This is a genomic window from Frondihabitans sp. OV104 (assembly GCF_057787745.1).
The window spans coordinates 3056745-3169019 of record NZ_CM173541.1 but is presented as its reverse complement, the minus strand read 5'-3'; the positions used below and the strand labels follow the sequence as shown (position 1 = coordinate 3169019).

106 protein-coding genes and 3 tRNA genes (2 of these 109 running past the window's edge) are annotated in these 112275 nt (G+C 68.0%); 50 read left to right on the top strand and 59 right to left on the bottom strand.

Features of this window, described 5'->3' with window-relative positions; all coding sequences use genetic code 11:
- Positions 1 to 88 carry the 3' portion of a sensor histidine kinase gene (locus tag AC3CBB_RS14885; protein ID WP_488625195.1) on the top strand. It extends 1148 nt beyond the left edge of the window, so the window shows 88 of its 1236 coding nt (coding positions 1149-1236); the start codon falls outside the window, past its left edge; the stop codon is at positions 86 to 88.
- A 95-nt stretch (positions 89 to 183) separates the two neighbouring features.
- Here the strand turns inward: AC3CBB_RS14885 and AC3CBB_RS14880 are convergent.
- Positions 184 to 270 (bottom strand) — tRNA-Leu (locus AC3CBB_RS14880).
- A gap of 124 nt (positions 271 to 394) precedes the next feature.
- Between AC3CBB_RS14880 and AC3CBB_RS14875 the strand changes: the two genes are divergently transcribed.
- The 7 genes from AC3CBB_RS14875 to pknB all read left to right on the top strand — a co-directional run bounded on the left by AC3CBB_RS14875 (position 395) and on the right by pknB (position 9448).
- Positions 395 to 1132, top strand: coding sequence for an FHA domain-containing protein (locus tag AC3CBB_RS14875; RefSeq protein ID WP_123506672.1), 738 nt, complete (start codon positions 395 to 397; stop codon positions 1130 to 1132).
- Entirely contained in the window at positions 1129 to 1662 is a 534-nt protein-coding gene (locus AC3CBB_RS14870) for an FHA domain-containing protein FhaB/FipA (RefSeq protein ID WP_123506671.1), read from the top strand. Before AC3CBB_RS14875 ends, AC3CBB_RS14870 begins: the two co-directional genes overlap by 4 nt.
- A gap of 3 nt (positions 1663 to 1665) precedes the next feature.
- Positions 1666 to 2907 carry a PP2C family protein-serine/threonine phosphatase gene (locus AC3CBB_RS14865; protein ID WP_488625194.1) on the top strand — a complete coding sequence of 414 codons (1242 nt, stop codon included), beginning with the start codon at positions 1666 to 1668 and terminating at the stop codon, positions 2905 to 2907.
- A complete protein-coding gene (locus AC3CBB_RS14860; RefSeq protein WP_488625193.1) occupies positions 2894 to 4354 on the top strand; it encodes an FtsW/RodA/SpoVE family cell cycle protein in 1461 nt (486 codons plus the stop codon). Before AC3CBB_RS14865 ends, AC3CBB_RS14860 begins: the two co-directional genes overlap by 14 nt.
- Complete coding sequence (locus tag AC3CBB_RS14855; protein ID WP_488625192.1) at positions 4354 to 5808, top strand: peptidoglycan D,D-transpeptidase FtsI family protein; 1455 nt, start codon at positions 4354 to 4356, stop codon at positions 5806 to 5808. The genes AC3CBB_RS14860 and AC3CBB_RS14855 overlap by 1 nt, the downstream gene beginning before the upstream one ends.
- The gene (locus AC3CBB_RS14850; protein ID WP_488625191.1) at positions 5805 to 7631 is read left to right on the top strand and encodes a protein kinase domain-containing protein; all 1827 of its coding nucleotides are present in this window, start codon (positions 5805 to 5807) and stop codon (positions 7629 to 7631) included. The genes AC3CBB_RS14855 and AC3CBB_RS14850 overlap by 4 nt, the downstream gene beginning before the upstream one ends.
- A 95-nt stretch (positions 7632 to 7726) precedes the next feature.
- A complete protein-coding gene (pknB, locus tag AC3CBB_RS14845) occupies positions 7727 to 9448 on the top strand; it encodes a Stk1 family PASTA domain-containing Ser/Thr kinase (RefSeq protein WP_123506666.1) in 1722 nt (573 codons plus the stop codon).
- Between the two features lie 124 nt (positions 9449 to 9572).
- Here pknB and AC3CBB_RS14840 read toward each other — a convergent pair whose 3' ends face one another.
- The gene (locus AC3CBB_RS14840) at positions 9573 to 10211 is read right to left on the bottom strand and encodes an anthranilate synthase component II (RefSeq protein WP_488625190.1); all 639 of its coding nucleotides are present in this window, start codon (positions 10209 to 10211) and stop codon (positions 9573 to 9575) included.
- A 164-nt stretch (positions 10212 to 10375) separates the two neighbouring features.
- Positions 10376 to 11146, bottom strand: a complete 771-nt coding sequence (locus tag AC3CBB_RS14835) for a class E sortase (protein WP_123506664.1) — start codon at positions 11144 to 11146, stop codon at positions 10376 to 10378.
- A gap of 94 nt (positions 11147 to 11240) precedes the next feature.
- Here AC3CBB_RS14835 and AC3CBB_RS14830 point away from each other — a divergent pair, with 94 nt between their 5' ends.
- On the top strand, positions 11241 to 11486 hold the full coding sequence (locus AC3CBB_RS14830) for a cell division protein CrgA (protein ID WP_123506663.1): 246 nt from the start codon (positions 11241 to 11243) through the stop codon (positions 11484 to 11486).
- 141 nt (positions 11487 to 11627) lie between these two features.
- On the opposite strand, the gene AC3CBB_RS14825 is transcribed toward AC3CBB_RS14830, so the two are convergent.
- Positions 11628 to 12473, bottom strand: coding sequence for a rhomboid family intramembrane serine protease (locus AC3CBB_RS14825; protein WP_488625189.1), 846 nt, complete (start codon positions 12471 to 12473; stop codon positions 11628 to 11630).
- A 6-nt stretch (positions 12474 to 12479) separates the two neighbouring features.
- Positions 12480 to 13019 carry a peptidylprolyl isomerase gene (locus tag AC3CBB_RS14820; protein ID WP_123506661.1) on the bottom strand — a complete coding sequence of 180 codons (540 nt, stop codon included), beginning with the start codon at positions 13017 to 13019 and terminating at the stop codon, positions 12480 to 12482.
- 124 nt (positions 13020 to 13143) lie between these two features.
- On the opposite strand from AC3CBB_RS14820, the gene AC3CBB_RS14815 reads away from it, so the two are divergent.
- The gene (locus AC3CBB_RS14815; RefSeq protein WP_488625188.1) at positions 13144 to 13785 is read left to right on the top strand and encodes a hypothetical protein; all 642 of its coding nucleotides are present in this window, start codon (positions 13144 to 13146) and stop codon (positions 13783 to 13785) included.
- A gap of 218 nt (positions 13786 to 14003) precedes the next feature.
- Here AC3CBB_RS14815 and AC3CBB_RS14810 read toward each other — a convergent pair.
- From AC3CBB_RS14810 to dnaA, 10 genes are all read right to left on the bottom strand, one after another.
- A tRNA-Ala gene (locus tag AC3CBB_RS14810) sits at positions 14004 to 14076 on the bottom strand.
- A 51-nt stretch (positions 14077 to 14127) separates the two neighbouring features.
- Positions 14128 to 14201 (bottom strand) — tRNA-Ile (locus AC3CBB_RS14805).
- A 119-nt stretch (positions 14202 to 14320) separates the two neighbouring features.
- Entirely contained in the window at positions 14321 to 14728 is a 408-nt protein-coding gene (locus AC3CBB_RS14800; RefSeq protein ID WP_123506659.1) for a DUF3566 domain-containing protein, read from the bottom strand.
- The gene (gene gyrA / locus AC3CBB_RS14795) at positions 14725 to 17397 is read right to left on the bottom strand and encodes a DNA gyrase subunit A (protein WP_123506658.1); all 2673 of its coding nucleotides are present in this window, start codon (positions 17395 to 17397) and stop codon (positions 14725 to 14727) included. Before gyrA ends, AC3CBB_RS14800 begins: the two co-directional genes overlap by 4 nt.
- Before the next feature lie 89 nt (positions 17398 to 17486).
- The gene (gyrB, locus tag AC3CBB_RS14790) at positions 17487 to 19469 is read right to left on the bottom strand and encodes a DNA topoisomerase (ATP-hydrolyzing) subunit B (RefSeq protein ID WP_123506657.1); all 1983 of its coding nucleotides are present in this window, start codon (positions 19467 to 19469) and stop codon (positions 17487 to 17489) included.
- A gap of 180 nt (positions 19470 to 19649) precedes the next feature.
- A complete protein-coding gene (locus AC3CBB_RS14785) occupies positions 19650 to 20159 on the bottom strand; it encodes a DciA family protein (RefSeq protein WP_123506656.1) in 510 nt (169 codons plus the stop codon).
- Positions 20156 to 21379, bottom strand: a complete 1224-nt coding sequence (gene recF, locus AC3CBB_RS14780) for a DNA replication/repair protein RecF (protein WP_488625187.1) — start codon at positions 21377 to 21379, stop codon at positions 20156 to 20158. The genes AC3CBB_RS14785 and recF overlap by 4 nt, the downstream gene beginning before the upstream one ends.
- 28 nt (positions 21380 to 21407) lie before the next feature.
- Positions 21408 to 22298 carry a phosphogluconate dehydrogenase (NAD(+)-dependent, decarboxylating) gene (gene gnd, locus AC3CBB_RS14775; protein WP_123506654.1) on the bottom strand — a complete coding sequence of 297 codons (891 nt, stop codon included), beginning with the start codon at positions 22296 to 22298 and terminating at the stop codon, positions 21408 to 21410.
- Between the two features lie 64 nt (positions 22299 to 22362).
- Complete coding sequence (dnaN, locus tag AC3CBB_RS14770) at positions 22363 to 23511, bottom strand: DNA polymerase III subunit beta (protein ID WP_488625186.1); 1149 nt, start codon at positions 23509 to 23511, stop codon at positions 22363 to 22365.
- A 537-nt stretch (positions 23512 to 24048) separates the two neighbouring features.
- Complete coding sequence (dnaA, locus tag AC3CBB_RS14765; RefSeq protein WP_488625185.1) at positions 24049 to 25476, bottom strand: chromosomal replication initiator protein DnaA; 1428 nt, start codon at positions 25474 to 25476, stop codon at positions 24049 to 24051.
- A gap of 383 nt (positions 25477 to 25859) precedes the next feature.
- Here dnaA and rpmH point away from each other — a divergent pair, with 383 nt between their 5' ends.
- The 8 genes from rpmH (at position 25860) to AC3CBB_RS14725 (ending at position 31106) form a co-directional block, all read left to right on the top strand.
- Positions 25860 to 25997, top strand: a complete 138-nt coding sequence (rpmH, locus tag AC3CBB_RS14760) for a 50S ribosomal protein L34 (protein WP_043595303.1) — start codon at positions 25860 to 25862, stop codon at positions 25995 to 25997.
- 42 nt (positions 25998 to 26039) lie between these two features.
- Positions 26040 to 26390 carry a ribonuclease P protein component gene (gene rnpA / locus AC3CBB_RS14755; protein ID WP_488625184.1) on the top strand — a complete coding sequence of 117 codons (351 nt, stop codon included), beginning with the start codon at positions 26040 to 26042 and terminating at the stop codon, positions 26388 to 26390.
- Entirely contained in the window at positions 26387 to 26767 is a 381-nt protein-coding gene (gene yidD, locus AC3CBB_RS14750) for a membrane protein insertion efficiency factor YidD (protein WP_488625183.1), read from the top strand. The genes rnpA and yidD overlap by 4 nt, the downstream gene beginning before the upstream one ends.
- Positions 26768 to 26775: 8 nt before the next feature.
- Positions 26776 to 27759, top strand: coding sequence for a membrane protein insertase YidC (yidC, locus tag AC3CBB_RS14745; RefSeq protein WP_123506649.1), 984 nt, complete (start codon positions 26776 to 26778; stop codon positions 27757 to 27759).
- A complete protein-coding gene (locus AC3CBB_RS14740; RefSeq protein WP_488625182.1) occupies positions 27756 to 28388 on the top strand; it encodes a Jag family protein in 633 nt (210 codons plus the stop codon). Before yidC ends, AC3CBB_RS14740 begins: the two co-directional genes overlap by 4 nt.
- A gap of 46 nt (positions 28389 to 28434) precedes the next feature.
- The gene (gene rsmG / locus AC3CBB_RS14735; protein WP_488625181.1) at positions 28435 to 29076 is read left to right on the top strand and encodes a 16S rRNA (guanine(527)-N(7))-methyltransferase RsmG; all 642 of its coding nucleotides are present in this window, start codon (positions 28435 to 28437) and stop codon (positions 29074 to 29076) included.
- Between the two features lie 150 nt (positions 29077 to 29226).
- Entirely contained in the window at positions 29227 to 30159 is a 933-nt protein-coding gene (locus AC3CBB_RS14730; protein ID WP_123507096.1) for a ParA family protein, read from the top strand.
- Positions 30159 to 31106, top strand: a complete 948-nt coding sequence (locus AC3CBB_RS14725) for a ParB/RepB/Spo0J family partition protein (protein WP_488625180.1) — start codon at positions 30159 to 30161, stop codon at positions 31104 to 31106. The genes AC3CBB_RS14730 and AC3CBB_RS14725 overlap by 1 nt, the downstream gene beginning before the upstream one ends.
- A 1235-nt stretch (positions 31107 to 32341) precedes the next feature.
- Here the strand turns inward: AC3CBB_RS14725 and AC3CBB_RS14720 are convergent.
- The 6 genes from AC3CBB_RS14720 to AC3CBB_RS14695 form a co-directional block, all read right to left on the bottom strand.
- Positions 32342 to 33316: a D-alanine--D-alanine ligase family protein gene (locus AC3CBB_RS14720; RefSeq protein WP_488625179.1), complete on the bottom strand. Its 975-nt coding sequence runs from the start codon at positions 33314 to 33316 to the stop codon at positions 32342 to 32344.
- Between the two features lie 66 nt (positions 33317 to 33382).
- Positions 33383 to 34687, bottom strand: coding sequence for an aminotransferase-like domain-containing protein (locus AC3CBB_RS14715; protein ID WP_488625178.1), 1305 nt, complete (start codon positions 34685 to 34687; stop codon positions 33383 to 33385).
- A 135-nt stretch (positions 34688 to 34822) separates the two neighbouring features.
- Positions 34823 to 35149, bottom strand: coding sequence for a thioredoxin (gene trxA, locus AC3CBB_RS14710; protein ID WP_123506643.1), 327 nt, complete (start codon positions 35147 to 35149; stop codon positions 34823 to 34825).
- 45 nt (positions 35150 to 35194) lie between these two features.
- The gene (gene trxB / locus AC3CBB_RS14705; RefSeq protein WP_488625177.1) at positions 35195 to 36178 is read right to left on the bottom strand and encodes a thioredoxin-disulfide reductase; all 984 of its coding nucleotides are present in this window, start codon (positions 36176 to 36178) and stop codon (positions 35195 to 35197) included.
- A gap of 134 nt (positions 36179 to 36312) precedes the next feature.
- Positions 36313 to 38031, bottom strand: a complete 1719-nt coding sequence (murJ, locus tag AC3CBB_RS14700; protein ID WP_488625176.1) for a murein biosynthesis integral membrane protein MurJ — start codon at positions 38029 to 38031, stop codon at positions 36313 to 36315.
- Positions 38028 to 40193 carry a DUF6049 family protein gene (locus tag AC3CBB_RS14695; RefSeq protein ID WP_488625175.1) on the bottom strand — a complete coding sequence of 722 codons (2166 nt, stop codon included), beginning with the start codon at positions 40191 to 40193 and terminating at the stop codon, positions 38028 to 38030. The genes murJ and AC3CBB_RS14695 overlap by 4 nt, the downstream gene beginning before the upstream one ends.
- 103 nt (positions 40194 to 40296) lie before the next feature.
- On the opposite strand from AC3CBB_RS14695, the gene AC3CBB_RS14690 reads away from it, so the two are divergent.
- From AC3CBB_RS14690 to dnaB, 6 genes are all read left to right on the top strand, one after another.
- Complete coding sequence (locus AC3CBB_RS14690; RefSeq protein WP_488625174.1) at positions 40297 to 41721, top strand: CCA tRNA nucleotidyltransferase; 1425 nt, start codon at positions 40297 to 40299, stop codon at positions 41719 to 41721.
- 126 nt (positions 41722 to 41847) lie between these two features.
- Positions 41848 to 42249 carry a 30S ribosomal protein S6 gene (gene rpsF / locus AC3CBB_RS14685; RefSeq protein WP_123506639.1) on the top strand — a complete coding sequence of 134 codons (402 nt, stop codon included), beginning with the start codon at positions 41848 to 41850 and terminating at the stop codon, positions 42247 to 42249.
- Positions 42250 to 42252: 3 nt separating this feature from the next.
- Positions 42253 to 42831 (top strand): single-stranded DNA-binding protein, encoded by a 579-nt coding sequence (locus tag AC3CBB_RS14680; protein WP_123506638.1) that lies wholly within the window; start codon positions 42253 to 42255, stop codon positions 42829 to 42831.
- 64 nt (positions 42832 to 42895) lie between these two features.
- Positions 42896 to 43156, top strand: coding sequence for a 30S ribosomal protein S18 (gene rpsR, locus AC3CBB_RS14675; RefSeq protein WP_055964231.1), 261 nt, complete (start codon positions 42896 to 42898; stop codon positions 43154 to 43156).
- 18 nt (positions 43157 to 43174) lie between these two features.
- Complete coding sequence (gene rplI, locus AC3CBB_RS14670; protein ID WP_123506637.1) at positions 43175 to 43627, top strand: 50S ribosomal protein L9; 453 nt, start codon at positions 43175 to 43177, stop codon at positions 43625 to 43627.
- Positions 43628 to 44175: 548 nt separating this feature from the next.
- Positions 44176 to 45618 (top strand): replicative DNA helicase, encoded by a 1443-nt coding sequence (gene dnaB / locus AC3CBB_RS14665; RefSeq protein WP_255410963.1) that lies wholly within the window; start codon positions 44176 to 44178, stop codon positions 45616 to 45618.
- A gap of 415 nt (positions 45619 to 46033) precedes the next feature.
- Here the strand turns inward: dnaB and AC3CBB_RS14660 are convergent, their stop codons facing one another.
- Together AC3CBB_RS14660 and AC3CBB_RS14655 are read right to left on the bottom strand one after the other, a co-directional pair.
- The gene (locus AC3CBB_RS14660) at positions 46034 to 46795 is read right to left on the bottom strand and encodes an SDR family oxidoreductase (RefSeq protein ID WP_488625173.1); all 762 of its coding nucleotides are present in this window, start codon (positions 46793 to 46795) and stop codon (positions 46034 to 46036) included.
- Between the two features lie 29 nt (positions 46796 to 46824).
- Positions 46825 to 47706 (bottom strand): helix-turn-helix transcriptional regulator, encoded by an 882-nt coding sequence (locus tag AC3CBB_RS14655; protein ID WP_488625172.1) that lies wholly within the window; start codon positions 47704 to 47706, stop codon positions 46825 to 46827.
- Positions 47707 to 47934: 228 nt separating this feature from the next.
- Here AC3CBB_RS14655 and AC3CBB_RS14650 point away from each other — a divergent pair, with 228 nt between their 5' ends.
- The 5 genes from AC3CBB_RS14650 (at position 47935) to AC3CBB_RS14630 (ending at position 54377) form a co-directional block, all read left to right on the top strand.
- Positions 47935 to 48909 (top strand): LacI family DNA-binding transcriptional regulator, encoded by a 975-nt coding sequence (locus tag AC3CBB_RS14650; RefSeq protein ID WP_488625171.1) that lies wholly within the window; start codon positions 47935 to 47937, stop codon positions 48907 to 48909.
- 163 nt (positions 48910 to 49072) lie between these two features.
- Positions 49073 to 51190, top strand: coding sequence for a glycoside hydrolase family 36 protein (locus AC3CBB_RS14645; protein WP_488625170.1), 2118 nt, complete (start codon positions 49073 to 49075; stop codon positions 51188 to 51190).
- Positions 51191 to 51245: 55 nt separating this feature from the next.
- Positions 51246 to 52514, top strand: coding sequence for an ABC transporter substrate-binding protein (locus AC3CBB_RS14640; protein WP_488625169.1), 1269 nt, complete (start codon positions 51246 to 51248; stop codon positions 52512 to 52514).
- Positions 52515 to 52572: 58 nt separating this feature from the next.
- The gene (locus tag AC3CBB_RS14635) at positions 52573 to 53523 is read left to right on the top strand and encodes a carbohydrate ABC transporter permease (protein ID WP_488625168.1); all 951 of its coding nucleotides are present in this window, start codon (positions 52573 to 52575) and stop codon (positions 53521 to 53523) included.
- 65 nt (positions 53524 to 53588) lie between these two features.
- The gene (locus AC3CBB_RS14630) at positions 53589 to 54377 is read left to right on the top strand and encodes a carbohydrate ABC transporter permease (protein WP_488625167.1); all 789 of its coding nucleotides are present in this window, start codon (positions 53589 to 53591) and stop codon (positions 54375 to 54377) included.
- A gap of 123 nt (positions 54378 to 54500) precedes the next feature.
- Here the strand turns inward: AC3CBB_RS14630 and AC3CBB_RS14625 are convergent, their stop codons facing one another.
- A complete protein-coding gene (locus AC3CBB_RS14625) occupies positions 54501 to 55259 on the bottom strand; it encodes an SDR family NAD(P)-dependent oxidoreductase (RefSeq protein ID WP_488626751.1) in 759 nt (252 codons plus the stop codon).
- 73 nt (positions 55260 to 55332) lie between these two features.
- Between AC3CBB_RS14625 and AC3CBB_RS14620 the strand changes: the two genes are divergently transcribed.
- Positions 55333 to 55914 carry a TetR/AcrR family transcriptional regulator gene (locus tag AC3CBB_RS14620; protein WP_488625166.1) on the top strand — a complete coding sequence of 194 codons (582 nt, stop codon included), beginning with the start codon at positions 55333 to 55335 and terminating at the stop codon, positions 55912 to 55914.
- Between the two features lie 27 nt (positions 55915 to 55941).
- Here the strand turns inward: AC3CBB_RS14620 and AC3CBB_RS14615 are convergent, their stop codons facing one another.
- Positions 55942 to 56511: a TetR/AcrR family transcriptional regulator gene (locus AC3CBB_RS14615; protein WP_488625165.1), complete on the bottom strand. Its 570-nt coding sequence runs from the start codon at positions 56509 to 56511 to the stop codon at positions 55942 to 55944.
- Between the two features lie 116 nt (positions 56512 to 56627).
- Between AC3CBB_RS14615 and AC3CBB_RS14610 the strand changes: the two genes are divergently transcribed.
- On the top strand, positions 56628 to 57293 hold the full coding sequence (locus AC3CBB_RS14610; protein ID WP_488625164.1) for an SDR family NAD(P)-dependent oxidoreductase: 666 nt from the start codon (positions 56628 to 56630) through the stop codon (positions 57291 to 57293).
- A gap of 74 nt (positions 57294 to 57367) precedes the next feature.
- On the opposite strand, the gene AC3CBB_RS14605 is transcribed toward AC3CBB_RS14610, so the two are convergent.
- Positions 57368 to 57985 (bottom strand): TetR/AcrR family transcriptional regulator, encoded by a 618-nt coding sequence (locus AC3CBB_RS14605; protein WP_488625163.1) that lies wholly within the window; start codon positions 57983 to 57985, stop codon positions 57368 to 57370.
- A gap of 69 nt (positions 57986 to 58054) precedes the next feature.
- On the opposite strand from AC3CBB_RS14605, the gene AC3CBB_RS14600 reads away from it, so the two are divergent.
- The 4 genes from AC3CBB_RS14600 (at position 58055) to AC3CBB_RS14585 (ending at position 62060) form a co-directional block, all read left to right on the top strand.
- A complete protein-coding gene (locus AC3CBB_RS14600; protein ID WP_488625162.1) occupies positions 58055 to 59239 on the top strand; it encodes a hypothetical protein in 1185 nt (394 codons plus the stop codon).
- Between the two features lie 40 nt (positions 59240 to 59279).
- Positions 59280 to 60347: an amidohydrolase family protein gene (locus AC3CBB_RS14595; protein ID WP_488625161.1), complete on the top strand. Its 1068-nt coding sequence runs from the start codon at positions 59280 to 59282 to the stop codon at positions 60345 to 60347.
- Positions 60348 to 61101: 754 nt separating this feature from the next.
- Complete coding sequence (locus AC3CBB_RS14590; RefSeq protein ID WP_488625160.1) at positions 61102 to 61623, top strand: T6SS immunity protein Tdi1 domain-containing protein; 522 nt, start codon at positions 61102 to 61104, stop codon at positions 61621 to 61623.
- Complete coding sequence (locus AC3CBB_RS14585) at positions 61620 to 62060, top strand: hypothetical protein (RefSeq protein ID WP_488625159.1); 441 nt, start codon at positions 61620 to 61622, stop codon at positions 62058 to 62060. The genes AC3CBB_RS14590 and AC3CBB_RS14585 overlap by 4 nt, the downstream gene beginning before the upstream one ends.
- 114 nt (positions 62061 to 62174) lie before the next feature.
- Here AC3CBB_RS14585 and AC3CBB_RS14580 read toward each other — a convergent pair whose 3' ends face one another.
- From AC3CBB_RS14580 to AC3CBB_RS14550, 7 genes are all read right to left on the bottom strand, one after another.
- Positions 62175 to 63416: a twin-arginine translocation signal domain-containing protein gene (locus AC3CBB_RS14580; protein WP_488625158.1), complete on the bottom strand. Its 1242-nt coding sequence runs from the start codon at positions 63414 to 63416 to the stop codon at positions 62175 to 62177.
- Positions 63413 to 64771 carry a hypothetical protein gene (locus tag AC3CBB_RS14575; RefSeq protein ID WP_488625157.1) on the bottom strand — a complete coding sequence of 453 codons (1359 nt, stop codon included), beginning with the start codon at positions 64769 to 64771 and terminating at the stop codon, positions 63413 to 63415. Before AC3CBB_RS14575 ends, AC3CBB_RS14580 begins: the two co-directional genes overlap by 4 nt.
- Before the next feature lie 184 nt (positions 64772 to 64955).
- Positions 64956 to 66788, bottom strand: coding sequence for a chaplin family protein (locus tag AC3CBB_RS14570; protein WP_488625156.1), 1833 nt, complete (start codon positions 66786 to 66788; stop codon positions 64956 to 64958).
- 131 nt (positions 66789 to 66919) lie between these two features.
- On the bottom strand, positions 66920 to 67978 hold the full coding sequence (locus tag AC3CBB_RS14565) for a hypothetical protein (protein ID WP_488625155.1): 1059 nt from the start codon (positions 67976 to 67978) through the stop codon (positions 66920 to 66922).
- A gap of 249 nt (positions 67979 to 68227) precedes the next feature.
- Positions 68228 to 68878, bottom strand: coding sequence for a TetR/AcrR family transcriptional regulator (locus AC3CBB_RS14560; RefSeq protein WP_488625154.1), 651 nt, complete (start codon positions 68876 to 68878; stop codon positions 68228 to 68230).
- Between the two features lie 69 nt (positions 68879 to 68947).
- Positions 68948 to 71728, bottom strand: a complete 2781-nt coding sequence (locus AC3CBB_RS14555; RefSeq protein WP_488625153.1) for a glycoside hydrolase family 3 protein — start codon at positions 71726 to 71728, stop codon at positions 68948 to 68950.
- A 240-nt stretch (positions 71729 to 71968) separates the two neighbouring features.
- On the bottom strand, positions 71969 to 72985 hold the full coding sequence (locus AC3CBB_RS14550; RefSeq protein ID WP_488625152.1) for an LLM class flavin-dependent oxidoreductase: 1017 nt from the start codon (positions 72983 to 72985) through the stop codon (positions 71969 to 71971).
- Between the two features lie 109 nt (positions 72986 to 73094).
- Here AC3CBB_RS14550 and AC3CBB_RS14545 point away from each other — a divergent pair, with 109 nt between their 5' ends.
- From AC3CBB_RS14545 to AC3CBB_RS14525, 5 genes are all read left to right on the top strand, one after another.
- Positions 73095 to 74996: an ABC transporter ATP-binding protein gene (locus tag AC3CBB_RS14545; RefSeq protein WP_488625151.1), complete on the top strand. Its 1902-nt coding sequence runs from the start codon at positions 73095 to 73097 to the stop codon at positions 74994 to 74996.
- 69 nt (positions 74997 to 75065) lie between these two features.
- On the top strand, positions 75066 to 76280 hold the full coding sequence (locus tag AC3CBB_RS14540) for an FAD-binding domain-containing protein (RefSeq protein WP_488625150.1): 1215 nt from the start codon (positions 75066 to 75068) through the stop codon (positions 76278 to 76280).
- Positions 76281 to 76390: 110 nt separating this feature from the next.
- A complete protein-coding gene (locus tag AC3CBB_RS14535; RefSeq protein WP_488625149.1) occupies positions 76391 to 76945 on the top strand; it encodes a PadR family transcriptional regulator in 555 nt (184 codons plus the stop codon).
- 3 nt (positions 76946 to 76948) lie between these two features.
- The gene (locus tag AC3CBB_RS14530; RefSeq protein ID WP_488625148.1) at positions 76949 to 78664 is read left to right on the top strand and encodes an ABC1 kinase family protein; all 1716 of its coding nucleotides are present in this window, start codon (positions 76949 to 76951) and stop codon (positions 78662 to 78664) included.
- Between the two features lie 78 nt (positions 78665 to 78742).
- Positions 78743 to 80158, top strand: coding sequence for an MFS transporter (locus AC3CBB_RS14525; protein ID WP_488625147.1), 1416 nt, complete (start codon positions 78743 to 78745; stop codon positions 80156 to 80158).
- A 45-nt stretch (positions 80159 to 80203) separates the two neighbouring features.
- Here AC3CBB_RS14525 and AC3CBB_RS14520 read toward each other — a convergent pair whose 3' ends face one another.
- The 6 genes from AC3CBB_RS14520 to AC3CBB_RS14495 all read right to left on the bottom strand — a co-directional run bounded on the left by AC3CBB_RS14520 (position 80204) and on the right by AC3CBB_RS14495 (position 87090).
- On the bottom strand, positions 80204 to 81223 hold the full coding sequence (locus AC3CBB_RS14520; protein ID WP_488625146.1) for a hypothetical protein: 1020 nt from the start codon (positions 81221 to 81223) through the stop codon (positions 80204 to 80206).
- Complete coding sequence (locus AC3CBB_RS14515; protein ID WP_488625145.1) at positions 81220 to 82488, bottom strand: ATP-binding protein; 1269 nt, start codon at positions 82486 to 82488, stop codon at positions 81220 to 81222. Before AC3CBB_RS14515 ends, AC3CBB_RS14520 begins: the two co-directional genes overlap by 4 nt.
- A gap of 140 nt (positions 82489 to 82628) precedes the next feature.
- Complete coding sequence (locus AC3CBB_RS14510; protein ID WP_488625144.1) at positions 82629 to 84368, bottom strand: hypothetical protein; 1740 nt, start codon at positions 84366 to 84368, stop codon at positions 82629 to 82631.
- Positions 84369 to 84540: 172 nt separating this feature from the next.
- Positions 84541 to 84957, bottom strand: coding sequence for an arsenate reductase ArsC (locus AC3CBB_RS14505; RefSeq protein ID WP_488625143.1), 417 nt, complete (start codon positions 84955 to 84957; stop codon positions 84541 to 84543).
- Positions 84958 to 85043: 86 nt separating this feature from the next.
- On the bottom strand, positions 85044 to 86132 hold the full coding sequence (locus tag AC3CBB_RS14500) for an SDR family oxidoreductase (RefSeq protein ID WP_488625142.1): 1089 nt from the start codon (positions 86130 to 86132) through the stop codon (positions 85044 to 85046).
- Positions 86133 to 86187: 55 nt separating this feature from the next.
- The gene (locus tag AC3CBB_RS14495) at positions 86188 to 87090 is read right to left on the bottom strand and encodes an SDR family oxidoreductase (protein WP_123506602.1); all 903 of its coding nucleotides are present in this window, start codon (positions 87088 to 87090) and stop codon (positions 86188 to 86190) included.
- A gap of 110 nt (positions 87091 to 87200) precedes the next feature.
- Here AC3CBB_RS14495 and AC3CBB_RS14490 point away from each other — a divergent pair, with 110 nt between their 5' ends.
- Positions 87201 to 89744, top strand: coding sequence for an excinuclease ABC subunit UvrA (locus AC3CBB_RS14490; protein WP_488625141.1), 2544 nt, complete (start codon positions 87201 to 87203; stop codon positions 89742 to 89744).
- 67 nt (positions 89745 to 89811) lie between these two features.
- On the top strand, positions 89812 to 90450 hold the full coding sequence (locus AC3CBB_RS14485) for a hypothetical protein (protein ID WP_488625140.1): 639 nt from the start codon (positions 89812 to 89814) through the stop codon (positions 90448 to 90450).
- 21 nt (positions 90451 to 90471) lie between these two features.
- Here the strand turns inward: AC3CBB_RS14485 and AC3CBB_RS14480 are convergent, their stop codons facing one another.
- A complete protein-coding gene (locus AC3CBB_RS14480; protein ID WP_123507090.1) occupies positions 90472 to 90828 on the bottom strand; it encodes a VOC family protein in 357 nt (118 codons plus the stop codon).
- 76 nt (positions 90829 to 90904) lie between these two features.
- Complete coding sequence (locus AC3CBB_RS14475; RefSeq protein ID WP_148061198.1) at positions 90905 to 91114, bottom strand: CsbD family protein; 210 nt, start codon at positions 91112 to 91114, stop codon at positions 90905 to 90907.
- Between the two features lie 263 nt (positions 91115 to 91377).
- On the opposite strand from AC3CBB_RS14475, the gene AC3CBB_RS14470 reads away from it, so the two are divergent.
- The gene (locus AC3CBB_RS14470; protein ID WP_488625139.1) at positions 91378 to 93036 is read left to right on the top strand and encodes a RecQ family ATP-dependent DNA helicase; all 1659 of its coding nucleotides are present in this window, start codon (positions 91378 to 91380) and stop codon (positions 93034 to 93036) included.
- A gap of 58 nt (positions 93037 to 93094) precedes the next feature.
- Here the strand turns inward: AC3CBB_RS14470 and AC3CBB_RS14465 are convergent, their stop codons facing one another.
- From AC3CBB_RS14465 to AC3CBB_RS14445, 5 genes are all read right to left on the bottom strand, one after another.
- The gene (locus AC3CBB_RS14465; protein ID WP_488625138.1) at positions 93095 to 93478 is read right to left on the bottom strand and encodes a hypothetical protein; all 384 of its coding nucleotides are present in this window, start codon (positions 93476 to 93478) and stop codon (positions 93095 to 93097) included.
- Positions 93479 to 93563: 85 nt separating this feature from the next.
- The gene (locus tag AC3CBB_RS14460) at positions 93564 to 93890 is read right to left on the bottom strand and encodes a hypothetical protein (protein WP_488625137.1); all 327 of its coding nucleotides are present in this window, start codon (positions 93888 to 93890) and stop codon (positions 93564 to 93566) included.
- Positions 93891 to 93947: 57 nt separating this feature from the next.
- Positions 93948 to 94697: a carboxymuconolactone decarboxylase family protein gene (locus AC3CBB_RS14455; RefSeq protein WP_488625136.1), complete on the bottom strand. Its 750-nt coding sequence runs from the start codon at positions 94695 to 94697 to the stop codon at positions 93948 to 93950.
- Positions 94694 to 95101 (bottom strand): (R)-mandelonitrile lyase, encoded by a 408-nt coding sequence (locus tag AC3CBB_RS14450; RefSeq protein ID WP_488625135.1) that lies wholly within the window; start codon positions 95099 to 95101, stop codon positions 94694 to 94696. Before AC3CBB_RS14450 ends, AC3CBB_RS14455 begins: the two co-directional genes overlap by 4 nt.
- A complete protein-coding gene (locus AC3CBB_RS14445) occupies positions 95101 to 96018 on the bottom strand; it encodes a helix-turn-helix transcriptional regulator (RefSeq protein WP_488625134.1) in 918 nt (305 codons plus the stop codon). The genes AC3CBB_RS14450 and AC3CBB_RS14445 overlap by 1 nt, the downstream gene beginning before the upstream one ends.
- 100 nt (positions 96019 to 96118) lie before the next feature.
- On the opposite strand from AC3CBB_RS14445, the gene AC3CBB_RS14440 reads away from it, so the two are divergent.
- Positions 96119 to 97474 (top strand): MFS transporter, encoded by a 1356-nt coding sequence (locus AC3CBB_RS14440; RefSeq protein ID WP_488625133.1) that lies wholly within the window; start codon positions 96119 to 96121, stop codon positions 97472 to 97474.
- Here the strand turns inward: AC3CBB_RS14440 and AC3CBB_RS14435 are convergent.
- The gene (locus tag AC3CBB_RS14435) at positions 97437 to 98258 is read right to left on the bottom strand and encodes a glycosyltransferase family 2 protein (RefSeq protein ID WP_488625132.1); all 822 of its coding nucleotides are present in this window, start codon (positions 98256 to 98258) and stop codon (positions 97437 to 97439) included. The genes AC3CBB_RS14440 and AC3CBB_RS14435 overlap by 38 nt on opposite strands.
- 298 nt (positions 98259 to 98556) lie before the next feature.
- Between AC3CBB_RS14435 and AC3CBB_RS14430 the strand changes: the two genes are divergently transcribed.
- A complete protein-coding gene (locus AC3CBB_RS14430; RefSeq protein WP_488625131.1) occupies positions 98557 to 98826 on the top strand; it encodes a hypothetical protein in 270 nt (89 codons plus the stop codon).
- 6 nt (positions 98827 to 98832) lie between these two features.
- On the opposite strand, the gene AC3CBB_RS14425 is transcribed toward AC3CBB_RS14430, so the two are convergent.
- From AC3CBB_RS14425 to AC3CBB_RS14385, 9 genes are all read right to left on the bottom strand, one after another.
- On the bottom strand, positions 98833 to 99021 hold the full coding sequence (locus tag AC3CBB_RS14425; RefSeq protein WP_123506592.1) for a hypothetical protein: 189 nt from the start codon (positions 99019 to 99021) through the stop codon (positions 98833 to 98835).
- 69 nt (positions 99022 to 99090) lie between these two features.
- Positions 99091 to 99660, bottom strand: coding sequence for a GrpB family protein (locus tag AC3CBB_RS14420; protein ID WP_488625130.1), 570 nt, complete (start codon positions 99658 to 99660; stop codon positions 99091 to 99093).
- A gap of 40 nt (positions 99661 to 99700) precedes the next feature.
- On the bottom strand, positions 99701 to 100045 hold the full coding sequence (locus AC3CBB_RS14415) for a YnfA family protein (protein WP_488625129.1): 345 nt from the start codon (positions 100043 to 100045) through the stop codon (positions 99701 to 99703).
- 53 nt (positions 100046 to 100098) lie between these two features.
- Positions 100099 to 100488 (bottom strand): VOC family protein, encoded by a 390-nt coding sequence (locus AC3CBB_RS14410; protein ID WP_488625128.1) that lies wholly within the window; start codon positions 100486 to 100488, stop codon positions 100099 to 100101.
- Between the two features lie 30 nt (positions 100489 to 100518).
- Positions 100519 to 101685, bottom strand: coding sequence for a N(5)-(carboxyethyl)ornithine synthase (locus AC3CBB_RS14405; protein ID WP_488625127.1), 1167 nt, complete (start codon positions 101683 to 101685; stop codon positions 100519 to 100521).
- 31 nt (positions 101686 to 101716) lie between these two features.
- A complete protein-coding gene (locus AC3CBB_RS14400) occupies positions 101717 to 102514 on the bottom strand; it encodes a hypothetical protein (RefSeq protein WP_488625126.1) in 798 nt (265 codons plus the stop codon).
- Positions 102511 to 103089 (bottom strand): RNA polymerase sigma factor, encoded by a 579-nt coding sequence (locus AC3CBB_RS14395; RefSeq protein ID WP_488625125.1) that lies wholly within the window; start codon positions 103087 to 103089, stop codon positions 102511 to 102513. The genes AC3CBB_RS14400 and AC3CBB_RS14395 overlap by 4 nt, the downstream gene beginning before the upstream one ends.
- A gap of 58 nt (positions 103090 to 103147) precedes the next feature.
- A complete protein-coding gene (locus AC3CBB_RS14390; protein WP_488625124.1) occupies positions 103148 to 104005 on the bottom strand; it encodes a 3-hydroxyacyl-CoA dehydrogenase in 858 nt (285 codons plus the stop codon).
- A gap of 11 nt (positions 104006 to 104016) precedes the next feature.
- Positions 104017 to 104646, bottom strand: coding sequence for a TetR/AcrR family transcriptional regulator (locus AC3CBB_RS14385; protein ID WP_488625123.1), 630 nt, complete (start codon positions 104644 to 104646; stop codon positions 104017 to 104019).
- A 69-nt stretch (positions 104647 to 104715) separates the two neighbouring features.
- On the opposite strand from AC3CBB_RS14385, the gene AC3CBB_RS14380 reads away from it, so the two are divergent.
- Positions 104716 to 107058: an alpha/beta fold hydrolase gene (locus AC3CBB_RS14380; protein ID WP_488625122.1), complete on the top strand. Its 2343-nt coding sequence runs from the start codon at positions 104716 to 104718 to the stop codon at positions 107056 to 107058.
- Here the strand turns inward: AC3CBB_RS14380 and AC3CBB_RS14375 are convergent.
- On the bottom strand, positions 107055 to 107573 hold the full coding sequence (locus AC3CBB_RS14375; protein WP_233580021.1) for a nucleoside deaminase: 519 nt from the start codon (positions 107571 to 107573) through the stop codon (positions 107055 to 107057). The genes AC3CBB_RS14380 and AC3CBB_RS14375 overlap by 4 nt on opposite strands.
- A 208-nt stretch (positions 107574 to 107781) precedes the next feature.
- On the opposite strand from AC3CBB_RS14375, the gene AC3CBB_RS14370 reads away from it, so the two are divergent.
- Together AC3CBB_RS14370 and AC3CBB_RS14365 are read left to right on the top strand one after the other, a co-directional pair.
- Positions 107782 to 108195: an ester cyclase gene (locus AC3CBB_RS14370; RefSeq protein ID WP_123506581.1), complete on the top strand. Its 414-nt coding sequence runs from the start codon at positions 107782 to 107784 to the stop codon at positions 108193 to 108195.
- The gene (locus AC3CBB_RS14365) at positions 108195 to 108428 is read left to right on the top strand and encodes a hypothetical protein (RefSeq protein WP_123506580.1); all 234 of its coding nucleotides are present in this window, start codon (positions 108195 to 108197) and stop codon (positions 108426 to 108428) included. Before AC3CBB_RS14370 ends, AC3CBB_RS14365 begins: the two co-directional genes overlap by 1 nt.
- Before the next feature lie 151 nt (positions 108429 to 108579).
- Here the strand turns inward: AC3CBB_RS14365 and AC3CBB_RS14360 are convergent, their stop codons facing one another.
- A complete protein-coding gene (locus AC3CBB_RS14360) occupies positions 108580 to 109476 on the bottom strand; it encodes an NADP-dependent oxidoreductase (protein ID WP_488625121.1) in 897 nt (298 codons plus the stop codon).
- A 71-nt stretch (positions 109477 to 109547) separates the two neighbouring features.
- Here AC3CBB_RS14360 and AC3CBB_RS14355 point away from each other — a divergent pair, with 71 nt between their 5' ends.
- A complete protein-coding gene (locus AC3CBB_RS14355) occupies positions 109548 to 110087 on the top strand; it encodes a MarR family winged helix-turn-helix transcriptional regulator (RefSeq protein ID WP_488625120.1) in 540 nt (179 codons plus the stop codon).
- 12 nt (positions 110088 to 110099) lie between these two features.
- Here AC3CBB_RS14355 and AC3CBB_RS14350 read toward each other — a convergent pair whose 3' ends face one another.
- The gene (locus tag AC3CBB_RS14350) at positions 110100 to 111401 is read right to left on the bottom strand and encodes an ABC transporter substrate-binding protein (RefSeq protein ID WP_488625119.1); all 1302 of its coding nucleotides are present in this window, start codon (positions 111399 to 111401) and stop codon (positions 110100 to 110102) included.
- Positions 111402 to 111568: 167 nt separating this feature from the next.
- On the opposite strand from AC3CBB_RS14350, the gene AC3CBB_RS14345 reads away from it, so the two are divergent.
- Positions 111569 to 112275: the 5' portion of a LacI family DNA-binding transcriptional regulator gene (locus tag AC3CBB_RS14345; protein ID WP_488625118.1), read on the top strand. It continues 334 nt past the right edge of the window; only the first 707 of its 1041 coding nucleotides appear in the window; its start codon is at positions 111569 to 111571; its stop codon lies off the right edge, out of view.

Sequence of the window (112275 nt, the reverse complement as noted above, 5' to 3'; positions counted from 1 at the left end):
GCGCGTCGCCAACGTCGGCGGGCGTGCGTCGATCGACTCGACGCCGGGCGAGGGCACCTCCGTCACCCTGACCTGGCCTGCGGCCTGAGGCTGCGGGACGCCGAGCGACGCCGTCGCGGGGTCTCCTCAGACAGAGAGAGCCCCGCTCATCGAAGACGAACGGGGCACTCGGAGACTGCTTGCTGGTGCGCGAGGGGGGAGTTGAACCCCCACGCCCTTTCGGGCACACGGACCTGAACCGTGCGCGTCTGCCTATTCCGCCACTCGCGCCAGCGTCGGCCTCTCAGCCAACCTGAAAACGATAGCATGCAGCGGGCACTACTCTTGCACCCGCTAGCTTGGGCAGACTCATCGGCCAGGCGGCAACCGGCCGAACGACCGACCAGGAGATCCAGTGGGACTGCTCGACAACTTCGAACGACGTCTGGAGCGTGCTGTCAACGGCACGTTCTCGAAGACGTTCCGTTCGGGCGTCCAGCCGCTCGAGATCACGGCGGCCCTGAAGCGCGAGATGGACGTGAAGGCGGCCGTGGTCTCGCGCGAGCGGATCCTGACGCCGAACGAGTTCACCGTGGCGCTCGCCTCGAAGGACTTCGCGCGGATGGACGAGATGGGTCGTGCCCTCGTCGACGAGCTCGCGGCCGAGGTCGAGGGGCACGCGCGCAAGCAGTCCTATTCTTTCGCGGGTCGCGTCCGGATCGAGCTGCGGCTCGACGAGCGCCTCACGACCGGCATCCTGCGGATCGACTCGGCGAACGTCCGCGAGGAAGACGTCGTGTGGACCCCCGTCGTCGAGGTCGAGGGCACGCAGCACTCCCTCCCGAAGGGCCGCACTGTGATCGGCCGCGGCAGCGAGGCCGACATCACCGTGCAAGACACCGGCACGAGCCGAAAGCACGTCGAGATCCTGTGGGACGGCCAGCACGCTCAGGCCACCGATCTGGGTTCGACCAACGGCTCCAAGCTCGATGGCGTCCCGCTGACCAAGGCCGTCGTTCAGCCCGATTCTGTGATCCAAATAGGTCGTACGCGTATCGTGTTCCGAGTGCTTCCCGTCTCGACGTCCCGCAGCGGCTCCGCCGACGGCTCCCGCACCGGCCATAATCCGCCGGAAGGGGGCGCCCTCCGATGACCAGTGAGCTGACCCTCCTCGTCCTCCGCCTCGCCTTCATCGTCGTGCTGTGGCTCTTCATCTTCTTCATCGTCTACGCGCTCCGCAGCGACCTGTTCGGGCAGCGGGCCAAGAAGCTGCCCGCCGACCAGCAGCCCGCCGGCGGCCAGGCCCAGGCGGCAGCAGCGGCGGCCCCGAGTCAGGCTCCGCGGGCTCCCGCAGTTCCTGCGCCCGCTGCCCCGGCGCCGACCTCCGACGTGACCGCGACCCGCCTCGTCATCACCAAGGGCGCCAAGAACGGCCTCGAGATGCCGCTCGGCGACGGGCCGCTCACGATCGGCCGTTCGAACGAGAGCAACCTGATCATCCGCGACGACTACACCTCGACCCACCACGCCCGGCTCATGCTGTGGAACGGCCGCTGGGTGATCCAGGACCTCGACTCGACCAACGGCACGTTCGTGAACGGGGAGCGCATCTCCGTCCCGACGCCGCTCGCCTCGAACACCACGGTCACCATCGGCACCACGAGCTTCGAGTTGCGGCGGTAGCGGGTGGCGTCGATCAGGAGCGCTGCGCTTTCCAACGTCGGAAAGATCCGGGCCAACAACCAAGACTCCGGCTACGCGGGCAATCAGCTCTTCGTCGTGGCCGACGGCATGGGCGGCCACGCCGGCGGCGACGTGGCCTCGGCGATCGCGATCCGCAGGATCCGCGAGACCGACAAGCCCTACTCGTCTCCGGGCGACGCCGAGTTCGCCCTCCAGTCGTCGCTGATCGCGGCTAACCAGCTGCTGGCCGAGACCGTCTTCGAGCACCCCGAGCTGACCGGCATGGGCACGACCGTCAGCGCGATGATGCGCGTCGGCGACAGCATCGCGATCGCCCATATCGGCGACTCGCGCATCTACCTGTACCGCGAGGGGGAGCTCAGCCAGATCACGGCCGACCACACCTTCGTGCAGCGCCTCGTCGACTCGGGCCGCATCACGCCCGAGGAGGCCGCCGTGCACCCGCGCCGCTCGGTGCTGATGCGCGTGCTCGGCGACGTCGACGCGGCCCCCGAGATCGACACGGCGATCCTGGGCACGCAACCGGGCGACCGCTGGCTGATCTGCTCGGACGGCCTCTCGAGCTACCTGGCCGAAGACCGGATCCGCAAGGCGCTGGCCTCCGGGCTCGACGCCGATGCCGTGTCGCGCCGTCTCGTCAAGGAGACGCTCGACCACGGCGCCCCCGACAACGTGACCGTCGTCGTCGTCGACGTCGACGAGAGCGATATCTCGTCGGCCGAGCAGCCCACCACCGTCGGCTCGGCCGCCACGCCCCTGACGTTCGAGGGCGAGCAGGGCCGACGCCCGCTGCGCCTCCCCACGATCCTCCTGCACCCGCTCAAGGTGGCCACGACCCCAGAGGACAGCCACTTCGAGCCCGAGTCCGACGAGTACCTCGCCGAGCTCATCGCCGAGGACCGCCGGCGCGCCCGCACCCGCCGCATCACCTGGCTGGTGGCTCTCGCCGTCGCGATCATCATCGTCGCGACCGGCGTGATCCTCACCTACCGCTGGACCCAAGACCACTACTACGTCGGCGAGCAGGACGGCACCGTCGTGATCTACAAAGGCGTGCAGCAGACGCTCGGGCCGATCCACCTGTCGAGCGTCTACGAGACGACGCAGGTCAAGGTCGACGACCTGTCGAGCTACACGCAGACGACCGTGAAAGACACGATCAACGCGGGAAGCCTGACCGACGCCCGGACCATCGTCGAGAGGCTCGCGAATGCCAGCGGCTGACGACGCCACCGAGGCGATCGGCCGCCCCTCGACCCCGGCCGCCACGAGCGCCTCGACCCCTGCGGGCACGAACCTCACCGGCTCCACCCTCACGCAGACGATCACGATCCGCCTGCGCCAGCCGGCGCGCCTGCGCAACATCGAGCTTCCGCTGCTGATTGTCGCCTGCGGAATCTCGGCCGGGGCGATGCTCCTGGTGCAGCTCGGCGCACTCGGCGAGATCCGCTCCGACGTGCTGTGGTCGGGCGGCCTGGTCCTGCTCCTCGCCCTCGTCCTGCACGTCGTGCTCCGCGTCGTCGCGCGCGACGCCGATCCGTTCGTGCTGCCGATCGCCCTTACCCTCAACGGCCTGGGCATCGCCGAGATCTACCGCATCGACATCCCCTCCTGGTCGGGCTCGAACCCGACCCACGCGGGCGAGCGCCAGATCCTGTGGACGACAGCGGCTCTCGTCGTGGCCATCATCGCGATCATCGCGATCAAGAACTACCGGGTCCTCGCCCGCTACCGCTACATCGCGATGTTCGTCTCGATCGTCTTCCTCCTGCTGCCGCTCGTGCCCGGCCTCGGCCGCCGCGGGCTCGCCGCACGCGTCTGGATCGACGTCGGCCCGCTCTCGTTCCAGCCCGGTGAGATCGCCAAGATCACGCTCGCCATCTTCTTCGCCGGCTACCTCGTGCAGGCCCGCGACAGCCTGTCGCTGATGGGGCCGAAGATCCTCGGCATGCGCTTCCCGCGGCCCCGCGACCTCGGGCCGATCCTGATCATCTGGGGCATGGCCATGGTCGTGCTGGTGTTCGAGAAAGACCTCGGCACCTCGCTGCTGTACTTCGGCCTGTTCCTGGTGATGATCTACGTCGCCACCGGCAAGGCCAGCTGGGTCGTGCTGGGCATGGTCCTGTTCGTCGGAGGCGCCATCGCGGCCGCCCTCACGCAGGAGTACGTCCACGACCGGTTCGAAGCGTGGCTGAACCCGCTCAGCAACTCCGTCTACGGCGCGCCCGGCGGCAGCTACCAGCTCGTCACGGGCCTGTTCGGCCTCGCCAACGGCGGCCTCATCGGCACCGGCTTCGGCCAGGGCAGCCCCGGCACGACGCCGCTCGCGCAGTCGGACTACATCATCGCGTCGCTCGGCGAGGAGCTGGGGCTCGCCGGACTCATCGCGATCCTGGGCCTCTACATCCTCCTGGTCTCGCGGGGCTTCCGCATCGGCTTCGTCGGCACCGACGACTTCGGCCGCCTGCTCGGCGTCGGCCTCTCGTTCATCATCGCCCTCCAGGTGTTCGTCGTCATGGGCGGCGTGACGCGCGTCATCCCGCTGACCGGGCTGACCATGCCGTTCCTCGCGGCCGGAGGCTCCTCCCTGCTCTCGAACTGGATCATCGTGGCGCTCATCCTGCGGCTCTCGGACGGAATCCGCACCGGCCCCCGGGCGGTGGTCGGCTGATGAACAAGGAACTCAAGCGCGTCAGCATCGTGGTGCTCGCCATGTTCGTGGCGCTCATGGTGTCGAGCACGTACATCACCGGCTTCCAGGCGGAGTCGCTCAAGGCCGACCCGCGCAACAGTCGGGCGATCCTGCAGAGCTACTCCGCGCAGCGGGGCGCCATCGTCGTCGACGGCCAGGCGGTCGCCGACTCGAAGCCGGTCGACGACCAGTACAAGTTCTTGCGCACGTACTCGGACGGCGAGCTCTATGCGCCGGTGACCGGCTACTACACGCTGGGTCAGGGCTCGACCGGCATCGAGAGCGCCCTGAACAAAGAGCTGTCGGGCACCTCGAACGAGCAGTTCTTCGACAAGCTGAACTCGCTTCTCACCGGCAAGGACCCGGAGGGCGCGACGGTCAACACGACGATCGACGCGGCCGTGCAGAAGGTCGCCTACGACGCCCTCGGCAGCAACACCGGCGCCGTCGTCGCGATCGAGCCGTCGACGGGCAAGATCCTCGCGATGGTGTCGAAGGGCTCGTACGACCCCAACCAGCTGGCCAGCCATGATCGCGGCAGCGTGCTGAAGGCGTACAAGACGCTCATCGCCGACTCGTCGCAGCCGCTGATCAACCGGGCGATCCAGGGCGATCTGTACTTCCCGGGCTCGACCTTCAAGCTCGTCGTCGCGGCCGCCGCGTTCGAGAGCGGCAAGTACACGAAGGCCTCGAAGCTCGACAACCCGGCGACGCTGACCCTGCCCGGCTCGACCCGCAAGATCAACAACGCCGAGGGCGGCTCGTGTGGCGCCGGCAAGACGGTCACGATCGAGACCGCGCTCATCGACTCGTGCAACATCCCGTTCGCCGAGCTCGGCGCCGAGCTCGGCTACGACCGGATCAATGCGATGGCCAAGGCGTTCGGCTTCGACAGCGCCCTCGAGATCCCGCAGCGGACCGCCGAGAGCGTGTTCCCCTACACCGACGACACCGCGACCCTGATGCTGCAGTCCTTCGGGCAGGGCAGCGTCCGCGAGTCGCCGCTGCAGGTCGCCATGACCACAGCGACGATCGCGAACGGAGGCACCGAAATGACACCCACGCTCATCGAGAGCATCGTGAACCCCGACCTGTCGACGCTGAAGTCGTTCCAGGCGCACGAACTGGGCACCCCGATCAGCTCCGACACCGCGGCGACTCTGACCGAGCTCATGACCGAGGTCGTCAACAAGGGCACCGGAACCAATGCAAGAATTAGCGGCGTCGACGTCGCGGGCAAGACCGGCACCGCGGAGAACGGCGACGGCGACCCCTACACGCTCTGGTTCACGGGATTCGCTCCGGCGAAAGACCCGAAGGTGGCAGTGGCGGTCGTCGTGGGGAACGGTGGCGGTCAGGGACAGTCGGCGGTCGGCAATACGGTTGCGGCACCGATCGCAAAGCAAGTGATGGAGGCGGTGCTCAACAAATGAGGCCATTCAGCGGGCTCACTCTGGGCGGACGGTACGAGCTGTCGTCCCGCGTCGCGATCGGCGGCATGGGCGAGGTGTGGCAGGCGACCGACCTGGTCATCGGCCGGACCGTCGCCGTCAAGATCTTGAAAGACGAGTACCTCGGCGACCCGGGGTTCCTCGAGCGCTTCCGCGCCGAGGCCCGTCACGCCGCTCTCGTCAACCACGAGGGCATCGCCAACGTCTTCGACTACGGCGAGGAGGAGGGCAGCGCCTACCTCGTCATGGAGCTCGTGCCCGGCGAGGCCCTCTCGACCGTGCTCGAGCGCGACCGCGTGCTCCCGACCGACAAGGTGCTCGACATAGTCGCGCAGACGGCGTCGGCACTTCAGGCGGCTCACGCGGCCGGCCTCGTGCATCGCGACATCAAGCCCGGCAACCTCCTCGTGACGCCGGACGGCCGAGTCAAGATCACCGACTTCGGCATCGCCCGCATCGCCGACCAGGTGCCGCTCACCGCGACCGGCCAGGTCATGGGCACCGTCCAGTACCTCTCGCCCGAGCAGGCGTCCGGTCACCCGGCCTCGCCCTCGACCGACATCTACTCTCTCGGAATCGTCGCCTACGAGGCCCTCGCCGGCCGCCGCCCCTTCACGGGCGAGTCGCAGGTCGCCATCGCGATGGCGCAGATCAACGAGACGCCGCCCGATCTGCCGACGACCATCCCCGAGCCCGTGCGCAAGCTCGTCTACTCGTCCATCGCCAAGAAGCCGGCGGAGCGACCCGCTTCGGCGTCGGCGCTGGCCCAGGCGGCCCGGGCCCTTCGCCGCGGCGACGTGGCGGCGGCGACCGCCGCAGTTCCGATGCTCGGAATCGGGGGTGCCGGCGACGCCGCGACCCAGGTGTTCGCCGCTGCAGATGCGACCACCCGCCTCATGTCGGCCGCCGACGCGCAGGCGCCGACGACCGCAGTCAACCCCGGCCTCGGCACCGGTCTCGTCGAGACGCCCGGCGAGGGCGACGAGGAGCCTCAGAAGAAGAAGCGCGGCCCGTGGTTCTGGCCGATCATCGTGCTCGCCATCATCATCGTCGTCGGCGGCGGCATCGGCCTCGCGTTCGCTCTGACCAACGGCGGCACGCCGTCGGCGCAGGAGACGACCAAGGCCCCGCCGAAGTCGTCGAGCACCCCCAGGGAGTCGCCGACGCCGACCACGACGCCGACTGACGACAGCGCGCTGATCGTGCAGACCGACTACACCGGCAAGACCGAGGCGCAGGTGCGCCTGCTGCTCGGCGACATGGGCTTCGAGGTGAACACGTCGCAGGATTCGCAGACCGCACCGACCACGGCCGACCAGGGCAAGGTCTACAAGGTCAACCCGACCGGCGTGGTCAAGAAGACGACCCCGATCGTGATCTACGTCTACACGGCGGCCCCCTCGGCCGACCAGCCGGGCGCGCCCACGGCGGCACCCACCGCGATCGACACGACGCAAATGGCGACGATCACGATCCCGACCTACACCGGCTGCCCCGTCGGCTACTCGCTCACCGGGTTCAGCTACACGATCTCGGGCGGCACCGACTCGGGCGGAAAGACGTCGAACTCGGTCGGCGCCAACACGACGACCGTGACGGTGAAGTCGACCGAGGTCGGCACGCTGACGTTCAGCTACAAGGCCAAGTGCGGGTCCGTCACCTCGGCCGCGTCGGCCGGCGTGTCGGTCACCGTGACGGCGGCGCCGTCGGCCGATCCGACCGACGACGGCACCGATCCAGCTGCCGGCGATGGCACGAAGGGCAACGGAAACGGCAACAACGGCAACGGAAAAGGCAACCAGTAGGTCTGCTGTAGGTACTTGCGCCCTCACAGCGCGCCCAGACCTCCACGGTCCCGCCCAGGTACACTGGTCGGGACCGTGGCATTTTGGGAGTATTCGTGGCTGAAGGCGTGACCGAGGGGATCAGCCTCCTCGCCAACCGTTACCAGATCGGTCACCTGATCGGTCACGGTGGCATGGCCAACGTCTACATGGGCACCGACTCCCGCCTCGGCCGCCAGGTCGCGATCAAGCTCATGAAGTCGCAGCTCGCCAGCGACCCGGCCTTCCGCACCCGCTTCCGCCAGGAGGCTCAGGCCGCCGCCCGCATGGCTCACCCCACGATCGTGCGTGTCTTCGACGCCGGCGAAGAGAGCGTGCGCGACGCCATGGGCAACCAGGTGCTCGTGCCCTACATCGTCATGGAGTACGTCGAGGGGCGCCTGCTCAAAGACATCGTCGCCGAGGGGCCGCTCGATCCCAAGGAGGCCGTGAGGATCACCGAGGGTGTGCTGACCGCCCTCGAGTACTCGCACCGCGCTGGCGTCGTGCACCGCGACATCAAGCCCGGCAACGTGATGCTGACGCACACCGGCCAGGTCAAGGTGATGGACTTCGGCATCGCCCGGGCCGTCTCCGACTCCGCCGCCACCGTCGCGCAGACCACGGCGATCCTCGGCACCGCCCAGTACTTCAGCCCCGAGCAGGCCCGCGGCGAGACCGTCGACGCTCGCTCCGACCTCTACTCGACCGGCGTGCTCCTCTTCGAGCTGCTCACCGGCCGGCCGCCCTTCCGCGGCGAGTCGCCCGTCGCCGTCGCGTACCAGCACGTCAGCGAGCCGCCCGTGCCGCCGAGCGTGCTCAACCCGGCGATCTCACCGGCCCTCGACGCCGTCACGCTCCACGCCCTCGCCAAGAGCCGGTTCGACCGGTTCCAGAGCGCGGCGGAGTTCCGCAGCGACGTCGTCGACGCCGGATCCGGCAATCTCCCGGCCCGTCGCCAGCAGCACGTCACCGTGGCGGCCGCCGACACGACGACGACCATGTTCGGGGTCAACCCCAACGCGGCCATGGGCTCCGAGGCGGCGCTCAAAGAGCTGAACAGCAGCGAGGCGAACCGCCCCGCCCGCACCCAGACGCGGCCGCCCGTCGCCTGGATCTGGGCCGGGATCGTGCTCATCGCCATCATCGTCATCGCCGTGGTCATCTGGGTCGCCCGCCTGTCACCCGTCGTCCTGCCCTCCACGGCCGGCATCGACGTGCCGACGGTCGCCTCCGAGCCGTACAAGACCGGCGCTGCGAAGCTGACGAAGCTCGGTCTGGTACCCGAGCGCTCCGATATCACGAGCGAGTCGGTCGACGAGGGCGACATCGTCAAGACCAGCCCGCCCGCCGGCACGCCCGTCGCCAAAGACGAGATCATCACCGTCTACGTCTCGACCGGCCCCGACACCGTCGCGATGCCCGACGTCAGCGGATCACCCACCGCCGACGCCTGGGACCAGCTCACGACCCTCGGTCTGCAGCAGGGCTCCGTCAGCGAGCAGGACAGCCCGACGGTCGCGGCAGGCACGGTCATCTCATCCACACCCGAACCAGGCACCAGCGTCGAGCCAGGCAGCACCGTCGACCTCGTCGTCTCGAGCGGGACCGTCAACGTACCCGACGTGACAGAGAAGTCGGTCGCCGACGCGATGTCGGCGCTCTCATCGCTCGGCCTCGACGTGCGCACGACCGCCGACGACTCGTGCACCGGCAACATCGTCAGCACCCAGTCGCTGCCCGTCGGCGAGCAGCCTCAGGGGTCGACGATCACTCTGACCGTCTGCAGCGGTCAGTAGCAGCGTCGGCGCGCACCCTCGGCATGCCTCCTCGCGGTTGCCCGACCAGCACGATTGGCCAGGTTCTCGCGACCTGCGGCGCAGGAACTGGCCGTCGAGCCACCCCCCTGCGGGTCGCCCCGCCTCAGCCGAGGTTGACGAGCGGGCTCAGACCCTTGGCGGCATCGACCGCCGTCGGCAGACCCGCGACGGCGAGCCAGTTGCCGATCATGCTGTAGCCGCCTTCCGTGAGCACCGACTCGGGGTGGAACTGCACACCGTAGACGTTGGCATCGCGATGCTTGAGCCCCATGATGACGCCACCGGAGGTGCGTGAGGTGACCTCCAGCTCGGCGGGCACGGTGTCGTCGACGACGGCGAGGGAGTGGTAGCGCGTAGCGAGGAACGGCTGCGGAACGTTCGAGTAGAAGTCGCTGCTGTCGTGCGTGACTCGGGAGGTCTTGCCGTGCATGAGCTCTTCGGCGTGCGTGACGGTTGCGCCGAGAGCCTCCGCGATCGCCTGGTGACCCAGGCAGACGCCGAGAAGGGGCGTGCCGCCGTCGAGAGCCGCGTGCACGACGTCGATCGAGACGCCGGCGGCTGCCGGGGTACCAGGGCCCGGCGAGAGGAGCACGCCGTCGTAGTCGGCGATGCGGGCGGCCGAGTCGGAACCGGAGAACGAGTCGTTGCGCACGACCTCTGTCTCGGCGCCGAGCTGCTGGAGGTAGCCGTTGAGCGTGTAGACGAAGCTGTCGTAGTTGTCGACGACGAGGATGCGAGTCATGGGGATTCAACCGTAACGTCAGGGGAGGGGATGAGGGAATCGGCGAAAGGGAACACCCAGGTCACCAGCGCGTAGAGCACGGCTGCAAGGAGAACGATCAGGATCAGCACCCGCACCCACCAGGGGCCGGGCAGCACTCTCCAGAGGGCGGCGTACACGAGCGCCTACGACTTCGTCGTCGCGAGCGACGCGATCTCGGCGGGTGGGCCGGCGGACAGGGGTCGCCACGAGTCGAAGACGCCGTAGGCGATGATCCGCTCGGCGGCGCTGTACTTCGGATTGCAGCTCGTCAGGGTGATGAGCCGGTCTTTCGAGGCGGCGTCGATCGTCGGGGCGTCGGGAACGACTTGAAGCACCTGGACCTGCGTCGGCTTGACGTACTGGAGGTTGCGGAACGTGTAGGTGTAGTAGCCCTTGCTCGTCTGCACGTAGATGTGGTCGCCGATCTTCAGCTGAGCGATGTTCGCGAACGGAGCCCCGTGCGTGGTGCGGTGGCCGGCGATGGCGAAGTTGCCGACCTGCCCGGGCATCTGCGTCGAGTCGTAGTGGCCGGCCGCGCCGGTGTCGAGCGTCTGGGCCGTGCCTGTGCCGCCGTCGACCGGCACCTGGTAGTCGGCGCCGAACCGGGGCACGAAGAGCACGCCGAACGCCTCGCCGTCTTTCGCGGCCGGGGTGATGGCCGGCGTCCCGTAGTCACCGTCGACGGGTGCGGTGGTCGGCCCGGCGCCGGCCTCATCGTGCAGCTTCTGGCTGAGCGACGACGCTTCGCTGCGCGTCGTGCCGGAGACCAGGATGTCGTTGAACCACTGCTGCCAGACGATGAAGAGTAGGACGACCACGCCGAGGGTGATGAGGACCTCCCCAGCGACGCCGACGACGGACGTGCGACGGCGCGACGAGCGTCGGGAGCTCCGGCGAGTCGGCGAATCGGTCATCACACGATTCTACGGGCGTGTGCGTGAGCGTGAAGAGGTTGTCCACAGGGGCAGCCAGAGTGTGCACAGCCGGTATGCCGGTACACTTCTGCCCATGGCCAGAGATAAGAAGACCACCGCACCGGCGGCACGCACCGGCGAGGGATCGTCCGCCAACCGACCGAACCCCGTCTGGTTCAAGCCGGTGATGTTCGGCTTCATGCTTCTCGGGCTCGTCTGGATCATCGTCTACTACGTGTCGCAGAGCACCCTGCCTGTTCCGTCCCTCGGGTCGTGGAACATCCTGATCGGCTTCGGCATCATGTTCATCGGCTTCCTGATGACCACGCGCTGGCGCTGATCCGGGCCTTCGAGCGATTCGATAACGTTCGGTCTTACACGGGTGTAACTATCCCCACTGTGGATGGACCTGTGGATAACTTGTTCCACGACGAAGGCCCCGCATCTCAGGCGAGATGCGGGGCCTTCGTCGTCGATAGCGTCAGCCGATGGCGCTGGTCAGCGTCGCAGACCGGACCAGGATGATCACGATGAGCGCGACCCCGAGGCCGATCGTCAGGCCTCGTTGAGCGTTCAGCTGCGACCGGTGCTGGGTGCGCGTGAAGATCAGCGCCGACAGAGCGCCGATCGCAGCGGCGCCGATGTACATCTGCCAGGGCGAGCCCAGGACGAGCCCGATCACGATGTTCAGCGCGATCAGAACGAGGATCTGGTTCGCCTGCTGGCCTCTCGACCGCAGGATCACATAGAAGGCCCCGAACAGGCCGAACATCGCTGATCCGACGATCGGCACGATGTAGCCCGGGATGAAGATCGAGCTGGCCAGCTCGCCGCCCAGGGCGCCGAGCACGTACAGGGCTATGAAACGGGCCCGGCCGAGCTCCCGCTCGATCATCGATCCGAACGCCCACAGCATGTAGACGTTGAAGGCCAGCTGGATGATCGCGAAGATGCCGCTGTAGACGAAGATCCCGGTGACGATCCGCCACGGCTGCGACAGAGCCAGGGCTCCGTTGAAGCCGAGCAGGTTGAACCCGCCGGGCACGAGCCCGAGCAGGAAGCCGACTCCGGCCAACGCCATCAGCCCGTAGGTGACGACGGGCCCGCCCGACGACGCCAGGCCGTTCATGCGCGTCACAACGCGCGGCTTCACCCGCGGCATGCTGCCGCGCTGCTCGCGCACGCACTCCGGGCAGTGGACGCCGACGGCTGCCGGCGTCTGGCACTGCGTGCAGATAGTGCGCCCGCACCGCTGGCAGAGAATGAAGCTCTGCCGGTCGGGGTGGCGGTAGCAGAAGTTGTCGGCGTTGCGGGGAACGTTCGTCACTAAGGCCTAGACCTCGTCGATGGTGACGCTCTGGATCACCACGTCGTCGATCGGCTTGTCGCGCGCGTCGGTCGGGGTCGCCTGGATGGCGTCGACGACCTTCTTCGACTCGGCGTCGGTGACCTCGCCGAAGATGGTGTGCTTGCCCTGCAGCCAGGGGGTCGCCACCGTGGTGATGAAGAACTGCGAGCCGTTGGTGCCCTTGCCACCGCGCGTGCCGGCGTTGGCCATGGCGAGGATGTAGGGCTCCTTGAAGGTGAGCTCGGGGTGGATCTCGTCGTCGAAGTTGTAGCCCGGGCCGCCGACGCCCTGACCGAGGGGGTCGCCGCCCTGGATCATGAAGTCCGGGATGATGCGGTGGAAGACCACGCCGTCGTACAGCTTGTCGGTCGACTTCACGCCCGTGGCGGGGTGGGTCCACTCGATGGTGCCGGTGGCGAGGCCGACGAAGTTGGCGACGGTCTTCGGGGCGTGGTTGCCGAAGAGGTCGACCTTGATCGTGCCGAGGTTCGTGGTGATCGTGGCTACAGCGGTGTGCGATGACATGGTGACGATTCTTCCACAGGGACATCGAGATTCAGTCGTCCCTCAGAGATCATCCTGTGACCTGTCAGGGGAGCGCGTGCCAGGATGGGTTGATCGTCGCAATGATCCACACGAGGGAGAGCTAATGGCCACGTCACGCAAGCGCACACGCGAACTGAAGAAGCTCCAGGGGGATGCCGTCGGCATCTGGGGAGAGCAGCGCGAAGTCCTCGGCCACTCTGCCGACTTCTGGAAGGCCGCGGGCGCCGAAGCCGCCGAAGTCGTGAAGAACGACGTCGCTCCGCGCGTCAAGGCCGCGTTCGACGCGCAGGTCAAGCCCGCCGTCTCGTCCGGTGTCGCCTCGGCTACGGCCGCAGCCGGTCAGGCCAAGGAGAAGCTGGTCAAGGATGTCGCTCCCGCCGTCTCGGCCGCCGTCGCGTCGAGCCCGCTGAGCGATGCTCTTCCCGACCTCGACATCGACGGTCTGAAGAAGAAGGGCAAGAAGCTCAGCCGCCGTGCCAAGCGCAAGGCGCTGAAGAAGGCCGCTAAGGCCGCTCGCAAGCACCCCAAGGCCACGAAGAAGGTGGCGAAGGCCGCCCTTCAGGCCAAGAAGGTCCAGAAGCAGGTCGCCAAGAAGACGTCCAAGAAGAAGGGCCTCAGCGGCGGCAAGGTCTTCCTGATCATCCTCGGCATCGGCGCACTGGCCGCTGTCGTCTACGCCGCGGCGCAGACGCTCCGTGCCGACGACGAGCTGTGGGTTGCCGACGACGAAGAGACCAAGGCCTGAGCGCACGACCCAGTGCCCCACGAAGCCCGTCCCCGCAAGGGGGCGGGCTTCTCCCGTCCCACCCGCCGACAGGTACCGGGCCGCCGAGACGAGGATCCGCTTACGCCGATACGGCGTGCCGCCGATGCGGCATGCCGCCGGCAGCGGCCCAACAAGCACGACGAGAGTTTTCCGCGAGGTGAGCCGAAGGCGAACCGAACACGAAGAGGCGAATCGAGTGGAGCCTGGGAGAATCGAACTCCCGACATCCTGCTTGCAAAGCAGGCGCTCTACCAACTGAGCTAAGGCCCCGGGTAGTGCTACCCCGGGAAGGGGATCTTCATGCCGGTTATCAGCATGGAGTGGGGCTAATAGGACTTGAACCTATGACCTCTTCGTTATCAGCGAAGCGCTCTAACCGCCTGAGCTATAGCCCCCTGGACCGAATAAGACAGTACCGTATTCGCGGCCAATCGCTAAATCGGGGCCGGTTCGGCGTCGTTCGGCTCTGTCGTCGTTCGGCTCTGTCGTGGATCGGCTCTGTCGTGGATCGGCTTCAGTTGTTGGTGAATCCGACGAGCAGCCCGCCGGTGATCCGCACGCTCAGGTTGTAGAGGAGAGCGGCGATAGCACCGAGCACGGTGCCGATCACGATGTTCAAGATGGCCACGACGACGGCGAACAGCATCACCTGCCCGATCGACAGCGTGTTCTGGAGTGTGAAGCTGTTGTCGCCCAGCACTTCCTGCAGGAGGGTGTCGACGGTGTCGAAGATCCCCAGGCGGGTGAGGATCACGTAGATCAAGAACGTCGCGACGACGGTGATGATGCCGAGTGCGACCGCGATGAGGAAGGACAGCTTCACCGTCGACCAGAAGTCGATGTAGACGAGCTTCAGTCGCACCTGCTTGGTGCCGACTGGCTTCTTGGCCTTGTTCTGAAGCTTTTCAGCGACGCTAGTCATTCGTTCGTCGTGTCCTCTCCGGCGGTGTCACCCGTGGTGTCGTCGGCACCGTCTGGAGCCTCGGTGGCGCTTTCGTCAACCGTGGCAGACTCTGCACCGGTTGCGCCTCCGTCTTCAGGCGCATCTTCATCGGCACTCTCGTCGGACGCACCTTCGAGGTTGCGCTCCGAGTTGCGTGCGACGGCGATGATCTTGTCGTCGGCGGCGAACCGCGCGAAGACGACGCCCATGGTGTCGCGGCCCTTGGCTGGTACCTCGGACACGGCAGACCTTACCACCTTGCCTCCGGACAGAACGACGAGCACCTCGTCGTCCTCGGAGACGATCATGGCGCCGGCGAGGTCGCCCCGGGCTTCGGCCAGCTTGGCGACCTTGATGCCGAGACCGCCGCGGTTCTGGATGCGGTACTGGTCGGCGGCGGTGCGTTTCGCGTAGCCGCCCTCGGTCACGACGAAGACGAATCCGGCCTCGTCGACGACCGATGCCGAGAGGAGGCTGTCGGCGTCGCGGAACGTCATGCCCTTCACGCCCGACGTCGAGCGGCCCATCGGGCGCAACGAGTCGTTGGAGGCGGTGAAGCGCAGTGACATGCCGTGACGCGAGACCAGGAGGAGGTCATCGTGCTCGTCGACCAGCAGAGCGGAGACGAGCTCGTCCCCCTCACGCAGATTGATGGCGATGATGCCGCCGGTCCGGTTCGTGTCGTACTCGGTCAGCGCCGTCTTCTTGATGAGTCCGTCGCGGGTGGCGAGCACCAGGTAGCTGGCGACCTCGTAGTCGGGGATGTCGAGGACCTGCGAGATCTCCTCGTCGGGCTGCATCGCGAGCAGGTTGGCGACGTGCTGGCCCTTGGCGTCGCGGCCGGCCTCCTGCAGCTCGTACGCCTTGGCACGGTAGACGCGGCCCTTGTTTGTGAGGAACAGCAGCCAGTGATGCGTCGTGGTCACGAAGAAGTGGTCGACGACGTCGTCGGCGCGGAGCTGGGCACCCTTGACGCCCTTGCCGCCGCGGTGCTGGGAGCGGTAGTTGTCGCTGCGCGTGCGCTTGATGTAGCCGCCGCGGGTCAGCGTGACGACCATCTCCTCCTCGGGAATGAGGTCTTCGACGCTCATGTCGCCGTCGAACCCGAACATGATCTCGGTGCGGCGGTCGTCGCCGAACTTGTCGGTGATCTCTTTCAGCTCGTCGCTGACGATGCTGCGCTGGCGACCCGGCTTCGCGAGGATGTCCTGGAAGTCGAGGATCTTGCGCTCGAGCTCGTCGTGGTCGTCCTGGATCTTCTGGCGCTCGAGGGCGGCCAGGCGGCGGAGCTGCATCGCGAGCACCGCATTGGCCTGGAGCTCGTCGATGTCGAGCAGCTCGATGAGGCCCGATCGGGCCTCGTCGACGGTGGGCGACCGGCGAATGAGCGCGATGACCTCGTCGAGGGCGTCGAGGGCCTTGATGTAGCCGCGCAGGATGTGCGCGTCGGCCTCGGCCTTGCGCAGACGGAACTGCGTGCGGCGGACGATGACCTCGATCTGGTGCGCGACCCACGCCGAGATGAAGCCGTCGAGCGGCAGGGTGCGCGGCACTCCGTCGACGATGGCGAGCATGTTCGCGCCGAAGTTCTCCTGGAGCGACGTGTGCTTGTAGAGGTTGTTGAGCACGACCTTCGCGACTGCGTCGCGCTTGAGCACGATGACCAGGCGCTGGCCGGTGCGGCCGGAGGTCTCGTCGCGGATGTCGGCGATGCCGGCGACGCGCCCCTCGCGGACGAGGTCGGCGATCTTGATCGCGAGATTGTCGGGGTTCACCTGGTACGGCAGCTCGGTGACGACGAGGCACGTGCGGTTCTGGATCTCCTCGACGTTGACCACGGCGCGCATCGTGATCGAGCCGCGGCCGGTGCGGTAGGCGTCGTGGATCCCGCGCACGCCGAGGATCTGCGCGCCGGTGGGAAAGTCGGGGCCCTTGATGCGCTGCATGAGCGCCTCGAGGAGCTCCTCGCGGTTGGCCTCGGGGTTCTCGAGGTACCACTGCGCGCCGGCGGCGACCTCGCGAAGGTTGTGCGGCGGGATGTTCGTCGCCATGCCGACGGCGATGCCGACCGAGCCGTTGACGAGGAGGTTCGGGAAGCGGGCCGGCAGGATCGCCGGCTCCTGAGTGCGGCCGTCGTAGTTGTCCTGGAAGTCGACGGTGTCCTCGTCGATGTCGCGGACCATCTCGAGGGCGAGTGGAGCCATCTTGGTCTCGGTGTACCGGGGGGCGGCCGCGCCGTCGTTCCCCGGCGAGCCGAAGTTGCCCTGGCCGAGCGCCAGCGGGTAGCGGAGGCTCCACGGCTGCACGAGGCGGACGAGCGCGTCGTAGATGGCGGAGTCGCCGTGGGGGTGGAAGTTTCCCATCACCTCGCCGACGACGCGGGCGCACTTCGAGAACGCGCGGTCGGGGCGGTAGCCGCCGTCGTACATCGCGTAGATGACGCGGCGGTGCACCGGCTTCAGGCCGTCGCGCACCTCGGGGAGCGCACGCCCGACGATGACGCTCATCGCGTAGTCGAGGTAGGAGCGCTGCATCTCGAGCTGGAGGTCGACGGCTTCGATGCTGTCGCGCTTCAGCTGAGCGGCGAACTCTCGTGGGGCCACGCCCTCGGGGATGCCGCCGGTGGTGTCGTCGGTCTCGTCTGCCATCGTTCGTGTTCTTTCGGTTGTCGGCCCCGTGCATCCTGCACGTGACGATCACTCGGGACCCTGCACGAGTGCAGGAACTCGGGTGGGGATCAGATGTCGAGGAAGCGAACGTCTTTCGCGTTCTGCTGGATGAAGTTGCGTCGCAGCTCGACGTCTTCGCCCATGAGGGTGTTGAAGATCGTGTCGGCGGCTACTGCGTCGTCCAGGGTGACCTGGCGGAGCGTGCGGGTCTCGGGGTCCATCGTGGTCTCCCAGAGCTCCTTGTAGTCCATCTCGCCGAGACCCTTGTAGCGCTGGATGCCGTTGTCTTTCGGCATGCGCTTGCCTTCGGCCTTGCCGGCCGCGGTCAGGGCGTCGCGCTCGAGGTCGCTGTACACGTACTCGTGCGGGGCGTTCGACCACTTGAGCTTGAACAGCGGGGGCATGGCCAGGTAGACGTAGCCGAGGTCGATCAGGGGGCGCATGTACCGGAAGAGCAGCGTCAGCAGCAGCGTCGTGATGTGCTGGCCGTCGACGTCGGCGTCGGCCATGAGCACGATCTTGTGGTACCGGGCCTTCTCGGGGTCGAAGTCGTCTCCGATGTCGGCGCCGAACGCCTTGATCATCGACTGCACCTCGTTGTTGCCGAGAGCGCGGTCGAGGCGGGCCTTCTCGACGTTGAGGATCTTGCCGCGGAGGGGGAGGATCGCCTGCGTCTCGGGGTTGCGGCCCTGGACGGCCGAGCCGCCGGCCGAGTCGCCCTCGACCAGGAAGATCTCGCTGAGCGCCGGGTCTTTGCTCTGGCAGTCCTTGAGCTTGCCGGGCATGCCGTTCGACTCGAGAACGCCCTTGCGACGCGTGGAGTCGCGGGCCTTGCGAGCTGCCAGCCGAGCCGCCTGCGCGGCCTGACCCTTCTTGATGATCTCCTTGGCCTGGATCGGGTTCTTGTCGAACCAGTCGTTGATCTGGTCGTAGGCGACCTTCTGCGTGAACGACTTGGCCTCGGTGTTGCCGAGCTTCGTCTTCGTCTGCCCCTCGAACTGCGGCTCGCCGAGCTTGATCGAGATGACCGCGGTGAGGCCCTCGCGGACATCCTCGCCCGACAGGTTCTCGTCTTTCTCCTTGATCAGGCTCTTCTCTTTGCCGTACTTGTTGACGACCGTCGTCAGCGCGGCGCGGAAGCCCTCTTCGTGAGTGCCGCCCTCGTGGGTGTTGATCGTGTTGGCGTAGGTGTGGACGCTCTCGCTGTACGAGGTGTTCCACTGCATGGCGACCTCGAGGGCCATGCGCCGATCGGTGTCCTCGGCCTCGAAGCTGATGATGTCGTCGTGGACGACCTCGACCTTCTTGGTCGCGTTCAGGTACTCGACGTAGTCCTCGAGCCCCTTCTCGTACATGAAGTCGTCGCTCTTGACCGTGGCGCCGTCGGGGGCGTCCTCCGGGAGCGGGCGCTCGTCTGTCAGCGTGATGCGGAGGCCCTTGTTCAGGAAGGCCATCTGCTGGAAGCGGGCACGAAGCGTCTCGTAGTCGAACTCGACGGTCTCGAAGATCTCGGCGTTCGGCCAGAAGGTGATCGTCGTCCCCGTGTCGGGGGCGTCCTCGCCCTGCGCGAGGGGCGCGACCGGCACGCCGTCGGTGAAGCTCTGGCGCCAGACGGAACCCTGGCGGTGCACCTCGACGTCGAGCTCGGTCGACAGGGCGTTCACGACAGATGAGCCGACGCCGTGCAGACCACCCGAGACCGCGTAGCCGCCGCCGCCGAACTTGCCGCCGGCGTGCAGCACCGTGAGGACGACCTCGACGGTCGACTTCTTCTCGACCGGGTGGATGTCGACGGGAATGCCGCGTCCGTTGTCGATGACGCGGATGCCGCCGTCTTCGCGCATGGTGACGTGGATCGTGTCGCAGTACCCCGCCAGAGCCTCGTCGACGGCGTTGTCGACGATCTCGTAGACGAGGTGATGCAGACCGCGGGGACCGGTGGAGCCGATGTACATGCCAGGACGCTTGCGAACCGCTTCGAGCCCTTCGAGTACCTGGATGTCGCTGGCTTCGTAGGAGTGATCGGTGCCGTCGCTGGACTTCGGTGACATCAGTTGTGGGGCTCCTGCCGTTGTTCTCGATACGTCGCAGACGGGGCTGTGGACACACCGTCGTATCTGGTTACGGAGGCCTCGCGCGCGACGGAGCAAGTCTATCGCAGGAGGTCGGCCCAGCGGGCGAAATACGCCCTCAGAGCGATTTTCCGGGGCTGGTTGACCGAATCACCCCTGTCAACCGTAAGTATCGCGAGGACCACGCCCTGGGACCGATCTGGGACCCCGTTTCCAGGTCGGGGCGTTGGGGGCGAGAAAACGCATCGACTCGATCCCCGCCTGCGGGTAGGTCGTGACGATCGACGTCGTGATCTGCGACCGCATCAATCGGAGCTGCGTCGCCCACGCCGTCGAGTCGCACTGCACGGTGAGGGTGCCGTCTTCGATTCCGACCGGAACGGAGTGGCCGGCGAGCTCCGCACCGACGAGATCGGGCCACGCGTTCATCAGGTCGGACTGCGCCAGGGCCGAGTTCCAGCCCAGTTCCGTCGTGACGCCGAGGATCACGTCGGCGATCCCCTTCGGATCGCGGCCGCTCGAGAACGGCTGGCTCGGGGCTCCCGATCGTGCGATCCGACGCTTCGCGTCGCGACCCCGGCTCGATGCATCGCCGAACACCCGCCGAAAGCGGAGGTAGACGCGCTGCGCCTCGTTGTCGTCGACCGGCCCCGGCCTGCGCGGGCTCATGCGCCGCCGTCGATCGACGCCCCGGGCGATGGAGCAGAAGCGACGGGCGCTGGAACTCGGGGTGGTTCCGATTCGACGATTCTCCCCTTCGAGATCCGCACGACGTGCGCCGCGAGTCTCTCCGGGACGTCCTCCTCCACCGCCGCCGTGATGAGCACCTGCTCGTAGTCGGCGACCGCGTCGGCGAGGCGCTCGCGTCGAGTCCGGTCGAGCTCGGCGAAGACGTCGTCGAGCACGATGACCGGGTCGCCGGTGGCCGACTCGCGGCGGAGCACGGCGGCCGAGGCGAGCTTGAGGGCGAGGGCGAACGACCACGACTCGCCGTGGCTCGCGTAGCCGCGCGCCGGAAGCCCGTTCAGCTGCAGGAACAGATCGTCGCGGTGCGGCCCTACGAGCGTGACGCCGCGCTCCAGCTCGTTGCGGCGCACCCGCGCGACCGCCTCCCGGAAGGTCGGCTCGATCTCGGCCGCGGGCAGGGCCGGCTGCGCCGACTCGATCGGGTCGTCATCTTCCTGCAGCCTGCCGCGGATGCTGACGACCGTCGACAGGTCGGCGGCGTGATCGTCGCCGGCGATTGACTGGTACGCGGCGCCGACCTCGGGCCGCAGCGCCTCGACGAGCATCTCGCGCGACGCGATGATCTCGCTGCCGAGCACGACGAGGCGGTCATCCCAGATGTCGAGCGTGGAGAGCTTGTCGCCCTTGACGCCGGTATTACGGGCCGACTTCAGCAGCGTGTTGCGCTGGCGGAGAACCCTGTCGTAGTCCGACAGGACTCCGGCCAGGCGAGGGTTCCGCGCCACGAGCAGCTCGTCGAGGAACCGCCTGCGCCCACCCGGCTCTCCCCGCACGAGCGAGAGGTCTTCGGGGGCGAACAGGATGCTCGAGAAGTAGCGGGGAAGCTCGCGGGGCTTGATCGCGCCGCGGTTGATCTGCGCGCGGTTCGGCGCGGACCGGTTGATCTGGACCTCGACGAGCAGGTCGCGCTCGGAGCTCTCGATCTTGGCCCGCACGATCGCCGAATCGAAGCCGGCCCGGATCATCGCCGAGTCGTTCGACACACGGTGCGATCCGAGGGTGGCCAGGTAGCCGAGGGACTCGACGAGGTTCGTCTTGCCCTGGCCGTTGCGGCCGACGAAGAGATTGGGCCCGCGCGCGAGTTCGACTTCAGCAGACGCGTAGTTGCGGAAATCGGTCAGGCTGAGGTGGAGTACACGCACGCGGGCCCCTCTGGGTGGAACGGGGAGGCTAGTCGGCCTTCTTGACCGCGTGGCCGCCGAACTGGTTGCGCAGCGCCGCGACGGCCTTCATCGTCGGCGACCCGTCGCCCTGGCGGGAGACGAAGCGGGCGAAGATGGAGGCGCTGATCGTGGGCATGGGCACAGCGAGCTCGATGGCATCGGCGAGAGTCCAGCGACCCTCACCCGAGTCCTCGACGTAGCCCGAGATCTCGTCGAACTTCGGGTCGGCCTCGAGGCCGATGACGAGGAGCTCGAGGAGCCAGGAGCGCACGACCGTGCCGCGCTGCCAGGCCTTGAAGGTTCCGGGGACGTCTTTGACGAGGTCCTTCTTCGCCTCGAGGAGCTCGAAGCCCTCGCCGTACGCCTGCATGATGGCGTACTCGATGCCGTTGTGGACCATCTTCGTGTAGTGGCCGGCGCCGACGGGGCCGGCGTGGACGAAGCCCTCGGCCTTGGGGCCCTCGGGACGGAGGGCGTCGAAGATCGGCATGGCGAGGGCGACATTCTCGTCGGATCCGCCGACCATCAGGCCGTAGCCGTTCTTGAGGCCCCAGACGCCGCCGGAGACACCGGCGTCGATGTACTTGATGCCCTTCTCGGCGAGGAGCTTCTCGTTGTCGAAGTCGCTGGTCCACTTCGAGTTGCCGCCGTCGATGACCATGTCACCCTCGGAGAGCACCTCCGAGAGCTCCTTGACGACGCCGGCGGTGATGGCGCCCGACGGGACCATGGCCCAGACGATGCGGGGGGCGGGCAGTGCGGCGGCGAGCTCCTTGAGGTCGGCGACGTCGGAGACATCGGGGTTGTGGTCGTACCCGGTCACCTCGATGTCGTGCTCGCGCAGGCGGGTGCGCATGTTGTTGCCCATTTTGCCGAGACCGATGAGGCCGATGTGCATGAGGTTCCTTTTGTTCAGGTGTCCGCGCGTCGGTTTCGGGCGCACGTCCGGTGGAAGCGCGCGGTCAGCGCAGCAGGAGATTGGGCTGGAGCAGGTACTTGTAGCTGTCCGCACCCGGCTGATCTTTCGAGGACTGGCTCGTGATCAGAACGGGCCCCGGTTTGTTCGGGTTCTCGGTCTTGGTGAACGAGATGCGGACGAATTCGGAGTGGACTGCTCCCAGTCCGTCCAGGAGGAACTGCGGCTTCAGTGAAACCACGGTGTCTTCTCCGGTCAGGAGCGCGTCGATCGACTCTGACGCCTGCGCTTGCTCGCTACCGATGGCCTCGAGGGTGAGGCCGTCGATGGTGAACGTGAATCTCAAAGCTGCTTCGCGCTCGAGGACGAGCGACACGCGACGCGTCGCCTCCACGAGGTCCGCGGTGTTCATCACCGCGTAGTTCTCGACCGTCTCGGGGAACAGTCGCTTGACGGGCGGGAAGTTGCCCTTGATGAGCAACGACGTGACGATCTTGTTGTCGGCCTGGAACGCGATGAGCTCGCGGTCCTCCGAACCCGTGATCGCGACCGACAGCGTCGCGGCGTTGCCGAACGTCTTGCCGACCTCTTGCAGGGTGCGCGCAGGAACGAGCGCGGTCAGCGTCTGGGTCGAAGCTGCGGTGCCCGGGTCCCAGTCGATCCCCCGCACCGCGACGCGGTACCGGTCGGTGGCTACCAGCGAGAGGGCGTTCTCGGTGACCTCGAGCTGCACGCCGGTGATGACCGGGGTCACGTCGTCGCGGCTCGCCGCGACGGCGACCTGCGACACGGCGAGGGAGAACGCGTCGCCGGGGACGACGCCCGACTGCTCGCCGACGGCCGGCAGCGTGGGGTACTCCTCGACGGGCATGCTCAGCAAAGAGAAGTTGGCGGAGCCGCAGGCGACGCTGATGCGGGTGTCTTCGGTGGTGAACACGACGGGGGCGCTGGGCAGGCGGTTGGCGATGTCGGCCAGGAGCCGGCCCGAGACCAGGATTGTTCCCGGCTCGTCGACCTCGGCTGCGATGCTCGTCTGCGATGAGACTTCGTAGTCGAACGACGACAGCGTGAGCCCGCCCTCGTGAGCCTCGATCAGGACTCCGCTGAGGATCGGAAGAGTGGTCCGCTGCGGAAGGAGCTTCACTGCGAACGACACGGCGTCGCTGAAGACATCGCGGTTGACCTGGAACTTCACGCTGTGACCCCTATTCGGACTGTCGGGCACCAACGGAGAGCAGGTCGATGCCGGTTAATACTGGCACAGCAATTCTCGAGCCGGGTCCTGGGGCCTCTGCCGCCTCCGCCGTCCACAAGGTTGTCTCTCTCCCAATCCTTTTCTAAGAAGGAGTAACAGTCTTAACCGTTGTGCACAGTGTGGATAACTTGTTAATAACCGCTCAGGCACAGGGAACTACATCTGTGTGAGTTGTTGATGGATTGTGAGCGCCTCGGGGTGGACCTGTTGGTTTCGGCAGGGTCGGAATTCGTGTCATTCACAGGGCACCTCGAAGAGTGAACAATTCATCCACGACTTATCCACGACTTTCCACAAGTTATCCACAACTGGGGAAACCCGACGATCCAGGTGCCCACGGAGACGTCTCCCCTGGGCCCGCCAGGGCTCTCGGAGGGGAGCGACGGAGGGGGGTTAACAGGCGACAGCCGAGCCGGCAGGGAAGTTCCTGCGCCTTCGACTCGGCTGTCTGCGCCCGGCGTGCGCGAGTGGGAACGCCTACTTGTAGCGGTGGTCCTGCTTGATGCGGCTGGTGAGCTCGGTGACCTGGTTGTAGATCGACCGGCGCTCCTTCATCAGCTCGGAGATCTTCTTGTTCGCGTACATGACAGTGGTGTGGTCGCGGTTGCCGAACAGCTGCCCGATCTTGGGGAGGGAGAGGTTGGTGAGCTCGCGGCAGAGGTACATCGCGATCTGGCGGGCAGTTGCGATCGCCTGCGAGCGGGACGAGCCGTACAGGTCGTCGACCGAGAGCTTGAAGTAGTCGGCGGTGTGATTGATGATGTCGACCGGAGCGATCACGTTGTCTTCGTCGAGCGTGATCAGGTCTTTCAGGACCGTCTGGACGAGCGGCATGTCGACCGCCGTGCGGTTCAGGCTGGCGAACGCGGTGACCCGGATCAGCGTGCCTTCGAGCTCGCGGATGTTGCTCGACACCTTCGTCGCGATGAACTCGAGGATCTCGTCGCGGATCTGGAGCTTCTCGCTCTGGGCCTTCTTGCGGAGGATCGCGATGCGCGTCTCGAGGTCGGGAACCTGGACGTCGGTGATCAGACCCCACTCGAAGCGCGAGCGCATCCGGTCTTCGAAGCCGGTGAGGTGCTTGGGCGGGAGGTCGGAGGTGATGACCAGCTGCTTGTCGTGGTCGTGCAGGGTGTTGAAGGTGTGGAAGAAGGCCTCCTGCGTGGAGTCCTTGCCCTGCAGGAACTGGATGTCGTCGATCAGCAGGATGTCGATCTCGCGGTAGCGCTGCTGGAACTGGCTCGACCGGTTGTTCGCGATCGAGTTGATGAAGTCGTTGGTGAACTCCTCGCTCGAGACGTACCGGACGCGGATGCCCGGGTACATGCTCTCGGCGTAGTGCCCGATCGCGTGGAGGAGGTGGGTCTTGCCCAGCCCGGACTCGCCGTAGATGAAGAGCGGGTTGTAGGCCTTGGCCGGCGCCTCGCTGACCGCAACCGCGGCAGCGTGGGCGAAGCGGTTGGAGGCGCCGATGACGAAATTGTCGAACGAGTACTTCGGGTTCAGCCGCGAGTCGGTGCGCTTCGTGGGAGCCGCGGTCAGCGACACGGGCTGCACCGGAGCAGGCACGAAGGGGGGCTCGACGTAGCGCTCCGACTCGGCCGGCTGCTGCGGCTGACTCAGGAGATCGGGCGTGATGTCGGGGTTGACCGTGATCGCGAAGCTGGCGACCGGCGAGTCGTCGAGAAGCGAGATCGCCTCGAGCAGGGGCTCGCGCACGCGCTGCTCGAGCATCCCGCGGGTGAGCTCGTTCGGCACCTCGAGGTAGAGGGTGTCGCCGAGGACGCCCTTCGGCTCGACGAGGTTGACGAAGCCGTGCAGCTGCGGGGTGATGCGGTCGTCGCTCGTGAGGCGCGCGAGCACGGTCCGCCAGAGGCCCTGGACCGGGTCGATCGTGCTGGTCACGTTGCTGCTCTCTGCTTGTTCGTCGCGTGCTTGTTCGTGCGGTGCTTGTTCGTCGCGGTGCTGTCCGGGCTCGGTAGTTCTACACAGGGTTATCCACCGGTGCAAAGCTGCCGCGGAGAAGCCGGACGGGCGGTTGATCCCCGAGATCCCGGGTGATCTCGCGCGGGACTCCCCCACCTTAGTTCGACACGGCGTGGTCAACACAACCCAGGTTTTCCCCACTGTGGATAATGGGCGTTTTGCGTGCCGTTTGACCCCGAGGCCCGGCTCGCGTAGTTTTAACCAGTTGATTTCAGCCACCTTCAGGCTGACAAGACTTCTCGGACTGCGGCACGTGTCTCCGGCGCGTTCAGCTCGGTCCCTTTCCTTCTGGAGACAAAACCATGAGCAAGCGCACCTTCCAGCCGAACAACCGTCGTCGCGCCAAGAAGCACGGCTTCCGCGCTCGCATGCGCACCCGTGCCGGTCGTGCGATCCTCGCCGCTCGTCGCGGCAAGGGCCGCACCGAGCTCTCGGCGTAGGCCGGATCTCGCACGAGCCTCGGCTCCGCGGAAGAGGCTTCGGTGCTGGCTAAGCCCAACCGGATCGTCCGCGCAGACGATTACCGCAACACCGTGCGTCGTGGTCGCAAGTCGGCCACGGCGCACTGTGTCGTTTACGTGCGCCCGGAGTCAGCCCCGACCGATGCTCCACGCTTCGGGTTCATCGTCGCCAAGACGGTGGGGAACGCGGTCGTCCGCAACACCGTCCGACGTCGCTTGAAGGCGGTGTCGCACGAGCTGCTGGCCTCGGGTTTCCCCCTGGAGCGAACGGACGTCGTGATCCGCGCACTACCAGGCTCGGACGCAGTTCGGTGGTCTACCCTGCTCCAAGAGATCACCGAGGTCATCGGTGCGAAGGGTGTGAAGCGGTGAGGCGCACGGTCCAGTTCCTGGCACTCCTCCCACGCAACGTGTGCGTGGCGATCCTGCGCGCCTACCGAGCCGTCATCTCGCCTCTCTACGGTGACGTCTGCCGGTACTACCCGTCCTGCTCCACGTACACGCTCCGGGCGATCCAGACGCACGGGGCCGTGAGGGGCATCGGCCTCGGGGCCTGGCGCATCGTCCGCTGCAATCCCTGGGCGTCCGGCGGCATCGACGATGTGCCGCACTCCCGCCATGAGCATTCGAGATCGATCCTGGCCAGCGGCTTCGTTGTGCAGGCCGACTCCACCCCCGCTTCGCCGGCCTTCGGCGCACCTGTTTCGCCTACCGGGCTCGTGCCCGTCCACAGTCACCAGAAGGGCTGACCCTAGACATGCTCGATTTCATCGGCACGATCCTCTACCCCATCCGATGGGTGGTCGAGGCGATCCTCGTGGGATGGCACTACGTCCTGACAGCCATCGGACTCGACCCTGACGCCGGTGTCACGTGGGTCCTGTCGATCGTGCTGCTGACCATCGTCGTGCGCGTCTGCCTCATCCCGATCTTCGTCCGCCAGATCAAGAACCAGCGGCGGATGATGGAGGTCGCCCCGCAGCTGAAGAAGATCCAGGACAAGTACAAGGGCAAGAAAGACCAGTTCTCCCGCGAGGCGATGTCGCGCGAGACCATGGCCCTCTACAAGGAGACGGGTACCAACCCGCTCTCGTCGTGCCTTCCGCTTCTGATCCAGATGCCGGTGTTCTTCTCGCTTTACACCGTTCTCCACAACGCGCAGCTCGACAAGGTCGGCATCGGCCTGCTGAACCGCAACCTGTCTGACGCATTCGCGAACTCCACGCTCTTCGGCGCACCCCTCAAGGAGACCTTCACAAACTCCGACGTCATCTCGGTGAAGCTCATCGCCGGCGCCATGATCGTGCTCATGACGGCGTCGCAGTTCTACACGCAGCTCCAGCTGACCAGCAAGAACATGTCGCCTGAGACCAAGGCGAGCCCCATGTACCGCCAGCAGAAGATGCTCCTGTACGTGCTCCCGCTCGTCTTCCTCTTCTCGGGCCTCTCCTTCCCGCTCGGCGTCATGTTCTACTGGCTGACCTCCAACTTCTGGACCATGGGCCAGCAGTACATCGTCATCCGCAACAGCCCGACCCCCGGCAGCGACGCGGCGATCGCCCGCGAAGCCCGGCTCGAGAAGCGCCGCAAAGACCGCGAGGCGCGCGGCAAGAGCGGCGGGCTGAAGACGCTGACCGAGATCACCGTCACCGAGATCGAGACGCCCAAGCGCACCACCACCCAGCGCACGCAGCCGGTCGGCAAGAACCGCGCCAAGAAGCAGAACGGAGGGGCCCGATGAGCTCCCTTTCCCCTTCCTCCGAGCCCGCAGCCGCCTCCGACACAGCCGTCGACGAAGCCGCGCTCGAGGTCGAGACGGCCACCGCCGACGCTGAGGTCCCCTCGGGCGACGACGCTCCCGAAGCGGTCGTCGGGGCGTCTGACGTGGCTTCCGAGACCGGGTCGCCCGCCGGCGACTCCGACCTCGACGAGGGCGACATCGCCGCCGATTACATCGAAGAGCTGCTCGACATCCTCGACCTCGACGGAGACATCGACATCGAGACCCGGGGCGGTCGCTCCTACATCTCGGTCGACTCGTCCGGTGAGAACGACCTCCGCGTCCTGTCGAAGCCCGACACCGTCACTGCGCTCCAAGAGCTCACGCGCATCGCCGTGCAGACCCGCACGGGCGAGTTCTCGCGGCTGATCCTCGATGTCGGGGGTTCGCGTGCCACTCGCGAGCAGGAACTGACCACCCTCGTCGACCGAGCCGTGGCTCGCTTGGAAGAGGGCGCCACCTCCGCTTCGCTCCCCCCCATGTCGTCTTACGAGCGCAAGCTCGTCCACGACATCGTCGCGGCTCGCGGTTTCGGCTCCGAGTCCGAGGGTGAAGGGCGCGATCGTCACACCGTCGTGACCCGTTCCTGAGCAATTCTCAAATGCTGAATCGCTCAACCCTGTTTCACGTGAAACGATGACCGCGCCTCTAGCTGAGCTCGAGGTCGAGCCCTCCGTTGCGGCCACACTCTTTGGTGAGCGCCTCGAGGTTGTCCGCCAGTACACGGCCGACCTTGCCCAGTACGGCGAGGAGCTAGGACTCATCGGTCCTCTAGAGCTGCCACGCCTGTGGACGCGGCATGTCATCAATAGCGGGCTTCTCGCCCCCTTGCTCGTACGGGATGGGCGGGTCGGTGACATCGGTTCCGGCGCTGGCCTGCCGGGTATCGTCCTCGCCGCAGCTCGGCCGGATGTGACGATGATCCTGATCGAGCCGATGGAGCGACGCACCGACTGGCTCCGTGCCGAGGCTGACCGCCTGGGTCTTACGAACGTCGAGGTCGTGCGGGCACGGGCAGAAGATGCCCAGATCAATCCCTGGCTCGACCAGGTGACAGCTCGAGCCGTGAGTGCCCTTTCGAAGCTGATCCCCCTGACGGTTCCGCTCGTGAAGACGGGCGGAGAGCTGCTGTTCCTCAAGGGGGCTCGCGTCGAGGCGGAGGTCGAAGCCGCGCGAAAGGTGATCGCGAAAAATCACCTTATTGACGTCCAGGTGACCGAGCTCGGAGGCGGCCTTGTGGAAGAAACCACACGCGTCTTTCGGGCTACAGTTGACTGACTAGCGGCACCCGGGTTCTCACGGTTCCAGCTGCGTGACGCAAGGGTTCATTCGCTCGCGTCTCGAAGCTTTTCCCTCCTGGGCGGCCGGTTTCACGTGAAACCCTGCGATTCGGAGATCTATCCGGTGAGTAAAGCTTCAGACGCCTCGATATCCGACGCAGCTCGGGCCGGCCGTGCCGGTTCCGGCGGTGTCAGCTTCGATGCGACCACTCCCCTTGCTCGCGAGATCGCCGACCTCACACGTCGGCGTGAGGCCATCAAAGACGATCCACTCCCGGTCCCATCCAAGACGCGTGTCATCACGGTGTCGAACCAGAAGGGCGGCGTGGGCAAGACCACCACGACGGTCAACCTCGCGGCCGGTCTTGCTCGTGGCGGAGCGCGCGTCCTGGTGATCGATCTCGATCCGCAGGGCAACGCCTCCACCGCCCTCGGCGTCGAGCACCGAGCGGAGACGGCCAGCGTGTACGACGTCGTCGTCGGAGAATCCGCAATCGTCGATGTGATCCAGAAGAGCCCCGAGTTCGCCGAACTGTACTGCGTCCCGTCCACGATTCACCTTGCCGGCGCCGAGATCGAGTTGGTCTCCCTGGTGGCTCGCGAGCAGCGACTCCGCACAGCTCTCGAGAACTTCCTTACAGAGACAGAGCGAGAGAACCGCCGCTTCGACTACGTCTTCGTGGACTGCCCGCCGTCGCTGGGGCTCCTGACGATCAACGCCTTCGTCGCTGCGCAGGAGGTCCTGATTCCGATTCAGTGCGAGTACTACGCACTGGAGGGTCTGAGCCAGCTCCTGCGCAACATCCAGCTGATCGAGAAGCATCTGAATCCGGTGCTCACCGTGTCGAGCATTCTGCTCACCATGTACGACGGACGCACTAACCTGTCTCAGCAGGTCGCTGCTGACGTTCGGGAGCACTTCCCCAAAGAGGTCTTCACGACCATGATCCCCCGGTCGGTGCGGATCAGCGAGGCGCCCGGCTACGGGCAGTCCGTGATCAGCTACGACCCCAGTTCCCCAGGCTCGCTCTCGTACCTCGAGGCCGCGTCCGAGCTCGCACACCGAGGAGTACCCCGCTGATGGCAACGAAGAGAACCGGACTCGGCCGCGGAATCGGCGCGCTCATCCCCGTCGCCGACGAGACGCAGGGCCGCCCCGTCGACGTCTTCTTCCCCATGCGCGAGCAGACCGCCGACGACCTCATCGCTGTTCCCGGCGCCCGCCTCGCGAGTCTGAACCCGCTCGACATCGTCCCGAACGCGCAGCAGCCTCGTACCGAGTTCCGCGAAGAAGAGTTGCAGGAACTCGTCGCCTCCATCCGCGAAGTCGGCGTCCTCCAGCCCATCGTCGTCCGCCCGCTCAAGCACCCTCAGGCGGGTGGTCCGCAGTACGAGCTGATCATGGGCGAGCGCCGTCTGCGTGCGACGAAGCAGCTCGGCCTCGCTACCGTCCCAGCCATCGTCAAGGACACCGCCGACGAGTCGATGCTCCGGGATGCCCTCTTGGAGAACCTCCACCGCGCTCAGCTGAACCCCCTGGAAGAGGCTTCGGCATACCAGCAGCTCCTCTCCGACTTCGGCATCACCCAGGAGGCACTCGCTGATCGCATCGGTCGGAGCCGCCCGCAGATCACCAACACGATCCGCCTGCTCCGCCTCCCCTCCCCCGTCCAGCGACGGGTGGCCTCGGGTGTCCTCTCGGCCGGTCACGCCCGGGCGATTCTGTCGGTCGGCGACGCCGCCGGTATGGAACGTCTTGCTGACAAGATCGTCAACGAAGACCTGAGCGTCCGCGCGGCCGAGGCCGCTGCTGCCGGGCTCACCGTGAAGCCGAAGCGCCCGCAGCCGCAGACCGGTGCGACGCAGGGACACCTGATCGAGGTGGCTGACAAGCTCGGCGATCGGCTCGACACCCGTGTCAAGGTGGTGCTGGGCGCGCGCAAGGGCTCGATCACGATTGACTTCGCTTCAGTTGGCGACCTGAACCGCATCTTGGGCGAGCTCGGGCAGGATCCGTTCGGGGTCTAGGTCGGCAGCACGTCCTTTTCGGAGCGCATCGTTTCACGTGAAACGGTGCGTTTCGTGGTTCTGGGGGGTTGGCGGGTGGAGCCTGCCGGGCGGGTTCTGCGATCACCGAGGCCCGAGTGGACGGCGGTGCGTCTATTTCCGTGTTTCACGTGAAACTGCTGACCCGCGGCCCGAATTCACGGCAGCGAGTTGGTTGTTTCACGTGAAACAGAGTCATTGGGCGTGGGGCGTCTAGTCAATGGGTCTGGGCTCGGCGAGTACGGCACGGTGCCTGCGGAGAGTGGGCTGTCGACAGCGGGTATACGGAGCGACTGGGGTGAACTCGACGGGCCGAGGTGGGCGGGCCGAGGTGAGGGGCGGCGGGAGCGCCACGGTGGCCCGATGCAGGTGCGAACTGAAGGGATTGGAGTCGACGTGAAGCGGGTTAGGGCTCTTTGTCGAACGATGGCTCGCGCGTGGTGCGGATTCGCGGTTCAACCCCAGGCTGCCGGGAGCGTGTGGGGTGGTCGTGCCCCGACGGTATGCGTGGTCGGCGGGCGGGGCGAGCGCCGTGAATGGACATAAGCGGTCTCAACGCCAGACACCCCGCATAGCGGTACTCGGAGCTTACGATTGCGCATGCCGAACCTCGTACCGATCCTCAGGTAAGGACGCCGCGCACGCTCAGGAGGAGATAACGCTCTGGGCGCACGGCCCACAAGGAACGGTGGCGGACAGTGCGCCGCCTACAAGGGCGCCGACCTCGCGTGTCCTTGTGAGGCCCCAGTCGCAACGCGGGCCAGCGCGATCCTTAGCTGAGGACGGAGTGCACGTCCACGAGGAGACGAGGCTCTGGGCGCACGGCCCACAAGGAACGGTGGCGGACAGTGCGCCGCCTACAAGGGCGCCGACCTCGCGTGTCCTTGTGAGGCCCCAGTCGCAACGCGGGCCAGCGCGATCCTTAGCTGAGGACGGAGTGCACGTCCACGAGGAGACGAGGCTCTGGGCGCACGGCCCCCAAGGAAGTGCGGTGGAGAGTGCGCCGCCTACAAGGACGCCGACCTCGCGTGTCCTTGTGAGGCCCCCGTCGCAGCGCGGGCCAGCCCAATCCTTAGGTAAGGACGGAGTGCATGCTCACGAGGAAGAGCGCTCTCGAGTGCGCGTGCCACAAGGATCGCCGCCGTGAATGGCACACGCCACAAGGACGTCTACCCCGCACATCCTTGCCAATCTCAGAGCCATCGCGCCCCCGCACCTCACGCCCTGTGGTCAGCGATCGCCTTCTGCGCCAGCTCCGCGTATACCCAGCCCAGGTCGTACCCGGCGGCCTCGAGCGCCAGCGGCACGAGCGACGTCTCGGTCAGCCCGGGCAGCACGTTGACCTCGAGGAACCACGGGGTTCCGGCCGCGTCGACAATGAGGTCGACGCGTGACAGGTGACGCAGGCCGAGCGCCTCATGCGCCGCCACAGCAGCGGCGGCGGCCGCCGCGGCGACCTCCTCCGAGAGACGAGCAGGTGTGAAGAACCGGGTCTCCCCCGCGTTGTAGCGCGCTTCGAATCCGTAGAATCCCGAACGAGGAACAATTTCGACGGCAGGCAGGGCCACTGGGCCATCGCCAGTGTCGAGAACCCCGACGGCGATCTCGGTTCCGACGATCTTCTGCTCGATGATGACGTCTTCGCAGTAGGTGTAGGCGTCCACCATGGCGCGGGGCAGGCCGGCCACGTCGTCGACAACCGTGACACCCTGCGCGGAACCACCGCGGGCGGGCTTCACGACGACAGGGACTGGGTGCTCCTCGCCGATCGCTTCGAGCACGCTCGCCGCGCCGAGCTCACGGAACGAGTCGTGCGACAGGGTGATGCTCCGCGGCGTTCGGACCCCGGCCCGAGCGACGAGCGCCTTGGCTGTCGGCTTGTCCCATGCGAGTCGCGCGGCTGTTGCGCGTGACCCGACGAAGGGAATGTCGACCGCCTCGAGGAGTCCGCGCAGGGCGCCGTCTTCACCGCTCGCTCCGTGCAGCGCCGGCCACACGACGTCGGGCCGAGTCGTCTGAAGGTGTCCGAGAAGCGACGCGTCGGGGTCGCGCAGCTCGACCTTCACGCCGTGGGCGATGAGGCTGTCGGCGACGCGTCGACCCGATCGGAGCGAGACGTCGCGTTCGTGGCTGATTCCGCCCGCGAGGACGGTCACTGTGCGAATCGAGGCGGGAATGAGGGGCGTGGTCATGCGAAGAGTGCCTTCATTTCGGTTCTGAGCCTTTGTTCGGTGAAGAAGTCCAGATCAGAGGGTGGTTCAGAGAGTGTTCGGAGGCGGGTTTCCGACGCCGGATCGAGTCGGGATCGACTGCGTCATGCTCGCACTGCCGAAAGTGCGCAGAAGGTCGATCTCGCCGTTGATGACGGTCGCGAGTCGGCTCACTCCGAGCCGGATCGACTCCGGTGTCGGGTAGCAGAACGACAGCCGGATGTTCGACCGACCCTGGCCGTCCGAGAAGAACGCTGTGCCGGGCGTGTAGGCGACGAGCTCCTTCACCGCGCGAGGCAGCATCGCCTTCGAGTCCAGCTCGTCGGGCAGCGTGACCCAGACGAAGAAGCCGCCATCGGGTCTCGTCCACGTCAGCGAGGGCAGGTACTCCCCCAGCGCGGACAGCATCGCATCGCGTCGCTCCGAGTAGATTCCCCGGAAGGTATCGATCTGCCCCTTCCAGTCGGTCTGGTCGAGGTATTCGGTGATGACGTACTGGCCGAACGAGTTCGGCGCGAGAGTCGCGCTCTCGTTGGCGAGGATGAGCTTCTCTCGGATGGCGTGGGGTGCCAAGGCCCATCCGACTCGGAAGCCCGGGGCGAGTGTCTTCGAGAACGAGCCCAGGTAGATAACGCCCTCGTCGTCGACGGAGCGCATCGCCTGCGGTGCCGGCTGATCGAAGTAGAGGAGGCCGTACGGGTTGTCCTCGAGCACGAGGATTCCGTGCGATCGGCAGATGTCGAGGATCTCGAGGCGACGCGCCCAGGTCAGCGTGACCCCGGCCGGGTTGTGGAAGTTCGGAATCGTGTACAGGAACTTGATCGGGCGACCGGCGGCCTCGAGAGCGACGATGGTCTCTCGCAGCGACTCCGGCACGAGGCCCTCGTCGTCCATCGCGACGTGCACCACGTCGGCCTGATACGCACGGAACACCCCGAGCGCGCCGACGTAGCTGGGCGACTCGGCGAGCACGACGTCGCCAGGGTTGATGAACAGGCGCGTCACGAGGTCGAGGGCCTGCTGCGAGCCGGTCGTCACGACGACGTTGTCGGCGCTCCCCCGGATGCCCTCGAGCGCCATGATCTGCATGATGTGCTCGCGGATCGCCGGTGTGCCCTGCCCCGAGCCGTACTGCAGCGCCATCGGGCCGTTGTCGTGCATGACCTTCTCGATGGAGCCGAGCACCATCTCCTTCGGCAGCGCCGACACGTACGGCATCCCACCGGCCAGAGACACGACCTCGGGGCGCGAGGCGACGGCGAACAGGGCTCGCACCTCGGAGGCGCTGAGGCCTGCCGTGCGGTCTGCGTAGCTGTCGTACCACGGATCGAGGTTGGTGCCCTGGTTGGTCATGGAGTGCCCTGTCTGTGTGGGGGTTTCGGTTAAGAATACGGGTCGGGGTGAGAGCGCCGAGTCGTTCGGAAGTCGCCTGTTAACAGAAGAAAGCCCGCCCAGCGTGGTTGCTGGGCGGGCTCTCATCGCGGTTGGCTACGCGAGGAAGTCCGCCAGGTCGGCCTCGAGGGCCGGCTTGGGCTTGGCGCCGATGATGGTCTTGGCGACCTCACCCGACTTGAAGACCTTCATCGCCGGGATCGACGTGATCTGGTACTTCATGGCCATCTGGGGGTTGTCGTCGACGTTGAGCTTGACGATCTTAATCTTGCCGGCGTGCTCTTCGGCGATCTGGTCGAGGATGGGCGAGACGGCGCGGCATGGGCCACACCACTCGGCCCAGAAGTCGACGAGGATCGTCTCGTCGGAGTTGAGGACGTCCTGCTCGAAGCTGGCGTCGGTCACTGCGGTTGCGTTGCTCATGGGGTTCCCCTTTCGTGGAGAAGTCGAATTCTGGAGGTGCAGGAACTAGGCGGAGGCGGTGACGGGCTCGGCAGGCGCCGCGCCCTGGGCCTGGTCGAGAACGGCCTTGTCGAGGCCGGCGAGGTAGTGCTCGGCGTCGAGGGCTGCGACGGTGCCCGAACCGGCAGCCGTGATGGCCTGACGGTAGGTGATGTCGATGACGTCGCCAGCGGCGAACACGCCCTTGAGGTTGGTCTTCGACGAGCGGCCCTCGACGGCGATGGTGCCGTCGGAGGTCAGGTCGAGCTGGTTGTGGACGAGGTGCACGCGCGGGTCGTTGCCGATCGCGATGAACAGGCCCTCGAGGTCCAGGTGCGACTCGGTGCCGTCGACGGTGTCGGTCAGCGTGACGCCGGCCGCCTTCTCGTCGCCGGTGACGGCGGTGACCGTCTTGTTCCAGAGGAACTCGATCTTCTCGTTGTCGAAAGCGCGGTCCTGCATGATCTTCGACGCGCGGAGGGTGTCGCCGCGGTGGATGACATAGACCTTGGTGGCGAAGCGCGTGAGGAAGGTGGCCTCCTCCATGGCGGAGTCGCCACCGCCCACGACCGCGATCTCCTTCTGCTTGAAGAAGAAGCCGTCGCACGTGGCGCACCACGAGACACCGCGGCCCGAGAGGCGCTCTTCGCCTTCGACGCCGAGCTTGCGGTAGGCGGAGCCCGTCGCGAAGATCACCGTGAGTGCCTCTTCGACCGCGCCCGAACCGAGCGTGACCTTCTTGATGTCGCCGCTGAGGTCGAGCTCGACGACGTCGTCGAGGAGAACCTCGGCGCCGAACTTCTCGGCCTGCTCCTGCATCTTGAACATGAGCTCGGGGCCCTGAAGACCTTCGGGGAAGCCCGGGAAGTTCTCGATCTCGGTGGTCTTCATGAGCTCGCCGCCGGCTTCGACGGAGCTGGCGACCACGAGGGGCGCGAGACCGGCACGACCGGCGTAGATCGCAGCGGTGTAACCGGCGGGGCCGGAACCGATGATGATGACCTGACGCATTGCGACCTTTCGATTGGGGTGGCGACCGTGTGTCCGGTTGCCTGTGCGGTGAAACACAGCCTAGCTTCCGCGTATTCCGTGTGCCCCGGGGCTCTCAGGTGCCGGTAAGGGACGCAGGAACTCGGGGTACGCGCCTACGAGCGCCGCAGGCGACGGAGCACCGGCTTCGTCATCGCCGAGAGCTCGGGTATCCGTGCCACCGTCAGCAGCCCGAGATACACCGCCGCCATGACCAGTCCGGCGATGATCACCGTGAGAATGGCCGGAATGCGGCCGGAGAGGCCGAAGCCGCCTGGGTGGTAACCCCCCAGCCCAGTCACGACGAGAACGCCCACGACCCCGGCGATCACCGAGAAGACGAGGTACTGGATGTGGCGCCGAGCGACCCAGCGTCCGTCGAGCCCGCCGATTCGACGGTGCACGAGAACGAGAGCGACGACCGCCTGGGTGCTGCCCGCCACAGAGGTCGTGATCGCCACAGCCACGGCGATGTGATCGGCCGGCACGACCGCCGAGCAGAGGAGGGCGCCCGCGACGAAGACACCCGACTGGACCAGCTGCATGAAGAAGACGGTGCGCTGCTCGTGGAAGGCGAAGAACACCCGCTGCAGCACGAACAGCATGCTGAAGAGGATCAGCCCCGGCAGGTAGGCCAGGATCACGTGGGCCATCGCCGCGACGTAGTCGTAGCGCGACTCGTAGAAGCGCGCGAACGGGTAGGCCACGACCGACAGCGCGACTGCGGCGAAGACGATGAACATGCCGATGGTGCGGAGCGACGACGACAGGTTGTTGCGAACAGCGCGGAGGTCGCCGCGATCGGCGTCGGCGGTCATGGAGGTGAAGTAGGCAGTCGCGATCGAGACGGTGATGATTCCGTGCGGGAGCATGAAGATCAGCCACGCGTTCGACAGCACGGCACTCGAGGCGCCCGTGCCGATGGTCGCCACGTTGCTCTGCACGATGCCGGCGAGCTGCGTGACGAGGATCAGCGCGAACATCCAGGCGGCGGCCTTGCCCGTCGCGCCGAGGCCGACGCCTCGCCACGTGAAGTCGGGCTTGAACGTGAGGCCGGCCCGGCGCCAGAACAGCAGGAGGAACGCGGCCTGGGCCGCCACTCCCAGCGTCGCGGTTCCGGCGAGCACGACGATGCGGCCGGGCGTCCAGTCCGCGACCAGGCTGTTCTCGCCCGCTCCCCCGAACAGCACCATGAAGACGACGAGGCCGAGGATCGAGACGACGTTGTTGAGCACCGGGGCCCAGGTGAACGGCCCGAAGATCTGTCTCGCGTTGAGCACCTCGCTCAGCAGCGAGTAGATGGCGTAGAAGAAGATCTGCGGTAGGCACCAGTAAGCGAACGCGGTCGCCAGGGCTATGGCCTCCGGCGAGAAACCCGCCTTGCCGGTGTCGGATTGGTGCGCGTAGAGGTTGACGAGGAACGGCGCCGCCAGGGTTCCGATCAGTGTCACCACCAGGAAGACGGTCGTGCCGAGCGTGACGATCTTGTTGATGTACCGCTGACCGCCGTCGGGGCCCTTGGCCGCCTTCACGATCTGCGGCACGAGCACGGCGCTCAGCAGGCCTCCCGCCACCAGGGCGTAGATGTTGTTCGGCAGCTGGTTCGACACTGTGAACGCGTCGGCCGCGCGGCTCCCGGTCTGGCCGATGGCTGCGGCGAGCACAGCCGTCTTGGCGAAGCCGAGCACGCGCGAGACGATCGTGCCGCCCGCGAGCAGCGCGCTGGCGCGTCCGAGGCTGCGAGCCTTCATGACCGGAGCCGACTGCGCCGCAGGAACTCCGGAGACCGCGCCGGGCTCGGGGTTCTCGGCGCCGACCGGGTCGAGCGCGCTCACGTGCCGGCCGCCGGGTCGGGCGTCGTCGCGTCGTCGCCCTCGTCGCCCGACTTGCCTCGGCGACGTCGGCGGATGCTCCGGTAGATGCCGCCGCCGAACAGCAGGACGACGGCAGCGGCGAAGATGGCCGTGATGACGGTCTCCCACCCGGCGCGTACGTTGATGGCGACTTCGGAGGGCGTCGACACGGTGACGCCGTCTTTCGTGGCGAGCGACAGCGTCAGCATGACCTTGCCGTTCGCGACCGACTGCACCGGCACGGTGACGCGGGTCTGCGAGTCGGGCTGGATGGTCACGGCGATGGCCTTCTGCTGGACGCTGAGGTAGTAGTTCGACGGCTGCACCCGCAGGTAGACGGTCGCCGCCGAGGCGGTGTCGTTGCGGACGAAGATCGGCAGCGAGGAGCGGTCGCCGAGGATGTTCACGTCGCTGCTCTGGACGACGCCGATCTGGCTCCGGATGCGGTCGACCTGGGCGCGGACCTTCGCCACCTCGGAAGCGAGCCCGCTCGGGTTGTCGCTCCACGCCGTACCCGAGAGCGCGAGCACCCGCAGGCGCTCCTTGGCGGTCACGGTCGACGGGGTCTTGAGGGCGGTGGAGAACCTCTGCAGGTCGTCCTGGGCCTCCACGAGCGGCTCGAGAGCCGAGACGCGCGATGCGGAGGCCTTCTTGGCGGCGAGGGTGGCGTCGCTCGACGTCGCCGACGCGGCCGCGGAGAAGCGCACCGTCGAGACCCAGTTCATCGTGGCCAGGGCGTCGAGCGTCTCGTCGAGTCGCGATCCCGTGGTCGCCCAGTTGCGTCCGAGCGTGGCGAACAGCGTGCGGGCGTCGCTCGGGCGCTCGTGGGTGAGAGTGGCCAGCTCGGCCGACAGCTGGGCGACGTCGCTTCGCCACTCCGAGACGCTGCCGGCCGAGACGGCGTCGCGCATCATGGACGAGATCTCGGCGTCGGAGACGACGGTCTTATAGGAGGACACGTCGATGGCGGCGTTCTCGGTCGTGTCGGACGACGTGCTGACGTTGCTGCTCGACAGGACCGTGGTCTTCACGCCCGACGACTTGAAGACCGGAAGGTCGCCCGACGCCACCGTCCCCTCCAGCGGCCAGGCCACATCGCTCTCGGTGTAGGCGAAGGCGAGCAGCGACTCCGTCGTCGGCACGGTCGAGGTCGGGGGCACCGACGTCGGCGTCCCGGTCGGGGCCTCCGTCGCCGGTGCGGTCGCGTCGGCAGGCGGTGTCTGGCCGGCGCCGGTCGTGTCGTCGGTCGCGACGTACGAGTCGGGCTCGGCGGCCTCCTGGGCGGCGATCGCGTCAGTGAAGTCGATCGGCTTCTGGAGAGTCGTGGCACCGGCCTGGCGCATCGCCGAGATGTCGGAGTCGCCGTAGGAGAGGGAGAACGTCTCGTTCGTCGCCGTCTCCAGACGGCGGAGCCAGGTGATCGACGAAGGCGGGGCGACGTTGCCGAGGATCCGGATGGAGGCGAGGATCATCGGGTCGATGCCGATAGCGACGTCGCGGTTGCGGACGGCGTCGAGTTCCTGCGTCAGGACGCCGTTCTCGGACGTGTAGCTCGCCAGGGCCTCGCTCGAGATCAGGCCGCTGGTCGACTCGGGCACGGTGAGAGGCACGGCCACGGCCAGCCGGGTCGCCTGGAAGCTGTCGTTCGGGTACCAGACGACGCTCGAGTGGGCCTCGGTGAGAGCGGCGCCGCCCGAGCTGTAGCGGACGCCGAACGCCTTGGCCCCCCAGTCGTAGCCGTTCAGGGAGAGCGTCTCGGAGGAGAGGTCGATCGTGACCGCCGAGGAGGTGGCGCCGGCGTCGATGGAGGGGACCGCGACGCTCGTCATGAACGAGCCGAGGGCGTCGCTCGTGTCGCTCGCCGAGCGGTCGAACCAGGCGTCGATCTGGTCGCGGCTCGAGAAGGTGGCCCGGTCGAGGAAGACCTGGGCGGTGCCGGCGTCGAGATCGGCGTCGGTGCCGTTGTGCACGGTCACCGTCGCCTTCAGGCCGTCGCCGTCGCGGATGACCCCGCTCGCCCGAGGCGACACCGACACCGTCACGGTTCCGTCGGCCGCGGCGGCAGTCGCAGGCAGGACCGGCAGGCCGACCCCGAGGGCGGCGACGGCGAGGGCTGCGACAGCGAGCGCGGAAAGGATTCTCATGAGGGCGTTAGCGAGTCTAGGGAAAGAGTCCAGAGAAGACTGGGCGAAGCGCCCGGCCTGTGGACAACTCGGCGGGAGGCCCGCTGTGGCAAGCTTGACCGTCATGGAATCTGTCGCGGGAGCTCTCGAGAGGCTCGACACGCTCGCCTCGACCGGGCCGGTCGACAGGCTGGCGCGAGCCTTCAAGGCCGCCGGCCACGAGCTCGCCTTGGTCGGCGGTCCGGTCCGCGACGCCTTCCTCGGCCGAGCGGTGAACGACTTCGACTTCACGACCTCGGCCCTCCCCGATGAGATCCTCGCCATCGTCGAGCCGATCTCGGACGCCACCTGGGACGTCGGCCGCGCCTTCGGCACGATCGCCGCCCGCATCCAGGGCGAGACCGTCGAGATCACCACCTACCGCAGCGACGTCTACGACGGCGAGACCCGCAAGCCCGAGGTCGAGTTCGGCGACTCGCTCGAGGGCGACCTCGTGCGGCGCGACTTCACCGTGAACGCGATGGCGCTCCGCCTGCCCGAGCGCGTGCTCGTCGATCCGTCGGGGGGCGTGGAGCACCTGCTGGCGAAGTCGCTTGAGACGCCCGGGACGCCGGAGGACAGCTTCCGCGACGACCCGCTCCGGATGATGCGGGCGGCGCGCTTCACGGCGCAGCTCGGCTTCACCGTGTCGGAGGCCGTGTTCGCCGCCATGGTCGATCGCGCCCGGACGCTCGAGATCGTGTCGGTGGAGCGCGTCAACGACGAGCTCTCGAAGCTGCTGAAGTCGGACGACCCCGTTCCTGGTGTCCGGCTTCTGGTCGACACCGGCATCGCGGCGCTGATCCTGCCGGAGCTGCCGGCCATGATGCTCGAGCGCGACGAGCACCACCACCACAAAGACGTCTTCGAGCACAGCCTCACCGTGCTCGAGCAGGCGATCGGCTATGAGAAGGAGCGCCACCCGGGCACTCCCCCTGACCTGACCCTGCGCATCGCCGCGCTGCTGCACGACATCGGCAAGCCGGCGACGCGCCGGCTCGAGGCCGGCGGAGTGGTCACCTTCCACCACCACGACGTGGTCGGCGCCAAGCTCGCGAAGAAGCGGCTGAAGGCCCTGCGCTTCGACAACGACACGATCGGCGCGGTCTACCGGCTGATCGAGCTGCACCTCCGCTTCTTCGGCTACACCGACGGCGAATGGACCGACTCGGCCGTGCGCCGCTACGTCCGCGACGCTGGAGACCAGCTGGAGCGCCTGCACATGCTCACCCGCGCCGACGTCACCACGCGCAACCGCCGCAAGGCCGACCGGCTCGGGTTCGCCTACGACGACCTCGAGCAGCGCATCGCCGTCCTGCGCGAGCAGGAGGAGCTCGACTCGATGCGTCCCGACCTCGACGGCGACCAGATCCAGTCGATCCTCGGCATCAAGCCGTCGCGCGAGGTCGGCGAGGCGTACCGGTTCCTGCTCGAGCTGCGGACGGAAGAGGGGCCCCTCGGCGAGGAGGAGGCCACCCGGCGCCTGCTGGGCTGGTGGACGCAGCGCTGACCCGGTAGGCTGTCAAGGTTGCTTGGAGTGGCCGCAGTTCCTGCGCGCTCACTGCACTGCACGATGCCACTACCCTCCTGCCACAGAAATACTGTGGCCGTTAAGTCCGAAGGAGGTGGGTTAGACATGCATCAGTACGAATTGATGGTGATCCTTGACCCCGAGATCGATGAGCGCACTGTCGCTCCGAGCTTGGACAAGTTCCTCAACGTCATCCGCAACGACGGTGGATCGATCGACAACGTCGACATCTGGGGCCGTCGTCGCTTGGCCTACGAGATCGCGAAGAAGAACGAGGGCATCTACGCCGTCGTGAACCTGACCGCGAACCCCGACGCCACCAAGGAGCTCGACCGTCAGCTCGGTCTCTCGGAGGCCGTTCTGCGCACGAAGGTCCTTCGCGCCGAAGAGGGCATCGAGATGGTCGCCAAGGCCAAGAAGCTCGCCGACGAGAAGGCCGCCCGCAAGGCTGCCGCTCCGGCGAAGGCTCCCGCCGCCGCTGCCCCCGCCGCTTCGAGCGCGGAGTAGCCCGTGGCCGGCGAAACCGTCATCACCGTCGTGGGCAACCTGACCTCCGACCCCGAGCTGCGTTATACGCAGAACGGGCTCGCGGTCGCGAACTTCACGATCGCGTCGACCCCCCGCACGTTCGACCGCGCGTCGAACGAGTGGAAGGACGGCGAGGCGCTGTTCTTGCGCGCCAGCGTGTGGCGTGAGTTCGCCGAGCACGTTGCCGCCTCGCTGACGAAGGGCTCCCGCGTCATGGCGCAGGGGCGCCTGAAGCAGCGCTCGTACGAGACCAAAGAGGGCGAGAAGCGCACCTCGATGGAGCTCGAGATCGACGAGATCGGCCCCTCGCTCCGCTACGCCACCGCCCAGGTGACCCGCGCATCGTCGTCTCGCGACGGCGGCGGATCCTTCGGCGGCAACGGCGGCGGCCAGAGCCGTCAGCCTGTCGGCGGCGGCAACGGCGGCGGTCAGGCCGACGAGCCGTGGGGTCAGCCCGCGCAGACCGGTGGGGGCTCAGCGGGTTCGTCCGGCTCCGGCTCCTCCGGCGACGTGTGGAACACCCCCGGCGGCGGCACCTACAACGACGAGACGCCTTTCTGAGTTCGTCGTTCGGGGGCACCCGCTCCTGATCTCTCATTTTCTTCATTACTGAAAGCAGAATCCAATGGCTGGAAAGAGCAGCGGCGACCGCCGCAAGCCCCTCCGCGGAAAGGGCGGCAAGAACGCCGCTCCCGCGAAGGCGATCCGCGTCGGCGTCATCGACTACAAAGACGTCGCGACCCTTCGCAAGTTCATCTCCGAGCGCGGAAAGATCCGTGCTCGCCGCATCACCGGCGTCTCTGTCCAGGAGCAGCGCCTCATCGCCCGTGCCGTGAAGAACGCCCGTGAGATGGCGCTCCTCCCCTACGCCGGCTCCGGCCGCTGATCCGCTAGGGAGTAGCGAATGTCTAAGGTAATCCTCATCCACGAGGTCTCCGGCCTCGGTTCGGCCGGCGACGTCGTCGACGTCAAGAACGGCTACGCACGCAACTACCTGGTTCCCCAGGGATTCGGTGTCGTGTGGACCCGCGGTGGCGAGAAGCAGGTCGAGTCGATCAAGGCCGCCCGCGCTTCGCGTGAGCTCAAGACGATCGAGGAGGCGAAAGACATGAAGGCCCGCCTCGAGGCCGTCAAGATCACGCTTCCCGTCAAGACCGGCACGGGCGGGCGCCTCTTCGGCTCCGTCAAGCCGGCCGATGTCGCCGCTGCCGTCTCGGCTCAGGGCGTCGGCACGATCGACAAGCGCAAGGTCGAGATCCCCAACGCCATCAAGCTGACCGGTGAGCACGAAGCCACCATCCGTCTGCGCGAAGACGTCGTGGCCACGATCGCCCTTCAGGTGGTCGCTGCCAAGTAGCACCCGTTCGATAGCGGCGCATGCATTTGCATGTGCCGCTATCGGCGTTTAAGGGGTACCGCGTGTCCGCAGAAGTGCTGTCTCGTACCGGCTCGGGGGACACCGTGTCAAGCGTTTTGTGCACAGGTGCGTCACGAATCATCAACCTTCAACCCTCGATTCAAGTTACTTTTCACACAGTGGGTGTGGAAACAGAAACACCTGGTCAGAGGGCGTGTGCGGGCCAAAGAAAGTTTGTTCTCCACAGGACTGTCCACAGTTGTCCCCAGGTTGACCCGGCGTTTCTCCCAGATTCTCCACACCGTTATCCACAGGCCTGTTTGGAGCGACGGGGGTCAAGTCCCTAGTGTGTGACAGCGCCCTCAACCAGGCGCGGAATCGTCGGATCACGCACCACCCGAAGGGTGCTCACCGCGATGTTCCCGCGCGCTTTTCTCACCCGGTCTCGGCGTTGCTGCCAGCCCTCCGACGATGGTGTCGGAGGGTGGCGGTAGACCAAGAGCACGCAGCATCCAGAACCGCTCCCCCGAACCCGCCAGGAGGCCCCCGTGTCGATTGCCCATCTCGGACTCGCCCCCAACGACGCATCGGGCGACCGCGGCTCTTCGGCGCAGTACACCTCCAACTCGTCCTCGGGTGCAGGAACGAGCGCACCGGGCTACGGCTCAGCCGGTTACGACCGTCGCACGCCGCCCCACGACCTCCTCGCCGAGCAGAGCACCATCGGCGGCATGCTGCTCTCGAAAGACGCCACGGCCGACGTCATCGAGACCGTCCGCGCCGCCGACTTCTACCTGCCGAAGCACGAGGTCATCTTCAACGCCCTGCTCGGCCTGTACTCCCACGGCGAGCCCACCGACGTCATCGCCGTCACCGACGAGCTGACCAAGGCCGGCGAGCTCAGCCGCGCCGGCGGCGCCGAGTACCTCCACACGCTCACCAGCCTCGTGCCGACCGCCGCCAACGCCGGCTACTACGCGTCGATCGTCGCCGAGAAGGCCGTGCTGCGCCGCCTCGTCGAGGCGGGCACCCGCATCGTGCAGATGGGCTACGCCAGCGAGGGCGAGGTCATCGACCTCGTCAACAACGCGCAGGCGGAGGTCTACAACGTCGCTGGCGGCGTGCAGACCGAAGACTACGTCCCGCTGACCGACGCGGTCACCGCGGCCATCGACGAGATCGAGGCCGCCGCCGGCCGCGACGGCCAGATGACGGGCGTACCGACCGGCTTCGCCCAGCTCGACGCCCTCACCAACGGCCTGCACCCGGGTCAGCTCATCATCATCGCCGCCCGACCAGCGCTCGGAAAGTCGACGCTCGCCCTCGACCTGTGCCGCGCGGCCTCGATCAAGCACAACGAGCCCAGCGTGTTCTTCTCGCTCGAGATGGGGCGGTCCGAGATCGCCATGCGCCTCATGTCGGCCGAGTCCAGCGTTCCGCTGCAGAACATGCGCAAAGGAACAGTCGATGCCCGCGACTGGACCACCATCGCCCAGACGCGCGGTCGCATCAACGACGCGCCCTTCTACATCGACGACTCCCCCAACATGACCCTCGTCGAGATCCGCGCCAAGTGCCGCCGTCTCAAGCAGCAGGTGGGCCTCAAGCTCGTCGTCATCGACTACCTCCAGCTGATGACCTCCGGCAAGAAGGTCGAGAGCCGCCAGCAGGAGGTCTCAGAGTTCTCTCGTGCCTTGAAGCTCATGGCCAAGGAGCTCCAGGTTCCGGTCATCGCCCTCTCGCAGCTCAACCGTGGCCCCGAGCAGCGCGCCGACAAGAAGCCCGCGATCAGCGACCTCCGCGAGTCGGGCTCGCTTGAGCAGGACGCCGACATGGTCATCCTGCTGCACCGCGAGTCGGCCTACGAGAAAGACAACCCCCGCCAGGGCGAGGCCGACTTCATCGTGGCCAAGCACCGCAACGGCCCCACAGACACGATCACCGTGGCGTTCCACGGGATGTTCTCGCGGTTCGTGGATATGCCTGCGTAGCGTCGCGTGTCGTCCGACATCTAATTTGTCGAAGTGCCACCTAGATTGTCGCTTTCCGCGGAACGCGACAATCTAGGTGGCAAACGGTAGCCCGTGACGGAGGCTGCCGCTGTCCGAGGAATCCGAGACCCTTTTCACGGGATGTTCTTGAAGGTTGTCGAGACTTGCAAAGCCACAGAAACTGTCGTGTGGTTTCCAAAACAAAATGTCGTTTTCCAGGCTTTCGTGTCGTCGAAGGCGCTCGTGCCGGTACCCAAACGAGGTCTCCCTCTCGAGCCCGGCCGTTATGTCTGTGGATGTAGCTCCGCCCGGTAGAGGAACCCCCGTCGTGCACTTCTTTCGGTTCCAGGCGTCACGGTGACCAAAGGCGAGTCGGCCTTCTCGACAGGCGCCAGTATCGGTTGAACGATTCGTTTTACGCCTGGTGGGCGGGTCGGATGACGATCTCGTTGACGGCGACGCGTGCGGGACTTGTGATGGCGTATTCGACGGCCGACGCTACGTCGTCGGCGCGCAGAATTTCGCGGTCGGCGCTCCTCGTGTCGTACAACTGTCGGGTCGCCTCCTGGAAGGAGCCGAGCTCTGTTGCGACGAACCCGGGCTCGATCACCGAGAATCGGACACCGGTGCCGGCGAACTCTTGCCGCCACGCTTGTGTGGCGGCGGTGACCGCGAATTTCGTCGCCGTGTACACGGCCGTCATCGGGGCGACGACTCGGCCTGCGACAGAGCTGATGTTGACCACGTCCGTGGCGACGTCATATTTCTTCGCGGTCTTCAGAAGGGAAGGCAGCGCCGCCTTGGTCAGGTGCAGGAGTCCGCGAAGGTTCACGTCGATCATGCGTTCCCACTCGGTCGGGTCCTGCTCCACGCTGGAGCCGATCAGCATGACGCCGGCGGCGTTGACGACAGCGTCTAGGCGACCCGATTCTCGGGTGGCCTGCTCGACGACGGTCAGCGCAGAGCTGGCGTTCGCAAGATCTGCGGCGATGACGGTGGCGCTCCCACCCTCGGCGCGGATGTCTTGTGCGAGGGCTTCGAGGCGGTCGCTGCGGCGGGCGACGAGGGTTACTGTGAAACTGGCCGATGCGAGGCGCCGCGCGGTCGCAGCGCAGATGCCGCTCGAGGCGCCGGTGACGATCGCAGTTCGGGTGGGGGTCGGGGAGGAGTCGTTCATGTCACCAGCGTGAGGGTCACGGCTTGTCTTTAGAAGGTGGCACCGGAGCGGGGTGCCGTCAGCACCACCCAGGGATCCGGGCCGGAGGATGGACGGGCCCACGCGTCATCGACCTTGGAGAAGAACGCGGCGGCGGACGACCCGTGCTGTGCGCTGTAGATGGTGAGTCGGGCTTCAGCGTCGGTCGGGACGACGAGCACCTCGTAGTCGACTTCCAGAGTGTCTTCGTCGAGACGGAAGGGCTTCGAGCCGGACGTGTTCGCCTCGACTTCGTGCCGGTCCCAGAGTTCGGCGAAGTCGGGTGTGTGGGCCAGTTCGGCGACGACGGAGGTCAGAATGAGGTCATCCGACCATCGGGCCGCGCCGAAGCGCAGGGTCGCGACCATACTCGAGGCGACTTCGTCCCAATCGGGGTGGGTGGACCGGGCGGACTCGTCCTGGAACACGTACGTGGCCAGGTTGCCGTCGTGCTTGCCCGCAGCGATCCACCCGCCCATCAGCTTGTCGGCGATCCGATTCGCGGCCAGCACCTGCATGCGGTGGTCGACGATGAAGGCGCCCTGGTTACGCAAGCCGCCGAGGAGAGTCACCAAGCCATCAGGGACAGGCGCAGGCCCCCAGGTACGCGGATCGTGGGCCTCCGACGTTAGCCGTCGGAGATAGTCGCGCTGGGCTTCGTCGAGGAGGAGAGCGTCGGAGATCGCAGCGAGGACAACAGGCGACGGGGTGATCTGCCGCCCCTGCTCCAGTTGCGTGTAGTAGTCGACGCTCACATTGGCGCGGACGGCGACCTCCTCGCGACGAAGGCCCGCCACGCGTCGGCTTGACGACGTTGAGAAGCCAACCTGAGCGGGCTCGATGGAGGCGCGGCGGGATTTCAGGAACGACCGGAGTTCTTCGCGTGCACTCACCCGATGATTATCCGATCAGAACATTCGTCGAGTGTCCCTTGCGACAAGTAGGCCGTCGTCCCCTAAGTGAAAAGACCGGAGTGTCACCCACGCGACACGGCAGGTAGCAGGCAATACCTTCGGCCTCCCGCTGCACCCCAGCCTCCCTCGCGTTGCCGGGTGAGCTCCAATCGCATACGGTTCTGAACTGTGCCTCTAGATCGACGAAGACCTCCGACGATCTCTGATGTGGCCCGTGTCGCCGGCGTCTCCCTACCGACGGTGTCGCGGGTGATGACCGGATCGACACCGGTGAGCGACCTGACGACGGCAAAAGTCCGAGCCGCCATGGACGAACTGGGTTACCGCCCCAACGGTGCGGCACGCGCCCTGGTACATGGTCAGCAGCCGATCGTGGGCGTTATCGCACCGGATACTGCTGCTTACGGCCGCTCGCGCATGCTGACCGAAATCGAGGACCGGGCCAGGGCGAGCGGATATGTCGTCGCTATCGCCATCCTCGATCCGGCCGACATCGAAGGAGTGTCAGCCGCAGTGGACGTTTTGTTGTCCCAGCCGATCCTCGGCGTCGTGGTCTTGGACTACAACTCCTACAACACGATCCAGCTGCACTCAAAGCTTGGCGCGATACCGATTGCGACGGTGACGAACGGCGCTGACACCGATGCCGACGTAGCTCACGTCCTGGTCGATGACCGCGCCGCAGCGCGCGCGGTCGTGGACCATCTCCTCGACCTCGGTCACCGCACTGTCCACTACGTCTCTGTTCCCTACTATGGTGGTCGTTCGCACCCCCGCGAGCTGGGATGGCGGGAGGCGCTGGCTGCACGCGGAGTCGCTCAGCCGGAACCAGCTGTGTCTGACTGGACGGTCGAGTCTGCGCTTCGCGCTGGAGCCGAGCTCGCCGCGGATGCCGGCGTCTCGGCGATCTTCTGCCCGAACGACGAGATCGCATTCGCGGTCATGCGGAGCCTGCACGATGCCGGACGTCGAGTGCCCCAGGACGTCAGTGTCGCGGGGCTCGACGACCACCCCCTCGCTTCGAGCTGGGTGCCGAGCCTGACCACCTACCGACTCGACTGGGGATGGGCAGGAAGGGCCGCTCTCGAGCTCCTCATCAACCCGGACTCCGAAGCAAACCCGAGCGACCGGCCGGGCAGCATGCTTCTCAACCGCGAGAGCACCAGCTCACCGCTGGCCTAGATAGCTGGCTTGCACGTTTGACGGGAGACGCCTAGTGTCGTGATCAACGCTTTCATGATCAACGTTTTCATGGAGGCTTCAAGCAACGCAGAGCGCAAGGGAGCCTCGTTTGAGCGCGGAAACCGTCTTGGCCACTCAGGAACCATCGTCGGTCACTGGAGTCGTGACACCCACCGGACGAGTCTTCGACTGGCATGCAGGCGCACTGACCGTGTCTTTTGGTTCGGGCGACCACCCGGTCCGGATCGTCGGCCTCAACGCGGGACCCGAGCGCGTTGTCACCGAAGCGACACAGCCGCTAGTCGAAGCCATGATCACTGGAGACGGCCGCGCCCGGAACACGACTCGGTTCACGCACACGGGCGTGGGTGCACGTCTTCGTCTGACCGATGTCCGCGAATGGACGACCGACGGTGTCGCGGGCTTGGACATCGAACAGCGCGATGAGAAGACAGGTCTTGTCGTGACGGTCACGTTCACGGCGTCACCCGAGATTGCCGGCGCCCGTGTCCGTACGTCGGTCCGCAACGACGGCATCGTGCCAGTCGTGCTCGAGGCCCTGTCGACCATCGCGATCGGCGCGCTCGTCAGTCACGGCGACGACCCGCACGACGCATTCCTCCACTCAGGATCCGGCGAACAGCTCGCCGAGAACCGATGGACGATCACGAAGGCCTGGTCACAGTCCGGCCTCGGGGACTTCCACTCCGCGGTCAATCACCAGCCAGGTCGCGGATACACGGCAGCCACGGGAACGTCGACCTGGACGACCGCTCGCGCACTACCTACGGGGGTGCTCGAACACCCACGATCTGGTCGTGCGATCGCATGGCAGCTCGAGCACAACGGCGGTTGGCGCTGGGAGCTCGACAACCAGAGGGAAGACGAAGACGCTCTGGCGCTTGTCCTCCTCGGGCCGACCGACCTGCATCACCACTGGGCTGAAGAACTCGTCCCCGGGGCGTCGTTCGAGTCTGTGCCCGCGTCGTTCACCATCGGCGACGCCGGCGCGGCAAGCGCCGTGGCCGAACTGACAAGGCACCGTCGCTGGATCCGGCGAGCGCAACGCGCAGACACCTCCTCGCTCCTGGTTTTCAACGACTTCATGAACACCATCCTCGGCGATCCCACGACTGTGCGGCTGCTCCCGCTCATCGACGCCGCTGCAGCGGTCGGGGCGGAGTGCTTCTGCATCGATGCCGGCTGGTACGACGACAGCGAAGAAGGGGACTGGTGGCCGAGCGTCGGCGAGTGGCTTCCCTCGGCGCGACGGTTCCCCGGCGGTCTGGCTGAAGTCGTCGAAGCGATCCGCGCACACGGGATGAAGGTCGGCATCTGGGTCGAGCCCGAGGTTGTCGGCGTCCGCAGCCCCCTCGCTGAAAGCCTCCCCGCCGAGGCGTTCATGCAGCGACACGGGATTCGTGTCCGGGAGCACGACCGCTACTTCCTCGATCTGCGGAGCGAGGCGGCCCGAGAGCACCTTGATCGAACCTTCGACCGGCTCATCTCCGACTTCGGCGTGCAGTTCTTCAAGCTGGACTACAACGTGATGCCCGGCGCCGGAACGGACCTCGACGCCTTCTCTCCCGGGGCCGGACTCCTGGCGCACAACCGGGCGCACCTGGGCTGGTTCACCGCCCTTCGTGCCCGCCACCCGGATGTGGTATTCGAGAACTGCAGCTCCGGTGCCATGCGCTCGGACTTCGGGATGCTGGAGGCGTTTGACCTGCAGTCAACATCCGACCAGCAAGACCTCCGCCTGTACCCGCCTATCGCGGCCTCGGCGCCGATGCAGATGCTGCCGGAACAGGCCGGCAACTGGGCCTACCCGCAACCGTGGATGAGCGATGACGAGATCGCATTCACCATGGTGACGGGATTATCCGGGCGGCTTTACCTGTCCGGGTTCATCAACCAAATGAACGATGCACAGTTCGACCTCGTCCGAGAAGCGGTCCGGGTGTTCAAATCCACACGGACCCACATCGCTGATGCCGTCCCTGAATGGCCGAGCGGCTACCCGGACTGGGAAGCGCCGTCGTTGTCACTCCGGCTACGAGGCGCGGGCCGGTCGCTTCTCTATGTCTGGCACCGCAGCGAATCGACCATCGAGCCCCTCGCTCTTGACCTCGGCGCCGGCGCGACACCAGCTTCGCTCCGCCAGGTGTTCCCGGCAAAAGCAGCGCCGTGGACAGCCTCAGTACGAGACGACGGCCACATCACGCTCGCCCCATCGACACCGGGTCTCTCCGCTCGGGTCTTTGAGGTCACCTCCGACTGACCCATTCCCTCCTGCACCACAACCCTCATCACGAATACCCGAAAGAAGGCAAGCAATGAAGCTTCAACTCTCGAAAAGACGGACGATCGTCGCCGCGATCGGCGCGATGGCTCTCGTCCTCACCGCCAGCGGCTGCAGCCGCGCCGGCGCCGGCACCGACAGCGACACCATGCAGTTCTTCTTCAACATGGGCGCCGACACTCCGCAGTACAAGGTCATGACCAAGATCGTCGATGACTTCGAAAAGAAGACCGGCGACAAGATTCAGCTCACCGCCGAATCGACGAACTACGAGAACGACATGAAGGTCAAACTCGCGGCCAACACAGTCCCCGACCTCTTCTCGACACACGGCTGGTCGCTGCTGCGCTACAGCAAGTTCCTCACCCCCCTGACCGACCAGTCGTGGGCGAAGAACGTCAACCCGGCACTCGACTCCGCAATGCGCGACAGTAACGGCGAAATCTTCGCCTTCCCCGGCGAAACCGACACCGCTGGGATCCTGTACAACAAGGACGTCCTCAGCAAAGCCGGTGTCGACCCGTCGTCCCTGACGACCTGGGATGCGTTCGACGCCGCCGCCGCGAAGGTCAAAGCCACCGGCACCACCGCGATCTACTCCAGCGGCAAAGATCAGGGCCCGGCAGGCCACATGGGCGACTACCTCGCCGCGCAGACATACGACACCGCCCAGGGACAGAAAATGAAGGACGGGACGTTCGTCTCGGCCCCCTTTGAGCAGATGCTCGACCGTGTGCAGCAGTGGCGGACAGCCGGATGGTTCAACAAGGACTACTCCTCCGCGTCAACCGACGACATGGCACGGGCACTCGCCGGTGGAACCACCGGCTTCGAACTGTTCCAAACGGTCCTCCTGAGCCAGGCGCTGACGATCAACCCGAACGCGAACCTCGGGTTCATCCCGCTCCCGACTACCGGCGACGAGAAGCCTTACCTGGTCGGTGGCGAAGGAGTGGACTCGTTCGGCGTGTCGAAGACGAGCGACCACCAGAAGGAGGCGTTGAAGTTCCTCGACTTCCTCGCGGAACAGAAGAACGCCGCCGCACTCGCGGAATCGACCGCGTCCGCCCCGGGACTGACCACCGTCAAGGTGGATTTCGGCTCTCTTGCAGACAGCTTCAACAAGTACGTCACGCCGGGAACGACCGCCGTGCAGCCGTATTTCGATCGCGTTTATCTGCCCAACGGTTCATGGGACACCCTCATCGCGGTCACGGATTCAGTGATCACCGGGCAGAGCACCGTCCAAGCCGCTTCCACCCAGATGGGTCGCCAGTACAAGACCCTCTACGGCCAGAAGTAACCGCCAGCACGTCGGGGGCGGCCGCCGCCCCCGACGTGCACGAGTCTCAGGAATCATCGTGAACAACGTCACCGACATATTGCCGCCACGGGCTCAGCCCAGCGCCACCCTCCCGCCGATCCAGAAGCGATCCCCACGGCCATCGCGTCGTGGCTGGGCCATGAACCTCATGTACCTCCCCGCCGCGGCGCTCCTCGTCATCTTCGTGTTCGTGCCCCTGATCCAGGGCATCGGATTGGCCTTCACCAACTGGGACGGCTACTCACCCACCAAAGCATTCGTAGGAATCGCGAACTTCGCCCAACTCTTCACCGACGCGACCTTCCACACGGCGCTCCTCAACACGCTTCTGTTCGGGTTCGGCTGCACGCTGCTTCAACAGGTCCTCGGACTCGCCCTCGCCGTCGCACTCGACGGACGGGGACGGATGCCTGCGGCTGCGCGGTCGATCGTCTACCTTCCGGTGCTCGTGTCACCCGTGGTGATGGGCTTGATGTATTACCTGGTGTTCCAGTACAACCGAGGCGCCTTGAACGACGTCGTGGGCGGCTTGGGTGTCGGCCCCATCGCATGGCTGAGCAGCGGACCGGGCGCCATCGCGATCATCATCCTGGTGAACACGCTGCAGTTCGTCGGAATCTCCATGGTCATCTACCTCGCCGGCTTGCAGGGCATCAGCCCCGACGTGTACGAAGCGGCGTCCCTCGACGGCGCTTCCGGCTGGGCCCTGCTCCGCTCCATCACGATCCCGCTACTCCAACCGGCGTTCGTGTCGAGCGTCATCATCAACCTGATCGGCGGTCTGAAGCTGTTCGACGTCATCCAGGTTCTCACCGGTGGAGGGCCAGGCTACGCATCGAACTCGGTATCGACGCTCATCGGCCGCACCTACTTCGGTCAGCAGGCGGCGGGATATGCATCGGCGATGGGTGTTGCCCTCTTTGTCATCATCGCGATCGTGTCGGTGTTCCTCGTCCGCCGGATGAGCCGAACGGATGTGACCGCCTGATGTCAACACAGACTGCTCCTCTGCGAGGTCGGCGTCCTCGGAAGGCAGCGAACGTCGGCAAAGCCGTGTTCCTGGCGATCGTGGCGCTGGTGCAGATCACCCCGTTCTACCTCGCTGTCACCACTGCGCTCAAACCTGTCACGGACACCAGCTCCCTCTGGGTGCCGCCGTTTTCCGGAGCCACGCTCTCGAACTTCTCAACGGCATTCTCGGTCGGCCACCTCGACTGGGCGCTGGAGAACAGCCTCCTCGTCACAGCGGTCAGCACGTTCCTCGTGTGCCTCGTCGGCGCCATGGCGGCCTACCCCCTCGCGCGCCGCTTGACTCGTCTGAACCGAGTCGTCTCGCTAGCACTTTTAGGCATGCTGATCGTTCCACCGCTCAGCATCCTCGTACCCCTTTACACAATGCTGTCCCGGCTTGGGCTTCTGAACACGTTCGGTGGACTCATCCTCGTCCTGACGACCCTGCAGCTTCCGCTAGCCGTGTTCCTCTTCACCCAGTTCATGCGAACCCTGCCGATCTCCCTCGAGGAAGCAGCCGCCATGGACGGCGCAGGGACGATTCGAACCTTCGTGCAGATCGTCTTACCTTCGATGAAGCCGGTGCTTGCCACCGTGACGATCCTCACAGCGACAAACGTGTGGAACGAGTTCGCTATGAGCTCCTACATCAGCAGCAGCACACCCATGCGCACCCTCGCACCAGCGGTGGCAGTGTTCTTCTCCAGCCAAGGGACGAACATCGGTGCCGCCGCCGCCGCCGCCCTCATAGGCCTCGCACCAATCCTCATCGCCTATCTGTTCCTGCAGAAGTACTTTGTGAAGGGTGCCCTCGCGGGAGCCGAAAAATGACATCGAACCGGCCTGCCGATTCGATTAGATGAACACGATGGTTCTTGCCGAAACCGCCCCCGACGTTCCATCGCGGGCGGCGCAGCACCCAAGCGTGCCGCTCGTAGCCCACCCGCATTCTTGTCAGATTGTGGACCAGCCGCCATCGCTCGGCAGCACGACGCCGTTGACATTCGCGGAGTCGTCGCTGAGGAGCCAGGCGATCGCAGCGGCCAGCTGTTCCGGCTGCGCAGTGGGCGGCAGGATCGCCTGCATGATCGGACCCACCCGAGAGGCCGCGTAGTCGCTCTTCATCGGTGCTTCGATATTGGTCGCCACAGCTCCAGGGGCGACGGCGTTCGCCCGGATTCCCTGGGGGCCGTGAAAGAAGGCGACGCTCTTGGTGAATCCTGCGATGGCGTGCTTCGACGCCGTGTAAGCAGCCCCGGATGCCGACGCACGAAGTGACGCTTCCGATGCGACGTTCACGATGGCGCCGGCACCTGCTTCGATCATGAGAGGCAGCACGGCTCGGGTGAGCCGCATTGGTCCGGTCACGTTGACGCTGAAGACGCGGTCCCAGGTTGCATCGTCGACTTCGCTCGGAGGGAGGAATGCGTCCATGATCCCGGCGACGTTTGCGAGGCCGTCGATTGTGCCGCCTCCCGCGCCGACGATCGCTTCGATGGTCTCCGGGAGGGACACGTCCCCGGGCACGGTGACGACGTCGAAGTCCCTCAGTTCTTCGGTCAGGGCGGAGAGGCGGTCGACGACGACGTCGGTGGCGATCACTCGGCCTCCCTCGTGGGCGATCCGGGTGGCCGTGGCGCGCCCAATGCCGGATCCGGCGCCGGTGACGATGATGGTCTTGCCGGCGAAACGTCCGGCAGTGGTCGTGGTCATGACTTCTCCTCGATGAGACGCGCCGACTCGGCGCAAGAACAGTTGTAGCACTGAGTGCACAAAAGGGGTAGAGATGCGTGAGAACCGAGTCGGGCGACCCCGGACTATCGATCCTGAAGCGGTATCCCTCACCGCGCTTCGTCTCTTCGACGACCTCGGCTATGACGGTGTCTCGATGGAGGACGTGGCGTCAGCAGCGACGGTGAGTCGCCGGTACCTCTTCCGGCTGTTCCCGACGAAGGCGTCGTTGCTGTGGGGAGGGCTCGACGAGTTCGCAGGTCGACTCCAGGAGTCTCTCGACAACAGCCCGGCCGGCGTATCAGTGTCGTCTGCACTGGCTACGGCGTACCAGGAGGCCGCGGCCTTCCCCGCGAGTTCCCTCGAGGTGACGCGACACCGACTCCGCGTGATCGCTGCGAACCCGGAAGTCGCGGGCGAGGGAGCCCGGCGCGTGGCAAAACTCACGAGAGGCATCACGGCGTTCATCAGGAGTCGGGAACCTGCTCCCTCCGACGGCCTCGACGCGACCGTTATCGCCAGTGCGCTGGCTGCGGCGGCGAGCTCTGCCCTGACGTGGTGGGCTCTGACGAGCGAGGATGCGCCGGAGGACGTCGTGGCACGCGCCGTCGATCGCGTGCTCGACATCCTGCCGTGACCCGCTCCGAGGAGAGGCCGTACGGCGTCAGGCCTCTGCGATCCACGCAGCGGAGACGCTGCGCTCGATGACGCGGCGCCAGCCGTCCGGAGCGGCAGGATCGTGGCTGGCCAGGGCAGCCAGCCACAGCACGGTCAGGAGGTCGTCGGAGGTGAATTCCTTCGAGAGCACGCCGGCGCCGTGGGCGTTCTCGACGAGTTCCGCCCCGAGCGCCATGGACCGTTCGCAGGCGTTGATGAGGAGAACGGCGTCGGGGTAGCGCCGTAGCATCGCGTCATTCATGGCCGGGTCGCTGAGCTGCAGGTCGATCATCTCGGCGATGAACGTCTCCAGCTGCGCCCGAGAAGACTCCTGAGCCAGTGTCCGTTCCCGGAGTGTCCGGAGTTTCGCGCCGGCGATGTCCGGGACGACGGCGTCGATGAGCTCCTCCCGGGAACCCACGCGGTTGTAGAGCGTCCCGATGCTGACGCCGGCCTCCCGAGCGATGTCCTCAAGTGGGGCCGAAAGACCCCGCCGCGAGAATACCGTTATGGCGGCCGCTCGAAGCTTGTCGAGGTTCGCCTGAGCGTCTCGACGCAGGCGGGGCGTAGTGCTCACAGCAACTCCAGTAGAAATTGAGGGCAACCTCAACATATGCTGAGCGCACGTGAGGACCACCTCAACTTACCGCTTCAGAACGCCCGGCCCCGCGGTGGGCTACGAAAGGATGCATCATGCCCCTGATCACCATCATCGGAGCCGGCCCCGGCCTCGGCCTCGAGATCGCTCGCGCTTTCGGGCAGAAGGGCTTCGATGTCGCCCTCGTTGCCCGCGACCAGTCCAAGCTCGACGCACTTGCAGAGAACCTTGGCAGCGAGGGCATACGCGCTCGTGGTTTCACCGCGGATGTGCGCGAGCCCGAGACGCTCAAGAATGCCATCGAGTCGATCCGGGCAGAACTGGGTCCCATCGACGTCCTCGAGTTCTCGCCAGCAGACCACACTCTCGAGTCAGTCGATGCTCTGAATGTGACGATGGAGAATCTGCAGCCGCAGATCGATTTCTACCTGGGCGGTGCCGTCACCGCCATCGGTGCCGCGTTGCCTGAGATGATCTCGGCCGGTTCCGGAACCGTTCTCGTGACGACGGGTGGCGGGGCGCTGTCTCAGACACCGGTTCGCGGGAACGTGAACATCGCCGCGGCTGGACTCCGGAATTGGACGCTGAATCTCAACCAGGCACTGGCTGACAAGGGGGTGTACGTCGGCTTCGTCGCGATCACCGCTCTCATCGGTGGCGGCCGCCCGGACGCCGAGCCCGCCGTCATCGCGCAATCGTACGTGAAGCTCTACGAGGAGCGAAAGGACGTCGAACTGCACTACGTCGCTTACGACGCCTAGCGTGTTTCCCGTCCGGCGCTTCAGGCTCCGGGCGGGCTGCGCCAAGCGTTGGGGCTTACCGGTGTCCGCCCGACTCAGCCGACGGTAGCCGCGGCCGCCGCGGCCGCGAATGCGCGAAGAGTCGCTACCTGTTCGGTGATGTCCGGCGGGTTCTCGGCCATCTGCCACGTCGAGACCAACGCCACCATGCCGCCGATAGTGAAGGTCCGGGCGTCGCCCGTGAGCGCAATCTTCGGTCGATCGGAGCCACGATCCGCATCCGTCAACCACGTGGTGACCGCTGCGGCAAGAACCTCGGCGACCCGCTCGCCACGGGGGATGGCGCGGAGTTTGTCGAAGAAGTCGCGATCAGCACGTCCGGCGGCAAGCAGCGGCTCGATTCCGCGCTCCTGCACGGCGCGCGTGAGGGCCTCGACAAGATTGGCTGCGCTCTCATCGAGGGGAAGCCAGCCCTCGAGCAGCCGACTGATCCAGACATCCGTCGCGAGGTCGCCGACATTGCTGTAGTGGTTGTGCAGCGCCTGCCGACTCAGGCGAGCTCGTTGCGCGACCGCACTCATCGAGATCACCTCGCCTTTCGGGGACTCGGACACCAGTGTCGTCAAAGCCCGGATGAGGGCGGCGCGGGTTCGGGTGACACGCGGGTCCACCCGGTGCCCTTCCGGTGGCAGCGTGCTCGTTCCCTGGGACATGGATCCATCTTGTCAGACTCCAACGTCTGATGTACATTTGTCCACTATTGGACGATTGTAAAGGACAAGATGACGCACGTAACCGAGTCGGCACCACGACGGGAAGACACTCCGCAGCACCCGGAGTTCGAAGCGGCGGTGGCAGGCGGCGCTCTGACGTCCGAGGGGCCGGGATCCCAGCACCGCTACCGCAACCTGATCCTGGGGGCCATCGGGATCCTGCTTTTCGCTATGGCGATGCTGACCAGCTACTCGAGCGCCTTCGGAAATCCGACACCCAACAATGTGCACCTCGCCGTCGCCGGCAATGCGGACACGATCGTGGCTCTAGAGCAGCAGGGGGCACTTGATCTCACGTTCGTGTCGTCCGAGGCGAAGGCGCGAGGTGCCGTGCTCGACCGCGAAGTGGACGGCGCTGTCGTCCTTCCCGCAGCCGGAAAGGACGCCGTCGTCACCACCTACATTGCCAGTGGTGCGGGTCGTGGCCTCGGTCAGGCGGTCTCCGGCATCGGCGACTCCATCGCCCAGCAATTGAAGACCACGAGCACGACCACCGACCTTGCACCCCTGCCAAAGAAGGACCCCGTCGGATCCATCGAGTTCTACGCGATCCTGTTTGCCGGACTCGGCGCGGCGCTGGGCGCCACGGTTTTCGGCCGTATCCTCGGAACCGTCGACACCTCGTCGAGGTTCGTCGAGCGCAGCATCGTCCTCGTCCTCTACACGGGTGCCCTGGCCGGGTTGATCACCCTCTGGATCGACACCGCCCTCGGTGCGGTGACCGTCAATCCCGGCGCCGTTTTCGCGGCGCTCTGGCTCACGGGGCTCGCCATCGGGGGAGCAGTGACCGGCGTCGCCGCACTGGGCGGAACTCTTGCGGCACTCCTCACGACGCTCGCGCTGGTGATCCTCGGCAACACGTCTTCTGGCGGGCCCCTTGGTATCCACCTTCTCAACGACTTCTTCCAAGCCCTGTACTACGTGTTCCCGCAAGGGGACTCTCTCGACCTACTGCGCTCGGTTCAGTACTTCGACGGTGCCGCCATCTCCGGCCCGATCATCCGGCTAGCGATCTGGGCTGTGGCCGGCATCCTGCTCACCCTGATCGCGATGCTCATCCGCAGCAGAAAAGAGGCGGCCGCTCGCCTGAAGGGCGCGGGCCACCGCAACGAGGACTTCCTAGTGGCAACTGCGTCACCGGCGTCCTACGCCGACCACGCCGCTCTCGGCAATCCCGCCGAGGTCACGCCTTAGCAAGCCAGGCAATCCCTTTTCACCCCCGTAGACAGCAGTCATGACACAACAGGAGGTCGGCACCATGCCAGGCAGAATCGACGTTCACCAGCACCTGCTCCCACCCCGCTACTTCGACGCACTAGCGACGGCAGGAGATCGGGCAATGAGCAGTGCAGCCGGGACCGGGGCGCAGGCGGTCGAAGGCGGGTCCGCGCAATGGAACCCCTGGGACACCAGCGGCGGGACGACACCGAGACAGGGCCCCCGGGCCATCGGCGGGTGGCTCATGCCCGAATGGGACCCCCAAGCGGCGATCAGGATGATGGACGAGGCGGGCATCGAGACCGGGATCCTGTCGATCAGCGCACCAGGCGTGCACTTCGGCGATGACGCCGCGGCCCGCGAGCTCGCCCGCGAACTGAACGACTACCAGGCCGAGCTGGTCAGGGCACACCCGGATCGGTTCGGGCACTTCGCCGTGCTGCCGCTCCCGGATTTCGACGGAGCCATCGCCGAAGCCGTGCGAGCACTCGACGAACTCCACGCCGACGGCGTACTCCTCCTATCCAACGCCAACGGACGCTACCTCGGCGATCCCGCCTACGAACCACTGTGGACGGAACTCGCCGCACGCTCGGCCGTCGTCTTCGTGCATCCCACCGCACCCCGGATGGCGCAGCTCCCCGGACTGCCCACGGCCCTGGTCGACTTCCCATTCGACACCACACGCACCGCCGTAGACCTCGTTGCCCACGGGGTGTTTGACCGGCATCCGGAACTGCGCGTGATCCTGTCGCACGCCGGCGGCTTCCTGCCCTACGCAGCGGAACGATTCAGCGCCGCAGCGATGTTCAACCCCGGCACCACTCCGGAGAGCATCCAGGCGGGCCTACGGAAGTTCTACTTCGACACCGCCCTGTCCTCAACCCCCACGTCCTTGCCGGCGTTGCTAGCGTTCGCGGAACCGGGCCATGTCCTCTACGGCAGCGACTACCCCTACGCAGACCCGAAGTGGAGCGCCCGCTTCGACAACTTCATCGACACCTACGACGGACCAGGATCCGACAGGCTGGGCGAGGTGCACCGGTCTGCCGCCGAGAAACTCTTCCCCCGTATGGCCAAGTGACGGCAGGGCCATCAGCACTCTGGAACTGACACGGGGCAGAAGCGCTACAGGGTCCACGCCCAGTTGTCAGCGGCCGCTCCCGACCAGGTCTCGGGATCTCGAGCTGATTAAGATGCTTGCATGATGACTCTAAGAAAGAGTCACAGGGCACCGCCAAGCGAAACTACCGCGACGGCGCTGCCAAATCAGCTGGCCTGTGCGGCACTGGAGTACACCCGGGTGTCAGTGACGCACTTCCTCCAGACGCAAGGCGCTCGTCAGAGGTTCCAGTCCATGGGCGTGGAAGAACAGGACCCCCTCCGACCAGGATGATGGTGAAAAGGGTTTGTCGCGACGTCGTCGCAGTCGCTCGGCGGGGCGAATCCCCGATCAGCCCAATCGCGAGAGACATCGGGATCTCGGAGTCGTGCCTCTAACGCTGGCTCAAGACCGCTGACGTCGTAGACGACGTTGACCCTCCCCAGCTCTTCCGCACAGAAGGCCCCTCGGTTGTGGGCACAGACAAGCGACGTCAGTCGGCGTCGACTTCATCCGTTCGGGCGGGGCCGGACGACTTTGACATAGTCAAGAAACCGGACAAGCTGGTAGGCAGACTGCAGTGTGGCTCTTGGGGTGGGGGTCACGGTCTCAGCGGCGCTAGTGAGTCAGCGGCCTCGTTCCATCCCCGGGGGGACCAACACGTGCCCCTCTGATATGAGAAGGAGGACATGTGTTCGGTCGCAAGAAGCAAGTCGATTCCCCGTTCGAGGGATTCGTGAAGACGGGTAGTGTGCCCAAGGCGGTCATCGAGGGATTCTCCTCACGGGTGCCGCCGGAGGTTGCCGCTCTCTGGCAGGCAGGAACCGGCACCCTCGCTGACGGGCTGATCAGGGTCGTCGACCCCTATGACTGCTCGGTCGTGATCTCGTCCTCCTACACAGGGATCGCGACTGCGGTGCCGATCTTCCAGAGTGCATTCGGTGACGTCATCATCTGGGACACCGCCGAGCAGTCGTTCGGCCTCCTGAACTTTCGCCAGGGAACCCACGAGCTCGTCTCGAGCAAGTTCTCCCTTCTTCCGCGCTGGCTCGCTGATGAGACGTTTCTCGATACGAGGTTGGATCAGCCTCTGTACCGTGACGCCGTGGCGAAACTCGGCCCCGTCGACGCCGACACGATCTTCGGCCACGTTCCGCTGCTGGCCCTCGGGGGCCCGAAAGACGTGCAGCACCTGGACCGGGTGAAGACTCGCGAGCACCTGATGATCATCACGCAGATGATGGGTCCCCTCTCGTGAGCTCGTCCCCGGAGCCGTCCGTCGATTCCCGACGGACACCGTTCCGGAGAAGCGCACTCTCCGCCCTGCCGCAGGCTCTCATCGCGGGTGCTCTGGGCATTCTCGGGCTCTGGCCCGTCGCCCTCGCGGCCTACCTGATCAGCCATTCGACTGTCGGCGGTGGACTCATCCTGGCGATCGTCGTGGGGTGGCTGATCGTCTTCCTGGGGTTCTGGGCTGTCGACGCGATCTTCTGTGCCCAGAGCCTCTCGTGGCTTCGGGGGTTGATCAGTGCACTTGTGTACGTGCCCCTCGTGGCGCTGGAACCCTCCATTGCCGCGACCATGAGGGCCCCGTCGCCGAGCCCCTACGTCTTCACCTTCTGCTTCGCGGCGGGAGTCGTCGTGCTGACCAGGCTGCCCGGCATGATCGTCGCTTGGCGTCGAGCCGCTCGATGACCATCGATGGGCCGGCTACTCAGTCGTGAGGTGGTTCTGCCGACGCCAGTGAGGGGGGCGCCGACGGGTGGTGCCTGCGGACGAGGCGCCGGGATCCTGCGCTCCATCGGGGTGTCAGAGGCGGAGCGGGTTAGCGCCCTGGGCGGCCAGGAGATACCAGGCGGTGGCCCCGAGGTGCAGGGTCGCGTTGTAGGTGTCACCGAACCCCGTGATGAGGCCGTTGCTGGAGGCGGCGACGATTCCGAGGCCGTCGCCCGTGGGTGCGGTGGCCTGGGCAGTCTGGATCGTAGTCATGAGCTTGCTGTAGAGAGCGCGGTCGCCGGTGGCTCCCCGGGCTCGCACGGCGAGAGCCAGGTGCGCCGTGCCTTCGAGCCATACCTTGGTCGTGTCGGCGTCGCTGTAGCTGCTTCCGGTGAGGCCGGCGTCGGTAGTGGTGAGGGTGTTGTTGACCCAGGTGACTGCGGGGGAGTAGTTCGAGCTCGCCGTGGCGAGGTAGGCCCAGTTCTGGATGTCGCCGGGTATCGGGGTGCGGTTGATGCTGGTGCCGTCGGTGTTGGTGCCCGTCCACAGGTGTCCGGTCGCAGTGTCTTTCATCGCGGCGACGAAGGCGAAGGCGGCGGTTGCCCGGGTGGTCCAGACGGCGGCGCCGGTGAGGGTCGCGAGCATGGTGAAGAACGCGCCGGTGTCGATGTTGTGCTCGGTGGCCTTGTAGGTCAATGCAGTGTTGCTGGCGTCGCGGCCACCGGTGTAGCCGTTGGGTGACTTGGCGGCGTCCCAGGTGTTGGTCTGGATCCAGTTGCCGAGTGTCAGGGCACCCTGCAGGAACCGCGTCTGCCCCGTGACCTTCGACAGTCGGGCCAAGGCGATCCCCACCCAGGCCTGGTTGCCGGTGTTCGCTGCGGCCGAGCCGATGTAGGGAGCGCCGGACGAGGTGATGAACGGGTTCGGCTGGTACGAGGCGCGAGTTCGCCCGTCGCCGAGAGGGTCGTGGTCTTGCGCGTAGAGGAGGCTGTCGCCGAGGACCGTCGCCAGCTGGATGTTCGCCGCGGTGCCGCTGGCGAGCCATGCCAGGATCACGATCGCGTCGTCGTACGCGAAGCTCGAGACGAACCCGTTCGCGCCTTCGATGCCGCCCGTGTAGCTCTGCGGCACGCGCAGAGTCGAGCCGGAACCGTACTGGTTGAATCTGCTCTGCAGGAAGGCGTATCCGTTGGCGATCGACGTCGCCGACGGCGCTGCGGCTGCGGCCGCATGGGCGGGAGACGCGTGCAGCAGGGAGGTCGTCAGCGCCGCCCCGGCAAGGGTCGCTGATCCCCTGAGAAAGCCCCGGCGGGAGAGGCCGTCGGCGTAGCTCATCGGGCCAGTCCGTTCCATCGGCTGAACCGGAATGGGTTGGACCCCGTGAGGGCGAGGAGATACCAAGCGGTTGCGCCGGTGTGCAGGCTCGAGTAATACAGGTCGCCGAAGCCGGTGTCGAGGCCGTCGCTGGAGGCGGCGACGATGCCTCTCCCGTCTCCGTTGGGCTGCTCCCGTTGAGCGGTGCGAAGCGTCTTCAGGAGCTGGTGCACTCGGGCCGCGTCACCAGGGGCGTTCCGTGTGCGAAGGGCCAGAGCGAGCTGGCCTGTGCCCTCGAACCACACCTTGCTCGTGTCGGTGTTGCTGAAAGACGGGCCGGTGTAGGGCCCGTCTGTCGCCGTGAGATTGTCGGTCACCCAGGTGAGGGAGGGCGCGTAGCGGCGGTCTCGGGTCGCCAGGTACGCCCAGCTCTGGACGTCTTCGGGAATGGGGTAGTAGTTCGTCGTGACCCCGTCGGGGTTGGTGCCCGTCCACAGATGGGAGTCGGTGCCGTCTTGCATTGCCGCGATGAACGACAGGGCCACGCGGGCGTCCTTGCCCCAGGTGCGGTCACCGGTCAACTGCGCGAGCTGGGTGAAGAAGGCGGCGACGTCGATGTTGTGCTCGGTGGCTTTGAAGGTCAACGGGTTGTCGTCGGCGTCTCGACCCCCGGTGAAGCCGAAGGGCGCGCGGGTGACGTCGAGGGTGTTCTCTCGAATCCACTGGCCGAGACGAAGGGCACCGGCGAGGAACCGGCGAGACCGGGTGGCTATGTAGAGGTGAGCGAACGCCATGCCGACCCACGCCTGATTTCCGGTGAACGCGGCCGGCGACCCGATGTCGAGCGGGCGCGGAGGTGACGCGACCGGGAAGTTGTCGGGCTGGTAGGACGCCCGGGTGCGACCGTCGGCCAGAGGGTCGTTCGCCTGCAGGTACAGGAGGGCATCGCCGAGGAGCGTCGCGCGCGTGACGTCGCGGCGAAGGCCCCGAGCAAGGTAGGCCAGGATGACCAGCGCATCGTCGTACGCGAACGACGACACGAAGTCGAAGGTGGGCGTGGTGAAGAACCCCCCGGCGTAGCTGCGGGGGAGGCGGAGCTGTGTTCCGCCGCCGTACTCGTCTAACCGCGCGTCGAGGAACAGGAAGGCATTCTGCTGCGAGGAGAGGGCGCTCGCCGGTCTCGGACTTCCACGTCTCGGATCCTTCGTAGCGGACAGGAGCGGCGCGGCCGACGCGGGCCGGGCCGAGGCGAGTACTGCGAGAGACGCGGCACCCGCCGCTGCCCCACCGAGGAGCCCTCGGCGGCTCAGGGAGAAGGCCGGCACAGCGCGCGCCTCGGCGGCTGCTGTCGTGTCGTCGGATGTGGGAGAGCTCATAGCAACCCTGCTTCGTCTCGTCGCGTTGGCGCATCGAATTAGTAAAGGTAACAAACAAATTACCTGTATCGAGTCTAGGGAAAATGCCGAGAAGACGGAAGAGGGAGAACCAGCGGCGGCCGCTCGCAGGCAGGGGCATGCGCCGTGGGCCCTGATCCAGCCCACGGCGCATGCCCCGGTGGTGTTACAGGCGGGCCGCCTTGCGACGGGTGACCAGCGCCAGCGCGAGACCGGCGAGCAGCAGCGCGAGTGCGCCACCCACGAGGGGGAGGGTGTTGCTCCCCGTGTAGGCGAGCGATCCGGCTGCCGCCGGGGTGACGCCCGAGGCGAGGACCGTGCTGCCACCGAGGGCGGCGGCCGTCACGGTACCGGTGCTGGCGACTGAACCGTCAGCGGTCGGGGCGACGACGATGGGAGTGGTCGTCGAGCCGGTGTCGCCCGGGGTGGTCGGGTTGCCCGGTGTGGCCGGGGCCGTCGGGGTGACCGGGTTGACCGGGTTGCCCGGGGTGGCGGGGTCCGTGGGCGTCACCGGGGTGACGGGCGTGGACGGGTCGGTTCCCGTGGTCGGCGTGGTGGTGGAGCCGCCGATGACGGTGACGGCGTTGCCGCCGAGGTCGATCGGGGCGGTGATGACCGGCACGATCTGGGTGCCGCCGAGGATGCCGCCGTCACCGGTGGTCGTGTTGCCGGCTCCGCCGGTCGAACCCGTGCCGGTGGTGCCGGTCGTGGTGCTGGTCGTGTCGCCGATGACGCTGACGGCGTTTCCACCGGCGGTGACCGGTACGGTCACGACCGGGATCACCTGGGTGCCGCCGAGGATTCCGTCGTCACCCGTGGTGCTGTTGCCGGTCGAGCTCGTTCCGGTGGCAGGAGCCGTTCCGGTGGTGGTTCCGGTGCTGGTGGAGTCGCCGAGGACCGAGATGGCGTTGCCGCCGACGGTCGCGGGGGCCGTGATCACAGGGGCGATCTGCGTCCCGCCGGCGACACTGTCGTCACCGGTGGTGGTCGAGCCGGTACCGGCCGAGGAGCCGGTTCCCGTCGTCGCGCCGGTTCCGGTGCCGGTGGTGGTTCCGGTGCTGGTGGCGTCGCCGATCACGGAGATGGCGTTGCCGCCGACCGTCACCGGGGCGGTGACGTCGGGGGCGATCTGCGTGCCCGACGCGATGCCGTCATCGCCGGTGGTCGTGCTGCCGGTTCCGGCGGCCGGCGTCGTTCCGGTCGTGGTGCCGCCGGCGGTGGTCGATCCGGTGCTGGTGGAGTCGCCGAGGACGGAGACGCTGTTGCCGGCGACCGTGATCGGCACGTCCAGCCCGATGAGCGCCTGCGTGCCCCCGAGGACGCTGTCAGCGCCGGTCGTCGTGCTGCCGGTCCCCTCGGCCGGCGCAGTGCCGGTCGTGGGCGCCGAGGTCGAGCCCGCGCTGTGCGAGTCGCCGAGGACGGAGATGGCGTTGCCGCTGACGGTCACCGGAGCGGCGACGTCGGGGGCGACCTGCGTGCCGGAGGCGACCGAGTCAGCACCGGAAGTGGTGCTGCCGGAGTGCGCCGTGCCAGGGGCGGGGGTGGTCGAGGGCGAGGCGGCCGGGGCGGCGGGTGCCGGGGCGGTGGCCGTGGATCCTGCGCTGGTCGAATGCCCTGCGACGCTCACCGCGTTTCCGCTGACGTGAACGGGAACGGCGACCGACACGATGCCCTGGGTGCCGGAGAGAAGGCCGCCGACGCCGGTCGTGGTGGGCGCCGAAGCGGCGGGTGCGGCAGGTGCCGATGCGGCGGGTGCTGCCGGTGCCGTGTGAGCGGCCGGTGCCGTCGCGGCCGGAGCCGTGCTGGACGAGTGGCCGGCGACGCTGAGGGCGTTGCCCGATGCGGTGACCGGGGCAGTGACTGTGCCGAGCACCTGGGTGCCGGAGGCGACGCCGTCGGAACCGGTGGTGGTGGCCGCGTTGGCGGCGACCGTGCCGCAGGCCCAGAGGCCTCCGACGAAGCAGACTCCGATGAGTCCGCGCGAGACGTACTTGTTCATGATGATGACTCCACAAATTTGACTGATGGTCCGCCATCCCGGAGTCGGGATGTGCGGTTGCTGGTCGGACGCGTGCGTCTGGAGCAGCGGTGGTCGCGTATCTGCCTCTGACAGGGGCAGGGAGCGGACCGTCAGTCGGGTGAGGTGTCGAAGTCGTACGTGGGGGCCGAGGGGATCTCGGAAGACGTGCTCGGCGCGGCCAGGCCGGCGGCGAGAAGGATTGAGAATCCCGAACCGTCGGTCGCGGCGGGGGAGCTGCCGTTGCCGTTGCTGCCCTGAGCGGCCGATGCGCTCGACGTGGCTGCGGGGGCCGCCGGTGCCGGGGCCTCGGGTGCCAGGGGCGAGCGGGCCGGAGTGACCGGTTCGGCAGCGGAAGCCGAGGTGGTGGCGCTGGTCTCGGCAGGGGCGGCGAGGAAGCCGGAAGTGTGCGAGACGCCCTGTGCAGCGGCCTGAAGGGCGGCGGCGACCTTGTCGGAAGAAGCGAGGGAGATGGCACCCGAGCCGTCGGTTGCCGGCCCGACAGCGACGGAGGCGTGGGCGGCAGGGGTCGGGATGTCGGACCCGGGAATGGTCGGAACGGGCAGTGCCGGCGTTCCGGTCGAGCCGCCGTCCGTCCCTTCGGCGACACCGTCGCCGACCGTCGAGACGCTCTCGCCGACTGTCGACACGACGTCGTCGACGCCGGAGCTGACCGGGGTGGTCACGGTCTCGACGGGGGTGGTGCCGGCGACAGCGTGGACGACGGGAGCGACCACCGGGACGGCCGCGACGACCTTGTCGACGGTCTGCGCGACCGGAGTGACGACGGTGCCGACGGGCTTCGATGCGGTGACGGTCGACACGGCCTGGACAGGCTTCGTCGCGACCGGGGTGGCCTTCACGACCACCTGGTGCACGGGCTGAACGGGGGCGGTCGCCTTCGCGACAGAGCCGGTGACCGCCTTGACAGCGGCTCCCGCGGTCGAGCCGACGGACGCGACGGGCTTGTCGACAGCGCCGGTCACACCCGAGACCGTCTTGCCGACCGCCGACGTGGCACCACCGAGCAGGCCACCCGACGGGGGTGCCGTCTCGGCGTGGGCCTGGCTGGACGAGAGGAAGCCGATGGCGATGAAGGCGAGAGCGACGAGGCCCGAGAGGAGAAGAAGGCGCGCCAGGTGGAGTCGGGTGCGAGCATCCGTCTGATCCACGGCAATCACCTTCATCGGTTGACTGAGGTCGTCTGCCATCGATGAACGACGGCGAGCGAGCGAGCTGGTAAGACTCGAAGGCCGGATGGTTGGTCCGGTGTGAATCAGAAGCTACGCCTGGTCGGGCGGCTTGTCGAGATCACATCAGAGAACTCTCAGATTGCAACCGTCAAGTACCCCGATCGGTGGCGGCCCGCCGAAACTTGCTCGCCTTGGGGCCCCACAGCCGCGAACACCTGGCCGAAACCGCTAGGGGGCCGATGCCGTCTCCGGCTCGGCGGGCGGCTCTGTGAGCAGCGTGTCGAGCAGCCTCTGGATGATGTCGTTGATGTCGACGCCCTCGGGGTCGAAGAGCCACTGGATCTGGGCGCCGTCCTGGGTGGCAATCAGAGTGCGTGCCGCTTTCGCTGGCTCGATTCCCGGTCGGAGGAGCCCGAGTGTCTCCAGCCGTTCGAACTCGATCGTCATCGTGCGGACGACCCGGTCGTACCGGGTCTGGAACTGCTCGTGCAGCGGGTGATTGGCATTCGTCGCATCCACCGAGGTGCGGGCGAAAAGGGCGATCAGGCCGGGCACGGACTCGTTGTGCTGAGTCAGGCGGCGGTAGAACGCCCGGAAGTCGGGACGAGGATCGACCGGACCGACGAGACGGTACACCTGCTGTTCCCGTTCGTCCAGGACGGCCTCGAGGAGGAGCTCCTTGGATGCGAAGTGGTGGAGGAGGGTTGCATGGTTCACCCCTGCGCCGGCAGCGATCTCACGGACGCTCGTGCCGAAGAAGCCCTGGGAGCCGAAAAGCTCCCCGGCAGCAGCCAGGATGACCGCACGAGTCTGAGCACCCCGGCGATTGGTCGGCGGACCGCTTCGATGTCCGGTAGCGCCGGGACGCGAAACGGTCACCCCCTGAGTCTAGGAGGTGACCGTTCTCGCCCTGGGGCGCTATGCCTCAGCGGCTATTCGAGATCGCGTCTACCGGAGGACGGCGACTGCCTTCTGCCGGATGTCGGCGGACGACGATCCGACGCTCACGGTGACCTTGCCGGTGGGCGTGGCCCAGACGTCCTTCGACGAGTTCCAGTAGGCGAACGCTCGCGCGCTGAGCTTCACGGTGACGGTCTTGGACTGTCCCGCACGCAGAGTGACCTTGGTGAAGCCGGCCAGTTTCTGCGGTGATGTCGCGACCCTCTTCGAGGGCAGGGTGCCGACGTACATCTGCGCGGTCTCGGTGCCGGATCGGGCGCCGGTGTTCGTCACTCGGACCGTCGCTGTGACCGATGCGGGTGCACCGCGGGTGACGGTCTTCGTGGAGGCCTTGACCGCGAACTTGCTGTAGCTGAACTTCGTGTAGCTGAGACCGGAGCCGAACGCGAACTGCGGGGAGATCTTGGCAGCGCGGTAGGCCTGGTAGCCGATGTTGACTCCATCGACCGTCGCCGTGCGGTCGATGCCGGGGAACGATGACGGTGCCGAGGTTGGCGTTGACACGTCGTTCTTGGCGAACGTGACCGGCAGCTTGCCCGACGGGTTGACGTCGCCGAACAGGACGCGAGCTATTGCGGTGCCCTGCTCCTGTCCGCCGTACCAGGCCTCGAGGACCGACGGAACAGAACCGAGCCACGGCATGTTCACCGATCCGCTCGTCGTCAGGACCACGACGGTGCGGGGGTTCGCCTTCGTCACGGCTGAGATGAGAGCGTCCTGCTCGTTCGCCAGAGTCAGGGTCTTCTTGTCGCGACCCTCGCCGACGTAGTCGCGAGCGAAGACGACCGCGACGGACGCCTTCTTGGCGGCGGCGACGGCGTCGGCGACTGCCGGAACCACGATCTGAGCCGGGTGAGTCCAGGTCATGACGAGGTCGGCGGAGCTCTCCTGGTCGGGGTCGGAGGCGTTGTTGCTGTACTCGACGCGGAGGTCATGCGACTCGCCCTTGACCAGGCGCAGGGTGGCTCCCGTGTCGGTGCGGACCGCGTGCGGGTTGGACCCGTCGATGATCTGCTGTCCGTCGAGGTACAGGCTCGAACTGCCGAAACCGGTCAGCGACAGGGTGTATGCGCCGTCGGCCGGTGCGGTGATGGTTCCCGACCAGCGTGCCGAGAGCGGACCGCCGAAGTTGTAGCCCGGAACGGCGGGGACCGAGGATCCGTACAGCCCGGGAATGGCGAGGAAGCCGGCGCTGAGCGCGACCTGCTTGTCGGTGCGGGTGACATCCGGGGTGCCCGACCGGTCCTGGTTGAACCAGTACTCGGCGGTGAGGCCGGTGGTCGTCGGATCGGACGACGTCGCCATCACGGACGACGGAACGGCGGCGCCGCTCAGGGAGTGAGCCGGGCCCACCGGGTCGGTTCCCGGCGTGAACGAGACGGCCGCGGAGGACCCGAGACGCTTCTTGATGCCGGCGAGAGGGGTCACCGACGCGGTCGGCTTCACGACCGAGCTGCCGCCGCCGGTGGCGAGGGCGTCGGCGTCGGCGCCGATCACGGCAACCGACTTCGTCTTCGCAGGATCGAGGGGCAGGACGGCTGCACGGGACGCAGCACCTGTCGCCGCGCTGTTCTTCAGGAGAACGGCGGACTTCTCGGCGATGTTCGCGGCCGCGGCGCGGTCGGCGCTCACGGTCAGCGGGCTGGTGCCGATGGGGCGGTCGAAAGCGCCCATGGCGAACATCGTGCGAAGGACTCGGTGCACCTTGTCATCGACGGTGGCACGCGACACCTGGCCGTTGTTCACGGCGTCGATGAGGGGCTGCCCGAAGTAGCCGGCGGCGGGGAACTCGACGTCGAGGCCGGAGTTCGCGGCGGCGACGGTGCTGTGAGCGGCGCCGTAGTCCGTCTGGATGAAGCCTTTGAAGCCGTAGCTCTTCTTGAGGATGTCGAAGACCTCGGAGTTCTCGCAGGCGTAGACCGTGTTGACCTTGTTGAAGGAGCACATGGCCGAGCCGACGCCGGCCTTGATCGAAGCCTCGATCGGTGCGAGGTACGTCTCGCGGAGCGCACGCTCGCTGACGGTGACGTTGCCGCCGTTGAGACGACTGGTCTCCTCGTTGTAGACGGCGGGGTGCTTGATGGTCGCGACCACGTCGTGAGACTGCACGGCCTTGATCTCCGGCCCGAGCAGCGCGGAGGCGAGGGCCGGGTCTTCGCCGAGGGCCTCGAACTGGCGTCCCCAGCGAGGATCCCGGACGAGGTCGCCGGTCGGTCCGAGGAGGCCGTTCTGGCCGGTTGCACGGACCTCCTTGCCGAGGACGTCGCCGTACTGGCTCGCCATGGCGGTGTCCCAGGTCGCGCCGAGTGCGATCGGCGCCGGAAGCGCCGTCGCCTTTCCGTCGTTCGTAGCCGAGTTCGTCACGCGGACGCCCGAGCCCGCATCGGTGAGGAGCAGGGCGGGGATGCCGAGGCGCGCGAGAGGAGCGATGTAGAAGGCAGTCTCACCGCTGAAGTCGCCGTGCAGCCTCGACACCTTCTCCTCGAGAGTCATCTGGCCCATGAGGAGGTCTGCCCGCTTGTCGGCGGAGAGCTTGCGGTTCATCCAGGTGCCGTCGACCGGAGCCACCTCGGTGATGCGGCCCGAGCCGTCGCGGATGGCCTCCTCGGCCTTCTCGGCATTGGCGGCTCGACCCGGGGCGACATGCCCGGGGGTGTGGGCAGGAGCGGCCTGCACGGCGGCAGCGCCTCCGAAGGTGCCGATGAGCACCAGCGCGCAGGTTGTCGCGGTGGCCGCCAGAAGCGACCTCCGCCTTTTTTCGTTAGCCAAGGAAGAGGCCTTTCGGGAAGTTCTTATGTCGCCCGGGAATGTGCGACACCGCGGCCGTAGCCGGTGGGGCCTCAGTGCCGGTGATCGATCAGCGGCAAGAGTCAGAGGCCCGATCGCGGGAGAACGCGATCACCCCCGTTCGGGGCACGGCAAAGTTATCAAGTCTCTATGAATTTATCAACCAGACGGTTGATGAAGCCACGCTTGAGACTGTGAGCCTGTGACGACGAGTGAACCGGCTCAGGCGGACGGCGCCCAGCCGAGCTCGGGGCCGAGGTGCTCTGCGAGATCGGTCAGGATCTGCGCGTAGTCGTCGGGCTCGAGCGCGAAGGGCAGTGCGAACGCGACCTCGTCGACGGCCTGGTAGGCGGGGTCGGCGTGCAGCGTGTCGGCGATCTCGGCAGAGGTGCCGACGAGGTCTGCCGCGAACAGCAGCTTGCCGGGGCCCTGGGGAACACCGACGCGGCCGGCCCGCGATTCGGCGTAAGTCGCGTAGCGGGCGCGCTGCTCCGGCGTCGCCGAGTCGGTGGGCACGACGACGAGACCCTGCGAGACGCGGGCAGCCGCGCCTTTCGGGTGGGCGTCACGGTACGCGTCGATCTGGGCGCGCTGGTTGACGGCGAAGTCCGTGCCGTGCTCGGCGCGGGTCACGCTCGAGGCGAGCAGGTGGAAGCCGTTCTCGCCCGCCCACACGGCCGAGCGGGTGCTGCCGACGCCGCACCAGAGGCGGTCGACGAGGCCGGGGGAGTGGGGCTGCACGATGCCGCTGAACTCCTCGATGCCGCGTCGGCCGGCCTCGCTGACGGCGTCGCCCCGCACCAGGTTGCGCAGGCGGATCAGGCGGTCGTAGCCGAGGTCCTCCTGCTCAGCGGTGTCGGGGTAGATCGCGTCGCGGTAGAGGTCGAAGTTCATCGGGGTTCCCGCCGAGAAGCCGGGGTTGAGGCGCCCACCCAGCAGCACATCGACGGTGCCCAGGTCTTCGGCGAGCCGGAACGGGTTCTCCGCTCCGATCGGAGTGACTGCCGTGCCGAGCTCGATGCGGCTCGTCCGCTGAGACGCCGCCGCCATGATCGCGACCGGCGACGAGATGCCGGGCTGCAGGTGCCGGTGGCGGAGCCAGGCGCTGTCGAGGCCGAGCTGCTCGCCGCGCTCGATCACGCGCAGCGTGTCCTCGTGGCCGCCGGCCGGGGCCGCGGGGTCGAACGAGCCGATCGTGAGAAAGCCGAGACGCTGGAGCGGGGAACCGTGGACGGGCATGCGACAAGTCTCGCAGGGCGCGCAGTGGGTTAGTCTCGGCCTGCTCCCGGCTGCGCCACCGCCCCGTCCACCGACCAGGCTGCGCCGGGGGTCGACGGAAGGAACCGCAATGAGCATGGAGTCCGCGGCCTGGAGCTCGCTCTACAAGATCTCGTCCGCCCGAGACGGCAAGCACGGCATCTCGCGTGCGTCCGTGCGTCGGATCCTGACGTTCTCGGTGCCCTACCGGGCCAAGCTGATCGTCTTCGTCCTCCTCTCCGTCGTCGGAGCGTTTCTCGCGGTCGCGACGCCGGTGCTGGCTGGCAGGGTCGTCGACGTCATCGTGGCCGACGGCGCGATCGCCACGATCGCCTGGCTCGCGATCGGCATCGCCGCGGTGGCCGTGGCCGACGCCGGCGTGTCGCTCGTGACGCGCTGGTACTCGGCGCGCATCGGCGAGGGCGTCATCCTCGACCTCCGCACTGCGGTCTTCAACCACGTGCAGAAGATGCCGATCGCGTTCTTCACGCGCACACGGACGGGCGCCCTCGTGAGCCGCCTCAACAACGACGTGATCGGGGCGCAGCAGGCCTTCAGCGGCACGCTGTCCGGCGTGGTCACGAACTCCGTGGCGCTGATCCTCACCCTGATCGTCATGCTCAGCACGTCGTGGCTCGTGACGGTCCTCGCCGTCGTCATGCTGCCCATCTTCCTGGTGCCCGCGCGCCGGATGGGCAGTCGTCTCGCGGCGCTGCGTCGCGAGGCCGCCGACCACAACGCCGCCATGAGCACGCAGATGACCGAGCGCTTCTCGGCGCCGGGCGCCACCCTCGTCAAGCTGTTCGGCCGGCCCGACGAGGAGGCCGAGGAGTTCCGCGTGCGCGCCGCCCGCGTGCGCGACATCGGGGTGCGCGCCGCGATGCTGCAGTTCGTCTTCGTGACCGCCCTGACGCTCGTCTCCGCTCTCGCTCTCGCGCTCGTATACGGCCTCGGCGGCTTCCTCGCACTCGGCGGCCAGCTGAACACCGGCGACGTGGTCACTCTGGCGCTCCTCCTCACCCGCCTCTACGTTCCGCTGACCGGCCTCGCGAGCGCCCGAGTCGAGATCATGAGCGCGGTGGTCAGCTTCGAGCGGGTCTTCGAGGTGCTCGACCTCGAACCGCTCATCCAGGAGAAGCCCGACGCCGCCGCCTTGCCCGAAGGCCCGGTCTCCGTCGAGTTCGACCACGTCCGCTTCGCCTATCCGTCAGCGGACAAGGTGTCGCTCGCCTCCCTGGAGGAGGTCTCCACTCTCGACACCCGCGGCGGCGACGAGGTGCTGCACGGCGTGTCCTTCCGGATCGAGCCGGGGCAGACGGTCGCCCTCGTCGGGACGTCCGGCGCCGGCAAGTCGACGATCGCGCAGCTTCTCTCGCGCCTCTACGACGTCGACAGCGGTGCGGTGCGCCTGTCGGGAACGGATGTCCGCGACGTCACGTTCGCGTCCATGCGGCACACCCTGGGCATGGTGACGCAGGACGGCCACCTGTTCCACGAGACCATCCTCTCGAACCTCCGCTTGGCGCGTCCGGACGCGACCGACGACGAGGTGTGGGACGCCGTGCGCCGCGCACGGCTCGAGCCGCTCATCCGCTCGCTGCCCGACCAGCTCGACACCATGGTGGGGGAGCGCGGCTACCGGCTCTCCGGGGGCGAGCGTCAGCGGATGACGATCGCGAGACTCCTGCTCGCCCAGCCGCGGGTCGTCATCCTCGACGAGGCGACGGCGGCCCTGGACTCGACGTCGGAGGCCGCCGTGCAGGCGGCCCTCAGCGAGGCGCTCGAAGGGCGCACCGCCATGGTGATCGCACACCGCCTCTCCACGATCCGGAGCGCGGACATGATCCTCGTGGTGGAGGACGGCTCGATCGTGGAGCGCGGCACGCACGAAGAGCTGCTGGCCGCGGGCGGTCGGTACGAGGAGCTCCACCGGACCCAGTTCGCGGTGCAGAAGAACGGCGCGGCGGACGAGGAGGCACTGAGCCCGAGCTAGCGCCACCCGCGCTCGCCGGATGCGCACCCCTGTCAGCCTTCGCGGCTCCGCGGGGCGCACGATGGAAGGGTGTTCATCCCCACCCGATCCGCCGGCCTCGACGCGCTCGACAAGTTCGTCCCCCGCGCGGGCTCCGACTACGCCCGCGACCGCAACCACGACCTCGGAGTGTCGAGGGACAACGTCTCGGAGCTGTCGCCCTACGTGCGCCATCGCCTGGTGACCGAGCACGAGGTCGTCGCCGCCGTCCTCGACCGGCACAGCCTCCGCGGCGCCGAGAAGTTCGTGCAGGAGGTGTTCTGGCGCACCTACTGGAAGGGCTGGCTGGAGCAGAACCCCGAGGTGTGGCGTCGCTACCGCCGCGACGTGGGCGAGTTCGCGATCGGCGATCTCCCGCAGGCCTACCTCGACGCCGTGGCCGGGCGGACCGGCATCGACGCGATGGACGCCTGGGTACACGAGCTCATCGACACCGGCTACCTGCACAACCACACGCGGATGTGGTTCGCCAGCATCTGGATCTTCACCCTCGGCCTGCCCTGGCAGCTCGGCGCCGACTTCTTCTACCGGCACCTGCTCGACGGGGATGCGGCGTCGAACACGCTGTCGTGGCGGTGGGTCGCCGGTCTCCAGACCACGGGCAAGACCTACCTCGCGTCGGCCTCCAACATCGCGAAGTACACGGAGGGGCGCTTCTCGCCTGCCGGACTCGCCGGCGAGGCCCGGGCGCTCGCCGAAGACCCCCTCCCGCCCCGGGTGGCGATCGACCCGGACGACGTCGTGGGACAGCTCGGCGATCGCGTCGGCCTGCTGCTGCACGAGGAGGACCTCGAGGCCGGCAGCCTGCTCGCCGAGCAGCCCGGGCTCGCCGACCGGCTGGTGGCGACCGCCGCCGTCGCCGACTCGGGTGAGCGATCTCCGTTCGAGGCGTCGGAGGCCGTGGCGGCGTTCACGGCGACGGCGCTCGACGACGCCGCAGCCCGCACACTCGATGCCGGCGGCCGCCCGGCGCAGCTCCTGGCCGACACGCGGCCCTCCACCGTCCTGCGCTGGGCGGAGTCCGAGCAGCTCGACACCGTGGTCGTCCCGACGGCACCGATGGGCCCCGTCCACGAGAGGCTCGAGAAGCTGCGTCCCGTCCTCGCCTCCGAAGGGGTCGCCCTCGTCAGCGTCCGCCGTCGGTGGGACAGCCTGGCGTGGCCGCACGCGTCGCGCGGGTTCTTCCCGTTCAGGGAGCAGATCCCGAGGCTGGTGCGCCAGCTCGGCGTCGCGCCCTCGGAGTGACCGGAGGGGCGCGGCGCAGAGGCCGAGCGGGAGAGGTCGAGCACTGCCTGTCACACAGGACAGCGATGTATCGTCAAGATTCGGCTTACGTCCTGAAGGGACACCCTGTTATGAGCTCGTCGTCCTCACCCGGTTTCGATCTGCGGGGCGCCGTCGACGGTCTCCGTCAGGCATTCGGCTCTCCCTCGACGACGGTCGGGAGCCCGGAAGCCGCCGACGGCGGCGACATCCGCGCAGCGATCCTGCTCGAACTCAGCGACGAGCCGATGCACGGCTACCAGATCATCCGAGCCGTCGAAACCCGCTCGGACGGAGCGTGGAAGCCGACCCCCGGAGCCGTCTACCCGGCCCTGCAGGTGCTGGTCGACGAGGGCCTGATCTCGGCTGCGCAGGTCGGAGAGCGCAAGATCTACGCTCTGACCGATGCGGGGCGCCGCGCCGCGGCCGAATCCGTCGCATCCGCCCGCTCTGAGCCGACGAGCGAGCCGCAGCAGCCGGCGGGGCAGGGTCTGCACGGAGCTCTCGCCCTGACGAAGTCGGGTGCGCGACTGGCCCAGGTGATGACCCAGGTCGCGCAGACCGGTGATCCCGGCCAGTCCGAGCGGGCGATCGCCGTCGTCGACGAGGCGCGCCGCAAGCTCTACGCGATCCTCGCCGAGGAGTAGGGCATGTCGCAAGCCAGCGGCACGCCCTCCGCGCCGCAGACCAGTCGCGCCTCGCGGGCGCGCTACCGCCGGATCGTGCGGTTCGCGTGGATCTTCCTGGCGCAGGCCTGGTGGTACGAGCTCTTCCTCCCGCGCATCGGCCTCCGCCGATTCTCCGCTCGCGGCCGAACCGCCCGGCTGCAGTTCCTCGCCCGACGGTTCCGGGTGCTCGCGATCGACCTCGGCGGTCTGATGATCAAGGTCGGGCAGTTCCTCTCGGCGCGACTCGACATCCTTCCGCCGGAGGTCACGAGCGAACTCGAGGGATTGCAAGACGAAGTGGCCGCAGAGCCCTTCGACAGGATCCGCGAGCAGACCGTCGCCGAGCTGGGCATGCCGCTCGAGTCGGCCTACGCCTTCTTCGACCCGACGCCCATCGCCGCGGCATCCCTCGGCCAGGCGCACCGGGCGCGCCTGTCGCCCGCGCTCGCCGCCGACCTGGGTTTCGCAGACGTCATCGTCAAGATCCAGCGACCCGGAATCGACGAGATCGTCGCCGTCGATCTTGCAGCGCTGCGCCGCATCGGCCGCTGGCTCTCGCACGTGAGCCTCGTGTCGAAGCGCGCCGACGCACCCGCGCTCGTCGAGGAGTTCGCGGCGACGAGCCTCGAAGAGATCAACTACCTGCACGAGGCCGGCAACGCCGAGCGCTTCACCCGGGATTTCGCCGCCGACCCCCTGGTCGAGGCGCCGGTGGTGGTGTGGGAGCGCAGCTCGCTCCGGGCTCTGACGCTCTCGGACGTCACCGCGATCAAGATCACGGACGTCGAGGGTCTCGAGAGGGCGGGCATCGATCCTGCGGTCGTGGCCAACGAGCTGGCTCGCGTCACGTTCCAGCAGATCTTCGTCTCCGGGTTCTTCCACGCCGACCCCCACCCGGGCAACATCTTCGTCACCCCGGTCGTCGACGGATCCGACACCGGCGACGGGGTGAAGTGGCACTTGAGCTACGTCGACTTCGGCATGATGGGCGAGATCTCCGACCCGCTCCGCGCCGGACTCCGCAACTTCATCCTCGCCGCCGTCGGACGCGACAGCCGGGCGCTGGTCGCCTCGCTGGGCGAGCTCGGCGTGCTGCTGTCGACGGCCGACACCGATGAGCTGGAACGCGCCATGTCGGCGCTGTTCGACCGTTTCGGCGGCCTGGGGATCGCCGAGCTCCAGACCATCGACCCGCGCGAGCTGGAGGCCTTCGGCCGGCAGTTCGGCGAGACCATCCGCGGCCTCCCCTTCCAGCTGCCCGAGAGCTTCCTCCTCCTGATCCGCACCATCTCGCTGGTGTCGGGAGTGACGAGCGCCCTCGATCGCGACTTCAACATGTGGGATGCCGTCGACCCCTTCGCGCGCACCATCCTGAGCTCCAACGGCCGGGACGCCCTGCGCGACCTTCCTCAGCAGGCGCTGGCCTACGGCGCCACGGTCGCCCGGCTTCCGCGGAGGATGGACGAGCTCGCCACCCGCCTCGAGCGCGGCCAGCTCGCCGTCCGGACTCCCGAGATCGACCGGCGCCTCGGGGCCGTCGAGCGCTCTGTCAGCCGGCTCGGGTCGGCGATCGTCTTCGCGGCACTTCTCGTGGGCGGCGTCTTCCTGCGGTCAACGGACGAGGTGCTGGGCTCGATCCTCATGGCGGCGGCCGCGGTGCCCCTGCTGCATCTCGTCGTCACATTGCGGAGACGATAGCTCACGGTCTCGAACACGGCACGCGATCCGTCCCCGCGCCAGGACCTCGATCCCCGGCGCTGGCGGGCCCTGTTCGTCATGCTCATGGGGCAGTTCGCGGCGCTCCTCGACGTGAGCGTCACGAACGTGGCGCTCCCGTCGATCGGACGCTCGACGGGCGCCGGCGCAGCGGAGCTCCAGTGGATCGTCAGCGGGTACATCCTCGCGTTCGGCCTCATGCCCGTCATCGGAGGGCGACTCGGAGACACTCGGGGGAGGCGCAGGATCTTCATCATCGGCGTCTCGGGCTTCGTGCTCGCGAGCGCCGCCGTCGGCCTCGCCCCCGTGCCGATCGTTCTCATCGCGGCCCGGGTGGTCCAGGGGCTCTTCGGCGGCATCATCGGGCCGCAGGTGTCCGGCTACATCCAGAACGCGTTCCCGAAGTCCGAGCGCGGCCGGGCGTTCGGCGGTCTCGGGCTCACGGTCGGCGTGGGCACGGCCCTCGGTCCCGTGCTCGGCGGGCTCCTCATCGCTCTCGGCGGCCCGGACTTCGGCTGGCGTCTCGTGTTCTTCATCAACGTGCCGATCGGCATCGTCGCGGTGATCCTCGCGCGTCGGTGGGTGCCGAAGCTCGAGCCGAGCAAAGACGCGTCGGGCCGACTCGACATCGCCGGCGCGGTCCTCCTCGGCGCAGCGCTCTTCTGCGTGCTGTTTCCGATCGTCGAGGTCAACGAGCTGCACAGCGGATGGGTGCTCGTCTTCTTCGCGCCCGCGGCGGGCTTCCTCGCCCTCTTCGTCCGCCGCGAGTCGCGGCTCACGCACGAGTCGGCGTCACCGCTGCTCAACCTCAAGCTCTTCAGCGTTCCGACCTTCGTGACCGGTGTCGCCTTCGCGGTGGTGTTCTTCTGCAGCAACACCGGCATTCCGCTCATCCTGTCGCTCTACTACCAGAACGGCCTCGGATTCACGGCCCTGCAATCCGGCCTCGGCGTATCGGCCCTGGCGCTCGGCTCCGTCCTCGGGGCTCCCGTCGCCGGCCGGCTCGTCCCTCGCATCGGACGGCCCCTGGTCGTGGGCGCGGTGTCGGTGTTCTTCGCCGGCACGATCGTGATCGGCGTCGTCGTCCAGAGCCGGCCCGACCTGACCGACCCGGCCACGGTGATCCTGCGCCTCGCTCTGCCCCTGTTCGTGCTCGGGATCGCCGGCGGCGCCATCGTCACGCCGAACCAGACGCTCAGCCTCATGGACGTCGATCCGCGCATGGGCGGTGCTGCGGGCGGCGTGCTGCAGACCGCGCAGAGGATCGGGTCGGCCACCGGGCAGACCATCCTCGGCACGGTCTTCGTCGCCCTGCTCGGCTCGGCCGTCGTCTCGCGCACCGAGGGCGTGCCGGCACCCCACGTCGCAACCTTCGCCGACGCGCTCGGCCTCGCCCTGATCGTCTCGCTGATCTTCTCGGGGGCGGCGCTCACGCTGGGTCTGGTCGACCTGCGGCGCACGAGGCAGCGCGCCTGAGCGGCGGGCCGGCCGTCGTGACCGGCCTGTCGTCGCCCTGGTCGGTCAGCGCACGACCCGCGGCAGCTCGAGCCACAGGTCGATCTGGTCGTCGTCGTCGTCGAGACCGAGCGCCGCGGCCACCGGGTCGACCGACATGGCAGCGACGGTGATGGCGGTGGGGGAGTCGATCGGCGCCGTGCGGATGATGATCCGGTCGGAGGTCAAGCCGGTGATCGCGCCGGCCAGCTGGGCGAGCAGGCGATCGAGATCGACGGGGTCGACGCCGTCGAGGCCGCCGTCGTCGTTGACCTGGACGACCGCACCGCGTCGTCGGTGGAGCATGACCTGCTCCCGGATCGTGCGAGTGAGGAGCTGCCGCCCGCGGATCTCGTCGCGGATGGTCTGCTCGAGCAGCCGGCATTCCGCACGGTCTGCCGCGGTCAGCCGGCCTCGCTGCTCGGTGATGGTCCGGAGCATGGGCGCGGCGACCAGCGCGGTGTTGCCGAGGCGGACCCGGTGCTCGGAGTGGAAGGCATCCTGGGCGGCACGCCAGGTCGCTGCCTGACGCTCGGATTCGGCGTGCCGGGAGATCTCGGTGCCGGTCACGCCGATCGCCCAGGCCGAGGCGGTGACGACGGCGATCATCAGGATCGTGGCGAGGATGCCGAAGCGCAGGAGGCCCCAGGGTCCGGCCCAGATGATCGTCTCCACGACGAGACCGGCGAGGACCAGCCAGGCGAGTCGCTGCCGGCGATGCAGCAGCAGCTGCACCACCAGGCAGACCACGGCGCTGACGTACCAGGCGCCATTCGAGAACGAGTCCGTGTCGGGGTCGAGGGCGGCACTGCCGAGAACGGGAAGCGCCAGCCCCACGATCGCGATGAAGCCCGCCCGGCGGAGGGACGGAACGGCGGCCGGCGGTATGCCGAGGCAGGCCACGACAGCGGCCGTGAAGAGCGCCAGCCCCGCCGCCGTCGAGGTCGTCTCCGGCCTCGAGACGAGGACGACGAGAGCGAAGACGACCGCGAAGAGCGCGAAGCTCAGCGTCAGGCCGAGCGTCAGCCAGCGGGGGACATTGATCACGGCCGTGCCCGGTCTTCCTGTTCGACGAGGAGCTCCGTGCCGACGATGGCGACGGACCCCCAGCTGAGGACGATGCGGGTACCGGTCTCTGCAGCGGTATCGATATCGACCCGTCCCTCCAGCGCGCGGAGCGCGCGGGACGACTCGCTGCCGCCCCCGCTGCCCCGCTGTCCGAGTACCTCGGGGTCGAAGCCGCACCCGTCGTCCTCGATCACGATGCGGATGCCGTCCGACCCGAGCTGGTGGGCTCGAACGGTTCGACGGGTGGCTCCCTCGGCGTGCTGGACGCTGTTCGCCAGCGACTGCGCGAGCATGTCGACGAGGGCCCGGGCGACGTTCTCGGGGAGCATCACGACCTCCACCGCGGCGAGGTCGTGGTCGAAGCGGCTCAGCCAGGCGCCGAGCTGGTCGCGGTGGTCGGTGACGATCTGTCCGAAGGGCACGGCGTCTTCGCTGCGGCCGACGGCATTGACATGCAGGAGCACGCGCAGGGAGTTCGCCGCCATCCGCGAGGCGAGTTCTTCTGCGTCGTCGTCGTCGGCCGAGGCAGCCGAGAGGAACGTCGTCAGCACGGCGTCGTGCAGCAGCGCGTCCGTCCGCTTGCGCTCCTGCTCGGTCGCTTCCTCGAGCTGCGCGGCGGCGAAGCTGTCGACCGAGCACTGCTGCGCCAGCGCGGCGGCCACGACGCGGTGCCGGACGGTTCCGAGGAGGAGGACCAGCACGAGCGCGAGCCCCGTCATGAAGAGGCTGTCGACGGCGACGTCGGGCGCAGCCACGTCGCCGCGGAGCCGCAGGGCGACGCTGGCCACGGCGCTGACGGCGGTCGCGATCACGATCGGCACGAAGAGGGTCCGCGATCCCCGCGCGAGATAGGCGGCGCCGACCGGCCACACGGCGATCAGCCAGGGCATCGGATTCACCGGGACCGGCGGCGTCACCGTGTGCGCCCACAGCAGGAGGGCGACTCCGTAGACCGCCGCCCCGACGAGGAAGACGCGCGCGGCGTGCGCGGGAGCGACGAGAGGACCGACACCGGCGGCGACGCCGATGCACACCATCACGATGATGGCGACTCCGAGCGGGTTCGACAGGGAGGGGAGTCCGGCGACCAGCGAGTCGGCGGTCTGCAGCGCGTAGAGGATCCCGAAGCCGCCGACGATGAGGTCGAAGAGCCGGTCGAAGCGACGCATTCCGGCGCTGACGATCCGGCCCGAATCCGCGACGCCGGCCCGCGGCCATCGCGAGATGACGGAGGTGGAGAGCACGCCGATTCGTCTGCGGAGCTCAGGGCCCGTCACGTTCAAGGCGAGCCTCCCGGTCAAGTTGGTTAACCGTAAAGGTCGCGTCTCGTCGCCGCACGAACCCCTTTTGGGGCGTCGTGCCCCCAGTTCGCGGCGCGCGGGCGCTAGCGCTTCGCCGTGCGCGCCGCCGACGTGGCCGAGGCGTCCGTGTAGCCGGTCGCGGTCGCGTGAACGGCGACCTGGAGCTTGTGCCCGACGTCGCCTGACGTGACCTTGTACGTCTTCGTGGTCGCGCCCGCGAGCGGCTTGCCGTCGCGGTACCAGCGGTACGCCGTCGTGGCGGTCGTCGGGGTGAGGTGCGGCAGCGCCGTCAGGGTGGTCCCCGCCTTCATCGTCCCGGAGATGACCGGAGCCAGGGTGATGGTCCCGGTCGCGACGGTGTCGGACGCCGCGCTCTCCAGGGTCGTCGTCTCATACCCCTGCCCCGAGCCCTCCATCGAGACCGTGACGGTCGCGCCGCGGTCGGCCCCGGTCAGCACGTACGAGCTGCCGGTCGCGCCGTCGATCGGGGAGGTGCCCGTCGCTCCGTGGCGGAACCAGCGGTAGACGAGCGTCGCGGTCGGAGTCCAGGCGCCGGCCTCGGAGGTGAGGCGGTGCCCCACGGTGGCCGTGCCGGACAGGGTCGGGGTCGTTCCTGCGACCGCTCCCGTCGGGGCCGCGTCGCGGTCGAAGTACCAGGTGTACCGGTGCTTGCCGTCGCCCCCGCCGTAGAACAGCTTGCCGTCGAACTCGGTGAAGTCGTAGAACCACATGCCCGGGTGAGACATCGTGGTGATCTGGGTGACCGTCGATCCGTCGTACTGGTAGAGGTAGGTCTCTTCGTCGAGGTAGTCGGCCGTGAAGTAGAGGTCTCCGTCGTAGACGCCCACCGTCGGGATCCAGTACGTGTAGTCGAAGTTCGCGGCCAGCTCGACCGAGGTCGCCTTCACGATGCTCGTGCCGGTGAACTTGTAGATGCCGGTGCTGGTGCTGGTGGCGCCGCCGAAGTACACGGCGCCCTTCCAGACGGTGCCGGCGATGGCCCACGGCGACGAGACGACGCGGGTGATCGCCTTCGCGTCGACCCGGTAGATGGCCGCGTTCCAGCCGCTGCCGCCGATCCAGAGGTAGCGCGTGCTGCCGAGCGCGATGAAGCCGAGGATGTGCTTCGTCGTCGACGCGGTCCCGCCCGCCAGCTTCGAGCCGTCGTAGGTGTAAGCAGTCGTCTTCGCCTTGGTGTCGACGAGCAACGACAGGCGCGTGCCCGCGACCGACAGGTTCGTGAAGCCCTTGAACGACTTTACCGCCATGTAGTCGTCGCCGCTCTTGTGCCACAGCGTCGACGTGCCGAGGCCGGAGGATGCGGCCTTCCACGTCATGAAGTAGAGGTCGCCGCCGAACCCGACGGGCTGATAGACCGAGCCGGTCAGGGTGACCGGGAGGCGCTCCCAGCCCTGATCGGTCCACTGCTCGAGCACGTTCCTGTCTTGCGAGGCGATGTACCCGTAGCCGTAGAGGGTGTCTCCCGCGACCGACCCGTCGCCCGCGACAGCCTGGTCGCGATTGCTCGGGGTGTTGATCGTGACGGGGTCGACCTGGTCGCCCGGGTGCGTGCCGACCACTGTCGACGGGGTGAGCAGGCGCGAGCTCGCTCCGGGTGCTGCCGATCGGGCCGAGCGAGAGTGCGGTGCCGCCTGGCCGACGGTGCCGAGCGGGCTGGGCATCGCCGCGGTCGACGTGACGGGCGCGGCAGGTGCCGCCGTGACTGCCATCGCGGGAACGACGCCGGCCAGCACGAGGCCGGTGGCGGTCGCCGCGACGAGAGTGAGAGTGAGCGCGCGACGGCGCGGGCGTGGTGCGGACATACGGTGTTCCCCCGGGAGCGAAAAGAGTGCAGACCCCGCAATCGGGCCGGCGTGTGCTCATCCTAGGGCCGCGCCAGGCCCCGGTCAGCCCCAGTTCAGGTGCGGTTCTCTCTGCTCCGGGGCCTGCGATACCGGGCGCAGGAACTGGCTCGCCGATCCGAGCACTCCGTCTCTACGCCCCCGCGGCCGCCGGCAGCAGCTCCGCCAGCAGAGCCTCGACGCGGCCCTTGATGTCGTCGCGGATGGGCCGGACGTCGTCGATGCCCTTTCCGGCGGGGTCGACGAGCTCCCAGTCGTCGTAGCGCTTGCCGGGGAAGATCGGGCATGCGTCGCCGCAGCCCATGGTGATGACGACATCGGACTCCCGGACCTGATCCGTCGTCAGCAGCCGGGGCACGGTGCCCGTGATGTCGATGCCCTCCTCGGCCATGGCCGCCACCGCCACCGGATTGATCCGGTCGCCCGGCTCCGAGCCGCCCGACAGGACTGCGACCCGTCCGCCGGAGAGGCTCGTCATGAACCCGGCGGCCATCTGCGACCGGCCGGCGTTGTGCACGCAGACGAACAGGACAGTCGGCTTGTCAGCCATGAGCACTCCAGACGGGGACGGACGTCGATCCACCGAGTCTGACGGGCCGCCGCCCTCGAGGCAATGCGAGCCCGTCGGCGCGATCGCTACAGAACCGGCGGGATGATCCGGTCGGCTCGATAGCGGTCGAACAGCTCGGCGAACGACCGCTCGGTCCTCGTGAAGACGAGGAACCCCGCCTCGCGGCTCTTGCCCATGTCGGTGACGACCTCCATCTCGCGGCCGAGGTCGGCGTCGGTGTGCCACCAGGAGGCGAGTCGGCTGACGTCGGGCTCGACGAGGCCGTGCTTCTGGGCGATGCGCGGCCAGACGGACTCGTGATCCTGCATCTGCTGCTCCAGGGGACGAGGCGAGTCGGCGAAACCGACGACGCGCTCGGCCGGCACGCCGAGGTGGGCGGCGAGGCGCGGCCACATCCAGCGCCACCGGAAGACGTCGCCGTTGACGATGTTGAACGCCTCGTCTGCGCCGGCGGGATCGGTGGCGGCCCACACCATCTGGTCGGCGAGGACACCCGCGTCGGTCATGTCGGTGAGGCTGTTCCACTGCGCCTCGCTGCCGGGGAAGACGAAGTCGAGACCGAGCTCGTTGACGATCGCGGCCTGGACGGCGATGGTGAGGCCCATGTTCATGGCGTTGCCGACGGCGTGGCCGATGACCGTGTGGGAGCGGTGCACCGACCAGGTGAAGCCCTGCTTCTCGGCGGCGGCGAACAGCTCGTCTTCTTGCGCGTAGTAGAAGTTCGGAGTGTCGAGACGGGGTTCGTCCTCGTGGAAGGGGGTGTCGGGCATCTCGCCCGCGGCGTAGGCCTCGAACGGCCCGAGGTAGTGCTTGAGCCCGGTCACGAGGGCGACGTGCTCGAGCGGCGCGTGGTCCAGCGCGGCGAGCAGGTCGCGGACCATCGCGCTGTTGACGGCGATGTTCTCGGCCTCGGTCTCGCGCCGCTGCCACGCGGTGAAGAAGACGTGGGTCGGCATCTCGTCGGCGAGGGCGGCCGCGAGGCTCACCGGGTCGAGGAGGTCGGCGGCTATGCCCCGGATGCCCGGCGCCGACTTCGCGCTGCGCGAGAGGGAGAGGACCTGCCAGCCGTCAGCGACGAGCTGGGAGACGAGCGCGGAGCCCGTGATCCCCGAGGCGCCGACGACGAGGGCGGTTCGTGTGGTGATTTCCGACATGTGAAGCCCAACGAGCGGCACGCGGAGGTATTCCGACGTGCCGCTCGCGCACCCGCTACGGGGTGGGCATGCCCCCGTCGACGTGGAGCGTCTCGCCGACCACGTACGACGACTCGCCGCTGGCGAGGAAGACGTACGCCGGCGCGAGCTCGGCGGGCTGACCCCAGCGGCCGAGGTAGGTCTGCTCACCGGCCTCGGGCAGGGCGTCGGAGGGCTGGCCGCCGGCGGGCTGCAGCGGGGTCCAGATCGGGCCCGGTGCGACCGCGTTCACTCGGATGCCCTTGGGTGCGAGCTGCGCCGCGAGGCCCTTGGCGAGGTTGTTGACGGTCGCCTTGGTGGCCGCGTAGTGCACCAGGTGGGGCGAGGGGGCGTAGGCCTGGATCGACGTCGTGTTGATGATCGCGGACCCCGGGGCGAGGTGCGGGACCGCCGCCTTGGTGATCCAGAACGTCGCGTAGGCGTTGGTCTTGAAGGTCTCGTCGAACTCCTCGTCGGTGAGGTCGACGATGTCCTCGACGTGCTGCTGCTTGCCGGCGTTGTTGACGACGATGTCGAGGCCGCCGAGCTCGCGCACCGTGGTCGCCACCGTCTCGCGGGCGAACTCGGCGTCCTTGAGGTCGCCGGCGATGCCGACGCCCTTCTGCCCGGCGTCGCGGATCAGCTGCAGGATCCGGTCGGCGTCCTCCTGCTCTTCGGGCAGGTACACGATCGCGACATCAGCGCCCTCGCGTGCGTAGGCGATGGCCACGGCGGCGCCGATGCCGGAGTCGCCTCCGGTGATCAGAGCCTTCCGGCCCTGCAGGCGACCCGAGCCGCGGTAGGAGTCCTCGCCGTGGTCGGCCGGGACGTTCTGGGCGAGCTCTTCGTCGGTGCCGGCGCCCGGGAGGTACTGCTCGTCGGGGGTCCGGTCGGCGTACATCTTCGTCGGGTCCTGCATCGTGTATTGGTCAGTCATCATTCCCTCTCGATTTGTCTCGGACGCTACGCTCCGCGGCTCCGGGCGAGGAGCAGGTTTGTCACCCGGTCGGCACACGGGCGCCGACGAGTGCGCGACCCTAGGGTGGGTCTGTGACGACTGATGACCGCAATCGACTCGACGTGGTCGCAGTGCGCGGCGCACGCGAGCACAACCTCCGCGACGTCGACGTCGACATCCCCCGCGATGCGCTGGTGGCCTTCACCGGCGTCTCGGGATCGGGAAAGAGCTCCCTGGCCTTCGGCACCCTGTACGCCGAGGCGCAGCGGCGCTTCTTCGAGTCCGTCGCCCCGTACGCGCGCCGTCTGATCGACCAGGTCGGCGCCCCCGATGTCGACCGCATCGACGGGTTGCCGCCTGCGGTCGCCCTCCCGCAGCAGCGGACCGGCGGCACGGCTCGGTCGACGGTCGGGAGCGCGACGACCCTGGCGAATGTGCTTCGCATGTTCTTCTCGCGGGTCGGAACCTACCCGCCCGGTGCCCCGCTGCTGCTGGCCGAGGACTTCTCGATGAACACCGTGCAGGGCGCCTGCCCGACCTGCCACGGTCTGGGCCGCGTCTACGACGTGCCCGAGGAGCTCATGGTTCCCGACGACACGCTGACGATCCGCGATCGCGCGCTCGCCGCGTGGCCCTCGGCGTGGCACGGCAAGCAGCTGCGCGACAGCCTCGTCTCTCTCGGCTACGACATCGACGTGCCGTGGCGAGACCTGCCACGCGAGCAGCGGGACTGGGCTCTGTACACGGAGGACTCCCCGCAGGTGCCGATCTACCGCGACCTCTCGCCCGCGCAGGTGCGCAAGGCGGTCGCGGCGAAGGCCCCGCACTCCTATTACGGCACGTTCCTGGGTGTGAGGAAGTACGTCCTCGACACGTTCGCGAACTCGAAGAGCGCGCGCATGCGGGAGCGGGCCGCCGAGTTCATGGTGAGCGTCGTCTGCCCGACCTGCCACGGCAGGCGGCTGAAGCCCGACGCCCTGGCCGTCACGGTCGAGGGTCACGACATCACCCAAGTGGCGGCGATGCCGCTGAACGCCATCGCCGAGCTGATGAGGCAGGTTCTGCTTCCCGACTGGTCGTCCGCGCCTCCGATCGCTCCCGAGAAGCGGCTAGCGGCCCAGCGGCTGGCCGGCGACCTGCTCGCCCGGCTCTCGCCGATCATCGACCTCGGTCTCGGCTACCTCTCGCTCGACCGCACGACGCCGACGCTGTCGTCGGGCGAGCTGCAGCGGATGCGGCTGGCGACCCAGGTGCTGTCGCGTCTGTTCGGAGTGGTGTTCGTGCTCGACGAGCCGTCAGCCGGGCTGCATCCGGCTGACACCGAGTCGCTCTCCCGGATCCTGCATGCCCTGAAGGACTCCGGCAACACCGTGTTCTTCGTCGAGCACTCCCTCGACGTGATCCGCCAGGCGGACTGGATCGTCGACATCGGCCCCGGTGCCGGGACCGCCGGCGGAGAGGTGCTCTACTCCGGCCCGCTGGAGGGGCTGCGCGAGGTGGAGGAGTCCGTCACCCGCGCGTACCTCTTCGGCGAGCCGGGGTCGGCCTCCGTCCGTGAGCGCCGATCGGGCGACGACCGGCTCGAGCTCTTCGACGTGACCCGGAACAACCTGCGAGACGTGTCGGTGAGCTTCCCGCTGGGTGCCCTCACCGCCGTCACCGGGGTGTCGGGCTCGGGCAAGTCGACGCTGGTGACCCATGCCGTCCCCGACCTGCTGAAAGGCAGCCTGGGCGCCGACGTCGACGAGGAGTCCCTCGACGCCGACGAGCCGGCAGGGGCCGCGCAGGATCCCCTCCTCGCCTCGGTCCCGGACGTCACCTCAGGGCGCGCGGTCGGCCCCGAGGGACGCCTGCGCCGCGTCGTCCAGGTGAGCCAGAAGCCCATCGGCCGGACGCCGCGGTCGAACGTCGCGACGTACACGGGGCTCTTCGACCGCATCCGGGCCCGCTTCGCGGCCACGCCCGAGGCCCGTCGCCGCCGGTACGCCGCCAGCCGCTTCTCGTTCAACCTGCCGGCCGGGCGATGCCCCGTCTGCAAGGGCGAAGGCACGATGGAGGTCGAGCTGCTCTTCCTGCCGACCGTCCACGCGCTGTGCAGCGCCTGCGGCGGCACGCGCTACAACCCGGAGACGCTCGAGATCGAGCTCGACGGCAGCACCATCGCCGACGTGCTCGCCATGAGCGTCAGCCGCGCCAAGGAGTTCTTCGGCGCCGACGCCGAGGTGGCACGCCACGTCGACGCCCTCCTCGACGTCGGCCTCGGCTACGTGTCGCTGGGGCAGTCGGCGACGGAGCTCTCGGGCGGGGAGGCCCAGCGGGTCAAGCTCGCGACCGAGCTGCGCCGAGGACAGCGCGGCGACACCCTCTACCTTCTCGACGAGCCCACGTCGGGCCTGCACCCCGCCGACTCCGACCGGCTGATCGGGCACCTGCACGACCTCGTCGACGGCGGCAACACGGTCATCATCGTCGAGCACGACATGCGAATCGTCGCCCAGGCCGACTGGGTGATCGACCTCGGCCCGGACGCCGGTGACGCGGGCGGCCGGGTGATGGCTCAGGGAACGCCCGAGCAGGTGGCCGACCACCCGTCCAGCCGGACCGCGCCGTTCCTGCGCGCCGCTCTCGGCTTGTGACGGCTGAACCGCTGGGCTGCTGGACCGCCCGGCCGCCCGACCGCTCGCGGAGCGTAGCCTGACGCACATGAGCGCTGGGCGTGGAGTCGCGGCCGGGCCGGTGGGCGGGCGACGGTGGGCGGGCGTGCTGCTCGCCGTGGAGGCGGTCGCCCTGCTGGTCGTGGTGGCGGGGGGCCGGGATCCTGCGCTCCGCCCGGTGACCGCGGCGTTCGGGGGAGACTCCCGGCACCTGATCGCGCACGTCGACGTCGGGGTGGCGCTCGGGGTCGTGGTCGCCCTGCTGGCGGTCGGGCGCCTCGTGCCACGGCGCCTCGGCCCGTGGATCGATCCTCTTCTGACGTGGCCGATCGTCGTCTTCGTGGTCGCACTGCTCAACGGCGTCGAAGACGTCGGCGCACTCGTCGGCATCTACGCGCTGGCATCGGGCGGGGTGCTCTTCGGGATGGTCCAGGGTCGAGGCCCGCGCCACACCCTCGGCTTCGGCTCAGCCGTCGGGATCGTTCCGTGGGGGATCGTCGCGTTCCAGCAGGTCGGGGCGATGATCGTCGACAGCCCCGTCGGAGGCGGCGTCGTGCTCGTCACGCTCGTGGCGCTCGCTGTCGCTGTCGCGGAGTTCGCGGCGGTGTGGCGCGGAGCCGGCGCGGCCGCCCTCTGGTTGCGCGTCGTGGGTCTGTCGGTGGTCGCCTGGGTGGTCGTCCTCAGCTGAGGACGACCACCTGCGAGGCCGTCAGCCCTGCGGCGGCGTGTAGAACTGCAGGTCGTTGCCCTCGGAGTCCTTGAACGGGACGATGCGACCCCACTCGTGGTCGCTGATCTCGCCCTGGATGTCCGCGCCCCGAGACGCGATCTCGGCCAGCTCGTCTTCGATGGTCCCGTCGGGCTGGAAGGTGATGACTGCTCCGCCCGAGGACGAGACGCTGGCGTCCTCGCGTCCGTTCAGGCCGATCATGAGCCCTCCGGCGTCGAGCTCCGACCAGTCGTCGCTCTCGCTCTTGACGTCGAGTCCGAGAGTGTCGCGATAGAAGGCGACCGCCCTCTTCATGTCGGTGACCGGAACCCAGACTGTTGCTACTCCGTGTGCCATTTGCATCTCTCTGTCGTGGCCGAGAAGCACCTCGGCGATGTGCTGGGCCTGCGCCCGGGTGTGAGGTGAGGCGGGGTCAGACCCGGCCCGCACCCTCCGTGTCGTCTGTCGTGTCGCGGGCTTCGTCTTTCGAGTCCTCGACGTTCTTGCGGGCCTCGCCCATGTGCTGGTCTTTCTTGCCCTGGGCGGTCAGCTCGGCGTCGTCGGTCTTCTTGCCGACGAACTCCTCGGCGTGACCGGCTGCCTTCTGGGTCAGATCCTTTGCCTTGTCTCCAAGCGACATCATGATTCCTCTGCTCGACACCTAGGTCGAGGGAGATCCCTCGACTTCGGCTGACGCTAGGCCGTTCTCGCTGGGGGTACATCCAGGTCGCTCGGGCTCCAGCATCGACGTCTCGAAGCGGCTCGAGGAGGTAACCGGCACGGCGCCGGGGGAGTAGTGGCGCGTCGTCGTATTCCGGGGGTACACGCCCGCGCATCGACTGACAGTGTCGGGCGTGTCCCACGCCGGACTCGTGAACTGAGAGTCCACCATTCGAAGGACACGCAGTGAGCACGACGACATCGACCGACCGGACGACCATCGAGAAGACAGCCGCATCCGTCTTCGGCTGGGACGAGCTGCACCCGGCGCAGCTCGAGGCCATCGAAGCCGTCCTGGCCGAACGCGACGTGCTGGCACTGATGCCGACCGGCTTCGGGAAGTCGGCCATCTACCAGGTCGCCGGCGCCGTCCTCGGGAAGCCGGTCGTCGTCGTCTCGCCCCTGATCGCGCTGCAGGCCGACCAGGTCGCGGGGCTCGTCGGGCACCCGGAGGCGCCGGCGGCGATCGCCATCAACTCCAGTCACACCGACAGCGAGAACGCCGAGGGCTGGGAGCGCCTGGAGGCCGGCGAGATCACCTACGTCTTCCTCGCGCCCGAGCAGCTCGCGAGCCCGGAGACGGTGGCGAGGCTGGCCGCGAGCGGCGTCGGGCTGCTCGTCGTCGACGAGGCTCACTGCGTCTCGTCCTGGGGCCACGACTTCCGGCCCGACTACCTCCACCTGGGGCAGATCGTGGCGGACCTCGGCCGGCCTCCCGTCCTGGCGCTGACGGCGACCGGCTCCGGCCCGATCCGCGACGAGATCGTCGAGAGGCTTCGACTTCGGGATCCCCTCGTTCTCAGCCACGGCTTCGATCGGCCCAATCTCAGCCTCGCGGTGACCCGGCACGAAGACGACCAGCAGAAGCGCGACGCCGTCGTCGAGGATGCGACGAATGCAGCCACTCCGGCGATCGTCTACGTGGCGACCCGGAAGGAGACCGGGTACTACGCCGACGCCCTCTCGAAGCGGCGACCTGACCTGACCGTCGTCGCGTACCACGGCGGTCAGAGCTCGGCGGAACGCGGTCAGGTGCACGAACGCTTCCACGCGGGCGACGTCGGCCTCGTCGTCGCCACCAGCGCGTTCGGGATGGGCATCGACAAGCCGGACATCCGAGCCGTGATCCACGCCGACGTCCCCGACTCCCTGGAGAGCTACTACCAGGAGATCGGGCGGGCCGGCCGAGACGGCGAGCCCGCATCGGCCACCCTGCACTACCGCCCGGAAGACCTCGCCCTGCGAAGCTTCTTCGCCTCCGGTCTGCCTCGTCGGTCGCATCTCCGAGCCGTCTTCACGACGATTCAGGCGGCGGGCCGCCCGGTCACGCGCACCGCGATCGCCGAGCAGTTGAGCCACACGCGGCAGACGGTGACGCGCCTCATCGACCTCCTCCTCGAGGCGGAGACGATCATCGAGAAGAGGCGCGGGTTCGTGGTTCGCAAGGGTCTCGAAGCGGCCGAGGCCGCTGATTCGGCCAGGCACGTGGCGAAGACCCGCGAACGGGTCGAGAAGACCCGCCAGGAGATGATGCGGAACTACGCGGAGCAGCCCGGATGCCGTCGCCACACCCTGCTCGGGTACTTCGGCGAGGACTCGCCCGAGCGGTGCGGCAACTGCGACGGGTGCGCGCGCGAGGCCGACGGACCCCGAGTCGATGACGCTGCGCCCAGTTCCGGCGAACGAGCCTTTCCCGTCGACTCGCACGTGCGGCACGAGGCCTGGGGCGAGGGCACGGTCATGAGCCACGACGGGGATCGGATGACCGTCTTCTTCGACGAGGAGGGCTACAAGGTCCTGGCCACGGACGAGGTCCTCGCCCGGGCGCTGCTGGTCAGCGCCTGACGACGGGCGCTCCGCGTCCGCTGGTCGTCAGCCGAGCTCTCGTCGTCGGAGGGCCGCCCTAGCTGCCGAACGGGAAGGCCCGGCGCGGCTCGCCGGACGACGGACGAGGCTCGGGCGGAGCCGCTGGCACCTCCGAGGAGTGAGCGGAGGCGGCGTCCGCGAACCGGGCTCCCCCGACCGCGGCCGTGCGGCGGACGAGCTCCGCGACCAGGCCGTCGTCTTCGGGCTCGAGCTCGTCGTCGGGAGCGACCTCGACCATCACCTGGCTGGCCGGCCCGAGCAGCAGCTCGGCGGTCACGGCCTGGCCGTACTCGTCGGCCGTCGGGACGTCGACGATGTCGGTCGTCCCGTTCTCGCCCAGGGCCGCCGCGTAGGCGAGCACCGCGTGCGCGATGCGGTCGCCGGTCATGATCTTGTTCTCGCCGTAGACGATGTACTTCATCGGAACCTCCAGATTCCGATCCAACCGCGACGAGGCATCGGCGTCCGAGGTTCTGCGTTTATCGGCTGGGAACGTCGGGTGGGCGTCAGTCGTCTTCGGCCTGCGCCTGCCGCGCGAGGAGGACGCGGGCCGTGGCGCCGAGGACCGCCTCGACGGGGCGGTCCTGCTGCGCCGCCAGGGCACCGGAGAGACCCGCCGTGATCGAGCCGCTCGCGGCCGCGAGCGACTCCACGACGTCCTGCTGCCTGTCGGTGAGGGGCTCGTCGACGAGGCTGTCGACCGTGTCGCGCAGGTTCTCTTCGGCGGCGTCGACCAGGGCGGGATCCTGCGAGAGGGCGGCCGATGCCTCGGCATTGACCGCCAGGCCCAGTTCTGAGGCAGCGCTGTCGGGGGCTGGAGTGCTGTCGTCCATGCGCGTGACGGTACACGCGCCCTTCTGAGCATCCTCCGCGACGCCTCCCGGCCCGTGTCAGGACGCAGGCGCCGCCTCGTTCACCTGCGCCAGGCTGTTGAGGGTCCGCGGGTAGCCGACGTAGGCGACCAGCACGGTCAGCACGTCGAGCAGGTCGGCGCGCGTGTTGCCGACGCGGAGGTTCGCGGAGACGTGACCGCGCACCTGGTTGTCGGCGCCGCCGAGGGCGACGAGCAGGGCGAAGGTGATGAGCTCGCGCTGCCTCACGTCGAAGCCGGTCCGCGTGTAGTAGTCGCCGAAGCAGTTGGACGACAGGAACTGCTGGAAGTGCACCGCGTCGTCCGGAGCACTCGCGTACATGCCGGCGACCGGCTCGGCCCCGACGATCTCCTCCTGCTTCGCGCGGCCGACGGCGGCCCGCGTCTCGGGCGTGGTGGTCGACTGCCCCTCGAGCGGCACGGCGATGCCTCGTGCGGCGAACTCGTCGTTGGTCGCGAACAGGAAGTCGACGACCCGGGCGATGCCGACGTAGGCAACGGCCTGGTACGTGAGCTCCTTGACCTGGACCGGCGTCACGCCGACGGTCAGGGCCGCACCCAGCAGCGCGCGGTACTCCGACACGGCGCCGACGGCGATGGTCGCGGCGAGCTGGTACACCAGCCGGTCGCGACGGTCGAGCAAGCTGTGCGCGAGCGTCTGGTCGAAGGCGAAGTCGGCGTAGAACGCCCAGAACTCCGGATCGGTCGTGCTGAGCGGCGACGGGCCGCCGCCGGGGAAGAGCGCGGCCTGCTCCTCGGCCGCGCTCACCGGGCGCTCCCCGGGTACTCCGCGTCGGTCACGGGCTCGAGCCACGTCGTGGCCGTCGCCGGGTCGTCGGGGATGTCCATGAGCGCGATGTGCTCCATGAAGTCGTCGGGGGTCGCGCCGTGCCAGTGCTCCTCGCCCGGGGGCGTGTAGATCGTGTCGCCGGGACGGATCTCGAGGATCTCGCCGCCGCGGTTCTGCACGAGGCCGAGCCCCTCGGTCACGTAGAGGGTCTGGCCGAGCGCGTGCGAGTGCCAGTTGGTGTGCGCGCCCGGAGAGAAGCGGACCTTCGCTGCGCTGGCCCGCTGCCCGTCGGCCTGCGGGGTCAGGATCGAGTCGACCCAGACGTCGCCGGTGAAGTTGGCGGGCGGGTTGTTGGCGGTGGGCTTCTTGGGAAGTCGTTGCATCAGTCGTTCTCCTTCGTGAGGTCGGCTGCCGAGTGGGCGGCCGTGGCGCCGGCCGGAGTCGCGGCCCACGACGCCAGGAGGGCAAGCCGCTCGGCGGTCGGGCTTCCGGGCTCGGCGGTGTAGATGAGCAGACTCAGGCCGGGGTCGGCGATCAGGTCGGTGCCCTCGAAGATCATGTCGAGCGCGCCCACCTCGGGGTGGTGGAAGTTCTTGGCTCCCGTGGCGTGCCGGCGCACCTCGTGAGCACCCCACCGGGTCCTGAACTGCTCGCTCCTGGTCGAGAGCTCGCCGATGAGGTCCTGCAGGTCTCTGTCGTAGGGGTCGCGCCCGGCCTCGGTCCGCAGGATCGCGACCGTCTGGTCGGCCGCCTTCGCCCAGTCGGGGTAGAACCGCTCGGCTCGATCGAGGTCGAGGAAGCAGAACCGCGCGAGGTTCAGGGGCTTGCCCGGCAGGGTCGCCTCGGGGCTGGCGTAGAGGTCGGAGTAGACGGCCTTGCCGAGCGCGTTCGAGGCGAGGATGTCGAGGCGGCCGTTGCGCACGAATGCCGGCCCGCCGGTGATGGCATCGAGGATCAGCTGCAGCCCGGGCCGCACCGACTCGGTGCGCGCGGCTCGCCGCCGACTCGGGATCGGCGACGCGTTCGCGGCGCGAGCGAGGTCGAACAGGTGCTCCCGCTCGGCGTCGTCCAGCAGCAGCGCCTGAGCGACGGCGTGCAGCACGCCGTCGGAGGCGCCGGCCAGGGTCCCGCGCTCGAGGCGCGAGTAGTACTCGACGCTCACGCCGGCGAGCTGCGCGACCTCGACGCGGCGGAGCCCCGGAACGCGCCGGTTGCCGCCGGCGGGCAGGTCGACCTGGTCGGGCTTGATCCTGCCCCGCCTGCTGCTCAGGAACTCGCGCACCTCGTCCGAATTGCTCATGAGGCGAACCTACGGCCGCGGGGGCCGCCGTGGAATGCCCTGCTGGTACACCTCTCGCCAGTACCTTCCTGCGCCCGGGCCAGAACGGCAGGCTCGAGCCATGACGACCACTCGCGCGCGCCGAACCCTCCTCCTGGCGTCTCTCGGCTTCTTCCTGATCACGCTCGACATCCTGATCGTGAACGTGGCGCTGACCCGGATCGGCCGCGAGTTCGGCGGCAGCACGTCAGGGCTGCAGTGGGTCATCGACGCGTACACGCTCCTCTTCGCGTCGCTCCTGCTGTTCGCCGGCAACCTGTCCGACCGGATCGGCGCCAAGCGCGCCTACGCGGTCGGCATCGCGGGCTTCCTGGTGGCGTCCGTGGCGTGCGCGGTCGCTCCCAGCCTGGGCGTCCTGATCGCCGCGCGGGCTGTCCAGGGCGCCGCCGCCGCCGTGATGCTACCCGCGTCGATGGCGCTCATCCGCGAGGCCTACCCCGGGGCGCAGGAACGCGCCCGCGCCCTCGGGATCTGGGCCGTCGGCGGCGCGGTCGCCGGCGCGGTCGGCCCCGTCCTCGGCGGCGCCCTCACCACGCTCGACTGGCGCCTCGTCTTCGCGATCAACCTGCCGGTGTGCGCCGTCATGCTGCTCCTGCTGCGGGCGGTCGCCCCCTCGGAGGCCCGACCGGCGCCGTTCGACTGGGCGGGGCAGGTGGCGGCGCTTCTCGCTCTGGGCGGCCTCGTGTTCGGACTCATCGAGGGCGGCGCCATCGGGTTCGGGGCGCCGGTGGTCGTGATCGCGTTCGCGGTGGGTGCGGCGGGGGTGGCGGCGTTCCTGCGCGTTCAATCCCGGGTGAGGCACCCGATGATGCCGCTGCCGCTCCTCAGGCCGAGGGGCATGCGGATCGCGCTGGTCGTCGGGTTCGCCTTCATGGTCGGCAACTTCGGCACGGTGTTCGTGAACAGCCTCTACCTGCAGCGGCACCTCGGGCTGTCGCCGCTGCTCGCCGGTCTGGTCTTCCTGCCCTCGGCCGCGTTCGCGGTCGCCGGGAACATCGTCAGCGGCACTCTGGCGAACCGCTTCGGCGCGCGGGTGCCGGTGGTCTCCGGGCTCCTCACGATGGCCGTCGGCCTCGTCGTGCTCATCGCGACGGCGCCGCTCGGCGCCCCCTGGGGCGTGCTGGTCGGCTCGATCTTCACGGGAGCGGGCGGGTCGGTCGCGATGCCGCCTGTCACCTCGGTGGTCCTGGCCAGCGTCCCGGCCGAGCGGTCGGGTACCGCCAGTGCCGTGTTCAACACCTTCCGGCAGGTCGGAGGGGCGGTCGCCATAGCGGTCTTCGGCGTGCTCATCGCCGACCGCACTCACTTCGTGAGCGGCATGCAGACCAGTTTCGTCGTGGCGGGCGCGGTCATCCTGGCAGCCGCGATCGCAGCGGGGTTCATCCGGCCGGCCGCTGACGCGACGCCTCGCGCCTGAGACGCCAGCCGCGGGCGAGTCGTCGCCACGGCAGGTCGTGCGGCCAGTGGATCGCGACGGAGCGGAAGCCTCGTCGCACCCGCCGCCATCCTGCGCCATCGATCAACGGCCTCATCGAGATGCCGACACGCACGCGCGGTGCGAAGCGGATCCGATGGCGCTCGCCGAGATGGAACGAGAGGTCGAAGTCGTCGTGCAGGTCGGGCGACAGGTGGATCTCGTTGCGCACCGACTCCCAGGCGGAGCGGCGCATGGCGAAGTTCGACCCGAAGACGGGAACGTGCGTCAGGGCCAGGGCGCCCAGGACGAAGTAGGCGCCGAGATAGGCGACGGCGGCGGGGCGTCGGAGAAGCCGCGGGCCGTCCAGGAAGCCCGCCGGGCCGGTCACGGCGTCGACACGGGGAGCACCTTGGAAGGCGTCGAGGAGGTTTCGAACCCAGTCGACCGGGAGGACCGTGTCGGCGTCGATGCGCGCGATGATGTCGCCGCGCGCGTGGTCGTAGCCGGTCTCGCTCGCCGCCGCGATGCCCGGTCTCGCCTCGAACAGGACCGTGGCGCCCGCTCGCGCGGCGACGGCCGCGCTGCCGTCGGCCGAGCCGTTGTCCACGACGATCAGCTGGAAGCCGGGTGCCCGCTCCTGCCGCGCGAGGGAGGCCAAGCAGCTCTCGAGCATCCGCGCATCGTTCTTCACCGGGATCACCACCGAGAGAGACAGCACCGGGGCCGCGGTAGAGGCGTCGGAGAGTTCGCCGGGAACGGTGACGGCGTCGAGCGGAAGGGGCACGGGATTCTTTCTATGCGCCTCTCCCTGGGCGCGCGTACCCCTTTACAAATCGCCGCACTTCTGCCGGGCGGGGTACAGAACGGGGTACATATGACGCCGGGTAAGCGCTAGCCGACCGCGCGGCCGCCGTCAATGCCCCGACCCCCTGGTTGGACACATCCGCATCACCTCGGTTGACTGGGGTCATCGGGATGCATGATCCCTCCTGCACGACGCACGATTCGCCCGGATCTCGGGTTCCGCGTCGAGTGGAGACCCCGATCGACACCGGGCCTACGCCGCCCGAGACCGAGGTCGCATGACCGACACCATTTCCCTGACTGCCGTGCCCGCTTCGGCGCTCGGCACTGCACCCGCACCCGCACAGCCGACGAGCCTCTACGAGTCGCACCGCGACATCCCCGCGTTCCACCAGGCGACGTACCCGAAGAGGCGCCCTGACCGCTTCGGTGATCTCCGTCGCGTCCAGTCGGCCGCGACCAGCACGGTCGCCTGCACTCTCGACCTCTCGTACCAGCAGTTCATCGACGGCGACTTCGCTGTCGTCGAGGTGGGCGTCAGCGCCTGATCAGCGTCAGGTGATGAGTTCGAGCGGCGCTCGCGGCTGGATCTGCGAGCCGTAGCTCAGGACGATCCCCACCACCATCGACCCCAGCGGGGCGCACTCCTCCAGGAGCCGGATGAGGTGCGCGTGCGTCTCAGCGTGCCGAGTGATCTGCTCGAAGTTGTCGCGGCGATCCTTGCAGATGGCGTAGCCGTCCATGGCAGACGCTTTCCTCGGTGGTTTGACCCGAATCTCCAGAGTGGCACGGAACCGAGCGGTTAGGTCGGTTTAGTCGAGACCCCGACCGGGATCTCGACGCCTCGCCCGCTCCGTGATCGCCTCGATGACCTCGGTCTTCGCGTCGGCGTAGTCGTTCATGTCGCTCCACGCCCGGTCGAGAAGCGCTCGCTTGGTGCGCTCGTAGAGGGCACGGTCGTCGGCGTCGCGGCGCAGGTGGTCGCGCAGCAGCAGGTACGCGGCGATGGGCGGGGCGCCTCGCTCGTAGACGTGCACGTGGACGTCGCGGGCCGCGGTGCGCACCAGGCGGTGGCCCGGCTCGCGCACGCGCAGCACGTAGCCGGTGGCGAGGAGCGGCTCGAGGTAGTCCTCCTCGGCGGTGATGTCGTCGACCGCGATGACGACGTCGACGATCGGCTTCGCCGCGAGACCCGGCACCGAGGTGGAGCCGATGTGCTCGACGACGGCGTCTGTCGCGGCGAGAGCCTCGCGGATCCGGCGCTCGTGCTCGGCGTACAGGGCGGGCCAGCGCTCGTCGTACTCGTGGAGCGCGACGGTGACCGCCTCGGGCCCGCCGACCAGCTCGAGCGTGGTCACGTCCGGACGTCGGGGGCTGCTCACCCGTCCATCCTCGCATCGCGGCGTCGCGGCTCGCCGGCCGTCACGCCGCCGAGCGCGCATGCGGCGCGAACATGATCACGGCCACTCCGGCGATGCAGATCATCGCGCCCACGATGTCCCAGCGATCCGGCTGGAACTTGTCGGCGATCACCGCCCACGCCAGCGATCCGGCGACGAACACGCCGCCGTACGCGGCCATGATGCGGCCGAACTCCGCGCTCGGCTGCAGCGTCGCGATGAGTCCGTAGGCGCCGAGCACGATGACGCCGAGGCCGGCCCACCACCACGACTTCCCTTCGCGCACGGCCTGCCAGACGAGCCAGGCGCCGCCGATCTCGGCCACGGCGGCGAACACGAACAGGACGGCGATGCGCACGACGGTCATGGGCCGATCTTCGCAGGATCCGCGGCAGTTCCTGCGCCCCGGGCGCGCGGCGGTCAGGCGCCGACGAAGAACTCGAGGGCGACGCCGTCGGGATCCTTGACGCTGAGGGCTGTTCCGTAGGGGGCCTCGACGAGACCGGAGTGCGCGATGCCCTGGGAGTCGAGGTGCTCGGCCCAGGCGGTCAGCTCGGCGAGGCCGTCGACGCCGAATCCCAGGTGGTCGAGTCCCGGCGTGAAGGGGCTGAAGTCGCCCGTCGTTCCGCGCTCGTGCTGGGTGAGGCCCACGTTCGTGCCCGACGGGAGCCGGAACAGGCGGCGGTTCAGCCCCTCGCCCTCGAGCTCTCCGATCGGCTCGAACCCGAAGAGGCGCTGGTAGAAGGCGGCGCTCGCGTCGAGGTCGCGGACGGTGAGGGCGATGTGGTCGATTCCGGAGAGCGAGGGCATGACGACAGCCAACACCCTCCGGCCGAGCGATCAGGCCAGCGGCTCGTACGGGAACTCGGCCGACCGGCCCTGGAACTCCAGGATCGCCTCGTTGCGGACGTGACCCGCATCGATCTCGATCGCCCGCTGGATGGTCTCCGATCCCGACCACGACGCCGGACCCTCCATGACAGTGCGGAGGAACGGCATCAGGGCCTCGCTGATCTCCCAGGTCGAGGAGTTCCAGAGGAGCGAGGGGCTGTGGTCGACGGCGTAGTAGTTGGTGGTGCCGCCGACGGTGATCATCGGGTCGGCGAAGGTGGTCGTGCGCGCCCAGTCGAAGCCCATGCCCTCGTCGATCGAGACGTCGACGATCAGGCTGCCGGGCCGGAAGGCGCCGAGGTCGGCGACGCGGAGGTAGGTCAGCGGGGCGTTCGGATCCTGCAGCGTGCAGTTCACGACGATGTCGTTGGCGGCGAGATAGGGGGCGAGCTTCACCGGCCCGTGCTCGGAGTGGACCGTGCTCTCGTAGGGGGCCTCGGGGTTGTGCTCGAACTGGATGATGTCGACGGACGGGATGGGCGAGCCGACCGCCGCGGTGTCGCGGTGGGTGAGCACGCGGACATCGTGGATGCCGTGGGCGTTCAGCGCCGTGACGGCGCCGCGGGCAGTTGCTCCGAAGCCGATGACGACGGCGCTGAGGCGGCGCCCGTAGTCGCCGGTCGAGCCGCAGAGCTGGAGCGCGTGCAGCACGGAGCAGTAGCCGGCGAGCTCGTTGTTCTTGTGGAAGACGTGGAGCCCGAAGCCGCCGTCGGCCTGCCAGTGGTTCATGGCCTCCCAGGCGATGAGGGTGAGGCCCTTGTCGATGGCGAGCTGGGTGAGGGCGCGGTCCTGGACGCAGTGGGGCCAGCCCCAGAGCACCTGGCCGTCGCGGAGGTCGGCGAGATCCTGCGCCTGGGGCTTCGGGAGCAGGACGACGTCAGTGCCCGCGATGACCTCGGCGCGATCCGCCATGCGGCCGACGAGGGGCTCGATCTCGGCATCGTCGATGCCGAACCGGCTGCCGTAGCCGCGCTCGAGCGTCATGTTCGCGCGAAGGTCGGCATCGATGCGCTCGAGGTGGGCCGGGTGGATCGGCAGGCGACGTTCGTCGGGTTTGCGCGACGTGGCCAGGATGCCGAGGCGGAGCAGCTCGGGTGCGGAATCGGTGCGGGTCATACCTGACCCTAGGGCGCGGGTGGGCCGGTGCCTACTTGCCGGTGGGTTCGGTGGCCACGCCGTACGGGATGAGACTCGGGTCGACCGGGATCTCGGTGGCGTGCTCGACCCTGCTCGTGCCGATCACCGTCGTGCCGTCTTTCTCGTAGACCGTGATCGACGTCAGCTTCTCGGATGCCGGGGTCAGCTGCCAGGCCTCTGCGGCGAGGGCGTAGCCGAGCTTCCCGTTGTCGGCGCGCAGAGGAACGAGGTCGGGGTAGCCGTGGCCGTTCGGCGTGCCGTACGTCTGGCCGTTCGCGTTGACGCCCCACGGGCTGGTCGTCGAGGTGGCGTAGCGGGCGGTGGCTGTCCAGGTGGTCTCGGGCTCGGCCTTCACGGTGATGGAGGTCGAGCCGTCGGCGGGCAGCAGGCCGTCGCTGACGTGCATCGGGTGGTCGGCGTTCCTGCAGTCGATCCCCTGCGCGGTGGGGTTTCCGTCGTCGCCGGGTGTCGTCTCGACGAAGGCCTGGCCGACGCCGTTGTCGCAGGTGAGGTCGATGACGACGACGCCGGCCCTGTCGGGGACAGCGCCGAGATCGATGGTGCCGGTGCCCGTGTGCGTGACGGTCACGGATGTGCCGATGGCGGTCACTGTCGTCGAGCCCGGCTGGTTCGCGATGGCCACGGCCGCGCCCGTCGTGGCACCGGCGAGGGCGAGGGCGCTGAGGCTCCAGGCCACGGTGCGCGCCGTGCGCTGGCGACGCTGGAGGCGGCTGCCCTTCGTGCCGATGGCGGTGAGCTCGGTGCGGATGGCCCGGGCGAAGTAGGTGTCGAGCTGAGGCGCGGTCATGAGCGGTGTCCTTCGGCGGTGAGGTGGATGGCGGGGTTCAGATCGTGGAGATCGGCGCGCACGCGGGTGCGGGCGCGCTGCAGTCGCATCCGAGCGGTCGACGGCTTGAGCCCGACGGCTGCGGCGGCCTCGGCCAGCGGCAGCTCGTCGAGGCTCGCGAGCACGAAGAGCGCGGCGTCGGTCGGCGACAGCCGACGAAGCGACTCGGCCAGGCGCCGCGAGGCCTCGACGGCGCCCGCGTCGAGCTCGACGGTCGGCTCGTCGCGCGGCATGCTGCGGAGCAGGCGCTGGTGACGGAAGTGCGACCGCTGCGAGTTGCGGGCCAGATTCACCGTGGTGACCAGGAGCCAGGGCAGGATCGAGCCGTCGACGATCCGCACTGCGCGGCGCTTCCGCCACAGCTCGAAGAACGCGGCGCCGACGATGTCTTCGGCGTCGTGGGCGTTCTCGACGAGGCCGAGGGCGCGGCGGTAGACGCGGTCCTGGTGACGGTCGAAGAGCGACCCGAAGGCGTCGCCGTCGTCACGCAGGGCGCGATCCCACAGGGCTGTCTCGGTCTCGTCGGAGTCACTCACACTAAGGAGTGTCCGGGGCCGCCGGGATCGTCCCACATCCGTGGCTCTCGCCGCGGCATCAATACGTGTAGAAGCCCTCGCCCGTCGCCACGCCGAGCTTGCCCTTGTCGATGTAGTTCTCTTTCAGGTACGCGGCGAACGCCTGCGATCCCGGGTCGGGGTTGGCCGCGGCTATGTTGTAGGGGGTCGTCAGGCCGATGACGTCGTAGATCTGGAACGGCCCGGAGGGCGAGCCGGTCGCGATGCGCCACGTCTTGTCGATCATCTCGGGCTCGGCGTAGCCGCCCACCAGCAGGCCGGCCGCCGCGTTGAGGAACGGCACCAGCAGGGAGTTGAGCAGATAGCCCGCCTTCTCCTTCTTGATCTCGATCGGCACCATCCCGCTCCGCGACGCGAAGTCGACGACGGCCTCGAACACGGCGGGGTCGGTCTCGGCCGTCCCCATCACCTCGGCCGTGTTGTACCGCCAGACCTCGTTCGCGTAGTGGAGCGCGAGGAAGCGGTCGGGCCGACCCGTGTACTCCTTGAGGTCGCTGGGCAGGAGGGTCGACGAGTTCGTGGCGAAGATCGTCCTCTCCGGAGCCGAGGCGCTGAGCTCGGAGTACACCGACCGCTTCACGTCCAGGCTCTCGGGCACCGCCTCGATCACGAGGTCGACGTCGGCCGCCGCCGCAGCGAGGTCGGTGGTGAGCGTCAGGCGCTCGAGCGCCGCCGCCGTCTGCTCGGCGCTCGCCCCGACGACGGGATCGGCCTGGTACCGGGCGGCGAGCCCGTCGAACCGGGTCCGGGCCGCCGCGAGGGCGTCGTCGCTGACGTCGTACGCGGTGACGGGGAAGCCGTGGAAGGCAGCCTGGAACGCGATCTGCGAACCGAGGACGCCGGTTCCGAGAACGGTGACGGTGGAGATGGAGGGCACGGGTGGTCCTTTCAGTGGAGGGAGAGGTCGGACCCGTAGATGCTGCGGATCCAGATGGTCGAGAGGGTCGAGACGGCGTCGGCCTCCGTGATCGACGGGGTGTCGCCGCCGAAGGTCGCGGACAGCACGCGCTCGTTCATGAGGTTGAGGGCGATGGAGAGGTCGCTCGCCGACGGGCCGGGGATCGCCGCGCCTCGGGCGAGTTCCTGCGTGATCACGTCTGTCGAGTAGTCGGCCCACGACTGGAGCGAGCGCGACCAGAGGGTCTGGACCTCGGCGTTGCGCAGGCGGGCGGTCGTGGTCGCCGCGGCGACGGCGCGGTGCTCCGAGAACACCTCGACGAAGGCCCCGATCGACCGCTGCCAGGAGCCGGCGGGGTCGGCTTCGAAGTCGCGGCTCAGCGACTGGACGCGGTGCTCGACCTCGGTGATCACCCGGTCGAGAAGGGCGAGGAGCACCTCGTCTTTCGACGCGAAGTAGAAGTAGAACGTGGGCCGCGAGATGCCGGCGCCTGCGGCGATGTCTTCGATCGAGATGTCGTCGAACGACCCCTCGGCCAGGAGGTGCTCGGTCGTCGACAGGATCGCCGACTGGCGCTCGTCGCCCGAGGGGCGGGTGGTGCGGCGTCCACGTGCAGGCATGCCGCCACTCTAGCCACCTTTATCGACAGTGTGTTGATTAAGTCGACACGGTGTTGATACCGTCAGGACATGACAGAGCACGTGGATGTGGTGATCGTGGGCGCAGGCCTCAGCGGAATCGGCGCGGCCAGCCGACTGAAGCGCAGCCTGCCGGGAAAGTCGTTCCTGGTGCTCGAGTCGCGCGGGGCCGTCGGGGGCACGTGGGACCTCTTCCGGTACCCCGGTGTCCGCTCCGACTCCGACATGTACACGCTCGGGTACTCGTTCCGGCCGTGGACCGACGCGAAGGCGATCGCCGACGGCGACTCGATCCGCGACTACATCCGCGACACCGTCAGCGACGAGGGGCTCGCCGACCGGATCCGCCTCCACCACCGCGTCGTCAGCGCCGACTGGTCGAGTGCCGAGGCTCAGTGGACCATCACGGCCCGCGTCACCGGCGACAGCGAGGCCGCTCTCGGCGACGAGACGGTCACCGTGACGTGCTCCTTCCTCTCCGTCTGCTCGGGCTACTACCGGTACGACGAGGGCTACTCGCCGGCGATCCCCGGCGCGGAGACCTTCGCCGGGCCGATCGTGCACCCGCAGCACTGGCCCGCCGACCTCGACTACGAGGGCAAGCGCGTGGTCATCGTCGGCAGCGGCGCCACCGCCGTCACGCTCGTGCCGAGCATGGCGAAGGCGGCCGAGCACGTCACGATGCTGCAGCGCTCGCCGACCTACATCTCGCCGGTGCCGTCGCGCGACCATCTGGCCGACCGTCTCCGCGGACGACTCCCGGCGAAGCTCGCCTACGACGCCGTGCGCCTCAAGAACATCGGCTTCTCGATGCTCACGTACCAACTGAGCCGGCGCCGGCCCGACAAGATGAAGGCGATCCTCCGCTCGTCGGCCGTCGCGAAGCTCCCGGCCGGCTTCGCCGTCGACACCCACCTCGCGCCGACCTACGAGCCTTGGGACCAGCGGCTCTGCGCGATCCCCGACGGCGACCTCTACCGCGCCATCAGCGCCGGCACCGCCGACATCGTCACCGACCGTATCCGCGCGATCACGCCCTCGGGGATCGCGCTCGCATCAGGCGCCGAGCTCGACGCCGACGTGATCGTCACGGCCACCGGGCTCAACCTGCTCATCATGGGCGGCATGGCCATGACGGTCGACGGCGAGGCGGTCGACTACTCGAAGCGCCTCACCTACAAGGGCATGATGCTCGACGGCGTGCCGAACTTCTCCCTGACCATCGGCTACACCAACGCGTCCTGGACGCTCAAGGCCGACCTGGTCGCCGAGTACGTCGTCCGGCTCCTCCGCCGGCTCGACCGCGGCGGTCACGACTGGGTCGCGCCCGACGCTCCCGACTCGGTGGCGAGCGGCGAGGTCGGGTCGCTGATCGACCTGCAGGCCGGCTACGTGCTGCGCGGCATCGACCAGATGCCCAAGCAGGGTGCGAGCTCTCCGTGGCGCCTCCACCAGAACTACGTGCGCGACTACGGGCTCCTCCGCGTCGGGCGCACCGGCGACCACGTGCGCTTCGGCCGGCGGGGCGAAGCCGTCTCTCCTCGCGAGGACGACCCACTGGCGCTGCCGGGCACCGCGTTCATCACGGTCGCAGGAACTCGGCTCCGGTACCGCGTCACCGGAGCCGGGTCGCCGGTGCTCCTGCTGCACGGCATCGGCCAGAGCCTCGACGACTGGACCGAGCAGCACGAGCTGCTCGCCGAGCGGCACACGGTCTACAGCCTCGACCTGCCCGGGTTCGGGTACTCGGCGCGGCGGCCCGGGCGGTCGACCCTCTCGACGCTGGCCGCGATCCTGCCCGCCTTCCTGGACGCCGTGGGCGTCGCCGGCGCAGTGCCGGTGATCGGCAACTCGCTCGGCGGTGCCGTGGCGATGACCTTCGCCGTGGCCCATCCGACGCGCGTGTCAGAGCTGGTGCTGGCCGACAGCGCCGGCTTCGGGTCGGAGGTGGCGCTCGCGCTGCGGCTGGTCTCGGTGCCGCCGATCGGCGCGCTCCTGACGAGGCCGAGCCGCGCCACCTCGCAGCAGACGGTCGAGTCGGTGTTCTACCGCAAGTCGCTCGCGACACCCGAGCGCGTCGACCACGCGTTCGCCCTCGCACAGCTGCCCTCGCACACACGCACTCTCCGAGACCTGGCGCAGGATCTCGGCACCTTCGGCGGGGTCAGAGAAGAGTGGCGCGAGGCTCTGCTGAGCGAGCTCCGCCCGCTCGCGATCCCGACCCTCGTCGTGTGGGGCGACCACGACCACGTGCTGCCGTTCTCGCACCTGGCGGCGGCCCGGGCCGCCCTCCCGCACGCGACGACCCACGTGTTCGCGAAGACCGGCCACATGCCGCAGATCGAGAGGCCCGACGAGTTCGCCGACGTGGTCGAGGAGTTCTTGGGCGCCTAGTTCCAGAAGCCGGCGTGAGGCGCGGCGGCCTCGTCTTCGAGGGCCGGGCCGACGACCTCGATGGCGCGCTGGCCGCCGTTCAGGACCACGCGCGAGTCGACCGACATCGTCGGGTTCTCGGGGTCGTCGCCGGTGAGGCCGAGCAGCGAGCGCTCGGCGAGGGCGTAGACGACGCGGCCGATCCCCGACCAGTAGATCGCGCCCGAGCACATGGCGCACGGCTCGGCGCTCGTGTAGAGCGAGTAGCCCGCGAGCCGCTCGGCGCCGAACAGCCGCCACGCCTGGCGCGCCAGGGTGACCTCGGCGTGCGAGAGCATGTCGTGCTCGGTGGTGACGCCGTTCTCGGCCTCGAGCACGACGCGGCCCTGGTCGTCGACGAGCACGGCGCCGAACGGGTGGTTGCCGTGCTCGCGCGAGCGCGTCGCGACGGCGATTGTCGCGCGCAGGAACTCGCGATCGGTCTCGGTGGCCTGAGGGTCGTCCATGGTCTCTTCCGGGTCGGGGCGCGTGTGCACTCCCACCTTATTCAGGCGGCGTCCTCCGGCACGGACGGCGCGTGCGCCCGCGAGGATATCGGTCCCGATACGTGGGGCCGACGAGGAGTTCCGCGCGTTCCTGCGCCCGCCACGAGGACGCCTGCCCCGGCGATCCTCGTGTACCTGCACCTCTCGGCTGTCCCCCGTCTGCTGAGTGGAAGGGTCGCGGCCGGAGTAGACCGGGCGCATGGCTAAGGAAACCAACATCGCAACCCAGCAGAAGCTCGGCGACATCATCACCGCTCGCGAGGTATCGCGACTCGGCGAGGCGTTCCACGCGGACGTCGTCGACCACGACCCGGCTCCCGACGCGTCGGCCGGCCTGGCGGGTATTCAGGAGTTCTGGTCGTCGTTCCTGGAGGCGTTCCCCGACCTTGACCTCTCAGTCGAGACGCTCGTGGCCGACGACGAGCAGGTCACGGCGGTCTTCACGATCCACGGCACGCACACCGGTCCGTTCCAGGGAGCCGAGCCGACGGGCAAGTCGTTCACCGTGCGCGGCATTCAGGTCGCCAAGTTCAACGACGAGGGCCTGATCGTCGAGCGCTGGGGCGCCACCGACGAGGCCGGCCTGCAGAAGCAGCTCGGGCTGGACTCCTGATGAGCGACGCGCCGTCCGCCGACGAGCCCTTCACCGACGCAAGCGACCCGGAGGCCGAGTTCGAGGCCGCCAACGCCATCACGACCAACGACGCCGTGGCCGGCGAGACGGTCGAGCCGGGCGTCGGCGAGGGCAACGACGGCCCGACGGGCGGTGCGCCGACCGAGGGGGAGCCCGAGTACGCCGAGAACGACCTCGAGGGCGACGAGATCGACCTCGACAGCGCCCCGTAGAGCGGCCTTCGGCGTCCTCAGATAAGGACGCCGCGGCTCCTCACGAGGATCCCGACACGAATCTGCACGCCCCACGAGGAAAGGCGGCGCGGAGTGCATCCCCCACAGGGAGCACCCGCGCCGCCTTCCTTATGAAAGCGCATCCCTCGCGCTAGGGGACGAGGAGCACCTTGCCGCCGCTGTGCCTGCCGGCGACGAGTTCCTGCGCCTCGCCCGCCCGGGCCAGCGGGAACGTGGCCGCCACAGGGATCCCGAACCCGTCGACGGCGATCGCCTCGGCGAACGAGGTGGCCGGGTCGGCCTCGGTCTGCGACGTCGAGACGCGGGCGCCGTGCTCCGGGGCGCTGAAGTCGGCGATCGAGATGACGTGCGACGCGTCGCCGACGATCTCGATCAGCTCAGGGACGATCCCCGACCCGGCCAGGTCGAACGCGGCTGAGACGCCTTCGGGCGCAGTCGCGCGAACGCGGTCGGCGAGGCCGTCGCCGTAGACGACGGCAGTGGCGCCGAGCGCCGTGACGCGCTCCTGGTTCGCCTCGCTCGCCGTCCCGATCACGCGCAGACCGCGGGCGACCGCGAGCTGCACGAGAGCGGTGCCGACGCCGCCCGAGGCGCCGCTCACCAAGACGGTCGATCCCTCGGCCGGGGCGAGCAGGGTCAGGACCCGCCCGGCCGTCTCGATCGCGACGGCCCAGCCGCCGGCTTCGATCGGATCCACGGTCGCAGGAACTGCCGCCCAGGTAACCAGAACGGCCTTCTCGGCGGCGGTCGCCGCCCCGAACCCGAACACGACGTCGCCCACGGCCGTGCCGGTGACGCCCTCGCCGACCGCCAGCACCTCGCCCGATGCCTCGAGACCGACCCCGGCCGGGAACTCGACGGGCATCTGCTCGGCCATGAACCCCTGGCGGAGGATGGCGTCGAGGCCGTTCACGCCGGACGCGATCACTCGGATCAGGATGCCCCCGGCGGGCGCGACCGGCTCGGAGATGTCGACCACGTCGAGGACATCGGGGCTGCCATAGGCTCGGAACTGCACTGCTTGCATGAGAATCTCCTTAGGACGAGCAGCGTTCCTGTGAACATCTGCTTCTAATTCGAAACAACCTGAGGCACTGCGTGACCATTCCCGATTCGTTCGACGAGTTCTCCGAGCACACGGCACCCCTCTCTCACCGCGAGATCGGCGTCTGGCTCGGGCTCGTCGAGACCGTCGACTCGGTGCGGGCGCTCCTCGACGAGCAGGTGCGCGACATCGCCGGGATCACGATCGTGCAGTTCGGGATCCTGCAGCGGCTGCTCGCCGCGCCGGCCGGGGTTCTGAGCATGACCGAGATCGCCGACGGGCTCGTGACGTCGCGCAGCGGCATCACGTACCAGGTCGACAAGCTCGAGGCGGCGGGCATGGTCGAGCGCCGGGCGTCGACGCGGGATGAGCGCTCGGTCGAAGTCCGCGTCACCGAGGTCGGCCGCGATCGGATCGCGGAGTTCCTGCCTCAGCACACGGCACTCGTGCGGCACCTGCTGCTCGACCGCATCGACGACGCCCAGCTGTCCGTGCTCGAGAGCGTCGTCGGCGACGTGCGCGCCCAGCTCGCCCTGGCGCCGCCGCGATCCGTGCGGCGCCGGGCGAACCAGGCGAGGCGCCAGGTCGACTGAGTCGGCTTCGAGCTACTTGATCTGCGATGCCAGCTTCGTCTGGAGGGCGCTCAGCGAGGCCTTGGGCGACTTGCCCGACAGGACGTCCTGGCCGAACTCCGACATCGGCGTCGTGCTGTCGACGTAGCTGACGTTCGCGAAGAGGGCGGAGCCGCCCGGCGCCGCCCAGGTCTTCGAGACCGGCTGCCAGTCGTTCACGATCTTCACCTGGTTCGGGTCGGACTTGAACTCGGGCGTCTCGGCGATCGACTTGAGCACGGGAAGGCCGATGCCGGTCTTCTTGGTCCAGAGCTGCGCCATGTTCTTGTAGTAGTAGGTCAGGAACTCCTCCGAGCCCTTCTGGCTCGGGGTGTTCGTGTACATCATGATGTTGTTCGGGAAGTACAGAGCGCCCTTCGTGCCGCCGTCGCTCTCGATCGGGTCCATGACGAGGAGGTCGGCCGCCTGGCTTCCGCCGACGTTCGCCGCCAGTCCGGGCACGTCGATGCCCATGCCGAACTTCTCGGCCTTCCACTGGGAGTTCGAGTTCGTCGCCGTGTAGCTGATGGCACCCGGGTCGACGTAGCCCTTGCGGATGTTCTCCTCGATGAACTCGAGCGCGCCGACGTTGGCGGGAGTGACCAGGTTCGGCTTGCCGTCCTCGTCGAAGATGCCGCCGCCGTTGTTGATCATGAAGCCCGTGATCATCTGGAAGGCGTTGCCGCCGCTGGTGTTGCCGTTCGCGGCGAAGCCGTAGACGCCGATCTTCTTCAGGGCCGCCGCCGTGTCGAGGTAGGACTGCCAGTCGGTGGGAACCTCGGCGTCGGCCTTGTCGAGCAGCTTCTTGTTGTACCAGAGCACCCGCATGTCGAGGTTGTAGGGGATGGCGACGTAGCCGTTCGGCGTCTTCATGGTGTCGAGGAGCCCGGGCAGGAAGTCGTCGAAGAGGCCGTTCGACTTCCAGCTGTCGAGGAGGTCGTCCGCGTGGGCGATGAAGCCCTGCTTGTCGAACTGGAAGGCCTGCGTGCCGCCGCCCGAGCTCACGGCAGGACCGGTCTTCGAGGCCATCGCCGACGCGAAGGTCTGGGTGAAGTTGGCCCACTGGATGGCCTGATAGGTCGGAGTCGGCAGACCCGACTTCGGCTTGTAGTCGAGCGTGATGGTCTTGTCTAGCGGGTTGAACGCCGGGCCGCCCCAGGGCATGTTCCAGAACTTCATGGCTCCGGACGCCCCGCCGCCGCCGCCGGAGCAGGCCGCCAGTGTGGTCACGGCTGCCGCGCTTCCGATCAGCCCCAGGAATCCGCGGCGCGAGACTGCTGTCTTCGTTGTCGTCATCGACTTTCCTCCTGTCGCGGTGGTGCCCGCGACTTGTTCTTCTTTGAACGGTGAGTTTGCGCAATATCGTCACCGAACTCGCGCTTGCCGAGAGTATGCACCAGGCTTTGTTGGGGTGCAAGACAAATTAGTTTGCGCAAATTACATGTCATCACTACTGTGATCCCATGCCCGCGATCCGACCGACCCTCCAGGAGGTAGCCGTCCTGGCGGGCACCAGCATTCCGACGGTCTCGAAGGTGCTGCGCGGCGGCACGGACGTCTCGGCCACGACCCGGGAGCGCGTCCTGAAGGCCGTGGCCGCGACCGGCTATCGGGCACGGGCGAGCGCTCGGCCGACGGCCGCCGCCGCGGTACCCGCCCTGGTCGACCTCGTCCTGACAGCCGTCGACAACTCGTGGGCAGCACGAGCGCTCGGAGGGGTGGAGGCCGCCGCGGCCGAGGCCGGCATCGGGATCGTCATCACGGTGGCCCGTGATCGCGACGAGTGGGTCACCCGCCTGCTGCGTCGCCGCTCGGAGGGTGCCGTCATCGTCGGGGTCGGGCCGACGGCGATGCAGCTGGCCGGGCTCACGGCGGCATCCGTGCCGGTCGTGCTCGTCGACCCGGTCGTCCGGCCGCCCGACGACATCGCGAGCGTCGGCGCGACCAACTGGGAGGGCGGCCGATCGGCCGGTGAGCACCTCGTCTCGCTCGGCCATATGCGCCTCGGCATCATCGACGGAGCTCACGGGACCCTGTTCAACGACGCCCGCGTCGACGGCTTCCGCACCGCGCTCCGGCATGCGGGGCGCGGAGTCCCCGACCGATGGGTCGCCCACAGCGAGTGGTCGCGGATCGACGGCCGTCGCGCGGCGCTCCCGATGCTGGCCGA

What these genes read in the sequence shown, in the direction of transcription:
- AC3CBB_RS14405 (WP_488625127.1), bottom strand. Translation starts at nt 101,685, where the DNA reads ATGACCCGCACCGATTCCGCACCCGAGCTGCTCCGCCTCGGCATCCTG.
- AC3CBB_RS14485 (WP_488625140.1), top strand. Translation starts at nt 89,812, where the DNA reads ATGAGCGCTGGGCGTGGAGTCGCGGCCGGGCCGGTGGGCGGGCGACGG.
- gyrA (WP_123506658.1), bottom strand. Translation starts at nt 17,397, where the DNA reads ATGGCAGACGAGACCGACGACACCACCGGCGGCATCCCCGAGGGCGTG.
- AC3CBB_RS14605 (WP_488625163.1), bottom strand. Translation starts at nt 57,985, where the DNA reads ATGTCCCAGGGAACGAGCACGCTGCCACCGGAAGGGCACCGGGTGGAC.
- AC3CBB_RS14600 (WP_488625162.1), top strand. Translation starts at nt 58,055, where the DNA reads ATGACGCACGTAACCGAGTCGGCACCACGACGGGAAGACACTCCGCAG.
- AC3CBB_RS14510 (WP_488625144.1), bottom strand. Translation starts at nt 84,368, where the DNA reads ATGTCCGCACCACGCCCGCGCCGTCGCGCGCTCACTCTCACTCTCGTC.
- AC3CBB_RS14640 (WP_488625169.1), top strand. Translation starts at nt 51,246, where the DNA reads ATGAAGCTTCAACTCTCGAAAAGACGGACGATCGTCGCCGCGATCGGC.
- AC3CBB_RS14500 (WP_488625142.1), bottom strand. Translation starts at nt 86,132, where the DNA reads ATGTCGGAAATCACCACACGAACCGCCCTCGTCGTCGGCGCCTCGGGG.
- AC3CBB_RS14535 (WP_488625149.1), top strand. Translation starts at nt 76,391, where the DNA reads ATGAGCTCGTCGTCCTCACCCGGTTTCGATCTGCGGGGCGCCGTCGAC.
- rsmG (WP_488625181.1), top strand. Translation starts at nt 28,435, where the DNA reads ATGACCGCGCCTCTAGCTGAGCTCGAGGTCGAGCCCTCCGTTGCGGCC.
- AC3CBB_RS14575 (WP_488625157.1), bottom strand. Translation starts at nt 64,771, where the DNA reads ATGAGCTCTCCCACATCCGACGACACGACAGCAGCCGCCGAGGCGCGC.
- AC3CBB_RS14450 (WP_488625135.1), bottom strand. Translation starts at nt 95,101, where the DNA reads ATGCAACGACTTCCCAAGAAGCCCACCGCCAACAACCCGCCCGCCAAC.
- AC3CBB_RS14385 (WP_488625123.1), bottom strand. Translation starts at nt 104,646, where the DNA reads ATGCCTGCACGTGGACGCCGCACCACCCGCCCCTCGGGCGACGAGCGC.
- AC3CBB_RS14695 (WP_488625175.1), bottom strand. Translation starts at nt 40,193, where the DNA reads ATGAGAATCCTTTCCGCGCTCGCTGTCGCAGCCCTCGCCGTCGCCGCC.
- trxA (WP_123506643.1), bottom strand. Translation starts at nt 35,149, where the DNA reads ATGAGCAACGCAACCGCAGTGACCGACGCCAGCTTCGAGCAGGACGTC.
- gyrB (WP_123506657.1), bottom strand. Translation starts at nt 19,469, where the DNA reads ATGTCACCGAAGTCCAGCGACGGCACCGATCACTCCTACGAAGCCAGC.
- rpmH (WP_043595303.1), top strand. Translation starts at nt 25,860, where the DNA reads ATGAGCAAGCGCACCTTCCAGCCGAACAACCGTCGTCGCGCCAAGAAG.
- AC3CBB_RS14430 (WP_488625131.1), top strand. Translation starts at nt 98,557, where the DNA reads ATGACCGACACCATTTCCCTGACTGCCGTGCCCGCTTCGGCGCTCGGC.
- AC3CBB_RS14620 (WP_488625166.1), top strand. Translation starts at nt 55,333, where the DNA reads ATGCGTGAGAACCGAGTCGGGCGACCCCGGACTATCGATCCTGAAGCG.
- AC3CBB_RS14445 (WP_488625134.1), bottom strand. Translation starts at nt 96,018, where the DNA reads ATGAGCAATTCGGACGAGGTGCGCGAGTTCCTGAGCAGCAGGCGGGGC.
- AC3CBB_RS14350 (WP_488625119.1), bottom strand. Translation starts at nt 111,401, where the DNA reads ATGACGACAACGAAGACAGCAGTCTCGCGCCGCGGATTCCTGGGGCTG.
- AC3CBB_RS14860 (WP_488625193.1), top strand. Translation starts at nt 2,894, where the DNA reads ATGCCAGCGGCTGACGACGCCACCGAGGCGATCGGCCGCCCCTCGACC.
- AC3CBB_RS14370 (WP_123506581.1), top strand. Translation starts at nt 107,782, where the DNA reads ATGGCTAAGGAAACCAACATCGCAACCCAGCAGAAGCTCGGCGACATC.
- AC3CBB_RS14800 (WP_123506659.1), bottom strand. Translation starts at nt 14,728, where the DNA reads ATGACTAGCGTCGCTGAAAAGCTTCAGAACAAGGCCAAGAAGCCAGTC.
- AC3CBB_RS14570 (WP_488625156.1), bottom strand. Translation starts at nt 66,788, where the DNA reads ATGAACAAGTACGTCTCGCGCGGACTCATCGGAGTCTGCTTCGTCGGA.
- AC3CBB_RS14525 (WP_488625147.1), top strand. Translation starts at nt 78,743, where the DNA reads ATGCTCATGGGGCAGTTCGCGGCGCTCCTCGACGTGAGCGTCACGAAC.
- AC3CBB_RS14415 (WP_488625129.1), bottom strand. Translation starts at nt 100,045, where the DNA reads ATGACCGTCGTGCGCATCGCCGTCCTGTTCGTGTTCGCCGCCGTGGCC.
- yidC (WP_123506649.1), top strand. Translation starts at nt 26,776, where the DNA reads ATGCTCGATTTCATCGGCACGATCCTCTACCCCATCCGATGGGTGGTC.
- AC3CBB_RS14660 (WP_488625173.1), bottom strand. Translation starts at nt 46,795, where the DNA reads ATGAACGACTCCTCCCCGACCCCCACCCGAACTGCGATCGTCACCGGC.
- AC3CBB_RS14460 (WP_488625137.1), bottom strand. Translation starts at nt 93,890, where the DNA reads ATGGACGACAGCACTCCAGCCCCCGACAGCGCTGCCTCAGAACTGGGC.
- AC3CBB_RS14440 (WP_488625133.1), top strand. Translation starts at nt 96,119, where the DNA reads ATGACGACCACTCGCGCGCGCCGAACCCTCCTCCTGGCGTCTCTCGGC.
- AC3CBB_RS14475 (WP_148061198.1), bottom strand. Translation starts at nt 91,114, where the DNA reads ATGATGTCGCTTGGAGACAAGGCAAAGGATCTGACCCAGAAGGCAGCC.
- AC3CBB_RS14720 (WP_488625179.1), bottom strand. Translation starts at nt 33,316, where the DNA reads ATGACCACGCCCCTCATTCCCGCCTCGATTCGCACAGTGACCGTCCTC.
- AC3CBB_RS14835 (WP_123506664.1), bottom strand. Translation starts at nt 11,146, where the DNA reads ATGACCGATTCGCCGACTCGCCGGAGCTCCCGACGCTCGTCGCGCCGT.
- AC3CBB_RS14595 (WP_488625161.1), top strand. Translation starts at nt 59,280, where the DNA reads ATGACACAACAGGAGGTCGGCACCATGCCAGGCAGAATCGACGTTCAC.
- AC3CBB_RS14715 (WP_488625178.1), bottom strand. Translation starts at nt 34,687, where the DNA reads ATGACCAACCAGGGCACCAACCTCGATCCGTGGTACGACAGCTACGCA.
- AC3CBB_RS14815 (WP_488625188.1), top strand. Translation starts at nt 13,144, where the DNA reads ATGGCCACGTCACGCAAGCGCACACGCGAACTGAAGAAGCTCCAGGGG.
- AC3CBB_RS14365 (WP_123506580.1), top strand. Translation starts at nt 108,195, where the DNA reads ATGAGCGACGCGCCGTCCGCCGACGAGCCCTTCACCGACGCAAGCGAC.
- AC3CBB_RS14545 (WP_488625151.1), top strand. Translation starts at nt 73,095, where the DNA reads ATGAGCATGGAGTCCGCGGCCTGGAGCTCGCTCTACAAGATCTCGTCC.
- AC3CBB_RS14400 (WP_488625126.1), bottom strand. Translation starts at nt 102,514, where the DNA reads ATGACCGCGCCTCAGCTCGACACCTACTTCGCCCGGGCCATCCGCACC.
- AC3CBB_RS14690 (WP_488625174.1), top strand. Translation starts at nt 40,297, where the DNA reads ATGGAATCTGTCGCGGGAGCTCTCGAGAGGCTCGACACGCTCGCCTCG.
- AC3CBB_RS14610 (WP_488625164.1), top strand. Translation starts at nt 56,628, where the DNA reads ATGCCCCTGATCACCATCATCGGAGCCGGCCCCGGCCTCGGCCTCGAG.
- AC3CBB_RS14850 (WP_488625191.1), top strand. Translation starts at nt 5,805, where the DNA reads ATGAGGCCATTCAGCGGGCTCACTCTGGGCGGACGGTACGAGCTGTCG.
- gnd (WP_123506654.1), bottom strand. Translation starts at nt 22,298, where the DNA reads ATGCACATCGGCCTCATCGGTCTCGGCAAAATGGGCAACAACATGCGC.
- AC3CBB_RS14740 (WP_488625182.1), top strand. Translation starts at nt 27,756, where the DNA reads ATGAGCTCCCTTTCCCCTTCCTCCGAGCCCGCAGCCGCCTCCGACACA.
- AC3CBB_RS14855 (WP_488625192.1), top strand. Translation starts at nt 4,354, where the DNA reads ATGAACAAGGAACTCAAGCGCGTCAGCATCGTGGTGCTCGCCATGTTC.
- rpsF (WP_123506639.1), top strand. Translation starts at nt 41,848, where the DNA reads ATGCATCAGTACGAATTGATGGTGATCCTTGACCCCGAGATCGATGAG.
- AC3CBB_RS14495 (WP_123506602.1), bottom strand. Translation starts at nt 87,090, where the DNA reads ATGATGACTGACCAATACACGATGCAGGACCCGACGAAGATGTACGCC.
- AC3CBB_RS14480 (WP_123507090.1), bottom strand. Translation starts at nt 90,828, where the DNA reads ATGGCACACGGAGTAGCAACAGTCTGGGTTCCGGTCACCGACATGAAG.
- rplI (WP_123506637.1), top strand. Translation starts at nt 43,175, where the DNA reads ATGTCTAAGGTAATCCTCATCCACGAGGTCTCCGGCCTCGGTTCGGCC.
- rpsR (WP_055964231.1), top strand. Translation starts at nt 42,896, where the DNA reads ATGGCTGGAAAGAGCAGCGGCGACCGCCGCAAGCCCCTCCGCGGAAAG.
- AC3CBB_RS14820 (WP_123506661.1), bottom strand. Translation starts at nt 13,019, where the DNA reads ATGTCATCGCACACCGCTGTAGCCACGATCACCACGAACCTCGGCACG.
- AC3CBB_RS14360 (WP_488625121.1), bottom strand. Translation starts at nt 109,476, where the DNA reads ATGCAAGCAGTGCAGTTCCGAGCCTATGGCAGCCCCGATGTCCTCGAC.
- AC3CBB_RS14380 (WP_488625122.1), top strand. Translation starts at nt 104,716, where the DNA reads ATGACAGAGCACGTGGATGTGGTGATCGTGGGCGCAGGCCTCAGCGGA.
- AC3CBB_RS14785 (WP_123506656.1), bottom strand. Translation starts at nt 20,159, where the DNA reads ATGAGCCCGCGCAGGCCGGGGCCGGTCGACGACAACGAGGCGCAGCGC.
- AC3CBB_RS14625 (WP_488626751.1), bottom strand. Translation starts at nt 55,259, where the DNA reads ATGACCACGACCACTGCCGGACGTTTCGCCGGCAAGACCATCATCGTC.
- AC3CBB_RS14410 (WP_488625128.1), bottom strand. Translation starts at nt 100,488, where the DNA reads ATGCCCTCGCTCTCCGGAATCGACCACATCGCCCTCACCGTCCGCGAC.
- AC3CBB_RS14580 (WP_488625158.1), bottom strand. Translation starts at nt 63,416, where the DNA reads ATGAGCTACGCCGACGGCCTCTCCCGCCGGGGCTTTCTCAGGGGATCA.
- AC3CBB_RS14530 (WP_488625148.1), top strand. Translation starts at nt 76,949, where the DNA reads ATGTCGCAAGCCAGCGGCACGCCCTCCGCGCCGCAGACCAGTCGCGCC.
- AC3CBB_RS14550 (WP_488625152.1), bottom strand. Translation starts at nt 72,985, where the DNA reads ATGCCCGTCCACGGTTCCCCGCTCCAGCGTCTCGGCTTTCTCACGATC.
- trxB (WP_488625177.1), bottom strand. Translation starts at nt 36,178, where the DNA reads ATGCGTCAGGTCATCATCATCGGTTCCGGCCCCGCCGGTTACACCGCT.
- AC3CBB_RS14870 (WP_123506671.1), top strand. Translation starts at nt 1,129, where the DNA reads ATGACCAGTGAGCTGACCCTCCTCGTCCTCCGCCTCGCCTTCATCGTC.
- AC3CBB_RS14465 (WP_488625138.1), bottom strand. Translation starts at nt 93,478, where the DNA reads ATGAAGTACATCGTCTACGGCGAGAACAAGATCATGACCGGCGACCGC.
- AC3CBB_RS14425 (WP_123506592.1), bottom strand. Translation starts at nt 99,021, where the DNA reads ATGGACGGCTACGCCATCTGCAAGGATCGCCGCGACAACTTCGAGCAG.
- AC3CBB_RS14840 (WP_488625190.1), bottom strand. Translation starts at nt 10,211, where the DNA reads ATGACTCGCATCCTCGTCGTCGACAACTACGACAGCTTCGTCTACACG.
- AC3CBB_RS14725 (WP_488625180.1), top strand. Translation starts at nt 30,159, where the DNA reads ATGGCAACGAAGAGAACCGGACTCGGCCGCGGAATCGGCGCGCTCATC.
- AC3CBB_RS14830 (WP_123506663.1), top strand. Translation starts at nt 11,241, where the DNA reads ATGGCCAGAGATAAGAAGACCACCGCACCGGCGGCACGCACCGGCGAG.
- AC3CBB_RS14505 (WP_488625143.1), bottom strand. Translation starts at nt 84,957, where the DNA reads ATGGCTGACAAGCCGACTGTCCTGTTCGTCTGCGTGCACAACGCCGGC.